The sequence below is a fragment of the Clostridium transplantifaecale genome, assembly GCF_900626075.1.
Taxonomy (GTDB): Bacteria; Bacillota; Clostridia; order Lachnospirales; family Lachnospiraceae; genus Otoolea; species Otoolea transplantifaecalis.
The window spans coordinates 633,895-749,237 of the sequence record NZ_UYZY01000003.1; the positions used below are offsets into that span (position 1 = coordinate 633,895).

The 115,343-nt window shown below is 49.9% G+C and carries 103 protein-coding genes (2 of these 103 only partly in view); 80 read left to right on the forward strand and 23 right to left on the reverse strand.

Annotation, left to right across the window (positions count from 1 at the left end; genetic code table 11):
* The 4 genes from aroD to aroE all read right to left on the reverse strand — a co-directional run.
* Positions 1-14: the start of a type I 3-dehydroquinate dehydratase gene (aroD, locus tag EJL91_RS14310; RefSeq protein ID WP_341467010.1), read on the reverse strand. It extends 751 nt beyond the left edge of the window; the window shows 14 of its 765 coding nt (coding positions 1-14); it begins with the start codon at positions 12-14; its stop codon lies off the left edge, out of view.
* Between the two features lie 150 nt (positions 15-164).
* Entirely contained in the window at positions 165-1,496 is a 1,332-nt protein-coding gene (locus tag EJL91_RS14315) for a GntP family permease (protein WP_125142631.1), read from the reverse strand.
* A gap of 15 nt (positions 1,497-1,511) precedes the next feature.
* Positions 1,512-2,285: an SDR family oxidoreductase gene (locus tag EJL91_RS14320; protein WP_125142632.1), complete on the reverse strand. Its 774-nt coding sequence runs from the start codon at positions 2,283-2,285 to the stop codon at positions 1,512-1,514.
* A 38-nt stretch (positions 2,286-2,323) separates the two neighbouring features.
* Positions 2,324-3,169, reverse strand: coding sequence for a shikimate dehydrogenase (aroE, locus tag EJL91_RS14325; RefSeq protein WP_164516848.1), 846 nt, complete (start codon positions 3,167-3,169; stop codon positions 2,324-2,326).
* Positions 3,170-3,488: 319 nt separating this feature from the next.
* On the opposite strand from aroE, the gene EJL91_RS14330 reads away from it, so the two are divergent.
* Together EJL91_RS14330 and EJL91_RS14335 are read left to right on the forward strand one after the other, a co-directional pair.
* Complete coding sequence (locus tag EJL91_RS14330) at positions 3,489-4,385, forward strand: LysR family transcriptional regulator (protein WP_125142634.1); 897 nt, start codon at positions 3,489-3,491, stop codon at positions 4,383-4,385.
* 140 nt (positions 4,386-4,525) lie between these two features.
* The gene (locus EJL91_RS14335; protein WP_125142635.1) at positions 4,526-5,035 is read left to right on the forward strand and encodes an SEC-C metal-binding domain-containing protein; all 510 of its coding nucleotides are present in this window, start codon (positions 4,526-4,528) and stop codon (positions 5,033-5,035) included.
* Between the two features lie 61 nt (positions 5,036-5,096).
* On the opposite strand, the gene EJL91_RS14340 is transcribed toward EJL91_RS14335, so the two are convergent.
* Positions 5,097-6,479 (reverse strand): MATE family efflux transporter, encoded by a 1,383-nt coding sequence (locus EJL91_RS14340; protein ID WP_125142636.1) that lies wholly within the window; start codon positions 6,477-6,479, stop codon positions 5,097-5,099.
* Between the two features lie 316 nt (positions 6,480-6,795).
* Between EJL91_RS14340 and EJL91_RS14345 the strand changes: the two genes are divergently transcribed.
* The 11 genes from EJL91_RS14345 to EJL91_RS14395 all read left to right on the forward strand — a co-directional run bounded on the left by EJL91_RS14345 (position 6,796) and on the right by EJL91_RS14395 (position 20,497).
* Positions 6,796-7,482: a transaldolase family protein gene (locus EJL91_RS14345; protein ID WP_125142637.1), complete on the forward strand. Its 687-nt coding sequence runs from the start codon at positions 6,796-6,798 to the stop codon at positions 7,480-7,482.
* 80 nt (positions 7,483-7,562) lie between these two features.
* Positions 7,563-8,429: an NAD(P)-dependent oxidoreductase gene (locus EJL91_RS14350; RefSeq protein WP_341467011.1), complete on the forward strand. Its 867-nt coding sequence runs from the start codon at positions 7,563-7,565 to the stop codon at positions 8,427-8,429.
* Positions 8,430-8,460: 31 nt separating this feature from the next.
* Positions 8,461-9,132, forward strand: a complete 672-nt coding sequence (locus EJL91_RS14355) for a DUF4867 family protein (protein WP_125142638.1) — start codon at positions 8,461-8,463, stop codon at positions 9,130-9,132.
* 58 nt (positions 9,133-9,190) lie between these two features.
* Positions 9,191-11,197 carry an alpha-glucosidase gene (locus EJL91_RS14360; RefSeq protein ID WP_125142639.1) on the forward strand — a complete coding sequence of 669 codons (2,007 nt, stop codon included), beginning with the start codon at positions 9,191-9,193 and terminating at the stop codon, positions 11,195-11,197.
* Between the two features lie 6 nt (positions 11,198-11,203).
* On the forward strand, positions 11,204-11,968 hold the full coding sequence (locus EJL91_RS14365) for a sulfite exporter TauE/SafE family protein (protein WP_125142640.1): 765 nt from the start codon (positions 11,204-11,206) through the stop codon (positions 11,966-11,968).
* A gap of 34 nt (positions 11,969-12,002) precedes the next feature.
* Positions 12,003-13,094 (forward strand): type 2 periplasmic-binding domain-containing protein, encoded by a 1,092-nt coding sequence (locus EJL91_RS14370; RefSeq protein ID WP_125142641.1) that lies wholly within the window; start codon positions 12,003-12,005, stop codon positions 13,092-13,094.
* 134 nt (positions 13,095-13,228) lie between these two features.
* Positions 13,229-13,696, forward strand: a complete 468-nt coding sequence (locus EJL91_RS14375) for a tripartite tricarboxylate transporter TctB family protein (protein ID WP_125142642.1) — start codon at positions 13,229-13,231, stop codon at positions 13,694-13,696.
* Positions 13,697-13,701: 5 nt separating this feature from the next.
* Positions 13,702-15,255, forward strand: coding sequence for a tripartite tricarboxylate transporter permease (locus EJL91_RS14380; RefSeq protein WP_125142643.1), 1,554 nt, complete (start codon positions 13,702-13,704; stop codon positions 15,253-15,255).
* 74 nt (positions 15,256-15,329) lie between these two features.
* Positions 15,330-16,667, forward strand: coding sequence for a fucose isomerase (locus EJL91_RS14385; RefSeq protein WP_125142644.1), 1,338 nt, complete (start codon positions 15,330-15,332; stop codon positions 16,665-16,667).
* A 26-nt stretch (positions 16,668-16,693) separates the two neighbouring features.
* Entirely contained in the window at positions 16,694-19,099 is a 2,406-nt protein-coding gene (locus tag EJL91_RS14390) for a GH116 family glycosyl hydrolase (RefSeq protein ID WP_125142645.1), read from the forward strand.
* A 177-nt stretch (positions 19,100-19,276) separates the two neighbouring features.
* Positions 19,277-20,497: an ROK family transcriptional regulator gene (locus tag EJL91_RS14395; protein WP_125142646.1), complete on the forward strand. Its 1,221-nt coding sequence runs from the start codon at positions 19,277-19,279 to the stop codon at positions 20,495-20,497.
* 27 nt (positions 20,498-20,524) lie between these two features.
* Here the strand turns inward: EJL91_RS14395 and EJL91_RS14400 are convergent, their stop codons facing one another.
* Positions 20,525-21,559, reverse strand: a complete 1,035-nt coding sequence (locus EJL91_RS14400) for a DUF6709 family protein (protein ID WP_125142647.1) — start codon at positions 21,557-21,559, stop codon at positions 20,525-20,527.
* A 222-nt stretch (positions 21,560-21,781) separates the two neighbouring features.
* Here EJL91_RS14400 and EJL91_RS14405 point away from each other — a divergent pair, with 222 nt between their 5' ends.
* Positions 21,782-22,534 (forward strand): class I SAM-dependent DNA methyltransferase, encoded by a 753-nt coding sequence (locus EJL91_RS14405; RefSeq protein WP_125142648.1) that lies wholly within the window; start codon positions 21,782-21,784, stop codon positions 22,532-22,534.
* A gap of 103 nt (positions 22,535-22,637) precedes the next feature.
* The gene (gene hslO, locus EJL91_RS14410) at positions 22,638-23,528 is read left to right on the forward strand and encodes an Hsp33 family molecular chaperone HslO (protein WP_125142649.1); all 891 of its coding nucleotides are present in this window, start codon (positions 22,638-22,640) and stop codon (positions 23,526-23,528) included.
* A gap of 110 nt (positions 23,529-23,638) precedes the next feature.
* On the opposite strand, the gene EJL91_RS14415 is transcribed toward hslO, so the two are convergent.
* Together EJL91_RS14415 and EJL91_RS14420 are read right to left on the reverse strand one after the other, a co-directional pair.
* Positions 23,639-25,174: a carboxylesterase family protein gene (locus EJL91_RS14415; RefSeq protein WP_125142650.1), complete on the reverse strand. Its 1,536-nt coding sequence runs from the start codon at positions 25,172-25,174 to the stop codon at positions 23,639-23,641.
* Positions 25,175-25,395: 221 nt separating this feature from the next.
* Positions 25,396-27,024, reverse strand: coding sequence for a PucR family transcriptional regulator (locus tag EJL91_RS14420; protein ID WP_125142651.1), 1,629 nt, complete (start codon positions 27,022-27,024; stop codon positions 25,396-25,398).
* 204 nt (positions 27,025-27,228) lie between these two features.
* Here EJL91_RS14420 and EJL91_RS14425 point away from each other — a divergent pair, with 204 nt between their 5' ends.
* Complete coding sequence (locus EJL91_RS14425; protein ID WP_125142652.1) at positions 27,229-28,098, forward strand: alpha/beta fold hydrolase; 870 nt, start codon at positions 27,229-27,231, stop codon at positions 28,096-28,098.
* A 215-nt stretch (positions 28,099-28,313) separates the two neighbouring features.
* On the forward strand, positions 28,314-29,615 hold the full coding sequence (locus EJL91_RS14430) for an SLC13 family permease (RefSeq protein WP_125142653.1): 1,302 nt from the start codon (positions 28,314-28,316) through the stop codon (positions 29,613-29,615).
* A 182-nt stretch (positions 29,616-29,797) separates the two neighbouring features.
* Here EJL91_RS14430 and EJL91_RS14435 read toward each other — a convergent pair whose 3' ends face one another.
* Positions 29,798-29,998 carry a cold-shock protein gene (locus EJL91_RS14435; protein ID WP_003503473.1) on the reverse strand — a complete coding sequence of 67 codons (201 nt, stop codon included), beginning with the start codon at positions 29,996-29,998 and terminating at the stop codon, positions 29,798-29,800.
* A gap of 340 nt (positions 29,999-30,338) precedes the next feature.
* Here EJL91_RS14435 and EJL91_RS14440 point away from each other — a divergent pair, with 340 nt between their 5' ends.
* A complete protein-coding gene (locus tag EJL91_RS14440) occupies positions 30,339-30,887 on the forward strand; it encodes a DUF5662 family protein (protein ID WP_125142654.1) in 549 nt (182 codons plus the stop codon).
* Between the two features lie 146 nt (positions 30,888-31,033).
* Here EJL91_RS14440 and EJL91_RS14445 read toward each other — a convergent pair whose 3' ends face one another.
* Positions 31,034-32,125, reverse strand: a complete 1,092-nt coding sequence (locus EJL91_RS14445) for a ribonuclease H-like domain-containing protein (RefSeq protein WP_125142655.1) — start codon at positions 32,123-32,125, stop codon at positions 31,034-31,036.
* Between the two features lie 755 nt (positions 32,126-32,880).
* Between EJL91_RS14445 and ruvA the strand changes: the two genes are divergently transcribed.
* From ruvA to EJL91_RS14485, 8 genes are all read left to right on the forward strand, one after another.
* Positions 32,881-33,495, forward strand: a complete 615-nt coding sequence (gene ruvA, locus EJL91_RS14450; RefSeq protein ID WP_125142656.1) for a Holliday junction branch migration protein RuvA — start codon at positions 32,881-32,883, stop codon at positions 33,493-33,495.
* Between the two features lie 24 nt (positions 33,496-33,519).
* Complete coding sequence (gene ruvB / locus EJL91_RS14455) at positions 33,520-34,521, forward strand: Holliday junction branch migration DNA helicase RuvB (protein WP_125142657.1); 1,002 nt, start codon at positions 33,520-33,522, stop codon at positions 34,519-34,521.
* A gap of 40 nt (positions 34,522-34,561) precedes the next feature.
* Positions 34,562-34,984, forward strand: a complete 423-nt coding sequence (locus tag EJL91_RS14460) for a cell division protein ZapA (protein ID WP_243125357.1) — start codon at positions 34,562-34,564, stop codon at positions 34,982-34,984.
* A gap of 122 nt (positions 34,985-35,106) precedes the next feature.
* Entirely contained in the window at positions 35,107-37,362 is a 2,256-nt protein-coding gene (locus tag EJL91_RS14465) for a U32 family peptidase (protein ID WP_125142659.1), read from the forward strand.
* 8 nt (positions 37,363-37,370) lie between these two features.
* Positions 37,371-38,699 (forward strand): FtsW/RodA/SpoVE family cell cycle protein, encoded by a 1,329-nt coding sequence (locus EJL91_RS14470; protein WP_125142660.1) that lies wholly within the window; start codon positions 37,371-37,373, stop codon positions 38,697-38,699.
* Positions 38,686-40,305, forward strand: a complete 1,620-nt coding sequence (locus EJL91_RS14475) for a peptidoglycan D,D-transpeptidase FtsI family protein (protein ID WP_125142661.1) — start codon at positions 38,686-38,688, stop codon at positions 40,303-40,305. Before EJL91_RS14470 ends, EJL91_RS14475 begins: the two co-directional genes overlap by 14 nt.
* Positions 40,306-40,412: 107 nt before the next feature.
* On the forward strand, positions 40,413-41,177 hold the full coding sequence (locus EJL91_RS14480; protein WP_125142662.1) for a sulfite exporter TauE/SafE family protein: 765 nt from the start codon (positions 40,413-40,415) through the stop codon (positions 41,175-41,177).
* Positions 41,178-41,463: 286 nt separating this feature from the next.
* A complete protein-coding gene (locus EJL91_RS14485) occupies positions 41,464-42,783 on the forward strand; it encodes an MFS transporter (protein WP_125142663.1) in 1,320 nt (439 codons plus the stop codon).
* A 132-nt stretch (positions 42,784-42,915) separates the two neighbouring features.
* Here EJL91_RS14485 and EJL91_RS14490 read toward each other — a convergent pair whose 3' ends face one another.
* Positions 42,916-43,368, reverse strand: coding sequence for an NUDIX hydrolase (locus EJL91_RS14490; protein ID WP_125142664.1), 453 nt, complete (start codon positions 43,366-43,368; stop codon positions 42,916-42,918).
* A 238-nt stretch (positions 43,369-43,606) separates the two neighbouring features.
* On the opposite strand from EJL91_RS14490, the gene EJL91_RS14495 reads away from it, so the two are divergent.
* On the forward strand, positions 43,607-44,233 hold the full coding sequence (locus EJL91_RS14495; protein WP_125142665.1) for a cell wall hydrolase: 627 nt from the start codon (positions 43,607-43,609) through the stop codon (positions 44,231-44,233).
* 78 nt (positions 44,234-44,311) lie between these two features.
* Positions 44,312-45,796, forward strand: coding sequence for a carboxypeptidase M32 (locus EJL91_RS14500; RefSeq protein WP_125142666.1), 1,485 nt, complete (start codon positions 44,312-44,314; stop codon positions 45,794-45,796).
* Between the two features lie 154 nt (positions 45,797-45,950).
* Here the strand turns inward: EJL91_RS14500 and EJL91_RS14505 are convergent, their stop codons facing one another.
* The gene (locus EJL91_RS14505; protein ID WP_125142667.1) at positions 45,951-46,781 is read right to left on the reverse strand and encodes a YihY/virulence factor BrkB family protein; all 831 of its coding nucleotides are present in this window, start codon (positions 46,779-46,781) and stop codon (positions 45,951-45,953) included.
* 656 nt (positions 46,782-47,437) lie between these two features.
* Here EJL91_RS14505 and EJL91_RS14510 point away from each other — a divergent pair.
* From EJL91_RS14510 to EJL91_RS14545, 8 genes are all read left to right on the forward strand, one after another.
* Complete coding sequence (locus tag EJL91_RS14510) at positions 47,438-47,758, forward strand: hypothetical protein (RefSeq protein ID WP_125142668.1); 321 nt, start codon at positions 47,438-47,440, stop codon at positions 47,756-47,758.
* 95 nt (positions 47,759-47,853) lie between these two features.
* The gene (locus EJL91_RS14515; protein WP_125142669.1) at positions 47,854-49,086 is read left to right on the forward strand and encodes a MerR family transcriptional regulator; all 1,233 of its coding nucleotides are present in this window, start codon (positions 47,854-47,856) and stop codon (positions 49,084-49,086) included.
* 179 nt (positions 49,087-49,265) lie between these two features.
* On the forward strand, positions 49,266-50,378 hold the full coding sequence (locus EJL91_RS14520) for an ethanolamine utilization protein EutH (protein WP_125142670.1): 1,113 nt from the start codon (positions 49,266-49,268) through the stop codon (positions 50,376-50,378).
* 148 nt (positions 50,379-50,526) lie between these two features.
* Positions 50,527-51,936, forward strand: coding sequence for an alanine/glycine:cation symporter family protein (locus tag EJL91_RS14525; RefSeq protein WP_125142671.1), 1,410 nt, complete (start codon positions 50,527-50,529; stop codon positions 51,934-51,936).
* A gap of 92 nt (positions 51,937-52,028) precedes the next feature.
* Entirely contained in the window at positions 52,029-52,775 is a 747-nt protein-coding gene (locus EJL91_RS14530; protein ID WP_125142672.1) for a gamma-glutamyl-gamma-aminobutyrate hydrolase family protein, read from the forward strand.
* A gap of 298 nt (positions 52,776-53,073) precedes the next feature.
* A complete protein-coding gene (locus EJL91_RS14535) occupies positions 53,074-54,846 on the forward strand; it encodes an ABC transporter ATP-binding protein (protein WP_125142673.1) in 1,773 nt (590 codons plus the stop codon).
* On the forward strand, positions 54,846-56,615 hold the full coding sequence (locus tag EJL91_RS14540; protein WP_125142674.1) for an ABC transporter ATP-binding protein: 1,770 nt from the start codon (positions 54,846-54,848) through the stop codon (positions 56,613-56,615). Before EJL91_RS14535 ends, EJL91_RS14540 begins: the two co-directional genes overlap by 1 nt.
* Before the next feature lie 42 nt (positions 56,616-56,657).
* Positions 56,658-57,131 carry a 2-thiouracil desulfurase family protein gene (locus tag EJL91_RS14545; protein WP_125142675.1) on the forward strand — a complete coding sequence of 158 codons (474 nt, stop codon included), beginning with the start codon at positions 56,658-56,660 and terminating at the stop codon, positions 57,129-57,131.
* Here EJL91_RS14545 and EJL91_RS14550 read toward each other — a convergent pair.
* Complete coding sequence (locus EJL91_RS14550) at positions 57,128-57,409, reverse strand: helix-turn-helix domain-containing protein (protein WP_125142676.1); 282 nt, start codon at positions 57,407-57,409, stop codon at positions 57,128-57,130. The genes EJL91_RS14545 and EJL91_RS14550 overlap by 4 nt on opposite strands.
* Positions 57,410-57,841: 432 nt before the next feature.
* Here EJL91_RS14550 and rbr point away from each other — a divergent pair, with 432 nt between their 5' ends.
* The 33 genes from rbr to EJL91_RS14715 all read left to right on the forward strand — a co-directional run bounded on the left by rbr (position 57,842) and on the right by EJL91_RS14715 (position 97,650).
* Positions 57,842-58,453, forward strand: a complete 612-nt coding sequence (rbr, locus tag EJL91_RS14555) for a rubrerythrin (RefSeq protein ID WP_125142677.1) — start codon at positions 57,842-57,844, stop codon at positions 58,451-58,453.
* A gap of 104 nt (positions 58,454-58,557) precedes the next feature.
* Positions 58,558-59,439 (forward strand): metallophosphoesterase, encoded by an 882-nt coding sequence (locus EJL91_RS14560; protein ID WP_125142678.1) that lies wholly within the window; start codon positions 58,558-58,560, stop codon positions 59,437-59,439.
* 165 nt (positions 59,440-59,604) lie between these two features.
* Positions 59,605-60,408, forward strand: coding sequence for a segregation and condensation protein A (locus EJL91_RS14565; protein WP_125142679.1), 804 nt, complete (start codon positions 59,605-59,607; stop codon positions 60,406-60,408).
* Positions 60,409-60,416: 8 nt separating this feature from the next.
* Positions 60,417-61,043: an SMC-Scp complex subunit ScpB gene (scpB, locus tag EJL91_RS14570; RefSeq protein WP_125142680.1), complete on the forward strand. Its 627-nt coding sequence runs from the start codon at positions 60,417-60,419 to the stop codon at positions 61,041-61,043.
* Positions 61,044-61,753: 710 nt separating this feature from the next.
* Positions 61,754-63,886, forward strand: coding sequence for an anaerobic ribonucleoside-triphosphate reductase (gene nrdD, locus EJL91_RS14575; RefSeq protein WP_125142681.1), 2,133 nt, complete (start codon positions 61,754-61,756; stop codon positions 63,884-63,886).
* A gap of 68 nt (positions 63,887-63,954) precedes the next feature.
* Positions 63,955-64,446, forward strand: a complete 492-nt coding sequence (gene nrdG, locus EJL91_RS14580; RefSeq protein WP_125142682.1) for an anaerobic ribonucleoside-triphosphate reductase activating protein — start codon at positions 63,955-63,957, stop codon at positions 64,444-64,446.
* A 234-nt stretch (positions 64,447-64,680) separates the two neighbouring features.
* The gene (gene gltS, locus EJL91_RS14585; protein ID WP_125142683.1) at positions 64,681-65,862 is read left to right on the forward strand and encodes a sodium/glutamate symporter; all 1,182 of its coding nucleotides are present in this window, start codon (positions 64,681-64,683) and stop codon (positions 65,860-65,862) included.
* 454 nt (positions 65,863-66,316) lie between these two features.
* Complete coding sequence (locus EJL91_RS14590; RefSeq protein ID WP_125142684.1) at positions 66,317-66,748, forward strand: dUTP diphosphatase; 432 nt, start codon at positions 66,317-66,319, stop codon at positions 66,746-66,748.
* Positions 66,749-66,810: 62 nt separating this feature from the next.
* Positions 66,811-67,587 carry a tetratricopeptide repeat protein gene (locus EJL91_RS14595; RefSeq protein WP_125142685.1) on the forward strand — a complete coding sequence of 259 codons (777 nt, stop codon included), beginning with the start codon at positions 66,811-66,813 and terminating at the stop codon, positions 67,585-67,587.
* Between the two features lie 14 nt (positions 67,588-67,601).
* Positions 67,602-68,858 carry a GTPase HflX gene (hflX, locus tag EJL91_RS14600; RefSeq protein WP_125142686.1) on the forward strand — a complete coding sequence of 419 codons (1,257 nt, stop codon included), beginning with the start codon at positions 67,602-67,604 and terminating at the stop codon, positions 68,856-68,858.
* 1,100 nt (positions 68,859-69,958) lie between these two features.
* Entirely contained in the window at positions 69,959-72,361 is a 2,403-nt protein-coding gene (locus EJL91_RS14605; protein WP_125142687.1) for a ribonucleoside triphosphate reductase, read from the forward strand.
* A gap of 343 nt (positions 72,362-72,704) precedes the next feature.
* Entirely contained in the window at positions 72,705-73,568 is an 864-nt protein-coding gene (locus tag EJL91_RS14610; protein ID WP_243125359.1) for a hypothetical protein, read from the forward strand.
* 279 nt (positions 73,569-73,847) lie between these two features.
* Positions 73,848-74,774 (forward strand): LysR family transcriptional regulator, encoded by a 927-nt coding sequence (locus tag EJL91_RS14615; RefSeq protein ID WP_125142688.1) that lies wholly within the window; start codon positions 73,848-73,850, stop codon positions 74,772-74,774.
* Positions 74,775-74,855: 81 nt separating this feature from the next.
* Positions 74,856-76,049, forward strand: coding sequence for a M20 family metallopeptidase (locus EJL91_RS14620; RefSeq protein ID WP_125142689.1), 1,194 nt, complete (start codon positions 74,856-74,858; stop codon positions 76,047-76,049).
* A gap of 13 nt (positions 76,050-76,062) precedes the next feature.
* Positions 76,063-77,466: a YfcC family protein gene (locus tag EJL91_RS14625; RefSeq protein ID WP_125142690.1), complete on the forward strand. Its 1,404-nt coding sequence runs from the start codon at positions 76,063-76,065 to the stop codon at positions 77,464-77,466.
* Positions 77,467-78,507: 1,041 nt separating this feature from the next.
* The gene (locus EJL91_RS14630) at positions 78,508-79,878 is read left to right on the forward strand and encodes a sodium-dependent transporter (protein ID WP_125142691.1); all 1,371 of its coding nucleotides are present in this window, start codon (positions 78,508-78,510) and stop codon (positions 79,876-79,878) included.
* A gap of 426 nt (positions 79,879-80,304) precedes the next feature.
* Positions 80,305-81,459, forward strand: a complete 1,155-nt coding sequence (locus EJL91_RS14635; RefSeq protein WP_125142692.1) for a MalY/PatB family protein — start codon at positions 80,305-80,307, stop codon at positions 81,457-81,459.
* Positions 81,460-81,527: 68 nt separating this feature from the next.
* The gene (locus EJL91_RS14640) at positions 81,528-82,655 is read left to right on the forward strand and encodes a tyramine oxidase subunit B (protein WP_125142693.1); all 1,128 of its coding nucleotides are present in this window, start codon (positions 81,528-81,530) and stop codon (positions 82,653-82,655) included.
* 76 nt (positions 82,656-82,731) lie between these two features.
* Positions 82,732-84,309, forward strand: coding sequence for an ABC transporter substrate-binding protein (locus EJL91_RS14645; protein ID WP_125142694.1), 1,578 nt, complete (start codon positions 82,732-82,734; stop codon positions 84,307-84,309).
* Positions 84,310-84,345: 36 nt separating this feature from the next.
* Positions 84,346-85,092 carry a creatininase family protein gene (locus tag EJL91_RS14650; RefSeq protein WP_125142695.1) on the forward strand — a complete coding sequence of 249 codons (747 nt, stop codon included), beginning with the start codon at positions 84,346-84,348 and terminating at the stop codon, positions 85,090-85,092.
* Between the two features lie 77 nt (positions 85,093-85,169).
* Positions 85,170-86,195: an ABC transporter permease gene (locus tag EJL91_RS14655; protein ID WP_243125361.1), complete on the forward strand. Its 1,026-nt coding sequence runs from the start codon at positions 85,170-85,172 to the stop codon at positions 86,193-86,195.
* 3 nt (positions 86,196-86,198) lie between these two features.
* Positions 86,199-87,098 (forward strand): ABC transporter permease, encoded by a 900-nt coding sequence (locus EJL91_RS14660; protein WP_125142696.1) that lies wholly within the window; start codon positions 86,199-86,201, stop codon positions 87,096-87,098.
* Between the two features lie 12 nt (positions 87,099-87,110).
* Complete coding sequence (locus EJL91_RS14665) at positions 87,111-88,097, forward strand: ABC transporter ATP-binding protein (RefSeq protein WP_125142697.1); 987 nt, start codon at positions 87,111-87,113, stop codon at positions 88,095-88,097.
* A gap of 5 nt (positions 88,098-88,102) precedes the next feature.
* Entirely contained in the window at positions 88,103-89,110 is a 1,008-nt protein-coding gene (locus EJL91_RS14670) for an ABC transporter ATP-binding protein (RefSeq protein ID WP_125142698.1), read from the forward strand.
* Positions 89,107-89,715 carry a hypothetical protein gene (locus tag EJL91_RS14675; RefSeq protein WP_125142699.1) on the forward strand — a complete coding sequence of 203 codons (609 nt, stop codon included), beginning with the start codon at positions 89,107-89,109 and terminating at the stop codon, positions 89,713-89,715. Before EJL91_RS14670 ends, EJL91_RS14675 begins: the two co-directional genes overlap by 4 nt.
* 285 nt (positions 89,716-90,000) lie before the next feature.
* Entirely contained in the window at positions 90,001-91,326 is a 1,326-nt protein-coding gene (rsxC, locus tag EJL91_RS14680; protein WP_125142700.1) for an electron transport complex subunit RsxC, read from the forward strand.
* Between the two features lie 13 nt (positions 91,327-91,339).
* On the forward strand, positions 91,340-92,275 hold the full coding sequence (locus tag EJL91_RS14685; protein WP_125142701.1) for an RnfABCDGE type electron transport complex subunit D: 936 nt from the start codon (positions 91,340-91,342) through the stop codon (positions 92,273-92,275).
* Entirely contained in the window at positions 92,275-92,883 is a 609-nt protein-coding gene (locus EJL91_RS14690) for an RnfABCDGE type electron transport complex subunit G (protein ID WP_125142702.1), read from the forward strand. The genes EJL91_RS14685 and EJL91_RS14690 overlap by 1 nt, the downstream gene beginning before the upstream one ends.
* Positions 92,884-92,898: 15 nt before the next feature.
* Positions 92,899-93,729 carry an electron transport complex subunit RsxE gene (gene rsxE / locus EJL91_RS14695; RefSeq protein ID WP_125142703.1) on the forward strand — a complete coding sequence of 277 codons (831 nt, stop codon included), beginning with the start codon at positions 92,899-92,901 and terminating at the stop codon, positions 93,727-93,729.
* 13 nt (positions 93,730-93,742) lie between these two features.
* The gene (gene rsxA / locus EJL91_RS14700) at positions 93,743-94,318 is read left to right on the forward strand and encodes an electron transport complex subunit RsxA (RefSeq protein ID WP_125142704.1); all 576 of its coding nucleotides are present in this window, start codon (positions 93,743-93,745) and stop codon (positions 94,316-94,318) included.
* A gap of 15 nt (positions 94,319-94,333) precedes the next feature.
* Positions 94,334-95,125, forward strand: coding sequence for an RnfABCDGE type electron transport complex subunit B (locus tag EJL91_RS14705; protein WP_125142705.1), 792 nt, complete (start codon positions 94,334-94,336; stop codon positions 95,123-95,125).
* Positions 95,126-95,549: 424 nt separating this feature from the next.
* Positions 95,550-96,047, forward strand: coding sequence for a hypothetical protein (locus EJL91_RS14710; RefSeq protein WP_125142706.1), 498 nt, complete (start codon positions 95,550-95,552; stop codon positions 96,045-96,047).
* A 337-nt stretch (positions 96,048-96,384) separates the two neighbouring features.
* A complete protein-coding gene (locus tag EJL91_RS14715; protein WP_243125363.1) occupies positions 96,385-97,650 on the forward strand; it encodes an FMN-binding protein in 1,266 nt (421 codons plus the stop codon).
* Positions 97,651-97,769: 119 nt separating this feature from the next.
* Here EJL91_RS14715 and EJL91_RS14720 read toward each other — a convergent pair whose 3' ends face one another.
* From EJL91_RS14720 to EJL91_RS14730, 3 genes are all read right to left on the reverse strand, one after another.
* Positions 97,770-98,639: a MerR family transcriptional regulator gene (locus tag EJL91_RS14720; RefSeq protein ID WP_125142707.1), complete on the reverse strand. Its 870-nt coding sequence runs from the start codon at positions 98,637-98,639 to the stop codon at positions 97,770-97,772.
* Between the two features lie 407 nt (positions 98,640-99,046).
* Positions 99,047-100,180, reverse strand: a complete 1,134-nt coding sequence (gene alr / locus EJL91_RS14725) for an alanine racemase (RefSeq protein WP_125142708.1) — start codon at positions 100,178-100,180, stop codon at positions 99,047-99,049.
* 254 nt (positions 100,181-100,434) lie between these two features.
* A complete protein-coding gene (locus EJL91_RS14730) occupies positions 100,435-100,872 on the reverse strand; it encodes a hypothetical protein (protein ID WP_125142709.1) in 438 nt (145 codons plus the stop codon).
* A gap of 80 nt (positions 100,873-100,952) precedes the next feature.
* Between EJL91_RS14730 and EJL91_RS14735 the strand changes: the two genes are divergently transcribed.
* From EJL91_RS14735 to EJL91_RS14755, 5 genes are all read left to right on the forward strand, one after another.
* The gene (locus EJL91_RS14735; protein WP_125142710.1) at positions 100,953-101,381 is read left to right on the forward strand and encodes a hypothetical protein; all 429 of its coding nucleotides are present in this window, start codon (positions 100,953-100,955) and stop codon (positions 101,379-101,381) included.
* Positions 101,382-101,385: 4 nt separating this feature from the next.
* Complete coding sequence (locus EJL91_RS14740) at positions 101,386-101,592, forward strand: hypothetical protein (RefSeq protein ID WP_125142711.1); 207 nt, start codon at positions 101,386-101,388, stop codon at positions 101,590-101,592.
* Between the two features lie 214 nt (positions 101,593-101,806).
* Positions 101,807-102,379 (forward strand): TetR/AcrR family transcriptional regulator, encoded by a 573-nt coding sequence (locus EJL91_RS14745; RefSeq protein WP_125142712.1) that lies wholly within the window; start codon positions 101,807-101,809, stop codon positions 102,377-102,379.
* Positions 102,380-102,403: 24 nt separating this feature from the next.
* Positions 102,404-102,907 (forward strand): hypothetical protein, encoded by a 504-nt coding sequence (locus EJL91_RS14750; RefSeq protein ID WP_125142713.1) that lies wholly within the window; start codon positions 102,404-102,406, stop codon positions 102,905-102,907.
* Positions 102,908-103,208: 301 nt separating this feature from the next.
* Positions 103,209-103,766, forward strand: coding sequence for a GNAT family N-acetyltransferase (locus EJL91_RS14755; protein WP_125142714.1), 558 nt, complete (start codon positions 103,209-103,211; stop codon positions 103,764-103,766).
* 300 nt (positions 103,767-104,066) lie between these two features.
* On the opposite strand, the gene ychF is transcribed toward EJL91_RS14755, so the two are convergent.
* From ychF to EJL91_RS14790, 7 genes are all read right to left on the reverse strand, one after another.
* On the reverse strand, positions 104,067-105,164 hold the full coding sequence (gene ychF / locus EJL91_RS14760; RefSeq protein ID WP_125142715.1) for a redox-regulated ATPase YchF: 1,098 nt from the start codon (positions 105,162-105,164) through the stop codon (positions 104,067-104,069).
* A 660-nt stretch (positions 105,165-105,824) separates the two neighbouring features.
* Positions 105,825-106,463, reverse strand: coding sequence for an ABC-2 transporter permease (locus tag EJL91_RS14765; protein ID WP_125142716.1), 639 nt, complete (start codon positions 106,461-106,463; stop codon positions 105,825-105,827).
* Positions 106,460-107,326 carry an ABC transporter ATP-binding protein gene (locus EJL91_RS14770; RefSeq protein WP_125142717.1) on the reverse strand — a complete coding sequence of 289 codons (867 nt, stop codon included), beginning with the start codon at positions 107,324-107,326 and terminating at the stop codon, positions 106,460-106,462. The genes EJL91_RS14765 and EJL91_RS14770 overlap by 4 nt, the downstream gene beginning before the upstream one ends.
* A gap of 1 nt (position 107,327) precedes the next feature.
* Positions 107,328-107,705, reverse strand: a complete 378-nt coding sequence (locus EJL91_RS14775; RefSeq protein ID WP_125142718.1) for a GntR family transcriptional regulator — start codon at positions 107,703-107,705, stop codon at positions 107,328-107,330.
* A 102-nt stretch (positions 107,706-107,807) separates the two neighbouring features.
* Positions 107,808-109,088, reverse strand: a complete 1,281-nt coding sequence (locus EJL91_RS14780) for a cation diffusion facilitator family transporter (protein WP_164516849.1) — start codon at positions 109,086-109,088, stop codon at positions 107,808-107,810.
* Between the two features lie 4 nt (positions 109,089-109,092).
* Positions 109,093-109,467 carry a metal-dependent transcriptional regulator gene (locus EJL91_RS14785; protein ID WP_164516850.1) on the reverse strand — a complete coding sequence of 125 codons (375 nt, stop codon included), beginning with the start codon at positions 109,465-109,467 and terminating at the stop codon, positions 109,093-109,095.
* A gap of 214 nt (positions 109,468-109,681) precedes the next feature.
* Positions 109,682-110,341, reverse strand: coding sequence for a TetR/AcrR family transcriptional regulator (locus EJL91_RS14790; RefSeq protein WP_125142721.1), 660 nt, complete (start codon positions 110,339-110,341; stop codon positions 109,682-109,684).
* 416 nt (positions 110,342-110,757) lie between these two features.
* Here EJL91_RS14790 and EJL91_RS14795 point away from each other — a divergent pair, with 416 nt between their 5' ends.
* The 6 genes from EJL91_RS14795 to EJL91_RS14820 all read left to right on the forward strand — a co-directional run.
* Entirely contained in the window at positions 110,758-112,074 is a 1,317-nt protein-coding gene (locus EJL91_RS14795) for a sodium-dependent transporter (protein WP_125142722.1), read from the forward strand.
* A gap of 286 nt (positions 112,075-112,360) precedes the next feature.
* Positions 112,361-112,516 (forward strand): aspartyl-phosphate phosphatase Spo0E family protein, encoded by a 156-nt coding sequence (locus tag EJL91_RS14800; protein WP_125142723.1) that lies wholly within the window; start codon positions 112,361-112,363, stop codon positions 112,514-112,516.
* 210 nt (positions 112,517-112,726) lie between these two features.
* Positions 112,727-113,152, forward strand: coding sequence for a division/cell wall cluster transcriptional repressor MraZ (gene mraZ / locus EJL91_RS14805; protein WP_125142724.1), 426 nt, complete (start codon positions 112,727-112,729; stop codon positions 113,150-113,152).
* Positions 113,149-114,093, forward strand: a complete 945-nt coding sequence (rsmH, locus tag EJL91_RS14810) for a 16S rRNA (cytosine(1402)-N(4))-methyltransferase RsmH (protein ID WP_125142725.1) — start codon at positions 113,149-113,151, stop codon at positions 114,091-114,093. Before mraZ ends, rsmH begins: the two co-directional genes overlap by 4 nt.
* 5 nt (positions 114,094-114,098) lie before the next feature.
* Complete coding sequence (locus tag EJL91_RS14815) at positions 114,099-114,581, forward strand: FtsB/FtsL family cell division protein (RefSeq protein WP_125142726.1); 483 nt, start codon at positions 114,099-114,101, stop codon at positions 114,579-114,581.
* 25 nt (positions 114,582-114,606) lie between these two features.
* A protein-coding gene (locus tag EJL91_RS14820; RefSeq protein WP_243125364.1) for a peptidoglycan D,D-transpeptidase FtsI family protein crosses the window boundary here: on the forward strand, positions 114,607-115,343 show its start. 1,375 nt of this gene lie beyond the right edge of the window; only the first 737 of its 2,112 coding nucleotides appear in the window; its start codon is at positions 114,607-114,609; its stop codon lies beyond the right edge, outside the window.

Sequence of the window (115,343 nt, forward strand, 5' to 3'; positions counted from 1 at the left end):
AAGGTTTTTATCATAATCCTTCTCCTTTATAATCAGATTCCTGTGTATCGGGTGCAGCCGCATTAAATGGAAAGCCGCACCCGATTCTATAAAAATGAAATGTTGGTTACAGTACCGGTCTATTTTTTTCATCAATCCATTATACAAAGCTGTGATTTCTTCCCTTATATAATTCCAAGCGCCATAAAGAGCAGGATGGAAACCACACAGCCGATGGAGGTGACGACGATATTTGTGAAGAATACGTATTTGTAGGATTCCTTTGCCGTCAACTGTGTGTAGACGATAGCGGTGATGAAACCTCCGCTGTGCGGCAGCGTATCCAGACCCGCGCCGGCCAGGCAGATAACGCGGTGCAGGATTTCCAGGGGGATGCCTGCGGCCCGGCAGAGTTCGATATATTTCGGCCCCAGGGAATCCAGGAAAATCTGCAGGCCGCCGGAGCATGAGCCGGTGGCGGCCGAGACAATGCCGGTGGCTAAGGAAGCGGAAATAAGCGGGCTCATAGCCATGGAAAGCGCGAAGTCCACAACGGAGGCAAAGCCGGAGGAGGCCTGTACCACGCCGCCAAACCCCACGATCACTGATGTGTTGAGCAGGGCAGTGATGCTGTTGGAGGCGCTCTCGTTAATTGAATTCAGCGGATTCTCAATGCGTTTCCAGAACAGGCAGAGCACCATGGCAATTCCGATGGACAGGGCGATATTTACCGCATAAACCGTGTCCAGGGTATTGCGGGTAAAGAAAATGAAGAGAATCAGGACTGCCATCGGCAGCACGGACAGCGCCCAGTGAGGGAGATCGTCGTCCTGCGAAATCCGGATTTTATTAAGGTCATCACGGGAACCGGGCACAAAGCCGATACCGGCCACGGCCAGCCGTTTCTGCTGGCGTACCAGGAAAAACATGCCCAGGGCAAACATCACGATGGAAACCAGGGTTCCGTTGAGCGGTGCCGCGTAGGCGTTTGTGCCAAGCACCGCACAGGGGATCAGATTCTGGATGGCCGGGGAGCCGGGCAGGCCCACCATACTGAAGGTAGCGCTTCCCAGAAGCATCGCCGCAGGGAACAGCCGTTTGGGAATGTTTTCATTGTTAAACAGGACCAGGGCGATGGGATAAATCGTGAAAAGCAGCACGAAGAGGTTGATTCCCCCGTAGGACAGGATTCCGCTGACCAGGACGACAATCAGAAGTCCCTTGCCGCTTCCTAGTGTGTTCAGCAGCTTAACCGCAATCGATTTTGCCGCCCCGCTTTCGCCCATCAGGCCGCCGAATACGGTGCCGAGAAAGAACAACAGGAGATAAGTCCCGGCATAGTTTTTCATTGAGGTAGCATAGCTTACGCTGAAGGCCTCCCAGAGGTTCATCCGGTTGGTGATGATGACGGCCAGGGATGCGGCGATCGAGGTGGGAATCATGCTCCAGCCTTTGAAGCTTAAGTAAATCAGCAGGCCCAGCCCGATGCCGAGGCCTAAAATTCCAATACCATCCATTGATATTTCCTCCTTTTATTTACTCAGGTAACCGCCGTCCACCGGGATAATCTGTCCGGTTATGTATTCGGAGGCATCGGATGCGAGAAAGACCGCCAGTCCCTTTAAATCCTCCGGCTGTCCCCACCTGCCCTTGGGAATGCGTGTGCAGATGCTTTCGTACTGTTTTGGATTCACCTCTTTTATATTCTTAGTCAGCTCCGTCACCATGTAGCCCGGCGCAATGGCATTAACATTGACGCCCTGTTCCGCCCATTCGGTGGACAGCACCTTAGTGAGCTGCGCTACGCCGCCCTTGCTGGCCGTATAGGCCGCGATCATGCTGGCCCCGTCGAAGGAACTCAGGGATGCGATGTTGATCAGGCGCCCGTAACCCTGCTCAAGCATTGTGCGTCCTGCCCGCTGGGCCATGAAGAATAACGCGTTCAGGTTGAGGTCCAGCACCCGGCGCCACTGTTCTTCCGGGAAATCCTTTGCCAGGCAGCGGTACTGGATACCGGCGCCGTTAATCAGGATATCGAGGCGTCCTCCCAGATAGCCGAGCGCTTCGGCATACATCCGGTCCAAATCGGAGGTGTCGGACAAATCGCCTTTTACCCCGTACACTTTTGTCCCGAGCTGAGAGAGAGTCTTGGCCGACTCGAATACGGTCTCGCTGATATCAAGGAGCGCCACATCAGCGCCCGCCTCACAGAGCCCCTCTGCAATGCTGTAATTCAGTCCTCGGGCGCCTCCCGTTACAAGCGCTTTTTTTCCGGTTAAATTCATCTGTTCCAATATATTTTTCATTTTTCAATACTCCTTTTTCATAAAAATTTATCAGCTATTTATCCAAATACTGCTTTTCGCATGACGCCGGAAGGCGCTTCCTCACCGGTCCAGATTTTAAAGGCGATTTTTCCCTGATGGAAGAGCTGCACCTGGCCATTTAAGTGGCGGCAGCCCAGAGCATCCGCCGCTTTGAGAAATTTGCTCTTTAAGGGATTGTAAATTACATCCGCCACCAGAAGCTCCTTCCGGAGAAGGGAGGTGTCGATGGGCGTTTCATTTTCATGAGGCGGCATCCCGATAAAGCTGGCGTTGATGACGACATCGGACTGCTCGATGAAAGGCTTGAAATCTTCATCGGTCTTAAGCGGCACACAGCAGTCGTAAACATTGTGATTGATATTGTCGCAGAGCGCCCTGGCATCCTCAAAGTAGAGGGATTCCAGAAAAATGCGTTTTGGCTTTCTGGAAGCCAGCACCGTGGTCAGAGCCCGGGAAACGCCGCCGGCGCCGATGATAAAGAAAGTGTTATCCGGAACATTTACACCGAAATCTTCTTCCAGGCCACGGACAAAACCTTCTCCGTCGGTGTTGTACCCCATCATCTTCCCATTCTCGAATTTGACGGTGTTGACCGCGCCGATGAGGCGGGCCATCGGATCTATTTCATCGAGATACTGCATGATTTCAATTTTATAAGGAATGGTCACGGTCAGTCCCGCGTAATTCTGTTCGGGAAGCTTTAACAGCACATCCCTGAAATTTTCCGGGGCTGCGTTGATGATGGAAAAATGATAGTCCAGGCCTTTTTCACGGAATGCCGCGTTCATCATGGCGGGAGACATGCTGTGACTGATTGATTCTCCGATAATTGCCACCTGCTTTGTGGATTGATTCTCATTCATTATAGTTAACCTCCTGGTTTGTGTTTGTTTTTTCATTGCCTGCCCGGCAGATTATTCTGATGCGGTCCATACCTTCCACCGGCCGGAAGGCGCCTTTTCCGGTACCGGCCATGCAGACGCCGCAATGGAGCGGCGATGGTGAACTGGTTGAATTTTCTGCCGTATTAAAATGTTTCTTTGTGATAATTTGATGATATAATAAAGCGGGAAAATAAGGAAATACTTATATTTTATGGAAAATCACAATAAAACTTATCATTGACAGTGGGAAAATTGTGAATTATCATAAAAAGACAAAGAGCCTGAAGGAGAGAGAGGAATGACGCTTAAGCAGTTACAATATTTTCAGAAGGTGGCGGAGACAGGGAATTATACGAAAGCCGCCCAGCTTCTTTTTATATCCCAGCCGGCCCTCAGTTTTTCGATTCAGGAACTGGAGAAGGAATTGAACGCCCCTCTGCTGAAGAAGGACGGGCGGACTGTGGAGCTTACGAAGTACGGAGAGATTCTGCTCGGCCATGCGAAAAGGATTTTCGGGGAGATAGAGTGCGCCGTGGACAGCATCGACTGCCTGGTGAATTCCGACAGAGGCCACATCACCCTCTCCTATATCAGCGCCATGAGCGCCGTATTCATTCCACGCATAGTTCGGGCGTTCTGCGAGACTCCGGAGAATCACAGCGTGAAGTTTACACTGCTTGAACAGCCGACCAAGGAGGCGGAAGAGTGCGTGCTTTCTGGGAAAAGCGATGTGGGCTTTGGTTCGCGTCCGGAATGCGCCTCTTTGACATCGTTTCCCGTCTATATGGAGGAGATGGCTCTGATTGTGCCGCCGGGACATCCTCTCTCGTCCAGGGAAGAGGTCTGCATCCGGGACACGAAAGACTGCCAGTTCATCGCTTATAACAAATCGAGCGGGCTGCGCCACGAGAACGACAGAGTCTACGAAGCCCAGGGGGTTAAGCGGAAGATTGTCCATGAAGCGGTGGACAATATCATGGTCACGCAGCTTGTCGCGGCCGGGATGGGCGTCGCCGTGGTACCCAGACGGTACGGCGACAGCCGTTATCACGTTGCCTGTCTGCGGCTGACGGATTATGTGACGCCGCGTACACTTTATATGTTCTGGAAGGAAGACCGTTTCATCTCTCCGGCGGCAAGGCGGTTCCTGGGATTTGTGAAAGAGCAGGCGGCTCTTCTGCCCGTACAGGAGTGAGTGAGGGCTGTCCACACAGGATATATTATGAGAATCGTGTTAAGAAAAAAATATTTTGCAAAAACCGTCAACATGTTATATACTAGAGACGGACTGACGCATTTGCGTTAATAATCACGGAAAAAGGAAGGTTATTACATATGACATTGTTGGAAAACTGGCGTAATCTTGCATACGGCGATGGGATGGATGATAAGCAGAAGGAAGAACTCTGGTCCGGATATTTTGCAATTGAAAAGGGAATTTATGAGAAGATCCTTTCCAATCCCACAGAGGTAATAGAAGGCACAGTGAAAGAGCTGGCCGAGAAATATGAGACAGAAGTATTAATCATGACAGGATTTTTAGACGGAATCAACGAGAGCCTGAAAGGCTACGAGAACCCAATCGAGACGATGGACGAGGATACCGCAGTCAAGATTGAGATCGATCCGGAGAAATTATATTACAACATGGTAGAGGCAAAAGCGAACTGGCTTTTTGAACTTCCACAGTGGGATTCTATCCTGACCGAGGAGAAGCGAAAAGAACTTTACAAAACACAGAAAGCATCCGGAACTGTCCGCAACGAGCAGAAGATCTATCCAAACGATCCATGTCCATGCGGAAGCGGAAAGAAATATAAGAAGTGCTGCGGCCGTAATAAATAAAAAGCGGTAAAGAGCAGATATGGGATAACGGTAAAAACCGGCAGAGGAACCTGAATGCAAGTCAGGGTTTCTCTGCCGGTTTTTTTGCGCTCATTTTATAGGCAGCCTTATTCCCGTCCGCCCTCCGGTATGATACACAGCAGACGGCGGTTCCAACCGCCCAGGCGGCCGGCCAAATCCACCAGACGCCGTTTATACCCCAGTGACGGGAGAATAAATCTCCGAGAAGAAGACGCACCATCACATCCGAGATGCTGGACATCATGAAGGCGTTCATGCGGCCGATTCCCCTCAAGGCGCCGTCCGTCACGATTTTCAGGCAGACCAGAAAATAGAAGGGAACCACAATGCGGACAAAGCCCATTCCCGCGTCAATGATTTCCGTTTTGTCCGGATCGGGGGAGACGAAAAACGACAGGACGGCCGGGCCGTCCGCAAGCATCAGGAACACGACGGCCGAGGTAAAACATCCGCCCAGGATCAGGCAGAGACGGTATCCCTGCCGGATGCGTCCCTGTTTCCCAGCTCCCTTATTCTGCGCAATAAAGCCGGAGAGGGCGTTGCTGAGCGCCATTAGCGAGTTGACGTACAGGCCGTTGATGCGAAAGGCGATGGAGTAGCCGGTCATCGTGATGACACCGTATCCGTTGATGATATTCTGCAGGGCAAGCTGGCCGGTGGACATGAAGACATGCTGGACAATGCTTGGAACTGCGAGCCTCAGTATTTCCCTTAAAATGGGCAGGGAAAAGGAAGAATGTTCTTCACCGCCGAGCCGGCGGCACAGTTTCTTCACAGCAAAGAGCGTGGCCAGGGAAGATGCCGCCTGGGAGAGGAGGGTGGCCAGGGCCAGACCCGAGATTCCCAGCGGAATAAAAAGCACCAGAACCAGATCCAGGATAATATTCATAAAGGAAGAAAAAATCAGAAATATCAGCGGAGTCCCGGAGTTGCCAAGTCCGTTCAGCACACCGGTGCTAATATTATACAGAAAGAGAAACGGCAGGCCCGCGGTGTAAATGAAGAGATACTGCCGTGTCGGCAGCAGGGCCTCCTCGGGGACGGAGAGCCATGTGAGGATATGGGGGCAGGCGAAAAGGCCGAGGAGCATCAGGAACACGGAGCATGGGATAAAGCAGAGCAGAGCTGTGCTTACGGCATCTTTGACATTTTGGTGTCCGCCGGAACCGAACTGTTGGGAGCAGTAAATGGAGGTCCCGATACCGAGACCCGATGCGACGGCAATATAGAGGACGGTGACCGGGTAGCATGTCCCCACGGCTCCAAGGGAGAGGGAACCAATGTGGTTGCCTGCGATCCAGCTGTCGGCGAGATTGTAGGCCTGCTGAAAAAACATGCCGGCAAACATGGGAAGAGAGTAGGAGAGAAGAACAGGGAGCGGCCTCCCTGCCGTCAAATCTTTCGGACGAATTAACTCCTTCATAAATAATCCTCCTTTCACAGCCGGTTTTCCCGGAGCATGTGTTCATGAAACAGGTTTAACCGTTCTTTCTAATTATTATAATAAATGTTAGGAAAAGAAAAAATCGGTAGATTGCATAAAATTAATTAAATAAATTAAACAAAGTAACTAAAAACAAAAAAGTTGTTGATATCCTGTTGACATTTGTGCAATGTTGCCATATTATATTCTCATAACAGAGAAATAACAGGGAGAAGTCATTAAAAATCTCTTTGCAATTTTCTTAAATTTATTAGATGATTAAATGAATTAATTAAAAGAAAGAGAGGGAACGAAAATGAAATATTTTTTAGACAGTGCAAAACTTGATGAGATCCAGTACGCTTACAATACCTTTGGAATTGACGGTGTGACGACAAATCCCAGACATATTATGGTCAGCGGAAAACCGTTTATGACGGCAATTACCGATATCGCGGAATGGATTAAGTCCGAAGGAATCGAGGGTGTGGACAAGTTTCCGGTATCTGTAGAGATTAACCCCCACCTGGACGATGCGGACGAGATGGTGGATATGGCTAAAAAGGTTTCTGCCATCAGCCCTAACTTTGTTATCAAGATTCCGGCCATAGAGTCCGGCATCACGGCAGCCAGAAGACTGGAAAAGATGGGAATCCGTACCAATGTTACGCTCGTTTTCTCACCGGCCCAGGCCATTCTACCGGCGAAAAACGGTTCTCTCTTCGTTTCCCCGTTCATTGGCTGGAAAGAGGCCAACGGCGAGGACTGCAGAGAATACATAAAGAACATCGTAGAAATTTACAAAAATTACGGCTTCTACAAGAAGACGGAGATCATCTGTGCGGCAATCCGTACGCCGAAGCAGATTGTGGACTGTGCCGTAGCCGGAGCGGATATCGTGACAACCGGCCTCGACGTATATAAAGATACGATGAAACACGCATACACCACACAGGGTCTTGGAACTTTCACAAATGCATGGGATAATACCATTACAGAATAATAGTTACAGTTTAGCCTTTGGCCAAACTGCAACAAGATGATACACAAAACGGCCGCGGCATCACATTACCGCAGAAAGGAATGATAGAAACCATGAAGATTGGATTTATCGGACTTGGCATCATGGGAGAGTCCATGAGCGAAAATATTGTAAAAAAACATGACGACACGGTTTATGTGTTTGATTTTGTAAAAGAGAAGGTGGACCTTCTGGCATCCAAAGGCGCACAGGCCTGCGAAAGCGCGAAAGAGCTGGCTGAAAAATCGGACGTAATCATTTCCATGGTTCCGAAGTCGGAGCACTCCAGAGCGGTTTACACAGGAATTTTAGACGTGCTGGACGCGACAAAGACCTGCGTCGACATGAGCACAATCGATCCGAGCGTTTCCATCGAGATATCTGAGATGGTAAAGAAGACGGGAGCCGGATTCATCGACGCCCCGGTTGTGAAGTCAAAACCGGCGGCCATCGCAGGTAAACTGGGCATCTATATGGGCGGGGACGAGGAAACATGTGAAAAGATGCGCCCCATCCTCCTTTACATGGGCGAAAATGTAGTCCGCATGGGCGGCAACGGCAAGGGACTGGTTATGAAAATCTGCCATAACGCCCTTGTTTCCCAGATACAGAACGGCGTCAATGAGACGATTGCACTGGCTGAGAAGAACGGGATCGGCGTCAGCGCTTATGCGGAGGCTATCTCTTATGGAGGAGGCCAGAACTTCTATCTGGACGGTAAGAAAACACCGATTGAGAAGGAAGACTATACCACCGCATTTTCCGTGGAGAATATGGCGAAAGACGTCCATATCTGCATGGAGCTGGCAAAAGAGTGCGGGCTTTTCATGCCGGGTGAGCAGAATGCCTGCCGCGTTTACGATAAAGCGCTGGAACTGGGCTACGGAAAAGAAGATTTCTGCGCCACGATAAAGGTGGTAAAGGGCTGAGAAGAGTTTGCAAGAAGAAAGGCGGATAAGCATGACAACGCTTGAAAGGCTGAATCAGGTCAACGATGTGCCTGTCCTTTCCGTGAAGGATCCGGAATTTGCCTCCTATGGACGGGTAGTGACGGGATACGATATGTCTGCACTGATCTCCTTTATGGAAGAACACACAGAGGTTCCGGAGAACGGGAATGTGTACCTGGCTTCGGTGCCGGAGCTGGAAGCGGCTCCGGTATTTAGGGACATCCGGGATAAATTTTACGGCGAGATGGAGATTCAGGCAGGCTACTGCAACGGACGGAATACGACATACAACGGTTTTGAGTATCACAAGGGAAGCGAGATTAACGTGGCGGTAACCGACTTTATGCTGGTGTTAGGCCATGTATGGGAAATCCATGACAATACATACCGGGTGGAGGACGCAAAGGTCTTTTTCGTAGAAAAGGGCACGGCAATCGAGATGTACCAGACCACACTTCACCTGTCCCCCTGCCGCGTGACGGACGAAGGATTTAAAGGGATTGTAATCCTTCCCAGGGGAACCAACACTCCGCTGGAACACAGGGGTGATGCGGTGGAAGCGGAGGGAATCCTGCTGCTCCAGAAGAATAAATGGGTGATCGCCCATGCGGAGCGGGAGCCGTTAATCAGGCAGGGAGCCCACGCCGGACTCATCGGTGAGAATAAGGAATTATATTATTAAGGCGGGACGCCGCTGCCTATAAAAGGAGCGGCGGCAGTGATTCGATAAGGAGATTTTTATGAAACTGGTTCGAAACGGCAATGAATTCGCATTAAAACACGGCTCGGAGACGATTCTGGAATACAGAAAAGATCTCCCGATGATCTATGTTGGATGCGGAAAAGAAAATGTGGATATGTACCGCGGCAACTTCAAGATTGAGGATTACGTGACGGAGCGCCGGGCGCTTTGCGTTACGGCGCTCCAGGAGACGCCGGACGGCCTGGTATTTGATATGGAAGAGGAGCTTTCTGTAACCCTCAAACTGGACGGTGACTGTGCGGTGCTCTCTTTCAGTCAGAAAAACCCGGCCATCAACCGGTTCTGGTTCCGTGTCAGCGCAGACGAAGGTGAAAAATGTTATGGTTGCGGCGAACAGATGTCATACTTCAACTTACGGGGAAGGCATTTTCCGCTGTGGACCTCAGAGCCGGGAGTCGGCAGGGACAAAACCACCTATGTGACATGGCGTTCGGATGTGGAGAATAAGGCGGGAGGGGATTATTACAATACCAATTACCCGCAGCCCACTTTTGTTTCCACAAAGCATTATTATCTCCATGTGGATTCCACGGCATATGCCGATTTTGATTTCCGGAATTCCGGATTCCATGAGCTGCAGATATGGGAGGTGCCATCCTCCATCCGTATCGAGGCGGCGGAAAATTTCGTGGAACTCCTGGAAAAGGAGAGCGCCTTCTTTGGACGCCAGCCGGAGCTTCCGGACTGGATTTATAACGGACTGATCATCGGCGTCCAGGGAGGAAACGAGCGTTCCTTCGGTCTTCTTGAAAAGACACTGGATTACGGCATCAAAGTTTCCGGCATCTGGTGCCAGGACTGGTGCGGCAAGCGTGTGACGTCCTTCGGGAAACGCCTTCAGTGGGACTGGCAGTACCATAAGGAAATGTATCCCGATCTGCCGGAGCAGATTAAAAAGCTGCATGAGAGAGGAATTAAGTTCTTAGGTTACATCAACCCATACCTGGTAAATGATGGAGACTTATACCGACGGGGCAAAGAGGCGGGAGTCTTCGCAACAAAGGCGGACGGCAGCGATTACCTGGTGGACTTTGGGGAATTCTACTGCGGAGTGGTGGATTTTACCAACCCTGCGGCTTATGAATGGTTTAAAAACGAGGTCATTATCAAGCACAGCCTGGATATCGGAGTGGACGGATGGATGGCGGATTTTGGAGAATATCTGCCGACCGGCGACATCGTGCTTGCGAACGGAAAGTCGGCTATGGTGGAGCATAACCATTGGCCGGCCCTTTGGGCAAAATGTAATTATGATGCGCTTCTGGAAACGGGAAAGCTCGGTGAGGCGGTATACTTCATGCGCGCCGGAGGCACCGGAAGCCAGAAATACTGCACGTTACTCTGGGCGGGTGACCAGTCGGTGGACTTCACAATCCATGACGGCCTGGCAACCGTAATCTGCGCGGCCCTGAGCGCCGGTATGACCGGCTGCGGCTTAAGCCACAGCGATATCGGAGGATATACATCACTGTTCGGCAACACCAGGACAAAGGAACTGTTCCTGCGCTGGGCCGAGATGGCGGCATTCACACCGGTAATGCGGACTCATGAGGGAAACCGCCCGGACGAGAATTTCCAGTATTATGAGGATGAAGACTGTATGAACAGGCTGGCACGTCTGGTGGATGTTTATACGATGATGGCTCCATATATAAAAATGTTGGTTGCTGAAAATGCAAAGACGGGTATCCCGGTGCAGCGCCCTCTGTTCATGCACAATGAGGAGGATGAGGCGAGCTACGATATCCAGTATGAATACATGCTGGGAGAAGACATGGTAGTGGCGCCTGTTTATCTGGCGGAACGGTTCCAGTGGGAGGTTTACCTGCCAAAAGGAGAGTGGATTCACCTGTGGACCGGAGAAGAGTATGGAAAAGGCAGCCACACAGTTTGTGCGACGCTCGGCGACACACCGGCATTCTACAGAAAAGGTTCGGAATATGCGCCTCTGTTTGAAGAAATCCGCAGAAAACATGGGAAGTAAACGCCGATGACAAATTACATATTATTTCTTCTTATCATACTTTTCACCAATATCATCCAGGGGATTACCGGCTTTGCGGGAACGATACTCGCTATGCCGCCCAGCCTGATGCTGGTGGGATATCCGGTAGCTAAACCGGTGCTCAACGTGCTGGGGCTGTTATCGGGGATTTATGTCTTTGCCGGCAAACACGGGAGTGTATGCTGGAAGGAATTAAAAAAGATTGTGGCCGTCATGGCAGCAGGCATTATCGGTGGGATTCTGATCAAAGGGCTGTTTGCAGGAAAGGAACAGATCCTATATAAGATTCTGGGAGTTTTCATCATCTTCCTGTCCGTACAGGGAATTTACACACTGAAAAAAGGGGATGGAAAAGACGGGAAGAAAGCGGATTTTGCAGCGCAGGAGAGGGCTAAAGATTCACCGGCGCTGTATCTGCTGCTGGTGCTGGCCGGCATCGTACACGGGATTTTTGTATCGGGCGGTCCGCTGTTAATCGGCTATCTGACAAAAAAGATACCGGACAAGGTGAGTTTTAGGGCCACCATCTCTACGGTCTGGATTTTCTTAAACGGCATGATTCTGGCGGATGATATCAGGATGGGACTGTGGAACGCGGAGCTTGTGAAAACACAGCTGATTTCCATCCCGTTTCTGTTAGCCGGAATGTTCATCGGGGCAAAGCTCTATGCAAGGATGAGCCAGAAGCTGTTTATGATGATTACCTATCTGCTGTTGTTTATTTCAGGGGTATTATTGTTGGTTAAGTAGCAAAAAAATTAAATTATACAGGAGGGTTTTAATTATGAAGAAAAGAGTATTAGCGCTGGCAATGGCGGCGGCAATGGCAGTTTCACTGGCAGGCTGTGGAAATTCCGGTTCGGGAGCGGCGGAGACGAAAGCGGCTTCGGACGGCCAGACGGAAGCGGCGGCCGATGCAAACGCGCCGGCAGCAGGCGGAAGCGGCCAGACAATCAAACTTATCTGTCCTTACGGCGTAGGCGGAACGGCTGATGCCATTGCAAGAAAATATGCCCTGGTAGCAGGCAAAGTTCATCCGGAATACAATTTTATCGTTGAGAATATGACCGGCGGAGACGGATTCTCCGCGGCAAACTGGTATACGGATCAGGATCCTTCCACAAAAGATCTTCTGATGTTCGGCTGCGGCGTGGCTTATCGTCATGACCTTGGAAAAGCATATCAGACAGAGGTTGTGGATTTTGACAGAAACGATATCTATCCGGTTGCGCTGGTCGATGACAGAACCTGGATTATGTACGCAAAACCGGACACCTCACTGGCAGAGATTCTCGAAAAGTCAAAAACAGGCGGGATCAAGATGTCAGGCGGCAATCCTTTATCCGATCCGCATCTGGCTCTCGGTTCCCTGATTGCACAGGAGGGCGGCAAGGTTATGGTGGTTCCTTATGATGGAGGAGCAGCCCAGAAGAAGGGATTGACGGATGGGGAAGTCGATGTGTTCGTAGGAACGACCCAGGCTGGCCAGGAAGATGTGGAAGCGGGAACGATGGTTCCGGTGCTGGCATTCTCCGATAAAAAGTTCGAGGGCTTTGTAGGACCGAACGGCCCTGTTGAGGTTCCTGGCATAGCAGGTGATGCAAAAGATCCTGCCCTGAATGCAGATACGGATTATAGCGGCTCTATTCTTCCGGCCGGGGGTTTTATCGCGGTCCGCACAGGAGCCGATCAGGCATGGATTGACGAGATAGCACAGATTTCCAAAGATGTATGGGCAGCTCCGGAGTACAGTGACTGGATTGCCGAGATTATGCTCAACAAATCCGAAGCGTACGGTGACGATGCGAAAGCCTACCTGGAGGGCGGCTGTGCCAAAGCGCTTACCGCATTTGAAACTTTGAGCGGACAGCAGTAATTACAAATGTCACTTTGTACCATCGGCGTACAGGTGGACAACATCATAAAGGGGCTGATGGGCTGCCGTCAGGCAGCCCGTTTCCCATATTACAGGAAAAATTGCAAAGACTTCGGAGAAAGGAAGTGTTGTCAGTGAAATTTAAAATTAAAACCAACTTCTGGTCCGGAATCCTTATGGGGTTGTTCAGTATTGCAATGCTGATTGCAATGCCGACCCAGGTTCGTCTCCCCATGTTTGACTCCGGTGCGCCCAGCCCGCGAATTATTCCGGGCATCTGTCTGGTGGGAACTTTGATCTGTTCCGTACTTCTGCTGATACAGAGCCTGGTATTAAAAAAAGAGAAAATTATGGAATTTGACTGGAAAAAGGAGAAGCCATGCATTATCATGATTGCCCTTCTCTGTATCTTTGTAGCGCTTGTGATTAATATCGGTTTTATTCCGGCCGTGGTAATTATTTTTCCTACCATACTGTTTTACTGCGGGGAGCGCAAACCTTTTATCTATATCTTTACGGTTGCGGCAGGGATTGGAATCTTTTTTCTGTTTAAATATGTATTCCATGTATCGCTGCCGGGCATTCCGGGACTGGGGGGTTGATTTTTATGGGAGATTTACAACAGATTATTCTCGCATTACATCAGGTGTTTACTGTCGGTAACCTGGTAATTATTTTCGGAGGCCTGGTTCTGGGTATGATCGTGGGATGTATTCCCGGCCTTTCCGTTACCCTGGGTATTATCCTGCTCCTGCCGCTTACCTATTCATTTTCATCCCCGGATACGGCTATTATTTCTCTTCTGGCCGTATATGTAGGCGGCATGTATGGCGGCTCGATCAGCGCGATTACGCTGAATACGCCGGGTACCAACTCGGCGATCGCCACGACGTTCGACGGGTATCCGTTGGCGAAAAAGGGTAAGGTGAAGAAAGCTCTGGACACCTCTTTATTCGCCTCCACCTTCGGCGGCCTGTTTTCAGCCCTGCTGCTTCTTGTCTGCGCCTCGTTCATTACGAAGCTGGTGTCCAAATTCGCATCGGTGGAGTATTTCTCGATGGCGATCCTGGGTATTTCCCTGATAGCAGGCGTCAGCGGCGACAGTCTTCCTAAGGGAATTATGTCGGGCCTTCTGGGCATCCTGATGGCATCCATCGGGGCCGATGCGGTAACGGGCGTCATGCGGTTCACTTTCGGCATCGATACCCTGCGGTACGGAATCGACATGCTGCCGGCTATGATCGCCCTGATTGCGCTGACCCAGGTGGTCCAGAAACTGAGGGACTTTGTCCTGGCAGAGGGAAAACTGGATGATATGACAAAGATTGACAATGAGGGGCTGACATTCAAGGAAGCCAAATCGATTGTTCCGGCCTGCACGCGTTCCTCCGTTATTGCATCGATCCTGGGCGCGATGCCCGGCGTGGGCGGCGGAGTGGCTCAGTTTATGTGCTACAACGAATGCCGGAGAGCTTCCAAACGTCCCCAGGACTTCGGCAAAGGGAGCCTGGAAGGAATTGCGGCGGCAGAGGCCAGTAACAATGCGGTGGTAGGCTCGGCTATGATTCCGCTCCTGACTCTGGGAATCCCCGGTGACGGAGTTACGGCGCTGCTTCTCGGGGCATTTATCCTGCACGGTATCCAGCCCGGGCCAAATATGTTTACAAAACAGGGTGTAATCGCCTATTCAATCATCCTGGGCTGCCTTGTGGCTAACCTTTTCCTGTATCCTATCGGCCTGGCCCTCACCAGGGCAGTTGCTAAAATTATCCAGGTGCGCTACACCTATCTGGCTCCGATCATTATTATCTTCTGTTTCGCCGGTGCGTTTGCAGCCACCGGAAATACGAAGGAACTGGTGCTGACCGCGGCTATTCTGGTGTTCAGCTACCTGTTGACGTTACTGGACATCTCGTCCACTCCGATGATGCTGGGAATGATCCTGGCGGATATTATGGAGATGAACTTTGTCACCAGTATGATGAGCTATGATAAAGATTACCTGATTTTCTTCAAACGTCCGATTTCCTGTGTCATTCTGATCCTGACCGTAATCCTGGTAGTTTCCATGATACGGATCAATAAAAAGGTAGAGGCATTAAACCAGGCGCAGATGGAAGAGATGATGAAGGATCAGGAGCAGGCGGAAGGAAAAGCCTGAGCCTGCAGGACGGAAAACTGAATCCGCGGGCAAAGAACTGAACCTGCGGCTGACAATGAAAAAGGAGAAAAATAATGAGCTTTCAAGTTGCTTATATTCCGATTGGCGTTGGCACATTTCATTTGGAAAGTGCACAGATCGAATTTGATAAATCTATAAAATTGCTGTCTTCCCTGACGGAGGGCGGCGTATATCCTGACAAAATGCTTTTGACACTGGACGATTTAAATGGATTTCTGGATACCATTCACCCGGATTTAATTGTCCTTCAAAACATTACCTTTGCTAATGCAGCCTATGCAAGCGAAGTGTTAAAACGCTTTACCTGCCCGGTGCTTCTCTGGACGCTGAGGGAGCCGGTGATCGACGGCGGCAGACTCCGCCTCAATTCCCTGACCGGGGCATATTCCGCGGCCAATGCCATCCGAGCATTCCGGGATGGGGAATTTGAATACGTTTTCGGCTCCCCGGAGGAGAACGAAGTGGCGGCCGAGATAGGGGCTGCGATCCGAGCCGCCGATGTACGCTGTAAATTAAGGAGTCTTAAAATGGCGGCTATCGGCCATACTCCTCAGGGCTTCGGTTTTGGCCGTGCCCTGGATGCAGAGCTACTTCACACTTTCGGAGTGACGCTGGAGGCCATCGAGGCTAGGGAACTGATCGAGAAGGCAAAAAGCTTTACGGACGAGGAGTGCGGTGAGTATCTTAAAGAAGCAAAACAGTGGATGGTGGGCATGGAAGATACTCCTGAGAAAAATGTAAAAGATTTTGCCCGCCTCTACAAGGCATACAAAGACTATGTAAAGGAGAGTGGGATCGGAGCATTGTCTTCCCGCTGCTGGCCTGACTTTTTCACTTCCTTCGGGACGCCGGTATGTTCGGTGCTCTCCCTGCTCAACGCCTCAGGTATTTCGGCGAGCTGTGAATCCGATGTGTACGGGGCTCTGTCCATGTATATCGGAAGCCAGTTGACCGGAAAGGCGGCATTCTTCGGGGATCCTGTCTCCATGGATGAAAAAGAGGGTACGATCACTTACTGGCACTGCGGTATGGCGGCCTGCTCCCTGGCCAGGAAGGATACCGGCGCCCAGGTGGGAGTGCATCCAAACAGGAAGATTGGCCCGACGATGGATTTCGGCTGCGAGGCCTGTGACCATGTGACCGTGTTCCGTGTCGGCAGAAAGACGGACGGCGCCTTCCGCTTCTTCATCGCACAGGGCGAGGCGCTCGACAAGCCGAAGCAGTTTTGCGGAACCTCCGTTGTTGTGAAGACTGAAAAAAAGGCAAAGGACGTTGTATACGGCAGCGTAAAAGAGGGATGGGAACCTCATTTTGTAGTCATTTACGGCGACGTGGCGTCGGAGCTTGAAAAACTTGCACATATGACGGGAGCGGAAATCTGCCGTTATTAGAAGAGACTGGACGGGAGGGGGTTCAGATGATAAATTTACGATATGAAAGGGCCAAAGAGTACGGCTGTTCGGTGATGGAATGTTCGGAGCCATACTACAGGGCTGTTTGCCATCACAATGCGCTGGATGCACAGTTTGTTACATGGGAACGGAATCCGGCGTTTAAAGCGCCCTGCATGCCGAAGGAGGGCAGTCATGACAGCGGCCCTTTTACCGGATTTTTCTTTGGAGGATTCGGCACTTCGTCCTTTGCAAGGGGAGCTACGGGCTTTTTTGACCGCTGGCAGCTTAAACAGGGAGTGCCGGTCATCTGCCCGATGGATAATGCCTGTCTGGAGCTGCGCTGGGCCTGCGGAGACTTGGTAAAACACAGAAAACTCAGGGTATCAGAGGACGGATTTAAAGCAGGTGAAATGGAATACCACGCGCTCTTTCCCCTGGCCTATGAAACGTATAATGCGGAGGATATGCCCTTTAGCGTGACACTGGAGAGTTACTCACCCGTAATTCCGCACAATCTGAAGGACAGCATCCTGCCGGTCACGCTCTTTAATCTCTATGTGAGTCCCAAGGGAGATGGCCCCGTAGATGTTTCCGTCTGCCTGTGCTGGCCGAATATTCTGGGATGGAAACAGCCATATGAGTCAAGCGAGATGCGTCCTGACGCAGTATGGCCCTCCCATCAGAACAGTGGAAATTATGCCTGGCTTGATCATTGCAGTGAAAATACGGTTCACATCAGGCAGGCCAGGGAAGAAGCCGGACAGGCCGATGATCTTTCCGGTGAGATTATGCTTTCGATGAAGTGCGACGGCTGGATCCCTTCTTATGATGTAATGTTTAAGGAAACGCGGGTGACGACAGGATATGGGGACGAAGACCAGATTCATACGATTGGGAAGATGCGCTATGATTTGGAACAGAAGGGGCAGCTATCTGATTATGATGAAAGCTGGCAGGCGCATTGGCATGAGCCGACGGCCTCCGCACTCTGCGCAAGGACGGTGCTGTCCTCCGAGAGTGTTTCCCTGACCTTTGCCGTGACAATGGCCCTCCCTATAACACAGTTTGGGATGGGCAGAAGGTGGTATAAGCTGTACACGGAAAATCAGGAGCTTTCTTCCGCCCGTGATATTGCTTCATATGCCCTGGAAAAGAACCGGGACTGGCTGAAACAAATCGATCAGTTTCACAGCGATGTGCTCGAATGCGGGGAATTAAAAAAGAATCTGGCCGGCGCTAAGATCAATGAGTTGTATTACCTGACTTCCGGCGGAACGGTTCTTGTGTCAAAGCCGGTAGGAGACTGGGACGAAGAGACGTCACGTCTTGGAAAACACCCCCATTTCGGATTGCTGGAGGGCTTTGACACGGGATATTACTACTACAATACACTGGATCTGTGGGTGTACGCCTTTGCAGCCCTGTCCAGGAACTGGCCCGAACTGGCAGAGTGGGGATTTGCCGATTATCTGTCAACGGCAGCCATGACAGAGACCAGACAGAATATGATTTACCGTGACAGGAAGAAGATGGATAACATGATATGGGGAAAACTGCCGCATGATCTGGGCGGCTGTGCTGAGGATCTTTTTGTACGGCTGAACGGATACAATTTCAGGGATACACCTAATATGTGGAAGGATCATAACCCGTCTTTTATTCTGGCATTTTATCTTCACAAAAAGCTTTCAGGCGCGGCGATCCGCAGAGAGGAGTACGACAGCCTGAAGATTATAATGGATTTTACGATCGCACAGGACACGCAAAATACCGGAATCCCACGTCACACCCAGTTCGGAGACAGCACCTGGGACAATCTCCATATGCAGGGACTTTCGGCTTACTGTGGCTGTCTGTGCATCGGATCATACGCGGTGATGAAAAAACTGGCTGAGGATTTCTCCGATCCGGCTCAGACTATGTACGGGGAACGCCTCCGGGCGGCGCAGAAGACGATACGGACGTTGTGGAACGGAACATATTATGTTACAAGCGAATTCGGCAAATATTCACGGGCTGTTATGGCAGATTCCCTGTTTGGCCTGCTGCTTGCAAAGAAAGCGGGGCTTGGCTGTCTGCTTCCTGAGGAGGAAATTAGAAGTCATCTGAAAGCGGCATATCAAAATAATGCAGTTTCTTTCTGCGCAGGGAAATTCGGAGCGCTTCTCGTGGCGGAACCGGGAATCCAGAATTATGAAAAGGATGGCGGCGATGAACTGCAGGTGAACGAGGTGATCGTAGGTTCCTCCCGGATCCTGGCGGCAAGTCTTCAGGAGTTTGGCCTTTGCAGGGAAGCGCAGGAATTGTCTGAAGCCATGGCGGAAACGATTGCGGAGTATGGGCTGCAGTTCCGCACACCGGCGGCGTGGAACCAGAGCGGACAGTTTCGTGCGCCGATGAATATGAGGCCTCTGGCTGTATGGCTGTAAGCCGGTTAGAATTTAGAACAGGTTCCCGTACAGGGCTACTTTTTGCTTGCTAAAAAAAACAATTGCACCTATACTAAAGAAAGGGATTGTAAAAGAAACCGTTTTTTTTGGTGACCGTGCGGGAGGGGCCGGACGGCTGCCGTTTTATAATATTGCAGAGAAGGACAGGAAGAAAAATTGGGATATACGGGAATCAATTTAGAGAATGTGAAGCTGAGCAACAGAAGCTCCATATTAAAGCTTCTCAATGACTGCGGTGCAATGTCCAGGAAAGACATTGCCATCCGGCTAAAGCTGACTCCGGCAACTGTGACTCTGATCTGTACCGAACTGATATCAGCAGGGATTCTCTGTGAAAAGGGCGAGGTGGAAGAGGAGCGGCGGGCCGGAAGGAAAAAAATCCTGATTGATATCAATTACCAGTACAGCTATGTGCTTTCTATCAGTATAGAGGCGGCGAAAACTTTTATCGCGATCAGTAACCTGAAGGGGAAGAAACTTGGGGGAAAGCAGCTGACGACCGACGGGACGGCAGCCCCGGAAAAGTTTTTAAAAAAGGTGACGGATGAGAGCAAGGCGCTGATGTGGGAGAACGGTATCGCTAAGGACGGAGTGCTGGGAATCGGCGTATCGGTGCCAGGTCCGGTTAAGCGGAGCACCGGCGTAAGCCAGCATGCGTACCGGATTTGGAATGAAGCGGTTCCGGTGGGCGAGTTCATAGGAAAACAGATGGATCTGCCTACGATTGTGGAAAATAATGTCAAGGCATTTGCGGAGGGCGAGCTGATCTATGGGAACGGAAAGGAATGGGAGAACCTTCTGTTTATCAAATGGGGGCCGGGAGTCGGTTCGGCTATCATTATCCACGGACGCCTTTACGACAGCCAGAATTCCAAAACGGCGGAGATTGGCCATTATATAGTGGAAAAGGACGGAAAACCGTGCCGCTGCGGACGCAGGGGCTGTCTGGAGACGAAGGTGGCCACCCATGCTATTGCTTCCAGAATCAGGGAAGCCTGCACGGAGGTGACCATGCCGGAGCTGTACCACCTGGTGAAGGGAGACTTAAGCCGTATTGAAGCGAGAAATATGGCGGAGTGGATGACGGTGGAGGATGAAGGAATGTGGCAGGTGCTTGATGATATCATTGAGCAGATGGCGCGGGTTGCGGTCAATACCATCACACTTCTGGCTCCGGATAAGGTAATTATCTACGGGGAGATGTTTGGACACCGGAAGGTGGAGGAACGGTTCGTGCATTTTTGCAGCCATTATGATGCATCTTACGACGGCGGTTATATTTTAAAATCACAGCTCAGTGACAGGATTGAATATATCGGTCCGCTGGCTGTTGCGGTTAATGAATTATTCCTCCTGGCGGGCAGCCAGGAGAACTGAAAAGGCGGGAGAGCCGGCTGAATACTGTCAGCCGGTTTTCCTGCCTTTCTGTTCCCGTATGTTTTTGATGATTTCCCTGGCATGCCGCCTGTTTTCCTCGGAGTATCCAAGAAGGATGCCGGTGCCGCGTTCTTCCAGGGATGAAATAATATAATCCAGATCTTCTTTTTTCTTGCCCGTAAAATCATAGGTACGTCCATCGTCGGCCATGATGTGAAGCGTATAACTCATGTGGAAATGAAAACGGGAGAGGCCGGGAAGCGCCACCCTCCGGCTGTGATAATACACCCATACAACCGATTTGAGAGGCAGAATCAGGCTTCTGACGGTATCTACATTGACAATATATCCGGGAGTCAGATAGATATTACCGGACTGGGCAATGCTGACGTGCTTCATCTCAATCTCTACCTTGGGAAGAAGGGTTCTGATTTCCCCGAAACTGCCCAGGTAGCGGAAGGTGGGGGAACGGTGAGGCTCCCAGATATAGTACAGTGAACAAAGGATGTCCGTCAGTGACAAAAACAGACAGCCGTAAGCCAGAAGATGCAGCAAAACCGTCAGGTATACGGGATAGGGCAGGGTGGAGACCGCATAAGGCGCGGTCATCTTTCTAAGGGACGTCACGGTCCAGTCAAGCCCCTCCGCCATCTCATACAGGACGGCTTCGTATTCGCTTTCCGTCATCTCAATCAGCCTGCCGCTTAAGTTGAGAGAGGGCAGATCCTCTCCGCCAGGCCTGGAAACATCCCGGTTATCCAGCAGGTAGAACTGGCAGAAACCGTCCGTCAGGGTGTAGTAATAATATCCCTCCGTGCGCCCGTTTACGACATAGTTGCAGCCGGTATACTGAAGGCCCGGCACGGTAACGGCGACGTAGGGCAGAGAACGGTTATAAAAATTTTCATAATGGCTTTTGGCATTCAGCGGCCGGGGAGAGAGAAAATTGGTTCTGGGGATTTTTATAAGGGCCGCCATGGCGGCAATCAGAAGCAGAACCGGGAAAATAAGCTGTTTTAAGAGGGCTCTGCGAATATTCTTAATAATGAAACTGTTTTTCATCGGTCTGTTCACTTTCAATAAGAACTGCGGTATCGGTATAATGGAGCAGTTACAGTGGAGTGATTAGAACCGTCTGCTCCATGCTCAGTAACAAGTATAACGCATAGAGCGTGAAATAATCAAGAACAGGTTGCTTTTAAAGAAAAAAATTGTTATGATCGGGTTACTGTTTTACCGGCAGATACCGGATTATTAAGAAGAGTGAAATGAGGTATAATAAGTATGGATGCATATACGGGTTTTGCATCGGTTTACGATATGTTCATGGATAACATCCCCTATGAGGAATGGTGCGGCTATCTCACGTCCCTGCTCCGGGAATACGGGGCGGAGGAGGGGATTCTCCTGGATTTGGGCTGCGGGACGGGAAGCCTGACCGAGCTTTTAGCGAAACAGGGCTATGATATGATTGGCGTGGATTTTTCGGAGGACATGCTCCAGATTGCCATGGAAAAGAGAGAGCAGTCCGGGCTGCCTATTCTCTATCTGCAGCAGGATATGAGGGAGTTTGAGCTGTACGGTACGGTGCGCGCGGTTGTGAGTATCTGTGACTCGATGAACTATATTCTGGAATATGAAGATTTGGTGCAGGTATTCCGCCTGGTGAATAATTACCTGGATCCCAGGGGCATTTTTATATTCGACCTCAATACGGAATACAAATACAGGGAAATCCTGGGCCAGTCCACTATCGCGGAGGACAGGGAAGAGAGCAGCTTCATCTGGGACAACGACTATGATGATGAGGAGCGTATCAATGAATACGATCTGACTCTTTTTATCCGGGAAGAAGGGGAGCTGTACCGGAAATACCAGGAAACCCACTTCCAGAGGGCATATTCGCTGGAAGAAGTGAAAACCGCCATTGAAGAGGCGGGGATGGAATTTGTGACCGCATATGACGCATTCACAAGGGAAATGCCGAAAGAGACAAGTGAGCGAATCTATGTGATAGCCAGGGAACAGGGCAAGTAGAGAAAGAAAAACATTAATCGCGAACCTCAATATAGAAGAAAAGTATCCGAAACTCCCGAAGAAGAATGAATAGAAGGGAGAATATGGACAGAAAGGACGAATTATGACAACAGACAGAGATTATATAATTAGAGCAACGGCGGCGGACGGCCAGATACGGGCTTTTGCCGCAACGACAAGAGGAGTGGTGGAGAAGGCCAGAGCCGCCCATAATACAAGCCCGGTGGCGACGGCCGCCCTGGGAAGACTGCTGACGGCAGGAGGCATGATGGGTATAATGATGAAGGGAAAAGACGATATCCTGACGCTGAGGATTGAGGGAGACGGCCCGATCGAGGGCCTTACCGTGACAGCCGACAGCGCCGGCAATGTAAAGGGATATGCCTTTAACCCTGCCGTTATGCTGCCGCCCAATGCAAAAGGCAAGCTGGACGTGGGCGGCGCTTTAGGAGTGGGCGTTCTGAGCGTGATCAGGGATATCGGCCTGAAGGAACCTTATGTAGGGCAGACCATCCTGGTTTCCGGCGAGATAGCCGAGGATCTGACCTATTATTACGCTACGTCGGAGCAGATCCCAACTTCGGTCGCGTTAGGGGTTCTGATGAACAAAGACAATACCGTGCGCCAGGCGGGAGGATTTATTATCCAGCTTCTGCCGGGGGCATCCGACGAGATTATCGATAAACTGGAGAAAAAGCTGGGAGATATGGACTCCATAACCTCCCTCCTGGACGCGGGCCGGACCCCGGAGATGATACTCGACTCCGTGATCGGTGAATTTGGCCTGGAAATCCTTGACACGATGCCGACGGAATTTTACTGCAACTGTGACAAAGCCAGGGTGGAGAAAGCATTGATCAGCATCGGAAGGAAGGAACTTCAGGAAATGATCGACGAGGGTAAAACAATCGAAGTAAACTGCCATTTCTGCAATCAGAATTACGCATTTACGGTGGAAGAGCTGAACGATCTCCTCAAGAGGGCGGTCCGGTAAGACGGCAGGGTGAACCTCGGGGAAAACATTTAGGAGAGCATAAGCATCAGGAAGAGAGGGGCGCCGGCGGGCGCCCCTTCTATACGTTTTTGTTTTTCCGGTAGTTTCATTCAATCAGCCGTTCCGGCCAGGATACCGTTTTCTGCAAACCGCTCTCTCCAGAACGCAAAATCCGCTTTCCAATAACCAGGTTCCAGGTTCCAGGTTTCGCCGATTGCCATGACATCCCCGTCAGGATGATAGGCTGGCCAGTGAGGAATGGACGGCACATTAGGGTTGCCGGAACCGGCAAAGGCCGCCCAGACGTCCATCATCTGTTCCGTCAATTTTTCCGGGGAGCCTTTGGGAATCAGGTTTCCGAAAACATAGTTGCAGGGAGCGCCGTGCAGGGCTCTGAATCCTTCCTTTGGATCCCGGAGGCGGAAGGTGAACTGATAGACCGGGATATGGGAACAGCAGGCCCTTGCAATCCATTCGCCGCCTAAACGCAGGCCGAGAACATTGTGTACCGTCATATAAGCCTCCTTGTCACTCATCTCCGGATGTAGACGGCGGAAGGCTTCCATATCGTTTTCCGTTACCTTTTTATCGGTATTTCTTTGAATAACGGATGCCTTAGTCTCCTCAGCATCCATCTTTAAAAACATCTGATCATATTCACCTTCACTGCCTCCGATCATCAGCGCCTTTACCTTAAATTCACCTTTTGCCAGGCGTTCGAAAGCATCCGTGCCGACGGTCAGTCCGTCCTGGACGGGAGAGAAGAGTTTGCTGGCTTTGCTGCCGCCAAAGCGGACGGCAAAGAGTTTTTTCTGCGCGGCCAGTATTTCTTCGGGGGACAGAGATAAAGCGCCCGAAAGTGTGGAAACTCCCGCCGACTCAAAAAATGCTCTGCCGATCTCCTCGCTGGTATCCAGGGCTACGGTGCCCAGATCGGTCATATAGGAACTCTGGCAGACCGCTTTCTGGAAATGATTTTCGGCCTCCGGGATGACCAGGAGATGGCTGATGGCATTGGAACCGGCGGAATGGCCGTACAGGGTGACATTGCCGGGATCTCCGCCGAAGGAGGCGATGTTGTGGTGAGTCCATTTGAGAGCGGCAATAATATCGAGCAGAGCCAGGTTGTTGCTGAAACGGTATCTGCCGTCCGGATCCAGGAAGGAGAGGTTCAGGCTGCCCAGCACGCCTACCCGGTAGTTACAGGCTACGACGATCAGTTCCGGATGGGCCTTAACCAGATTTTCGGGCAGATTCAGCCTTTTATAGTTATATCCCATGATGTAGGAGCCGCCGTATACCCAGAAGAGCACACTCTTTTTGGGAGCCGTCACATCGGCCGCCCAGATATTCAGATTCAGGCAGTCCTCGGAGACGGGGACATGGGGAAAATCACCGTTTCGCTCGGCAAAAAACGGATCCGGCTCTGCCTGTATCGGGGCGGGTCCGAATGCCTTTGCAGGAAGGGTTCCGCTAAAGGACACAATTTCTTCTGGTGGCTGCCAGCGTTCTGCGGTGGCAAATGGGATATTCAGGAAGGTCAGAATGCCCTCCTTACCGCGAAAACCTTCAATTTTACCGCAGGGGGTATCTACGGTTACAAAACCGGACGGTTCGGATTGTACAGTTGTAAAATCAGTGTTCATATGATTCCTTTCTCTTCAGCGCCTGTTTTTACATATGGCGTCTGTTTCTAGTTGTATCATAGTTTTTTCTTCCGGCCACAGCAATGGACGCTTTGCACAAATAAAAATCCTGCCATTGGGCAGGATTCATAAATCGTCGGAATATAGAAAAAAGTCCGGGAATTCACTTGTTTTTTACGGAGAATCCCGATAAAATAGAGAATCAGATTTAGCCGTGCGTCTTATTCGGACGCAGGAGAATATTTTTTAACCGGATGAAGCAGATCCTCCCGCCGGTAGTTTTCGGCATAGCGGACTATCATAGAGGAGAGCATCAGGATCATCTGAAGGTTCCAGTCATCCAGGCTGCGGCCGATTATCTCCTCGATCCGGTCTATCTTATTAATGACGGTATTCCGGTGAAGATACATGTCCTTTGCCGTTTTCGTGGTATTGCAGTTGTTCCTGATATAGGCTTCCAGTATTTCACAGAGGTTATCATGTTCCTCGATATCATGGCGCTTCAGTACCGTATATTTCGGCGTACACAGGTAAATCAGGTTATTTTCGTGAAAGTCATAACCAAAGCGGCCGCAGAGATCGATGAGATGGTAGGCGGTGTAATCGTCGTAATAGAAAATTCTCTGCCCCGAATTGCCGCTCAGGGCGCGGCCAAGGGAAATTACCTCCTTTGTCTGCAGGTAAATAGGCCGGATAGAGGAGACAAAGGCGGATTTATTGCCGATGGAGGCGTACGCATGGTAGCGTTCCAGCAGTTTTTGCAGGCGCTCTCCGTCGAACGGAATATCCCAGGAATCTTCTGCCGTTTTTACAAGAAGAATTAAATCACCCTGATACACCGCGGTCTGGCAGAGCGGGAAAATCTCCGACAGGGTATGAAGGATCAGGCCGGTCGGCAGGGATTTCTGACCGGGTTCAAAGGTGACTACGATGCATGTATAAAAATTGGGGGGAAGGAACGGCAGCCGGAACAGCCGGCTCTGAAGCTCCTCTTCACTCGATATACTGCGCTCAATCAGATCGCCGATCAGAGAGGAAAACTCGGCGTTGGATTCAAATTCTTCCCTGTTGTGCATCAGCGAATGTTCCCGGATCAGGGAGACAAGCAGTTTTACATAGTCAAACAGGGCCGGATCCCGGCCTGCGGATTCGGAAAATACCAGCAGGCGCCCATAGGTGCTGGAATGGTATTTTAAAGGGGCCAGAAGGCCGTAGCTGTCCGGTTCCAACAGAGCTTCATAAATGCCTTTCGGGATTAAATCCTTTTTCTGTCCGGGAACAGGCGAATTTAAAAACGTGTCAATACTGTCGGCGGAGAGGTAGCCGAAGGACAGGAGCTGCTGGATATAAGCGTTCTCGAAGGCATAATCCACATTAGAGGCGATGAGACGGTATCCGCCGTTTAACAGGAACAGAGGAACATGCAGCCGTGAAGCGGCCTCATTTAACAGCGGCTGAATCTCTTTATTGCGGCAGGCCAGGAGGCAGAGCCGGTTCATCCAGCCTGTAAAGTCGAAAAAACAGCTGTTGGCCCGGTTTAATATATCCCCGGCCGGAAGACGGCAGGAGAGAAAGGAAATGTCCGACCTGCCGAAGGGGTGTCCGTCCGAAACGCCGGCTGCGGGGCCGTCTTCCGACAGAAGGAGCATAGTTCCGTCCGGAATCAGCCCCTGCCGCCACAGCCTGGACGCAGTCCGGGAATCGGCGATGTAAACGGTCTGCTTTTCAAAAACAGTGGTCTTTTCGGAAAGCAGCTGTATATTACTGACGGTCAGATTGCTGCCCGGTGAGAACAGGCTCTGCAGCCGGCAGTCGGAAAAACTTTGCGCTAAAATCGGAAATGTGAACACGGAACGGCCTCCTTTTTCATTTTAGCACTAGGATATCAGCTTTTTAGACAAATTTCAACGAAAATGTGCGAAATGCACACGAAAACACGATACGAATCATTACTGTTCACAGCACAATGCGGTGCGGCCAGTAACTATGAATATTACCTGCGGACAGTAACAAAAAGGCCGCCGGAAGGCATAAGGCCTGGAAGGGAGAAAGGAATGCTTTTAGAATTAAAGGATACGAAGCTTTACTATGAGGAGTTTGGACAGGGAGAACGCTGTATTTTGTCGGCAATGCAGCAGCTGGACCCGGATCGGAAGGGATGGCCCTATGATTTGGCGGAAGAGGGCTTCCACGTTTTTGCAATACAGATGAGGGGGTATGGGCAGTCTGCCCACGTCATGGAGGATTATGGGGAGAAATGGTATGATATCTGGGCAGACGATGTAGCGGAGTTTGCCGCCGCCATGGGAATTGGGAGATTTTTGTATACAGGCGCTTCCGACGGGGGAGGAGTCGGCTGGCATCTCTGTCTGCGCCACCCGGAACTTTTAACCGGCTTTGCAGGGCTGGCGGCAGGCCCACACTCCAGAAGCATCGGAGCTATTTCACCCAGCCGGAAATATACGATTGACGCGGTGGGAAGCCGGGCGGCCGTGGAACAGCTGGCCATGTACCACAAACAGCGGATTCTCTATTTTGCCAAGAAGTTCGGGGATGATCCGGAGCTGAAAGCGGAATTTGAACAAAAAGCGGAGACGATTTATCGGATGAAAATGGATATGGGGCCGGAGGAGATGAGGATCCAGCCGGGAATTACACTTCCCTGGCTGAAGACCGACGAGGAGGTGCTAAAGGCGCTCTCTGAAATTCATTTCCCGGTGCTTCTGCTGATCGGCATGAAGGATGCAATGGTTCCTCTTGGCAAAACGGTCCAGCCGATAGGGGCCATTGAACATGCCAAGGCCGTGTTTTATCAGGAGGCAAACCATCTGCTGTACTATGGCCGGCGCGAAGATGTGAGGCGGGAAATTGCGGCCTTTGCGGAGGAGGCTTTTGAAAAAGACGGATGCAGGGCACGGAGATAAAGGACAGCAGAGATAAATAATAAGGGGGAGGGCGTCGGAGACAAGACTGCCCATTGAAAGGGAGTCCCTATTGTGCAGAGTATCCATTGTAAAATAGACTGAAAAAAATTATGATATGACTGAAATGATAAATAACAGACATCGCGGCATAGTATTAAACGGCAAGATATGGTTCCGGAGCGTACGCCGTGCCGCAGTAAGGGAAGGTACAACGGATGACGTGGAACGGTATAATAACTCTGATTATGATGGTACTCATTATTATCCTGCTATTTCGGGGAGTCAGCTGCCCGGGAGTGATATTCAGCACAGTGCCTATTATCGCCAGCCTGCTCATGGGTTTTGGCCCTGCACAAATTAACGGTTTTATTGGAGAGGGGTTAAAAGCCATTTCCGGCACTCTGTTTTTAATGGTCTTTGCCGTCTTGTATTTTGGACTGCTTCATGAGGCGGGTGTATTTCAGGCTCTGATCCGTCTGGTCATGCGGTTTCTGGGCAACAGCATTGCCGGCACGATGTGGGTTACCGCGCTGATCAGCGTCCTGACCCAGTTGGACGGTTCAGGGGCAACGACGGCAATCTGTACCATACCGACCATGCGTCCCGTCTATGAAAAACAGAAAATCCGCAGTGAGGCATTGCTGCTGATAGAAAGTCTTGCGTCGGGGATTCTCTGTCTGCTTCCCTGGGCGCCGGGGCTCTGTGAGGCGGCGGCTTACGTCAATGTCGATGTGTACGAATTATTTTTGTGGCTGATTCCTGTTTTGGTTTTTTCCCTTGCAGCACTTTTTCTCCTCTGTATCCCTCTTGCAGCATATGAAAAACGCCATGGAGCGGGAATGACCAGGGAAGAATTTGAGGAGATGAAGCGGGAGATAGATAAACCTCTTGAATTTCCCCTGGGAAAAGGAGTTGCGGTGTTTGACGGGATTGTCACCCTGTGTCTGATGGCGGCGCTTTTGGGCGGTATAGTGAAAACGAATTTTGCCTTCGGCCTCACATTCGGAATTCTGCTGGTGGCTAACTTCCGTGATATAGGAAGACAGAGGGAATATTTGAAAAAACAGGCGCCGATGGCGCTTGACATGGCAGTCACGATTCTGGGAGTCTGCGTGATGGTGGGCGTAAACCAGGGGACGGGCGCTATCGCCGATTTGGCGAACTGGATGGTGGCTAATACTTCGGGCAGCCTTCTTTCACATCTGCCCTTTGTGCTCTGCATCTTCAGTATGCTGCTCTCCATCACAATCGGCGGTTCCAAGAATTCCGTGGTGCTGCCCGCCATTATCCCCATGGTAGCCGCGTTTGGTTTTACGCCGGTTCAGGTGCTTGGCGCTGTATTTGCAACCGGAGTGATCAGTGCCAACTTAAGCCTTTTTAACGCGACGCCGTATCTGGCGCTGGGACTGGCGGGAGTGGAGATGAAAAGCCATTTAAAATATTCCCTTCTACCGGTATACGGATTCAGCCTGCTGATGCTGTCGTTTATGGTGGTGTCGGGAATGCTGCCGATATAGGCGGAATCATTCTTAGCCGCCACTGCACCGCCCCGTCCAACCGATTTTCATTGCCGTTCAACAAAAAGAGCCATCCGGGTGGATGGCTCTTAATTGTAATCATTTTACTTATTTCAATATAGCTTATTCACAAAATATATATTAAACATATTATGGAAAGAGGTACACTGGAAAGTTGATGATTAAAGCTTTACTACATTGGTTGCCTGTGGGCCTTTTGCTCCGTTAACCACTTCAAATTCTACCTGAGCGCCTTCCTCAAGAGATTTGAATCCGTCCATGTTCAGGCCAGAGTAGTGTACAAACACATCGTTTCCCTGCTCGTCAGAAATAAATCCGTAGCCCTTCTGGTTGTTAAACCATTTAACTGTACCTTTATTCATATGATACCTCCAAAAAAATAAAAAAAATGTTTTAACTGTAGCTATCTACAGCCTGTTCTCAGAATAGCACAATTTGGGGTGACTGTCAAACAGTTTTATGGGAAATTCAGGGAATTTCAGGGAAAATTCAATCATTTTACAACATACGGGTATTTATGGTAAAAATGTATGGGAAAAAGGGGATTCCGGGAGTGAAATACAGTGATAAAAAGAGAGAAAAGAAGGGGAGAAACGTGGTTGATAAAAGGAGAGGGCTGTTGTAAAATAAGTATCAGGCGATATTCGGGGGAAACCAGAACCTTCCGGATAAATCGGATGCGCAATCAGCGGGGAGAGAATCATGAATCTTTGGAATGCAGTCCATCATTTCAGGACAATAACGAGACATAAGCAGATGGTAATGGAGAATTGTTTTAAAGTGGGACTCTATAAGCAGGGCCTGCTCCACGATCTGTCTAAATATTCCTGGGAGGAATTTAAAATAGGAGTAAAATACTATCAGGGCGACAGAAGCCCTAATGCGGCGGAGAAGGAAGAAAAGGGCTATTCCGTGGCCTGGCTGCATCATAAGGGAAGAAATAAGCACCATTTTGAATACTGGATAGATTTTGCGCCTAATAAGGCGGACGGTCTGATTGGGAATGAGATGCCCCTGAACTATCTGGTGGAGATGGTGATGGATCGGATTGCCGCTTCCAAGGTCTACAAAGGTGATGAATATACGGACGCCTGCCCCTGGGAATACTATAACCGGGGAATGGACTATATGGTGATGCATAAGAAAACCAGGGTACAATTAGAAAAACTTCTTCTGATGCTGAAAGACGAGGGAGAAGAAAAAACATTTGATTATATGAGGAAACTGCTGCGCCACAGGAAGAGAAAGTGATTTGTTACTGTTCACTCCGTGTCCGGTAACAGGCTGCGCGATGCGCAGAAACGGCAAAAATGCCGTTTCGCGCCCCACCTCCGGGTTTTCTGTGAACAGTAACAGTGATTTTTTTCTATATCTGCTTTGCCCGGTTCGCATCTGTCTCAGCCGATGAGCTTCTTCAGAACCGCATCCAGATACCGGACGGCGGTGTCCTCCGCGAACAACTCCGGCCGAAAGGCCACATAGGTGAGCTTATCTTTGTAATCGGTTTTAAGACAGCCGTCCCAGATTTCGCAGGGCTGTGGAATGAAGGTGCCGGACACCCTGGTATAGCAGGTTTTTGCGGTAGCCTTCTTTTTGGCTTCTTTTTCCACGTACTGGCCGACACTCTTGTGAATTGCATTATCTTCATACACCAGATACACATAGTTCTGGTAGTCAGGATAATAATGTTTTAATTCCCCTTCAAAGAGCGGAACCGTGACGGTCAAAAGACGCCCGGAAAAATCCAGGGTATATGGACTGCAGTCCGACTGGACCGGCACGGGCAGCGGGATCGTGCTTTCAAAACAGAGCTTCAGTTCCTTTACCGGAGAGCCGAAGGCATCTTTGAGCTCACAGAGTTCCTGTCCTGCGTAGGTAAAACTTTCCCTGAGAAAATCGTGATAAAAGAGAATCGGAAGAATAGACGGCATCCCCTTTAAATCATCCTCATTGTGAAGAATCAGCAGACGGTACAGAAAATCTTCATGGGTGACAAGATAATCTTTATACACCTCAATAAGCTGCCCTCCATTGTACTGGTCCTCACGGCAGACCCCCAGGAAACATTCAATGCTTTTCTGCTTCATATTTTCAAGCCCCAGAAGCTTTTTATAGGGCTTGACGATCCTGTAAATGTCGATACTCTCAATTTTCTGAAAATCATATTCCAGATCATAGGCTCTGCACCTTTTCAGCAGGTAAGGAATATCAAAACCGTCCCCGTTAAAATGGATCAGGAACCGGAACTGTTCCATAAATTTGAAAAACGCATGAAGGAGTTCCTCCTCCGCGTTCAGGGTGTCGGCAAACCACTGAATCAAGTGCCAGCTCCCGTCCAGGTAATACGTACAGCCGATCAGATACAGCGTAGAGTAATCACCGGAAAATCCGGTGGTTTCAATATCAAAAAACAACAGCTTTTCCAGCTCGCCGATTGAGTCGAGCGGATATGTAATTTCCAGATCTACTTTCTTCTCTATTGTAATCATGCAGATAACTCCCTCTGGTAAAAAATGCGGGCATTGGTTGAAATGGGTATGGATAGTATTATATTAGGAAAAACAGGGAAAGTAAAGATTTAGTTGAGGTGCGAGGACGCCTCTGTAAGATGGCGGACGGGGGAGTGGGTGGGGGTTCATGAGTCTTCAGTCCCGGTTTGCAGGTTGTCGTGAGGGGGAATCCAGGAGAAAAAATTCCTGCGGGGACTCGCTCCCGCTTTTGGAATGCGCAGCGGGTGCTAGCTTCGTGAGAAACCTCAGCAAGCACCGGCGGATTCCAAGGTCCCCTTCGGAAAGTTTTCTCCTTCCTTCCCCGGGCAGGTGGTCGGCGGGACTGAAGACTCAGCGAAGTGTGTTGCCCCACCCGCGACAACCTACAAACCGGGACTGAAGACTCACAACCTCCCGCTCACCATTCCGAACTCCGGCCGTCCCGGCGGCGTTCTCCCTTCGCAACTAAAGCCCCCAGAATATTTGTTCGACACACCTTGCATTGCTCCCCTCCGTATGGTATGATATTGAGGATAGTAACTTCTATTAAAAGAGCATGAAACCGGAGTTAAATCGGCCGGTGGATGTTGTGCTTTATACAGTAATATAAGGCGGCCGTGAAGTTACAAACCGGCAAAGCAGAGTTATAAATACGCAGAATAAAGCGGCAAAGAACCGCAGGCGTACAGGAAAAACAGCCGGACGGCAAATAAGGTTAAGAAGACAGAAAAAGGCAGCAATTAAGGAGAAAAACCGTGATTTCATATGTAAAGGGAGCTCTGGCGGACAAGTCGGGCGACAGGATTGTGGTGGAAGCGGGTCCGGTGGGGCTTGGAATCTACGTGCCGCTCTCCGTACTGGAGGTGCTTCCGCCTCTAGGTGAAGAAGTGAAGATATATACATACCTGCAGGTCAGGGAGGATGATTTGAGCCTGTATGGCTTCCTGAACCGCCAGGATTTGGAGATGTTTAAACAGTTGATTGGTGTCAACGGGATCGGCCCCAAGGGGGCGCTTGGGATCCTGTCGGCGCTCAGGCCGGATGATCTGCGGCTTGCGATCCTCACAGGGGATGCCAAGGCAATTTCAAAGGCTCCGGGAGTGGGGGCCAAGACGGCGCAGAGGATTATCCTGGATTTGAAGGACAAGGTCAGCGCGGAGCAGATGCTTGCCGGAATTGCCGGTATGGAAGAGGAGAGAACTGCTATGCCTCTGACGAAAGAAGCGGGCAGGGAAGCAGTGGAAGCGCTGGTGGCTCTTGGATATACGAATCTGGAGGCATCAAAGGCAGTGAAGAGTGTACAGATAACGGACGATATGGATGCGGAGGCAGTCCTCAAGGCATCCCTCAAGTTTCTGGCATTTTTATAAGAGTGGGAGAGCGGGAAGTGCAATATGAGCAGGAGAATTATTACAACTGAGATTACGGAAGAGGACAAGCGCATAGAGAGCAGCCTGCGGCCCCAGTATTTGAGTGAATACATTGGCCAGGAAAAGATAAAATCCACACTGAAGGTTTTCATAGACGCAGCCAAGTCGAGGGGGGAGGCTCTCGATCACGTCCTGTTTTACGGGCCTCCTGGCCTCGGCAAGACGACGCTCTGCGGAATTATCGCCAATGAGATGGGCGTGAAGATGAAAGTGACCTCCGGTCCGGCGATTGAGAAGCCGGGAGAGATTGCGGCAATACTGAACGGTCTCCAGGAGGGCGATGTCCTCTTTGTAGATGAAATTCACCGTCTGAACCGGCAGGTGGAGGAAGTTCTCTATCCTGCGATGGAAGATTATGCGATCGATATTATGCTGGGAAAAGATTCAACCGCCCGCTCGATCCGTCTGGAACTTCCGAAGTTTACGCTGGTTGGGGCAACCACCCGGGCAGGACTTCTGACGGCGCCGCTCCGCGACAGGTTCGGCATCGTGCAGAAGATGGATTTTTACATGCCGGAGGAGTTAAAGACCATTATTCTCCGTTCTGCGAGAGTGATGAATGTGGAGATAGAAGAGCGGGGAGCATTTGAGATTGCGAGACGCTCCCGGGGTACGCCGAGGCTTGCCAACCGTCTCCTTAAGCGAGTAAGGGATTTTGCCCAGGTGAAGTATGACGGGGTGATTACAAAGGAAGTCGCTGATTTTGCCCTGGATATCCTGGATGTGGATAAACTGGGTCTGGATAATAACGACCGGGCAATCCTTACGATTATGATTGAGAAATTTTCAGGAGGCCCAGTGGGACTGGACACGCTGGCGGCGGCTCTCGGGGAGGATTCCGGGACGCTTGAGGATGTATACGAACCGTATCTTCTGATGAATGGATTTATTAACAGGACGCCGAGAGGCAGGGTAGCGACGGAAGCCGCCTATCATCACCTGGGACTGCAGCAACAGATAAATTAGAGTAACTGTTCGATGGAGATTGGACGGTTCCAAATTACAAATGAAAGAGAAGATGGAAAAGATGGGTTCCAAGAATTATACAGACGTTTTAATTGCCGGAAAGATATATACACTGGGCGGCCTGGAGGAAGAAAGTTACCTCCAGCAGGTTGCCAGCTATTTAAATGACAAGATTGCCGGCCTGCAGAGGCAGGACGGTTTCAGGAAGCAGCCGGAAGATTATCAGAATGTGATGACATACTTAAATATTGCCGATGACTATTTCAAGGAACGGGAGCACGCCGGACTTCTGGCCGCCCAGAAGGAAGAGCTTGAGAAGGAGACGTACCGCCTGAAACATGAGCTGGTCAGCACGCAGATGAAGCTGGAGGCAATCAAGGTGGAACTTGAAAAATATAAGGCGCTGGAAGCTCTGGAGAGCGCCCGCGGCAGTGACAATAAGCAGGAACAGCAGGCGGAGTAGCAAAGCCACGCGGTGGCCGCGCACATTCACAGATAAAAGAAGGCTGATGGAAACGCAGAATCCTGAGAGGGCTTTGCGGTACATCAGCCTGTCGTTTTTTTTAGAGAACGGAGTTTGCAATTATGAAGAAAAAAGTAGAGATTCTGGCTCCGGCCGGGTCATTTGAAAGTATGAAGGCGGCCGTGGCGGCCGGCGCGGATGCCGTTTATATCGGAGGCAGCCGTTTCGGCGCCAGGGCTTATGCCGATAATCCCGACGAAGACAGGATGCTGGAGGCAATCGACTATGTACATCTGCATGGCTGCCGGCTCTATATGACGGTAAACACACTGGTAAAGGAAAAGGAGCTGGAGGGCTTATACGGGTACCTGGAGCCCTACTACAGACAGGGACTGGATGCGGTGATTGTCCAGGATATGGGAGTTTTCTCCTATATCAGAGAGCACTTTCCGGAGCTTCCGGTTCATGCCAGCACCCAGATGACAATTACCGGCCCGCTGGGAGCCGAGCTGATGATGAAGCTGGGAGCCGGCCGGATTGTCACGGCCAGGGAGCTGTCCCTGCGGGAGATAAAGGAAATCTATGATAAAACGGGAGCCGAGATCGAGAGCTTTGTACACGGGGCGCTGTGCTACTGTTATTCCGGTCAGTGCCTGTTCAGCAGCCTGATCGGCGGACGCAGCGGCAACCGGGGCAGATGTGCCCAGACCTGCCGCCTTCCGTTTGATGTGAAACAGGAAGGAAAGACGTTAAATAATAAAGACGAGCGTTACGTACTGAGCCTGAAAGACCTCTGTACCCTGGACATTCTGCCGGATTTGGTCGAGGCAGGCGTCTATTCGATGAAAATCGAAGGAAGAATGAAGAGTCCGCGCTATACGGCGGGCGTGGTAAGCATATACAGAAAATATGCGGACCTCTATCTGGAGAAGGGCAGGGAAGGCTACCGCGTCGACGCGGCGGACAGGAAGAAACTCCTGGATCTCTTCGACCGCGGAGGGCAGACCGAGGGATATTACAGGCAGCACAACGGCCGCGATATGGTCGTGATGAAGGAAAAACCGGCTTTCCGCGAGGAGAACAGGGAACTGTACCAGTATCTTGACCAGACCTATGTGGAGGCTGTCGTCAGGGAACCCGTCGCCGGAGCAGCCGTTGTCAGGGAGGGTGAACCGCTGTCCCTCACACTTACCTGCAACCGGAGAATGAGGGAGTCACAGGAGAGCGAAAGCGTATCCGTCACCGTTTCGGGCGGCGTGGTCGAACCGGCGAAGAACCAGCCGGCCACGGAGGAGAGAATCGCAAAGCAGATCGGAAAGACGGGAAATACGCCGTTTTATTTTGATGATTTGAAGGTGGAAACGGCGGGAAACCCCTTTGTGCCGATCCAGGAGCTGAATGAACTGAGAAGACAGGCTTTTACGGAACTGGAAGAAAAAATACTGGCTCCGTTCAGACGAGTTTCCGCCGGGAGCGTTTCCAGCGGGAGCGCGGCTAATGAACTCTTGTCAAAGGAGAACAAAACGGGCGGGGAGAATACGCCCTACCGTCTCACGGTATCTTTAGAGGAGCCGGAATCCTTTGAAACGGTCCTGCAGGAGAAGAGCGTAGACAGCATTTATCTGGACAGCGCCGGTTTTGACGCCGCATCCTGGAAGAAGACAGCCGAGCGCTGCCACCGGGCGGGGAAACGCTGTTACCTCACGCTTCCCCACATTTTCAGGGAGGAAGCTTCCCGCTTCTTTGAAGAAAACAGGGACGCCTTTATCTTGGCTGGCTTTGACGGCGTGGTCGTAAGGGCGTGGGAGGAAATCGGGCTGATCCGCGGATGGGCGGAAGAATTCCCGGCTCTGAAGGAGCTTACCATCCTCATGGACTATGGGATTTATACGATGAACAGGGAAGCTGAGAAGATGACGGCCCGGATGGCGTCCGGATTCCGGTTCCGCTTTACGCTCCCGGTGGAGCTTAACAGCAGGGAGCTGGAGGAGAAAGGATGCCGCGGCGGCGAGCTGATTGTCTACGGGCGTCTTCCGATGATGGTTACGGCCCAATGCATGAAGAAAACGGTGGCGGCCTGTACGAAGAAGCCGGAGCTCCTGTCCCTGAAGGACAGAATGGGCAAGGAATTCCCGGTAAAGAACCATTGCCGTTTCTGCTATAATACAATTTATAATTCCAGCCCTCTGTCTCTTTTAAAGGACAGAAGGATTATAGACAGGCTGGGACCAGAGGGCCTGAGACTGAATTTCACCACCGAGAGCAGAGAAGAAATACGGACTGTGATCGGAGCATTTACCGGCTGTTTCCTGGAAGGGAGAGAGACGGAGCTTCGGGGGGATTTTACAAGAGGCCACTTTAAACGAGGGATTGAATAGGTGAGAATGTGATTAATCTTGTTACAACATTATCAAAGTATCTGATGATACTGCTGATAGCAATTTACACATACTATAATTTCCGGTTTTTTGCAATGAGGGATGATTATTCCAGGAACAGGGTATGCAGGCTTCAGAATGTGGCTCTGTTTTTTATCCATGTTCTGGCATATGCGGTGATTTATCTGCGGACGGAGGATGAGAGGACGCTGATTTTTTTTGGCGCCCAGCTTTTATTTTTCCTGCTGTATCAGGTCTTTTACAGGCTGTTTTACCATAATCTGTCCAGGCTGCTGCTCAACAATACGTGTATGCTCCTGTGCGTCAGCTTTATTATGCTGACCAGGATTTCCTTCGACAGGGCGGTCAGGCAGTTTGTCATCGCGGCCATAGCTGCTGTGATAACGATGATTATTCCTTTTATCATCGACAGGACGTGGCAGTTGTCAAAGATTCCGTGGGTATACGGAACCATCGGCCTGCTGCTTCTCCTTACGGTCTGTATTCTGGGAAGCACCAGCTATGGGGCACAGCTTGCCATCAGTATCGGGGGCTTTTCTTTCCAGCCTTCGGAATTTGTCAAAATCAGTTTTGTTTTCTTTGTGGCAACGATGTTTTACCGGTCCACCGATTTCAGGACGATAGTGATTACGACGGCGGTGGCCGCGGCTCACGTCCTGGTACTGGTGCTGTCAAAGGATTTGGGAAGCGCCCTCATCTTTTTTGTGACGTATCTTCTGATGCTTTTCATCGCCACTTCCAACTGGTTCTATCTGGGGGCCGGAGCGGGCTGCGGGGCGGTAGCGGCAATGGCTGCCTATAAGATGTTTTCCCATGTGCGCGTGCGCGTGGAGGCCTGGCAGAATCCCTGGAATGACATTGCGGGGAAAGGATATCAGGTCACCCAGGCGCTGTTTGCCATCGGCACGGGGGGCTGGTTTGGAATGGGACTTTACCAGGGAATGCCGAAAAAGATTCCCGTTGTGGAGAAAGACTTTATCTTTGCTGCCATATCGGAGGAGCTGGGCGGTATCTTTGCGCTCTGTATTATTCTGATCTGCCTGGGCTGCTTTTTACAGTTTATGCTGATTGCCACGAAAATGCAGGCTGTCTTCTATAAGCTGATCGCATTCGGGCTGGGGACGGTCTATATTATCCAGGTATTCCTGACTATCGGAGGCGTTATCAAGTTTATCCCGTCCACCGGTGTGACTCTGCCTTTTGTCAGCTACGGAGGAAGTTCTATCTTAAGTACATTCATCCTGTTTGGTGTAATTCAGGGGCTCTTTATCCTGAAGCGAAATGAAGAAGAGGAGGAAGATTATGAAACTGAGTGATCAGAGCTCCAATGAAGAGAAGAAAACAGGGGAAAAAAGAACCGGCAAAGACAAAACGATAAAAAAGAAAAACGGAAAAGATAAATTATCTGCTCTGGGAAAGCGGGAGGGAGGAGCCGGAAAGCGGTTCCAGGTAAAGAAGACCTGCAAAGATCTGGGCTTTAAAAAATTCAGGAAGGATGCCGGGGATGGCAGGGCCAGGGCCAATAAGAACATATTGAGGCTCACCTATGCTTTTTCCGCAGTATTTGTGCTGATGGCCGGATACCTTGGCTGGTTCATCCAGTTCAAGAGTGAGAATGTCATCGGCAGTTCTTACAATGCAAGACTTGACCAGTTTGCCGACCGGATTATCAGAGGAAGCATCATGAGCAGCGACAAGACGGTGCTTGCGGAGACCAGGGTCTCCCAGGACGGGACGGAGACCAGATATTACCCCTTTGACTACCTGTTTGTGCATTCGGTCGGCTATTCCGGACTGAACGGAAAGACGGGAATCGAGTCGCTGGCCAATTTTTACCTGCTTTCGTCCCATGTCAACCTGCTTGAGAAGGTGATCAACGAGCTGCGCGGCGAAAAGAATTTGGGCGACAATGTGGTGACGACGCTGGATTTGAATCTGCAGAAGACTGCATCTGACGCACTGGGCGGCAACCGCGGAGCGGTGATCGCCATGGAGCCGGATACAGGGAAGATTCTCTGCATGGTTTCACAGCCGAATTTTAACGCCAACCTGGTGGATGAGAAGTGGCAGGAGCTGATTGCTCCCGACAACACCAAGGCTCAGCTTGTAAACCGCGCGACGCAGGGACTCTATCCCCCGGGATCTACGTTTAAGATTGTGACGGCTCTCGAATATATCAGGGAAAATCCCTCCACCTGGCAGGACTTTACATTTAACTGTGACGGTTCTTACCAGACCGGGGAATATACGATCAAGTGTTACCACAGCGAGGCCCATGGCCAGCAGAATCTGATACAGGCTTTTGCCAACTCCTGCAACGGGGCATTCGCGGAGATAGGACTCGGCCTGAACCCCGACAGCTTTCATACGCTGGCGGATCAGCTTCTGTTTAATTCCTCCCTTCCCTATGCCCTGCCTTATAACCAGAGTTCTTTTACGATGACGGGAGGGGCAGATGACTGGGAGAAGCTGCAGACGTCCATCGGACAGGGGAAGACCCAGATTACGCCGCTGCACAATCTGCTGATTGTCTCGGCTATTGCCAACGGAGGAACATTGATGAAGCCGTATCTGGTTGATCATGTGGAGAACGTCGGCGGCCAGACCGTGAAAAAATTTCTGCCGTCGTCCTCCGGCAGCCCGCTGTCGGCTACGGATGCACAGATGATGGCGGAGCTGATGAAGAGCGTGGTGGATTTCGGAACGGGTTCCGCGCTCCGTGGAGCGTCCTATTCGGTGGCCGGAAAGACAGGTTCCGCCGAGTTTGAGACGGGAAAAGAGACGCATTCCTGGTTTGTGGGCTACGCCCCGGCCGATAATCCGAAGATCGCAATCAGCGTGATCGCGGAGGAGGCAGGCTCCGGCGGAAAGGTGGCGGCCCCGATTGCACGGACCGTATTCGACGCCTATCTGGGGAAATAGCGGTACCGGGAAGCGATGATGGTACTGGACAAAGATGACGGACCGGAAAACGGTGATGATACCGGAGAAGTGTCCTCATATAAAATGTACAGGATGGAGAAGTTATTATGGACTATGTAACATCACTGCTGTTTTTATGCCCGATTATGTTTCTGGCCAGCTTTGTGGATGCGATTTCGGGAGGGGGAGGACTTCTCTCACTCCCGGCGTATCTCTTTACCGGCATGCCGGTACATAATGCGTATGCATGCAATAAGCTGTGCTGTAATATCAGCACGGCGATGTCGGCGGGAAGATATTTAAAAAACCACCTGATCGATATTAAGGCGGCTTCTTTTGTGGGGGCGGTCACGTTTTGCTGTTCCGTCCTGGCTTCCAGGATTGTACTCTGGATGCCGGAACGGCCGCTCAGTTTAATGCTCCTCGGTTCCCTGCCGTTTGTGGCGGTTCTGATCCTGGTTAATAAAAAGTACCCGGAGGAGGATCATTCGGACGAGGTGGCCGGGACAAAGAAGATTGTCTTCTGGGTATTTACAGGACTGGTGATGGGAGCCTACGACGGCATGCTGGGGCCCGGTTCCGGGACGCTTGCTATTATTCTCTATACAAAACTTCTGCGCTACGATCTGACCAAGGCATCCGGCAATGCCAAGGTCGCCGTGTTCAGTTCCACGCTGGCCGGAACCCTGTCGTACCTGCTGGCGGGTAAGATACTCTGGAATTATGCGGTACCGGTCGCCATATGTGGAATTCTGGGCGGATATGTGGGCTCCGGGATGGCAATCCGAAAGGGAGCCAAATTCATCCGCCCGATGATGCTTGTCATCGCGGCAGTGCTGATTATTAAATTATTTATAGAAATGCTGTTTTAAGATAAAGCCGTAAAAGAGCATCGTTACAGTTCCTTTCACAGACAGCAACAGAGTAAAACAGTGAGCAGTAACAGATTTAAACATGAGGGAGGATCAAGAGATGAAACTCTGCATTGACAGAACTCCATGCAAAGTCTTGTAACGGACGGGATTGCATGGAGGAATGAATAAGCGTCAATATTTCGTCCGCAGGACTTTGCACTTAAACCGAACATAACAGTTCAGGAACGATTGAACCGTTACATCCAAAATATGAGACGGTTACGGTAAAAGGAGCAAAGTCATTATGAATCAGAATAATAGAAGTAACAGATATGGTAAGATAAAAGATGCGTTAAAAAGCCTGCGGGTTTTTCTGGCGCTCTGGAGCACACAGGCCTTTTCCACCCTAGGCAGCTCCATGACGAATTTTGCACTGATTATATGGTCTTATGAGCGGCAGGGCTCGGCGCTTACTACGGCGTTTCTGGCAGTCTGCTCCTATGCACCCTATGTTATTTTAAGTATTTTTGCCGGGGTTCTCAGCGATAAGTGGAACAAAAAGAGAACCATGCTCGTGTGTGACACCCTGGCGGCCGTTATGACCCTGATTGTATGGAATCTTTTAAGGACCGGCAATCTGGAAATATGGCATCTCTACATGATTAATGCGGTAAATGGTATGGCTAATTCCGTACAGCAGCCGGCTTCAGAGGTTGCGGTCAGTCTGCTGACGCCGAAAGAGCAGTACCAGCGTGTCGGAGGGCTGAGGGCATTTTCGAATTCACTTGTTACAATCCTGACTCCGGTGATTGCTACGGCGGTTTTGGCGTTTGCAGGGATGGATGCGGTGATCCTGTTTGACTTTATCAGTTTTTCCGTGGCCTTTATCACGCTGGCTCTTTTTATCAAAGTGCCGGAGACGTCCTGTAAACAGGGAGAAAAAGAAGAGAGCTTCCGGGAATCTGCGGGAGAGGGGCTTAAGTTCCTCCGGGAAAACAGGGGAATTCTGGGTCTGATTCTCTTTCTGGCAGCCATCAACCTGCTGGCCTCGATTTATGAAGCGGCCCTTCCCGCCATGCTGCTTTCACGGGCGGGCGGCGGAAAGACGGCCCTCGGCCTGGTCAATACCTTTACCGGCATTGCAAGCCTTACGGGAAGCATCTTTGCATCCTTATTTCCGGCGCCAAAGAACCGCGTCAGGACGATCTGCAATTCCCTTCTGTTTTCCATGTGTACGGAAAATTTCTTCCTGGCATTCGGAAGAACCGTGCCGGTATGGTGTCTCGGGGCGGTCCTCGGATGGCTGACGATCCCGTTTATGAACGCCAACATGGATGTGCTGTTTCGGACCAATATACCGGTTCAGATGCAGGGAAGAGTTTATTCGGTAAGGAATTCCCTGCAGTTTTTCACCATCCCGCTCGGTTATCTGCTCGGCGGCGTGCTGGTGGATAAGGTGTTTGAACCGTTAATGAAGGTTCAGGGGCCGATGAGCCCGGCGGTCATGATGTTCGGGTCGGGAAAAGGGTCCGGCGCGGCAATGCTTTACTGCATCCTGGGTTTTGCCGGAGTGTTGGTCTGCCTGTATTTCAGAAGGAACCGGGATATCAGGAACCTGGAATAAGAAGCGGTACGTGAAATATATAATTACCCTTATAAAAAACGTTCCGGCGCTGTTCATTCAGCGCCGGAACGTTTTTTGTCCGGTGTCCTGTTTAATTGACTATAAAAAGCCTGCAAAGCATGCTTTCCGTTTTCAAAAATATTTCTTATTACCCCACAAATTACTTTTCTTCAAATCCAGATATTCGTTGTATGCTTTTTCTAATATCTGCTTTTCGTTGGAAAACTTCAGCAGATGGAAGGCTTCATAGAATTTATAATATCCGGAGTCGATAAAATATTCCTCCCGCTGTGGTTTACTGTAATAGCTGTCAGCCATCATCAGATACCAGTGTACATCTTTCTCCACCATATCCTGGGGAGTGTTGAACGTGTACTGGCTCTTACCGATGTATTTAATGATGGAGGCCGTAACGCCTGTCTCCTCCTTTACCTCCCGGAGTGCCGTTTCCTTGTAATCTTCACCCGGTTCTACAGTTCCCTTTGGTAAAACCCAACCTTCATATTTGTTCTTGTAGTTCTTATATAAAACCAGAATTTTACCTCGAAAAATAACCACACCGCCGCAGCTCGTTGCCTCAATCATTGCAATTCCTCCTGGTGTGTCAGCTTATATTGCATCAAGTATACCGCTTTTTACGACAATATGCAAGACAGACTGTTAAGAAGTTATTGGGTATTCCGCACTCAATAACTCGTTTAATACCATTCCCATTCCTTTGTATAAACAAATACTTATCAGAAGTTTGGACAAAATAAATATATTTTTAATCGAATCGTCATATATTGGTAAAGAAACTGAAACTTATTTTTTAAGGAGGATTATGATTAAGAAGATATTATGCATATTACCGGTAATTACACTTTTGTACATGGCGCCGGGAGCGTTATTTGCAGCGGAAGGCGATGCGGCAGGCCAGGAACAGGCGGCCGTTGTGACGGAAGCCTATGGACCGGCTTCGGAGGCTCTTACTGATGAAACGCAAACCGCGGTAAACGCCGATGCCACAGCCCAGGCAGGGACAGAGCAGGGAGAGCAGCCTGCAGCCCAGCCGGCGCAGGAAACGCAGACGGAAGGGACGGATGAGGCGCTGACCCAGCCGGTTGCTTCCTACACGGAAGAAGACCTCTATGTGATGGCCCATGTGCTGGCTGGCGAGTGCCAGAGCTGCCCGGATCAGGAACAGTTATACGTCGGTTCCGTTGTTTTAAACAGAAGGAACCATCCTTCGTTCCCAAACTCGGTTAAAGGAGTTGTCTTCCAGAAAGGCCAGTATTCCTGTACCAGGGACGGCAATTATTACAGAGAGCCGACCGACAGAAACTGGGCCAATGCAAAATCGCTTCTGGAGAATGGCAGCGTCCTTCCCGCCAATGTCATCTGGCAGTCCGGCGGAAGACAGGGAAAAGGCGTCTATGTGAAAACAAAGTGGCATTACTACTGCTATTAATTACCTGTTCTTTTTCGTGAAAATATGCTAATCTTAATAACAAGTCTATAATCAGTTTTAACAAAGGAGACAGAAGATATGAGTGAAACATTTGAGAAATTAAGTGGATACCTGGAAAAAGCCATGGCCATCCAGGCTTCTATGGTATTGTTTGAGTGGGATAATGAGACTCTGGCCCCGAAGGAAGCTGCACCTTATACTTCCAGGGTGATTGGTTCCCTGTCGGAGCAGTATATGGAAATCATGACATCGGAGGATGTGAAGAAGCTGGTAAAAGCCTGCGGGCAGGAGAGCGGGCTCACAGAGACAGAAGAAGCTATTGTCCGTGAGGCGGCGGAAGAGATTGAGAAACTGGAATGCATCCCTGCGCAGGAATACCGCGAGTTCGCGGAGCTGACATCTAAAGCCACCAGAGTCTGGGCTGAGGCTAAAAAAGAGAAAAACTTCAAAAAGTATGCCCCGATTCTGAAAGAAATCGTGGATTACCAGAAAAAATTTGCCTCTTATCGGGCAAAAGAGGGACAGAAGCTCTATGATGTGATGCTGGATTCCTTTGAAAAAGGTTTTGATATGAAAAACCTGGACCAGTTCTTCGACGAGCTGAAAAAGAACATTGTGCCCATGCTGCACGATGCTGCGGAGCGCTCCAAAAAAGTGGACGACAGTTTTTTGACGGCCGAATATCCCGTGCAGGCACAGGAGGAAGTGGCACATTTCCTGGCCGAATATGTGGGACTCGATTTTGACAAAGGAGTCCTGGCGGTCAGCGCCCATCCGTTTACGACAAACCTGCACAACCACGATGTGAGGATTACAACTCATTACGGAGATAAGATCGATTCCTCCATCTTTTCCGTCATCCATGAAACAGGCCATGCCCTCTACGAGCTTGGAATCCGCGACGATCTGACGCAGACCCTTGTGGGACAGGGAGCCTCAATGGGAATGCATGAGTGCCAGTCGCGTTTCTTTGAAAATATCATCGGCAGGAACAAAGCATTCTGGGAGCCGATTTATGATACGGTGGCAGACATGTTCGGAGTTCCGTTAAAGAGCGTGAGCCTGGATGCCTTTATCAATGCAGTGAATAAGACAATCCCCGGCCTTATCAGAACCGAGGCGGATGAGCTTTCCTATGCCCTCCATGTCCTGGTGCGTTATGAGATAGAAAAGATGATTATCGAAGACAACGTGGAGATAGAGAAACTGCCGGAAATCTGGAACAAAAAATATGAGGAATACCTGGGAGTCCGTCCGGAAAACGACGCGGAGGGAATCCTTCAGGATATCCACTGGTCACAGGGGTCCTTCGGCTATTTCCCGTCCTATGCCCTGGGAAGCGCTTTCGGCGCGCAGATCTACCATACGATGAAGCAGGAGATGGACGTGGAGGAACTGCTCAGGGAGGGCAAACTTGAGGAGATCAGGAAATACCTCAGGGACAGAATCCACCAGTACGGCAAACTGAAAAACAGCAGACAGATCCTGAAGGATGTAACGGGCGAAGATTTTACCCCGAAATATTATATCGAATACCTGCGTGAGAAATACGGAGCAAAATAGAATTTTATAACAGTGTTTTACGAATAAACCCCTGAGGCCATAATGATATGATACCTCAGGGGTTAAATTGTTTATAGGGGGGACGGATGTCAGGGAAAAGGCCGTCGGCAGATTATGCAGATAAAGAGCCGCGCCGGATCCGGCGCCTGTCCCTTTATCTGTCTCTCTGTTTACGGCTGAATTTCATATGCCGGTTAACCTCAGCGCCCAGAAAAAGAATACAGATACAGAAGTAGAGCCACAGCATCAGAATTACAACGGCCGCAAGGCTGCCGTACATATAAGAAAATCTCTTAAAATGATTAAAATAGATGGAAAACCCGTAGGAACACACAATCCATCCGCCCGTGGAGAACAGTGCGCCGGGAAGCTGGTGGCGGAGCGTCTGCTTCTCATAGGGAAGGAAGGTATAAAGCGCCATGAAGAAGACAATCAGGATTGCCAAAGCAATCAGGGCGCGCAGGCTGAGCAGGTAAGGCGCGATCCGGTTGAGGATCGGCAGGTAGCGCAGCAGCAGCTTCTGAAGCGAAGAACCGAATACCATCAGCACAAGGGACATGATGCACACCAAGATAAAGACAATGGTATACCCGGAGTTGATGAGACGGCTGATTACATAATTTCTGCGTTTGTTGCAGTCGATAATACGGTTGAGTCCGCGCTCAATCCCCAGCATTCCGCGGGAGGCCGACCAGATCGTGGCGATGGTGGTTACCGACAGGATGGCGGCCGGAGCCGTCGTATACAGATCGGTGACGATCGATTCCACCAGAGGATACACCTTGGCGGGAAAGAGCCTGGATATCACCAGCAGCAGATCACCCTGGGTTATCGTGGGGATCAACTGGATGGTTGTCAGCAGGATCATGATAAAGGGAAAGAAGGACAGAACAATAAAGAATGAGGCTTGGGCCGCATAGACCGTAATCTCATCCTTTACAAATTCATCGTAAATTTTCTTGCACTGTACGATAAAATAAATCATAGAGCGTCTCCAATCGGTTCAATAAATATAGTAATAATATTACCATGTAGGCGGAAAAATAGCAATTTAATTGAAAAATGGGAGGTTAGTTGAGATGCGAGGACGCCTCTGTAAGACGGCGGACGGGGGAGGGGTGGGGTGTGTATGAGTCTTCAGTCCCGGTTTGCAGGTTGTTGTGAGGGGGAATCCAGGAGAAAAAATTCCTACGGGGACTCGCTTTCGCTTGTGGAATGCGCAGCGGATGCTAGCTTCGTGTAAGACCTCAGCAAGCACCGGCGGATTCCAAGGTCCCCTTCGGAAAGTTTTCTCCTTCCTTCCCCCGGCAGGTTGTCGACGGGACTGAAGACTCAGCGAAGTGTGTTGCCCCGTCCGCCGGCTTCAGGGGCTGATTGTCTCTTTTGTCAAGTGTGGTGGTGGTATTGTCGCGGCTACGATATAGTCGTGATTCTTTTACATTTTAACGGCATTTTGGGCTGCATAAAAAGAGTATCAAAATAAATACTCTAAGATTATAAGATTATAAGTTTACATAGTCTCATAGCGAACAGGATGTAATTTTCAGTGATCCTGAGAAGCGTAGTGGCAGCGACAAGCGCCTCCCCCATTGAAGAAAGAGGACAGATCAGGCGCCGCAGGCCAGGAGCCGGGCAGCCGTCTTGGCGGAGTCTTTCGTCCCGGTCATAACCTTCCTGCGGGGAAGAAGGGAGAAAAAGATTCCGGAGGGAACCTGGGAGTTCATTGGTACTTACCGAGGTCTTTTCGAGGTTAGTACCATTATGTACTCCAATGAGCGCGAGCGTTTCCCGCAGGAACTTTTTCTGCCCGTATTCCCCGCCCACGATCACCTGACGCCCGGGACGAAAGACTCATCGATCCCCCTCACCACCCCGGCCCCTGGCCTGACGGCGGCGTCCTCATTTCTCAATCAAATCCCCATTGAAAAGGCCGTCGGGAACAAGTATAATGGAAAGATATGAACAGGCTCTCCGTCTTCGGGCGGAGAGAACGACAGCATGGGATTGAAGGCCGGGGGGAGACGGCCGTCAGGAACAGAAGATGGGGAGAGCAGCAGATGAAGATAGGTGAATTCGCCAGAATGTGCGATGTTACGAAAGACACGGTCCGCTATTATGTGAATATCGGACTACTGATTCCAAGAATGCAGGGCAGTCAGATGAGCTTTGCGGAACGGGAGTACGAGGATTTTCATTATATCCAGAAACTCAAGGACATGCGGTTTAATATTAAGGAAATCCGGGCGTTTCTCTGCCTCAGAAGGATGTCTAACATGATTGAACCGGCCACCATCGACGAGTGTGTGGAGCTTTTGGGGGCAAAGAAGGAGAGCCTTTCGGAGGAGATGAAAACCATCGAAAACAGCATTCACCTGATTGAGGAGGAGATAGAAAATTTCGAAAAGAGGAAGAATGCTGAAAAAAGCGACCGCACCGGTGTGCCGATTAGCACAATCCCACTTCTAGTCTGTCCTCACTGCCGCCAGCATCTGAATATTGAAAATGCGGTAATTAATTTCAAGTATATTTATGAAGGGGATCTGAGCTGTTCCTGCGGATACCACGCCAGGATTGAAGACGGCATTGTCAAGACAGAGAATATCTATGAGGGCACACACGACTGGCCGGATCTGCACCGTAAATTGTACCGTGAGATAGGGGAGAAGTGGGAAATCTACACCCAGAAATGCACCGACATGCTGATTGAACGGTTGGATGCGCAGGACTGGGGCGGCAAGGTGATCCTGGAGGCCAACATTAACGGATTTTTCTTTACCTATAATTATCTTCACCAGATGCCGAAAAACTGTATTTATATTATTATAGATAAGTATCAGGAGGTTCTGGCCGCTTATAAAGAACTGTTTGAACAGCTTTATCCCGGACTGGATATTCTCTACATAGCGGATGCCTCGGAGAAACCTCCTGTTCAGGATAGCTGCGTCGATCTGTTCCTGAGCTTCTTCGGGGAAAATGAATATTCCTTCTATCATAAGCAGACCCAGCTGGAGGACATCCATCATCTGCTGAAGCCGGACGGAACGGTGCTGGGAGTATTCCAGGGTTTTGCACCGGAAGCGAAGAGCCGGAGGCTTTTGATCGAACGGTATCCGGAGGGAAATAAGAAACTGGCCGATATCGAGGCCCTGAGGGAAGGATATAAGAATTGCGGGTATAGGCTGTCCGAAACCGAAATGGGAAAAGTGATGAAAACAGAAGATCACCATATGTATATCTGTCATTTGGACGGAGAACCACTCACAATGTACTGTTATGAAGCAAAACGGTAATCCGTGCGCAGTGTCTGCAGGTAACCGCCATCACCGAATAAAGAGAGAAAAGGTGGAGTGCACTCCATCTTTTCTCTCTTTTTGCCGTGCAATGGGGATTGACATTTATCGGACTTCAGGTTGTAGGATGAGAAAAACTAAATTTTCAGTGACAGGATGGAGAAAAGAGAGGAAAAAGTATGGGAAAGATGCTTACGGTAGTTATGATGATATTCCTTGCAGCAGGGGCAGTTGATAAGGCATTGCTCCGTGGCAGGCTGGGACTGGCCGGAGAATTTGAAAAAGGGTTTAATGCGGTCGGTTCCCTGACTATGGCAATGGCGGGAATCATGTGCATTGCTCCGGTGGTTGGGAAGATCCTGGCTCCGTTTTCAGCGCCGCTTTTTGTGAAGCTGGGGGCGGATCCGGCGATGGTGTCCGGTATTCTGTTCTCCACGGATATGGGAGGATACCCTCTGGCGGCAGCCATGACAGACAATGAGTCAATCCAGATTCTTTCAGGGGTTCTCCTAAGCTCAATGATGGGGGCTACGATTGTTTTTACAATTCCTGTTTCACTCAGCATCTGCCGCGAGGAGGACAGAAGAGCCATTTCAAAGGGGATTGTGCTTGGAATCATTGCGATTCCCTTCGGACTAATTACCGGGGCTGTGGTTGCCGGGATTCCAGGCCGCGTAATTCTGGTTAATTCGGTTCCTGCGATTCTCATATCTGCGGTACTGGCTTTTTTCCTCACGGTTTTGCCTGACCGGACCCTGTCCTGTTTTAAGGCGTTCGGGGAGCTGTTAAAATGTATCTGCGTTCTCTCGCTGATGTTCGCTTCCCTGGAGGAAATGCTTGGGATTGTCGTAATTCCTGGTATGGATCCGCTGGGAGAGCAGTTAAAGACGGTAGGCATTATCGGTGTGACCCTGGCCGGGGCCTACCCTTTTGTCAGCGTTTTAAACCGCTGCCTGGCGCCGGCGCTTAAGGGGGCGGCGAAACTCCTTGGGATTAACGGTGTCTCGGTGGCGGGCATCCTCGCCTCAATGGCAAACTCGCTTCCAATGTTTGATATGATCAAAGATATGGATAAAAAAGGCAAGGTGGTTGCCATGGCGTTCAGTGTTCCAGCGACGGCGGCTCTCGGCGATTTGATGGGATATATCTCCGCCGTCCGCCCCGACGCGGTAATTCCCATGGTGGCAGGAAAACTGACGGCAGGGCTGATTGGCATTATTCTGGCTGAAATGTTTGAGTCAACTCCTGTTTTACTTGCAAAACGTAAAGAAATTGTGAAAAACAGGGTGTAAACGTTAAGTTTGTGTAAAAATTACAGAAAAATACGGATTGACATGGAGTTTTGCCATCGTGTTACTGTTTAGACATACAATTACTGAACCCCGGGAATGGTAAAAGTAAATGAATGAAAAAGTCTAAATCAACGAAGGAGGAAGTATCATGAACAATCCGATCTTAGCGTTTACAAACTGGGTGTGGGGCTATCCGATGTTAATCTGGCTGGTAGGCGGAGGCATCTTTCTGTCATTCAGATACAAATTTATACAGTTTACAAAGCTTGGATTTGTACTTAAAAATACAATTGTAAAAGCGTTTAAGGGTGATGAAAAAAGCAAAGACAGCAATAAAATTTCAGGATATAAGGCAGTGACGGGAGCGCTTGCTTCGACGCTGGGCGCCGGCAACATTGTAGGTACGGCGATCGCTATCGGCTACGGCGGCCCGGGAGGCGTTTTCTGGCTCTGGCTGACCGGTCTTTTTGCCTGTGTTGTTAAATACAGCGAGGTTGTTCTCGCTATGAAATACCGTCAGCGTGACCAGGAAGGAAAATGGTTCGGCGGCCCTCAGTATTACCTTCCAAAGGCAACGGGCTGGAAATGGATGGGAATCGCTTATGCAATCAGCTGTGCATTCTGTCTGTTCCTTGCGGCATCCGCTCAGATTGGTTCTGTAGTAGATACCGTTGAAACAATTCATATTCCGCGTATGGTTTCCACAGCAGTGCTGATTATTGCGGCTGCCCTGATCGTACTCGGCGGACTTACAAGACTTTTAAGCTTTACGGAAAAAATCGTTCCAGTTATGAGCGTCGTATATATGGTAGGCGGACTGATTGCAATCGCAGTGAATTACAAAGAAATTCCTTCCGCATTTATTTCGATTTTCCAGTATGCTTTTACAGGCCGTGCGGCTGTCGGCGGTTTCGGCGGGGCAACGATTGCCATGTGTATCAGATGGGGTGTCTGCCGCGGTATCTATTCCAATGACTCCGGTACCGGCGTTACCACAATCACACATACGGCATCTGACGTCAATCATCCGGTACAGCAGGGAATGTGGGGAATCTTCGAGGTATTCTTTGATACAATTATCGTGTGCAGCGTTACCTGTTTTGTAATCCTGACAACAGGCGTATGGCAGACAGACGCTTCCGTTTCAACACTGACAATCGCCGGCTTCCAGAAAGCCCTCGGCCCGGTTGCAGGCGGCTTTATCGTATCCCTTTCACTGACCCTGTTCTGCTTCACGACGGCAGTGGCCCAGACCTTATTCGGCTGTGACCAGCTTGTGAAGTTGTTCGGTGAAAAAGCCGGAGTATGGGGAAAATATGTATACCTTGGCCTGATGTTCATCGGCGGAATGGTAGGAATCAGCGCTCTTATTAACTATGTAGACTTTGGCTCCTTCCTGATTATCCTCTTTAACATGATCGGTGTTTATCTCTGTCATGGAGAAGTTAAGAAGCTGACGGAAGAATATTTCTCCGATACAAAGAAGTGGGAAACAGAAAAGTGGGGTCCATGGAAAGAGATGGAAGAAAAAGATATCAGAACAAGCCACCACGAATAATACGGCGGTTCTCTTGAGCTTTCAAACATCATGCAAACGACTGAATTGTTACATACAATGATTAAATTATAACTTAAAACGGAGGAAGAAACATGAAACCATTGATTGGAATCACATGCAACTATGATTACAGAGATGAGATTGGGAGTGTGTCCCATATGGGAATTACCGGCCAGAAGTGGAATTTCCTGGCGGCAAATTATATTGATTCAATTGAGCAGGCAGGGGGAGTGCCGGTTATGATTCCCATCTGCCAGGATATGGAGACGGTGAAAGAAATGGTGTCCAGAATGGACGGCATCCTGATTAGCGGCGGCCATGATGTGAATCCGCAGGAATACGGTGAGGACGCAAAGAGCTATTGCGGACTGATTATGCCGATGAGAGACCGTCAGGACGTGGAGCTGACAAAGTACATACTCAATGAAACCGATAAAGCAATCCTGGGAATCTGCCGGGGAATCCAGATCTTAAATGTAGCGGCGGGCGGAAGTCTGTATCAGGATTTGGAGATTGAGGGAAAATTCAATCACCATTTCAATGATATGTATCCGATGAACAATGTATCCCACCGCGTTACGACGAAAGAGGGCACAAGGCTCAGGGAGATTTTCGGAAAAGAGACTGTAGGGGTAAATTCCTTCCACCACCAGGCCGTCAAAGCTCTGGGCGCAGGTTTTGTTGTCAGCGCAGTATCGACGGACGGTGTAACCGAAGCGATCGAGATGGAGGGCAGCCGTTTTGCGGCAGCAACCCAGTGGCATCCGGAGATGATGTATGATTCCGATGAGCAGCAGGCGATCTTCCGGGCTTTTGTAGAGGCTTGCAGCGGGAATTAGTGACGTAAAGAATAAAGGCATCGCCGGTCCGAACGGTGCAAAACGGTGTTTTCTGCCGTTACTATGCATCAGGGCCGGGCAACTGTGAAGGTACTAAATCGTTACGTGTTTTAGTGTTCTTACTCCAATTTGAAAGACCCAAAGAACTTTTTTCAAGGTTCTTTGGGTCTTTTTGAACTTGAACCCTTTCTCCCGATGTGCTACAATAAGGTGCAAAAATGAGTTGGGCGGCGTGAGATACATAATCAGTAAAATAGATATCATTTAAAAATCAAGAAGCAGGACAGGGGAATGACCGATGAAAAGCTTAATGAAATACCTTAAAAAATATCGGATTGAGGCGGTGATGGCGCCGCTTTTTAAGATGCTGGAGGCCAGCTTTGAGCTCTTTGTACCGCTCGTTATGGCAAAGATTATCGATACCGGTATCAGGAATGCGGATTTGCCTTATATATTCAGAATGGGAGGCGTTCTAATCCTTCTCGGAGTGATCGGCCTCGCTTGTTCGCTGACTGCACAGTATTTTGCGGCAAAAGCAGCCGTGGGATTCGGCACGGCGCTTAGAAAAGAGCTGTTTGATCATATCAATCATTTTTCTTATACGGAGATCGACACGGAGGGGACGGCCACGCTGATTACGAGAATGACCAGTGACGTCAACCAGGTACAGTCAGGAGTCAACCTCACGCTGCGCCTGTTTCTGCGCTCGCCTTTTATCGTATTCGGCGCCATGATCATGGCGTTTACCATTGACGTCAAATCGGCAATGATTTTTGTGGTGACGATACCGCTGCTTTCCATCGTGGTGTTCGGAATCATGCTTATCACGATGCCTTTATATAAGAAAGTCCAGAAGCAGCTTGACCGCGTCCTTCAGATGACCAGGGAAAATCTGACCGGAGTCAGGGTGGTCAGAGCTTTTAACCGTCAGAAGGATGAGACGGCGGCTTATTATGCGGAGAGCGGCCTTTTATTTGACTTCCAGATTTTCGTAGGGAAGATTTCCGCCCTCTTAAATCCAATCACCTACGTGATTATCAATTTGGCTATTGTGGTCCTGATCTATGTGGGGGCAACGCAGGTGGACGCGGGCGCAATCCCGCAGGGCAAGCTGGTGGCTCTTGTCAATTACATGTCCCAGATTCTGGTGGAGCTTATCAAACTGGCTAATCTGATTATTACGATGACAAAGGCTTTTGCCTGCGCAGGCAGGATCAACAGCGTTTTTGATACGAAGAGCAGCATCACGGAGAAGGTAACTTCCGCCGCCGCGGCCGGGAGAAAAGAAGCGGCCGGGGAGCAGTCCGATGTAAGCCCGGCTGCGGTCCCAATGGTTTCGTTCGACCATGTGAGCTTTGCTTACCAGGGCGCCAAGGCGGATTCCCTCAGCGACATCCACTTTGACGCGATGAAGGGGGAGACGATCGGTATCATCGGAGGTACTGGTTCCGGTAAATCCTCCGTGGTGAACCTGATTCCCCGCTTCTACGATGCGACAAGGGGAACGGTGAGTATTGACGGCCTGGATGTCAGAGATTATGGGCTGAAAGAGCTCAGAGGCCGAATCGGCGTTGTGCCGCAGAGAGCGGTGCTGTTCCGCGGCAGTATCCGGGACAACATGAAGTGGGGCAAGGCGGATGCGACGGATGAAGAGATTATGGAAGCGCTTGACATTGCCCAGGCAAAGGATGTGGTGGAGAGCAAGCAGGGAGGCCTTGACGCCAATCTGCTCCAGGGAGGCAAGAACCTTTCCGGCGGACAGCGCCAGAGGCTGACTATCGCCAGGGCGCTTGTGAGAAAGCCGGATATCCTGATCCTGGACGACAGCGCTTCGGCCCTCGATTTTGCCACGGATGCACGGCTCCGGAAGGCAATCCGGGAGAAGACGGACGGCATGACCGTATTTATCGTTTCCCAGCGGGCCACTACCGTGAAACAGGCTGATAAAATCCTGGTGCTGGATGAAGGTTCAGTGGCCGGAATCGGAAAACATCGGGAGCTGTTTGAAAATTGCCCTGTATACAGGGAGATCTGCCTGTCCCAGCTTTCAGGCGAGGAGGTGAACCAGTAATGCCCAAGCAGGAGAAGAAAGAGAAAACACTGAAACAAAAGACAACGATGAAGCGCGTGCTCCAGGATATCGGACATTACAAATGGATGGTTCTTCTGTCCCTGGTCCTGGCGGGAATCACTGTGGCGCTGACGCTCTATATTCCGATCCTGATCGGAAAAGCCGTGGATCTTGTAATCGGCAGCGGTGAGGTCAATTTCCCGGGACTGTTCGTCATACTGAAGACGATGGCAGTCGTGATCCTCATCACCGCCCTTGCACAGTGGCTGATGAACGTCATTAACAACCACATCACGTACCGTGTCGTAAAGGATATGAGGATACGGGCCTTTGAAAAAATACAGGAACTGCCGCTGAAATATGTGGACAGCCACCAGTACGGCGAAGTGCTCAGCCGTGTCATCACGGATATCGATCAGTTTTCCGACGGCCTACTGATGGGATTTACCCAGCTCTTCAGCGGACTGCTCACCATAGCGGGAACCCTGGTGTTCATGTTTTATATCAACCCGCTTATTGCGGCGATCGTTGTGGTGCTGACGCCGGTTTCCCTGTTTGTGGCCGGTTTTATTGCGAAGAAGACCTTTTATATGTTCAGGGCCCAGTCGGAGGCCAGAGGGGAGATCACATCCCTGATCAATGAGATTCTGGACAATGAAAAGGTGGTCCAGGCATTCAGCTATGAGGAGGAGGCGTCCAGGCGCTTTGCCGTGATCAACGACAAACTGGCGGACTGCAGCCTGAAGGCTACGTTCTTTTCCTCCATCACCAACCCGGCGACGCGGTTTGTCAACGGCATTGTCTATGCCAGTGTCGGAGTGGCCGGAGCTTATGCGGCAATCCGGGGAGTGCTGACCGTGGGCCAGCTTACCTCATTTTTAAATTATGCAAACCAGTATACGAAACCGTTTAATGAGATCACGGGCGTGGCTACGGAATTCCAGAACGCCCTCGCCTCGGCGGCCCGTGTTTTCGAGCTGATCGACGAGGAGTCACTGGTTCCGGACAAAGAGGACGCGAAGAATCCGGAACATGTGGAGGGGAAGGTCGCTATCGACCATGTATCCTTCTCCTACAATCCCGAGGTCAGCCTGATAGAGGATTTAAACCTGGCCGTACATCCGGGACAGAGGATAGCGATTGTGGGTCCGACCGGCTGCGGCAAGAGTACAGTAATCAATCTGCTTATGCGCTTTTACGACGTGGATCAGGGGGGCATCCGCGTGGACGGCACCGATATCCGGGATATGACGCGGGAAAGCCTGCGGGCCGGCTACGGCATGGTGCTTCAGGAAACATGGCTTAAATCAGCCTCCATCCGCGATAACATTGCCTATGGGAAACCGGATGCCACGGAGGAAGAGATTCGGGAGGCGGCCGTGAAGGCCCATGCCCACGGTTTTATCATGCGTATGCCTGCGGGCTATGATACGGTGATCTCAGAGGACGGCGGCAATCTTTCACAGGGACAGAAACAGCTTCTCTGTATAGCCCGTGTCATGCTCTGCCTGCCTCCGATGCTGATTCTCGACGAGGCGACCTCCTCGATTGATACCAGGACGGAGATTATGATTCAGGAGGCATTTGCAAGAATGATGGAGGGCAGGACCAGCTTTATCGTGGCCCACCGTCTTTCCACGATCCGAGAGGCCGACATCATTCTGGTTATGAGAGACGGCCGGATTATCGAGCAGGGTAATCACGAAGAACTGCTTGAGCGGAAGGGATTTTACTTTGAACTCTATAACAGTCAGTTTGCAGTTTTATGACGGAGTGGGCCGGATAAGGCCCGGAGAAGGAGAAGAGCCGATATGTGCAGGGATATAGGAAGAGAGCAGAGAGAAAAGAGAATGGAAACGATTCTGGTAAGCGCCTGTCTGCTGGGAGAAAAATGCAAGTACAGCGGTGAGTCCAATTACTGCCAGGACGTAGTGGATTTTTTAAAGAGCACAGGGGCGGAGATTGTTCCCGTCTGCCCGGAGATACTGGGCGGACTTCCGACCCCCCGCACGCCTGCCGAGATCAGGGATGAGAGAGTGGTCACGGAGGATGGACGCGACGTGACCGCAGAATACTTAAAAGGCGCCGGAGAGACACTTAAAATTGCACAGGAAAAAAACTGCCGGAGGGCAGTCCTTAAAGACAGGAGCCCGTCCTGCGGCAGCGGTTTCATTTACGACGGGAACTTCGCAAAGAAATTAATCCCGGGTGACGGAATGACAGTCCGGCTTTTGAAAGAAGCTGGGATCTGCGTGTGTGGAGAAAGCAGCCTGAAAAAATCCTAAAGCAGTTTCTGTTCGGAATTTTCCAAAGCCCTGAACGAGTCTCTGTCAGAACATACGGGGGACGGCTCACATAAAGTTTCATCCGGCCTGTATTCAAATATATCTTCCACCCTGCAATCCAGAATGCTGCACAGCGTCTCGATTGTATGGGTGGATACATACATATTCTTTTTCAGTCGTCCAATCTGTCCGGCGCTGAATCCATAGTACTTAATCAGACGGTATTGGGTTATCTTTTTTTCTTTCATGGTTTTCCATAATTTATCATAAGTAATCAAGGCATCTATACCTCCCACTACATTAAATACTGAACCGCTTTTGTTGCATATTATCCATAATTGGGTTATGTTCATATTAGGTGCTTGGAAAGGCAGGAAGCGGCGATCTGTCATCTTGCTGTCCACAGAGTGAACAGCAACACGCTTTGCGATGCACAGAAACGGTAAATGCACTGTTTCGCGCCGCAACCCTCGGGTTTTCTGCGACTCACGCTGCGCTCCACTCACAAAAAACGCCTCGCGAGCTTAGTATCCGTTGTGCGCTCCACAAGCGGGAGCCAGTCCCCGTAGGAATTTTTTCTCCCGGATTCCCCCTCACCTAAATTAAAAGTCTGCTTGACGTTTTTTTAAATATAAGTGTATTATGATTGGTATACATTGCCTGTTTTCGGAGAAACTACTACCAACAAATGAATTAGGAGGAATAATTTGATGGACAGTGTTTTAAAAAACAGCGCAACTGCTAAAAATTTAATGCGTGCTTTTGCAGGTGAGAGCCAGGCGAGAAACCGCTACACGTTTGCCGCTTCAGTGGCTAAAAAGGAAGGACTTCCTGTCATTGAGAAGGTCTTTTTATATACGGCCGAACAGGAGAAGGAGCATGCGGAGGTATTCTATAAGTTTTTGAAGGAAATGACGGGAGAGACTATCCATATTGACGGCGGTTATCCGGTTGATATGTGTGAAAAAACCGTGGATCTTTTAAGAGCGGCGGAACACAATGAATTTGAAGAGTTCGACGTGGTATATAAAGATTTCGGTGATGTGGCCCTGGAAGAGGGATTTGACCGTATCGGCCATGTATTCCATATGATCGCGGATATTGAGAAAACCCATGGGGACCGGTTCGGCATTTTTGCTAATCTGCTTGAAAGCAGCAGACTTTTTGCTTCCGAGGAAGATACGGAGTGGATTTGCCTGAACTGCGGCTATATCTTCGAAGGAAAAATTGCTCCCAAGTACTGCCCGGTTTGTGAACATGAGCAGGGATACTTTATACGCCTTGAGCAGGCTCCTTACGCCAACCTGCGTGAGAACTGCTAAGAGGTCTGATGCCTGCGCCGGCTGCGGCCGGAGCAGGCTGATTTTATGACGCTATGCGGCGGCGCCCGGCGCCCCGGATTCTATAAATGATTCAGGAGGATTTTATGATATATGCCTGTGTGGCGGCTCTGGCAGCCGTTGCCGGAGGGCTGGTTCTGCGATCAGAATATGAAAAAAACCATTTTGTCACAGATCACTACCAGATTACTTCGGGGAAAATAAAAGGAAACGAACGGGAATTTGTATTTCTTTCCGATCTACATAATAACGAATTTGGTGAGAAAAACAGGAAATTGATAGAGGAGATCGATAGAATCTGTCCGGACGCCGTTCTGATTGGCGGAGATATGATGGTTACGAGAGGGGATGCCGATTTGCGGGTAACCCTGGAGCTGGTGCGGGAACTGGCTGCGCGTTACCCCGTCTATTATGCCAATGGAAACCATGAAGAGAGGATGAGACGGGAGAGGACGGTCTACGGCGATCTCTATGACCGGTTCACAAGGGAGCTGTCCAGGGCGGGAGCCGTCTATCTATCCGATCAGAGCGCGGACTTTGGTGAGTATATCCGAATCACCGGATGTAATATGGAGGAACAGTATTACCGCCACCGCTTTACTATCCCGGCACTGCCGGAAAAGGAACTGGAGCGCCATGCAGGGAAGGCGGATCCGGAAAGGTTCCAAATTCTTATGCTGCATTCACCGCTGTTTTTTAGGAGCTGCAGGCAGTGGGGAGCCGATTTAACTCTGTCCGGCCATTTCCATGGGGGAACCATCCGCCTGCCGTTTCTGGGCGGCGTGATGACCCCACAATACCAGTTCTTTCTGCCATGGTGCGCCGGCCGGTTTGACAGCGAAGGAAAGACGATGTTAGTCAGCCGCGGGCTGGGAACCCATTCCATCAATATCAGGCTGAACGACAGGCCGCAGCTCATCCGGATCACCCTGAAACCGGAGGGGGTTGCCATGAAAAATCATCTTTGATATACTATCAGGGAAAGACAGCCCTCCGGGTACCGGGGGAGGAAGATGCATTTACGAAAGAAGCAAGACTCTGGTACGGTTTTAGCAGAACCGGGTTTGAGATGGACCGGTCGGTAAAAGACATCCGGTCTTTCGGGAAAATGCAGGAAACGGGACGAAAAAAAGATGGGAATTTCCTACAAGCTTGAGAATTTTGAAGGTCCTCTGGATCTTCTCCTCCATTTAATAGAAAAGAATAAAGTCAGCATCTATGATATCCCGATTGTGCTGATTACGCAGCAGTACCTGGATTACGTCAGCCGGATGGAGAAGACGGATTTGGATATTGTCAGCGAATTCCTCGTGATGGCGGCTACCTTGATTGATATCAAGTCGAGGATGCTTCTGCCTGCCCAGGATGAGGAGGAAGAGGACGAGGAAGATCCGAGAGCCGAGCTGGTACGCAGGCTGCTGGAGTATAAGACGTATAAATATATGGCCCAGGAACTGGAGGAACGGGAGCAGGATGCGGAGCGCCTCCTATTTAAGGAGCCGACGATTCCGAAGGAGGTTTTAAAGTACGAGCCGCCTGTGGATTTGGACAGTCTGCTGGACGGTCTGACTCTGGCAAAGCTTCAGAGTATATTTGACTCCGTGATGAAGCGTAAAGAGGACAAGATTGACCCGGTGAGAAGCAACTTCGGCACAATCCGAAAGGAACCGGTAAGCCTGGAACAGAAAATCGGTTCAGTCATGCAGTATGCGAGAAAACACAGAACCTTCAGCTTCCGCCAGATTCTTGAGAAGCAGCCGGGCCGCCTGGAGGTGGTAGTCACGTTCCTGGCTGTGCTTGAACTGATGAAGATGGGGAAGATCTGCCTGACCCAGGAAGCATTATTTGACGACATGTACATAGAAACCCTGGAACCGGAAGGAGAGACGGGAGAGCTCGATCTGGAAGGTCTGGAGGACTTTGAAGAACAGGAATGAGATAACAGATGGAACAGGAAAATATGGTATTTTCGGAAGATGAGGCAATTGTGGAAGCTGTTCTCTTCACAATAGGCAAATCCGTGGAAGTGCGCCAGATAGCCGCGGCCCTCGGCCGTGACGCGGAGGCGGCGAAGGATGCGGTGATGCGCCTGAAAGAGCGGTATGAGAAGGAGCAGAGGGGAATGCAGATCATAGAGCTGGAAGACAGCTACCAGATGTGCACCAGGGCCAGATACTACGAAAACCTGATACAGGTGGCCTCCGCCCCGAAGAAACAGGTCCTGACGGACGTGGTGTTGGAGACTCTTTCCATTATTGCATATAAACAGCCGATTACAAAGCTGGAGATAGAAAAAATCAGGGGTGTCAAATCCGATCACGCCGTTAACCGCCTGATCGAGTACAACCTGGTATACGAAGTAGGCCGCCTGGATGCCCCAGGCCGCCCTGCCCTCTTTGCCACAACGGAAGAATTCCTGCGCCGCTTCGGCGTCGGATCGACAGAGGAACTGCCGGAAATCAATCCGCGGCAGGTGGATGAATTCAGACTGGAGGTAGAGGAAGAAATAGGGCGGAGAAATGAGGACGCCGTCGGGACGGATGGCGGACGGGATGGTGAGGGGAGTGTGTGAGTCTTCAGTCCCGGGTGGAGTTTGATGGTGATGTGGGGATTCCGGAAGAAAGAAATCCCCCACGGGAAGACTATGGCCGGGACTGAAGACGCGAAGGTTATCGCTTTCACCTATCCGCCCCGCCAACTGTCCTGTTTCTGGGGGGGGGGAAATCAAACTACTACGCTATATCAAACAAAAACAGACTAATTCCCAAGACACGTTTTTTACCGCATTTTCACCACTATATCGAATCTAATGCGTACTATTCAGAAATTTCCAGATTGCCCCGCAATCTTTTCAACAAGCCAATCGATCTAATCTATATATACCCCATCATCCCTAAAAAAAATATCCGGATAAACCTAATGCCATCGATCTCCCCCTACGCCCCCTCTTGACAGCTGAGACTATCAGCAGACGGAACGGATGGATACGGCAGCAAGCCAAGAAACAGGGGCTTACAAGCGGGCTGATTTCTGCTGCTTTCCGTAGCAAAAGGTCCTTTTGGTCCCAAAAACAGGCCGAATTTTGTATAAAAATGTGGAAATGGAGCTTGACGCATTGCGGCTGGGATGATAGGATAAGTACCGTGATTTTTTTGATGAATACAGGATATAGAAACAGTAACGAAAAGGATAACGATATGTAGATAAATCGGAACGCTCCGCAGAGAAGAATGTCCGGACGAAGAGGATAAGGCGGGAATTTTAGGAAAACAGGAGGACGGAATGAAAAATTCGGAGATAAAAGTTATTAAAAAGGATGGGACAAGGGAAGATTTTAATGTCCAGAAGGTCGTGGTGGCCGTCAATAAATCGGCGGAGCGCGCTATGGTTCACTTCACGCAGGAGGAAATTGAATTTATCTGCCGTTTTGTGCAGGATAAGGTGGAGGAACTGAATGAGAATCAGATTCCGATTTTCCAGATGCATAACCTGGTGGAGGGAGCGCTGGAACGGGTGAACCCGGCGGTGGCTAAAAGCTACCGCGATTACCGCAACTACAAACAGGATTTCGTGCAGATGCTGGATGACGTATATAAGAAAAGCCAGTCCATTATGTATATCGGAGATAAGGAAAACAGCAACACCGACAGCGCCCTGGTGTCCACCAAGCGGAGCCTGATTTTTAATGAGCTGAATAAATCGCTGTATCAGAAATTCTTTATGACGGTGGAGGAGCTTCAGGCCTGCCGCGACGGATATCTCTATATCCACGACATGTCCGCCCGGCGCGATACAATGAACTGCTGTCTGTTCGATGTAAAGAGCGTCCTGTCGGGCGGTTTTGAGATGGGAAATCTCTGGTACAATGAGCCGAAGACTCTGGATGTGGCCTTCGACGTCATCGGAGACATTGTGCTCAGCGCGGCCAGCCAGCAGTACGGAGGATTTACCGTTCCGAGCGTGGAGGAAATCCTGGCTCCGTATGCGGAAAAATCCTATGAAAAATACCTGGAGAAATACATGCTTCTGGGACTTGATAAGGAGAAAGCGGAGGAAGTGGCCGTTTCCGATATCAAGCGCGACATGGAACAGGGATTCCAGGGCTGGGAATACAAGTTTAATTCTGTCTCCTCCAGCCGCGGGGACTATCCCTTCATCACAATGACGGCAGGCACGGGTAAAAGCCGTTTTGCAAAGCTGGCGACCATCACAATGCTGGAAGTGAGGCAAAGGGGAGAGGGGAAGGAAGGCTGCAAGAAGCCGGTCCTGTTCCCGAAAATCGTTTTTCTCTATGATGAAAAGCTCCACGGGCCGGGCTGCGAGCTGGAAGATGTGTTTGAAGCGGGAATCAGATGTTCCGCAAGGACGATGTATCCGGACTGGCTTTCACTGACCGGCGAGGGATATATTGCCGGAATGTATAAAAAGTATGGAAAGATCATTTCCCCAATGGGCTGCCGCGCATTTTTATCGCCCTGGTATGAGAGGGGCGGCATGAATCCGGCCGACGAAAAGGACGAACCGGTCTTTGTGGGCCGTTTTAATATCGGCGTAGTCAGCCTCCACCTCCCGATGATTCTCGCCAGGGCAAGGCAGGAGAGCCGGGATTTCTATGAAGTGCTGGACTATTATCTGGACCTGATCCGGAAGATTCATATCCGCACCTATGCATACCTGGGAGAGATGCGCGCATCCACCAATCCCCTGGCCTACTGTGAGGGCGGGTTTTACGGCGGCCGCCTGGGACTTCACGACAAGATTAAGCCGCTGCTAAGGACGGCGACGGCATCCTTTGGAATTACCGCGTTCAACGAGCTTCAGCAGCTCTACAACGGAAAGTCCCTGGTGGAGGACGGCCGGTTTGCCCTTGAAGTCCTTGAACACATTAACCGGAAGGTGGAAGAGTTCAAGACAGAGGACGGAAACCTTTACGCTATCTACGCGACGCCGGCGGAGAACCTCTGCGGCCTCCAGGTGAAGCAGTTCCGCAAAAAATACGGAATTATCGAGAATGTATCCGACCGCGAATACGTCAGCAACGGTTTCCACTGCCATGTGACGGAGGAGATTTCCCCGATCCGGAAGCAGGATCTGGAATACAGGTTCTGGGAGCTGTCGAACGGGGGTAAGATCCAGTATGTGAAATACCCCATCGACTATAACCTGGAAGCCGTCAGAACCCTGGTACGGCGCGCTATGGAGATGGGGCTTTACGAGGGTGTGAACCTGTCCCTTTCCTACTGTGACGACTGCGGCCATCAGGAACTCGACATGGACGTCTGCCCGGCCTGCGGCAGCAGCAACCTGACGAAGATAGACAGGATGAACGGGTATTTAAGCTATTCCCGTGTCAAGGGTGATACACGGTTAAATGAGGCGAAAATGGCTGAGATAGCTGAGAGAAAGTCCATGTAGGGCGGAGAAAAAATCGGGAAAACAGACCCGGGAAATACAGAACGGACAAAACAGATCGGAGTTTAAAAATGCATTATCACAATATTACAAAAGACGATATGCTCAACGGAGACGGCTTAAGGGTCGTTCTCTGGGCGGCAGGCTGCAGCCATGGCTGTAAGGGCTGCCACAACCCGGTAACCTGGGACGCGGAAGGGGGAATTCCCTTTGATGAGGCGGCATGGCGGGAGATAGCGGAGGAATTGGGCAAACAATATATTTCCGGCATCACGTTCAGCGGCGGCGATCCGCTTTACCTTAAGAACCGGGAGGACACCGAAGCGCTTATCAGAAGGGTCAGGGCGGAATTTCCGGATAAAACCGTGTGGCTGTATACAGGATTTACCTGGGAGGAGATAAAAGCGCTGCCGTTTATCGGCCTGGTCGACGTCCTGGTGGACGGCCGGTTTGTGGAGGAGCTTAAGGACAGCACGCTGAAGTGGAAGGGCAGTTCCAACCAGCGGGTGATCGATGTGAAAAAGAGCCTGGACGCGGACAGGCCGGTTCTTTATACTGAATGACGGGAGCTTTAAAGCAGGCCCGGCAGGTCTTAAAACAGGATCTGCCGGGCCTGCCTTTTGCAGAAAAAACAGGACTTTGTAAAGACAAGTTAAGAAAATGCTAAACAAAAAGTTGATTTGCAAGCCGTTCCTTTATCGATTCCTTAACAGAAGCCTGGTGTAATTTTCTGTTACTTTCTGTAGTGACGGGTGAAAAATGATTACACAAAACAAAAGTGAGAAGGAGGAGTTAGTATGATGGTAATTGAGCTTGATATGTATCAGGCCTGTGCGCTGGGGGCACTCGTCTATTGTTTGGGAAGGTTTATGGTAAAGAAGCTGGGGTTCCTCAGTAAGTACTGTATTCCGGCACCGGTAGCAGGAGGTATCGTCTTCGCATTAGCACATCTGGCGCTTTACGGAGCGGGAGTCCTGGAATTCTCATTTGATACTACAGTTCAGACGATTCTTATGACCGTATTCTTCTGCAGCGTAGGTTTCACAGCCTGTTTCAGACTTTTGAAAAAGGGCGGCCTGCAGGTATTTATATTCCTTGCATTGGCGGTAGGTATGTGTATTATCCAGGATGCAGTAGGCAGCGGACTGGCGGCGGCATTTGGACTTAACCCGCTTTTAGGCCTCTGTATGGGTTCCATGCCTCTGGTAGGCGGCCACGGAACCTCGGGTTCCTTCGGACCTCTTCTGGAACAGACATACGGTGTATCGGGAGCTCTTACCGTTGCCCTGGCTGCAGCGACATACGGCCTTGTTTCAGGAAGTATGATGGGCGGGCCGATTGCAAGGGCGCGGGTTGAAAAAATGGGACTTAAATCAACTGCCAAGGCAGAAGGAAACGTAATTGACGAGATCGGTTCCCCGATCGACGGACAGAAATTTACCAATGCAGCGGCATTTCTTGCGGTCGCCATCGGTATCGGAACCCTGATTTTCGCTTTCTTTAAAAATATCGGCCTCACAATGCCTGCTTATATCGGCGCAATGCTCTGTGCTGCGGCAATCCGTAACATCTGGGACGTAAAGAACTCGGAACTTCCAATGGAAGAAATTGATGCGCTTGGCGGGCTCTCCCTGAACCTTTATCTGGCGATGGCGATGATGAACCTGAAGCTGTGGCAGCTTGCCGCGCTGGCTCTTCCGATGATTGTCATCCTGCTTGTACAGACTGTGGTAATGTTCCTTTACGCCAACTACGCAGTATTCAACATCATGGGCCGCGACTATGAGGCGGCAGCTATGACGACGGCATTCTGCGGATTCGGTATGGGCGCCACACCGAACGCAATGGCAAACATGAGAGCATTACAGGAAAAATACGGCCCTGCCCCGAGAGCATTCTTTATCGTGCCTCTGGTAGGAAGCCTGTTTGTAGACTTCTTTAACTCGATGGTGCTTACAACCTTCATGAATATTTTGTAAGATTCGGGGTAACTATTCTGAAGGCAGTATTCCGCGAGGTGTTTTCATGAGTTTTACATGAAAATCCCGAGTTTAGCCAGCGCGAAACAGCGTTTTCTGCTGTTTCTGTGCATCGCGAAGCGGTAACTATGAAGGTACTGAATAGTTACGATTCGGGTATAAACACCCTTATCCCTGATATTATTTGTTTACGTTGGGAACTGCCCCATCCAGGCTCCGGTCTGGATGGGGCAGTTTTCCGCATTGCAGGAAAAAAAGCCGTTTCCGTACATCCCATTTCAGGCGTTACTGTTTTCAGGCAATGTCCCGCGATGCAGTGTGAACAGCAATAAGTTGCTTTACCGCAGGCCAAAAGGATGTTATAATCTTACTGCACTGCAAAGCAGAAGGCGCGGCAGCTATGGCGTTTGACGGCTGGCAGTCCTTACTTTACATAGACAGAGGAGACAGACAAATGAGAATTAAAATCAAATATTTTACCGACAAAATAGAAAAACTTGATTATATTGCAGGGAAATCCGACTGGATTGATCTGAGGGCAGCGGCGGATGTTGAGCTGAAACAGGGAGAATTTGCCCTGATTCCCCTGGGTGTGGCGATGGAACTTCCCAACGGTTATGAGGCGCATGTGGTTCCAAGAAGCAGCACATTCAAAAACTTCGGAATCATCCAGACAAACCATATGGGCATTATTGACGAGACCTACTGCGGCGATAACGACCAGTGGTTCTTCCCGGCCTATGCTCTCAGGGACACAAAGATTAACACAGGCGACCGGATTTGCCAGTTCCGTATCATGGAGCACCAGCCTGCAATCGAATTCGAGGAGGCGCCTTCTCTCGGCCACGAGGACAGAGGCGGCCACGGCAGCACCGGAAAGAACTGATTGGAAAAAGTCTGATTGGAAAAGGACTCGGGAATCATTCGGAGAATACGAGGTGTGGACTAATGAGAAAAGGAACGTCAATTATCCTTGCGGCGCTTACCGCGTCGGCGCTCATGCTGGGCGGATGCGGGGAGCCGAAAGCGGCAAAAGAGGCGAGGCTTAAAGGAATCGAACAGGTGAAAAGCGGCGACTATGCGTCGGCGGTGGAATCCTTTGATCTGGCCCTTAAAGAAGCGGACGGAGTAGTAAATGCCTTTGAACTGGATATACTGAAATACAGGGGCGAAGCGGAATTTATGCTGGAAGACTACACGGCTGCTGCGCATACGTACGGAATTCTGGCGGATGTGGATGAGAAGGAGCCGGAGTATCTGTATTACAAAGCGGCGTCCGAGGCCATGTCCGGGGATCCGGATACGGCAGCCGAGACGTATGCGAAGGCAAAAGAGACGGTAAAGAGCGAAGAAAAGACGGCGGCCGGAGCCGGGATTGCAGTGTCCTCGATTGCGGATGCCTACAGGACGGCGGGGAATTACGATAAGGCGGTGGAGTTTTGTGAAGCGGCCATAAGCAGCGGGATTTCAGGCCCCGGGATTTACAACCAGATGGGCCTCTGCATGATGGCGGCCGAGCGATTTGACGAGGCGATTTCCTATTTTGAGCAGGGGATTGCTATGGGCGGTTCCGAAGAGAGCCGCCAGATGATGTACAACGTGGGCGCTGTTTATGAGAAAAGAGGCGATTTCGCAAAGGCGCTGGAGACCTTCAGAAGCTATGTGGCGGAGTATGGTTCCACGCCCGAACTGGAGAAGGAAATTGCATTTCTGGAGAGCCGTTAGAAGGCGGGAGGAATATGGCAGAACTGATTAATTTAAAAGAGCTTGAGGAGCGTGTGATCCTGATTGCGGTCAGCACCTCCGATGAAGATGATACAAAAGAGTCCCTGGACGAACTGGAAGAACTGGCCGATACGGCCGGAGCCGTGACGGTGGATAAGATCATCCAGAACAGGGAGAGAATTCATCCCGGCACTTACCTTGGTAAGGGAAAGATCGAGGAAGTGCGGGAACGTGTATGGGAGCTGGGCGCAACGGGCGTAATCTGTGATGACGAGCTTTCACCGGCACAGCTTCGCAACCTGGAAAATGCTCTGGATACAAAGGTAATGGACCGGACGATGGTCATCCTGGATATTTTTGCGGCTCACGCCGTTACGAGCGAGGGAAAGATACAGGTGGAGCTGGCGCAGCTCAAGTACCGGGCGGCCCGCCTTGTGGGCCTTAGAAACTCCCTTTCACGTCTGGGAGGCGGAATCGGCACAAGAGGGCCCGGTGAGAAAAAACTGGAGGTGGACCGCCGTTTGATCCACGACCGGATCGGACAATTGAAAGCGGAACTTGAGGAAGTCAAGCGCCACAGGGAGGTTTCCAGAAAACAGCGTGACCGGAACTACACGTTGTCGGCGGCGATTGTAGGCTATACCAACGCCGGTAAATCCACGCTGCTTAATAAACTGACGGGAGCCGGAATCCTGGCGGAGGACAAGCTGTTCGCCACCCTCGATCCCACCACAAGGGGGATGGAACTGCCCAGCGGGCAGCAGATTCTCCTGACCGATACGGTTGGGTTCATCAGAAAACTTCCCCACCATCTGATTGAGGCGTTTCGGAGCACCCTGGAGGAGGCCAGATACAGCGATATCATCCTCCATGTGGTAGACTGTTCCAACCCTCAGATGGACGCACAGATCCACATCGTTTATGAGACGCTGAGGAAACTTGAGATTACGGATAAGACCGTGGTCACTGTCTTTAACAAAATCGACCGGCTGGAACACGAAGTAATTCTTAAGGATCTGCAGTCCGACTACCAGGTGAGGGTTTCCGCCAAAACAGGCGGAGGGCTGAATGAACTGACGGAGATTCTGGAAACCATTCTGCGGAGCCGGAAAATCTTCCTGGAAAAACTGTATCCTTATAAAGATGCGGGGAAGATTCAGACCATCCGCAAGTACGGCCAGCTCCTTTCGGAAGAGTACCGGGATGACGGGATTATGGTGACGGCATACGTGCCGACCGAATTGTATTCCGGCCTGATGACGGACGGCTGATGATAGTAAGAAGGAACAGGCGGTAAAATGGGGATTTGATTGAGAAATGAGGACGCCGCCGTCAGGCCGGGGACCGGGGTGGTGAGGGGGATCGATGAGTCTTTCGTCCCGGGCATCAGGTTGTCGCGGGCGGGGAATACGGGCAGAAAAAGTTCCTCCGGGAAACGCTCGCGCTCGTTGGAGTACATAATGGTGCTAACCTCGAAAAGACCTCGGTAAGTACCAATGAACTCCCAGGTTCCCTCCGGAATCTTTTTCTCCCTTCTTCCCCGCAGGAAGGTTATGGCCGGGACGAAAGACTCAGCCTAGGACGTCTGCCCGGCCCCCATCCTGCGGCGGCTGATCTGTCCTATTTCTTCAATGGGGGAGGCGCTTGTCGCTGCCACTACGTTTCTCTGGATGCTGGAAAACTACATCCTGTTCACTATGAGACTATGTAAACTTATAATCTTATAATCTTAGAGTGTTTATTCTGATACTCTTTATAATGCAACCCAAGATATCATCAGAATGTAAAAGAATCACGACTATATCGTGGCCGCGACAATACCACCTCCCCACTTGACGAAAGAGACAATCAGCCCCTGAAGCCGGCGGACGGGGCAACACACTTCGCTGAGTCTTCAGTCCCGCCGACAACCTACCCGGGGAAGGAAGGAGAAAACTTTCCGAAGGGAGACCTTGGAATCCGCCGGTGCTTGCTGAGGTCTTACACGAAGCTAGCATCCGCTGCGCATTCCACAAGCGGGAGCGAGTCCCCGCAGGAATTTTTTCTCCTGGATTCCCCCTCACGACAACCTATAAACCGGGACTGAAGACTCATACACACCCTCCCACCACCCCGTCCGCCGTCTTACAGAGGCGTCCTCGCATCTCAACTAAATCCCCATTTAAAGGCGGAAACGCCGTTTCGCACCGAGTCCCCCGGGACTTTCACGCAAAATGCGCGTGAAAATACCTCTCGTGATACTGCCTGTGAACAGTAATACACAATATCTGGTATCTTAAAAAAAACCAAACCAGATATTGTGTTTTGTTATACCATCTGCTATAATTGGAAACGAACCCTCTTTGGGTGCAGGATGAAAGGAGTAGGGAAAATGATCAGCGTTATAAAGCGTGACGGAGAAGTGGCGGAATTCAATCTGGGAAAGATTACGAACGCAATTAAGAAGGCCTTTAAGGCGACGAAGAATGACTATAATCAGGAGATTCTGGAACTGTTATCCCTGAGAGTTACAGCCGATTTCCAGTCCAAGATGTCGGAAGGGAAAATCAGCGTGGAAGAGGTGCAGGACAGTGTAGAGCATGTGCTGGAACAGACAGGCTACACGGAAGTTGCCAAGGCGTACATTCTATATAGAAAACAGAGAGAGAAAATCCGTAACATGAAGGCGACCATCCTGGATTACAAGGATGTGGTCAACAACTATGTTAAGGTGGAGGACTGGCGGGTTAAAGAGAACTCCACGGTCACCTATTCGGTGGGCGGACTCATTTTAAGCAACTCCGGAGCGGTAACGGCGAACTACTGGCTCTCCGAGGTCTATGATCATGAGATTGCGGAGGCTCACAGGAATGCGGACATCCATCTGCATGACTTATCGATGCTGACAGGCTACTGCGCCGGCTGGTCTTTAAAACAGCTTCTGATGGAAGGACTGGGCGGAATACCGGGAAAGATTACTTCCTCACCGGCCAAGCACCTCTCCGTACTGTGCAACCAGATGGTCAACTTCCTGGGTATCATGCAGAACGAGTGGGCCGGAGCTCAGGCATTTTCCTCTTTTGATACATACCTTGCGCCCTTTGTAAAAGTTGACAATTTATCATACGATGCCGTAAAGAAATGTATTGAATCCTTTATCTACGGTGTCAATACGCCGAGCCGCTGGGGAACCCAGGCTCCATTCTCCAATATCACCCTGGACTGGACCGTCCCGGACGATATGGCCGAGATGAATGCCATTGTCGGCGGCAGAGAGATGGATTTTAAATATAAAGACTGTAAGACGGAGATGGATCTGATTAACAAGGCATTTGTCGAGACGATGATTGAGGGGGACGCCAACGGACGCGGATTCCAATATCCTATTCCGACTTATTCCATCACAAAGGATTTTGACTGGTCCGACACGGAGAACAACCGCCTCCTGTTCGAGATGACATCCAAATACGGAACGCCGTATTTTTCCAACTATATCAACAGTGATATGCAGCCGAGCGACGTCAGGAGCATGTGCTGCCGCTTAAGACTGGATCTGCGCGAGCTGCGCAAGAAGACGGGCGGGTTCTTCGGCTCCGGTGAGAGTACCGGTTCCGTGGGCGTTGTGACGATCAACATGCCGAGAATCGCTTACCTGGCGATGAACGAGGAGGATTTTTACAGACGCCTCGACCACATGATGGATATTTCCGCACGCTCGTTACATATCAAGAGGGAGGTTATCACAAAGCTTCTGGATAACGGCCTCTATCCATATACAAAACGCTATCTGGGAACCTTTGCTAACCATTTTTCCACCATCGGCCTTCTGGGCATGAACGAGGCGGGACTCAATGCGAGATGGCTGCGTAAGGATATGACCCATGAAGAGACACAGGAATTTACCAAGAATGTGCTGAACCACATGAGGGAACGCCTCTCCGACTATCAGGAGATGTACGGCGACCTCTACAATCTGGAGGCGACTCCGGCGGAATCCACTTCCTACCGTCTGGCAAAGCACGACAGGAAGCATTACCCGGATATTATCGCCGCAGGCCAGCCTGGTGAGATTCCGTATTATACCAACAGCTCTCATCTTCCGGTAGGTTATACGGCGGATATCTTCGATGCACTGGATGTCCAGGACGAGATTCAGACGCTTTATACCTCCGGCACGGTGTTCCATGCATTCCTGGGGGAGAAGCTGCCCGACTGGAGATCGGCGGCCAAGCTGGTGCGCACGATAGCTGAGAACTACAAGCTTCCGTACTATACCCTGTCGCCCACTTACTCCATCTGCCAGGAGCACGGTTATTTGATCGGTGAACACTTTACCTGCCCTGTCTGTGGAAAGAAAGCGGAAGTTTACAGCCGTATCACAGGATATTACCGTCCGGTGCAGAACTGGAATGAGGGAAAGACGCAGGAGTACAAGGACAGGACGTCTTACGATGTGACGCGTAGCGTTTTGAAAAATGGAAAGAAATTCATCCTGGAACCGCAGGAAAATGAGAACAGGGGACAGAAAGAGCCGGAAAGAACAGCAGAGACCGGGAATGGAGACAGAGAGGGAATCTACCTTTTTACAACAAAGACATGCCCTAACTGCAAGATAGCTAAAGAGTTCCTGAAAGACCGGGAATACGAGGTGGTGGACGCCGAGGAAAATCCGGAGCTGTCCGACCGTTTCGGCATCATGCAGGCCCCTACCCTTGTCCAGGTAGGTAAAGACGGAGAAATTAAAAAATACGTCAACGCTTCTAATATCAGAAAGTTTGCAGAAGAGAACAGGTAATGACAGCCGCTCAGACGTTGCCTGAGAAACGGATGCTCATTGCCGATAAAGCATCAGCTGCCCGCACACGCCCGGAATCAGATTCCGGCGCGGCGGGCGGTTTTTGCGTTAACAGTTCGTGTTCCTATGATATAAAAAGCCGCCGGGATTGTAATAAAACTTTAAACGAAAGGTAACACATCATTTTTCCTCCTTTGATATAATGAGAATGTAAATCTGGCGGATACTGGAAGTTTGGGATAGAACTACAGGCTTAAGACAGAACTACAGTCTTAGGACTAACTACAGGCTGGAGACAGAAACACAGGCTGCGGCAGTGATGATAGAAGAGGAGGAGACGATTATGAAAAGAACTATGGTGAGGCGGTGTCTGATCGCGGCCCTGATCTCGGGCATGACGTTTTTATACGGATGCGGCGGGCCACAGGCCGGGGCGGCGGATGAGACGGCAGGAACCTCTCAAAGCGGGTCTGCGGGAGGAATTGAGCAGACAGACGCGGCGGGAGAGAGCGGAGCGGGAAATGAAAATGCAAATGATACGCCCGATTATTCCACAGGCGGAACGCGCTATGAAATCCTGGAGGTAAAGGATACCTACATTCTGGTCATAGATCCGGAAAAAGAGTATGGCCTTTATACGGCAGGCTACGGTCCGCTTCTGGAGGATGAGAAAGGCGGGAAGATAGAGATTTCTGATTTAAAGCAGGGCATGATTGTGGAACTGTTCTGGAATGGAATGGTTCAGGAAACTTACCCGGCGCAGTTTACTTTTGATAAGCTGAGGCTCACCGGGGAAACGGGCAGCAGGGAATTCGCGCTCTATGCCGGGATCATGAAGGAACTGGCCGAGAAAGATCCAGGGCTTAACGAGGGGATTTCAGAGAGTTATTTTGACTTTACAGGAGTTACTTCCCTGACTGCGGCTGAGAAAGAGGGCCTTGCCTATCTGTCGGGAGGCTATTACGGAGTCTGGGGAAGGCAGGCAACGGCAGAAGAACTGACCGCGGAAGGACTTATGGACCGGGAAAAAGGAATTGAGAACGGAATCCTTATTACGCTGGAGGAACTTTCAGCAAATGGGAACAAAGTGAAATGCAATGCCACAAAGTACAGAAGCGGTACGGGAGCCTATTACCTGAATAACATAACGGCCCAATATTCGGACGGGGAGTGGGCTTATACGATTGGTTCCGAAGCGATAAGCTGACGGACTTCGCAGAAGTATTTAAGGATAATAGAAATGCGCCCAGGGGATTGAGCGGCGCTCATATGGTGCAGGACCTGCCTGTTAGAAATAAGATAAAAAATGTATTTAAAAAATAAATACTAAATTAAAAATATATAAGTTTTATAAAATTATATTCTGTGGTAAAATAGAACTGCTATAATATTTAAGCGCTTTTTAGTTATAAAGCGCTTATCCATCATATCCCTGCGATCCCCATACGGCATCCGCACGGGAGATACGCAGGAAAGGAAGTTTACCATGAACCTGAAAGAACAGACTTACGTTTGTGTGCTGGCGGAATGCGGCAACATCACCAAAGCGGCGGACAGGCTGTATATATCCCAGCCGGCCCTCAGCATCTATATCAACAATCTGGAAAAAATGCTGGGCACAAAGCTGTTTGAGCGGGCCGGTAAGCGGTTTGTCCTGACCTATGCGGGCGAACTCTATGTGGAAAAAGCGAGGAAGATGCTGGAGCTCAAGAAGGAATTCGACGAGGCGCTGGCAGGCCTGATGAATAATAAAAGAGGGAAAATACGTGTCGGGGTGCAGCTGCGCCGTGAGACATGGCTCCTCCCCCCGGTCCTCTACCGGTTTGCAAGTGAATATCCCGGCATTGAAGTGGTGATCCGGGAAGGTAATATGTGGGAGTTGAGCCAAATGCTGGAGCGGTATGAACTGGATCTTGTTCTGATGAATTCCGCTGCCATCCGAAAGGATATGGAGTATCAGGTGCTCTTTGAGGAGGAGCTGCTGATTGCGGTGCCGCAAATCCATCCCCTGAACGAGAAGGCGGTCTATGTGGAAGGTTCCCGCTACAGGAACCTGGATCTCAACTGGCTGGAGGGGGAAAACCTGATTCTGCAGCACCCGAACCAGAGTATCCGCGCCGATGTGGATGCCGCCCTGAAGGATGCGGGCGTGCACCCGGGGAAAATCCAGGTGATCCGGAATATTGAGACGGCTATCCAGATGACAGCCGAGGGACTGGGAATCAGCTTCAACAGGGAAAGCTATGCCGGTAATATGAAATACAGGAAAAAGGTCAATTATTATACCATGGGCGAATCCTCCAGAAAGACCGCTTTTGTGGCCGGCTACCGGCAGGGAATGTACGTGCCGGAATATATGCAGCATTTTATAAAGTTAATCAGTGAACAAGGAAAGGAATATATATTTTCCTAATACAAATAATAAAAACTATAAATTATACAAATACCTCCTGAATCGATATACTGAGTGTATCAGATTGAAGGAGGTATTTTTATGGTAATGGAAAAAGAGAAAATGTACCGGTACATAGATACAATTGCGCCTCAGATGGCGGCTATGTCCGATGATATTTTCGACCATCCTGAACTGGGGCTGAACGAACATCATGCCTCTTCACTGTTGACGGAGTGGCTGGAAAAAGAGGGGTTTTCGGTGGAACGCCAGGTAGCGGGAGTGGAAACAGCATTCAGGGCAATTTACCACCATGGAAACGGCGGCCCGAACATCGGCCTTCTGTGTGAGTATGATGCTCTCCCTGAAATCGGCCATGCCTGCGGGCACCAGCTTCAGGGACCGTCAATCCTGGCTGCGGCCGCTGCCCTTAAGAACGCTGAAACAAAAGAGAACTACACGGTAACTGTGTATGGAACTCCGGCGGAAGAGAGTGTCAGCGGTAAAATTATGATGGTGAAGAATGGCTGCACTTTTGAAGAACTGGACGTGGCCTTGATGATGCATGGAAGCGGCGCAACCCAGGTGGATGTGAAAAGCCTGGCGCTTTCCAAATTCAAAATCATTTTCCACGGAGTCAGCGCCCATGCGGCCGTGAAACCCGAGAAAGGGAGGAGCGCCCTGGACGGACTTATCATGGCATGCCAGGGAGTGGAATTCCTCCGTGAACACGTGGCGGATGATGTGAAAATGCACTACACCATTGTAAATTGCGGAGGCACACCCGCCAATATCGTTCCGGCGACCGCTGAGGCCAGCTTTTATGTCCGTTCTTACAGCCGTACCTATCTTGACACGGTGATCGAACGTTTTAAGAAAGTGCTTCAGGGAGCAGCGATGATGACGGAAACAGAAGTGGAAATCATCGAAGAAAAGGGGATCGACAGCAAGATTCCGTGCCTTGCCTTAAACGATGTCCTGATGGCAAACGCTTCTCTGGCAGAGGCGCCGAGAATCAGGCCTGCAAGAGAAAAAACGGGTTCCACCGATTTCGGCAACATCATGCACCGCGTACCGGGGTCCTGTATCAGGGTGGCATTCGTAAAAGAGGATGCGGCGTCCCATTCACAGGACTATGTAAATGCGGGAAAGAGCAGCGAAGCCCATGACGCAATTGTTTACGGAGCAAAGATTCTGGCCGGTTCGGCCCTGGATCTTGTGATGCAGCCGGAGCTTCTTGAATCGGTGAAAAAAGAATTTGCCGCGAGACTGGCTGATGAGATGAAAATGAATTAAAGGGGGAACGAAAGTGAGCGAGAAGACGAAAAAAGAATTTAAGATGCCGCATACCTTTGTCATCATTGGTGTGATTATCCTGGCGGCAGTTGTCCTGACCTGGATTATTCCGGCGGGAGCGTATGTAAGGGTGGAGAACGCCGAGGGAATCAAGGTAATCGATCCGTCCCAGTTCAGCTATATTGACAGGACGCCGGTGAACCCGTTTTTAATACCGCTTTTTATTGTAAAGGCATTTATCAGTAAGATTGACCTGATGTTAGTGATCCTCTTTGCCGGCGGCGCATTCCACATGGTGACGGAGACAGGCGCTCTTCATGCCATCGTCGCAAAACTGGCCAAGAGATTTTCGGGAAAATTATATATCTTCATCCCGATCCTGACGCTTGTATTTGCCCTGATCTGTACGACACAGGGGGTAAACCTCTTTATTGCTTTTGCTCCAATCATGGTTATGCTGGCAATGGCGATGGGGCTCGACTCCATCACGGGAGCCGCCATCATCCTGTTAGGCGGAGCCGTTGGATTCTCTACAGGCCCGTTAAACATCAACACGACAATCGTGGCGCAGAAGATTGCGGAACTGCCTCCGTACTCAGGCGTTGGCTACCGCTTTGTCTGTTTTGCGGTTTTCTATGTGGTAACCAATATTTACCTGATCCGCTATGCGATGAAAGTGCATAAAAATCCGAAGTTAAGTCCGATGTATGACCTGGATCAGACAAGTGAGTTCAAGGAAAATGCGGATCTTGAAACATTCGGAACCATGGATTTCAGAAAAATTCTGATTATGGTTGCATTCTTTGTATCCCTCATCGCTATTGTTTACGGCGGCATCAAGATGGATTGGGACATGGAAGAAACTGCGGCTATTTTCCTGGGACTGGCTGTTGTGGAAGGCGCAATTGCAGGCTTCGGACCGTCTAAGATTTCAAAAGATTTCCTGGCAGGATGTAAGAAGATGCTGGGAGCCGCATTCATTATCGGTATGGCAAGCGCCATCTCAAGCATCATGAAATCAGGCAACATCATCGACACCGTTGTACATGCCCTGGCAGGCGGCCTGAACGTCGTTCCGGCTATGCTCCAGGCTCCGGCCATGCTGATTGCCAACACGGTAATCAACGTATTCCTGACATCAGGCAGCGGCCAGGCGGCGGCAGTTATGCCGATTATGACTCCGCTTGCGGATCTGCTGGGAATTACAAGACAGACAGCGGTACTTGCATTCAACTTCGGAGACGGATTCTGTAACTACGTGCTTCCTACTTCCACTGCCCTTATGGGAATTATCAGCGCTGCTAATATTCCTTATGACAGATGGATGAAATTTATGTGGAAACTGTTCCTGATCTGGATGGCAACGGGAACTGTGATGCTGATTATTGCACAGGCGATTCATTTTGGACCAATGTGATATAGATTGGGAGAGTGAGAACGCCGCCGGGACGGCCGGGGGGCGGGATGGTGAGAGGGAGTGTATGAGTCTTCAGTCCCGGGGATGGGTATGGCGAGGGGAATCCGGGAGAAAAAATTCCTACGGGGACCCGCTCCCGCTTGTGAAGCGCGCATCAGATGCTAAGCTCGATAAGACCTCGCTAAGCACTGGCGGGGTTCAATGTCCCCTTCGGAAAGTTTTCTCCCTCCTTCCCAGGGCAGTCTGTCGGCGGGACTGAAGACGCGATAGTTTTCGCCATCCCGGAACGCGGCCTGCGGCGGCTGATTTGTTCTGTTTCTTTCAGGGGGAGGCGTATTGTTGAGGGTGCTACGTTTCCACGGATGCTTGGGGAATGACGCCTGGCCGGGATTGGAGAGGTTTGGCAGAGGTTTGGCAGTTGGTCTCTGTACCTGAGCTAGAAGCAGGTTCAAATTATGTATTGGAATCTGTTTTGGATAGAATACAGATTTAGATTTAGTGTTGGATTCTGTTATAGAGTTAGAATCGGCTTTCGGCTTTGCCTTGATTCAGCTTTAGGATTAGAATCTGGCACTATTTTTTTGTCCTAAGAATCCGGAAGAATTTAAAATCACTGTAACCGCGTAGTGGCTGGGAGAATACCGTTCCCCCCACTTGACGAAAGAGACAATCAGCCCCTGAAGCCGGCGGACGGGGCAACACCCTTCCCTGAGTCATCAGTCCCGTCGATAACCTGCCCGGGGAAGGAGGAGAAAAACTTTCCGAAGGGTGACCTTGAAGCCCGCCGGTGCTTGGCGAGGTTCTTTCGAGCCTAGCATCCGCTGTGCGCTTCACAAGCGGGAGCGAGTCCCCGAAGGAATTTTTTTCTCCGGATTCCCCCTCACCACAACATATAAACGGGACTGACGACTCATAAACAACCTCCCACTCCCCCGTCCGCCGTCTTACAGAGGCGTCCTCACATCTCAATTAATACCTTGTCTTTTGATGAAATATATAGTAAACTAGCTAAGATATGTATATTTATAAAGGAGAATGGTAATGGGCAGAGAAAAATTTTCATCACGTCTGGGATTTATCCTGATTTCCGCAGGCTGTGCTATCGGCCTGGGTAATGTCTGGAGATTCCCGTACATAGTTGGTCAGTACGGAGGCGCGGCCTTTGTTCTGATTTATGCGGTATTCCTTGTGCTTCTGGGACTTCCGATTATTATCATGGAGTTTGCAGTGGGCAGGGCCAGCCAGAAGAGTGCGGCGCTTTCGTTTGATGTACTGGAGCCGAAAGGCAGTAAGTGGCATATTGAGAAGTGGTTTGCAATGGCGGGCAACTATATTCTTATGATGTTTTATACAACTGTGGCAGGATGGCTGGTTTTGTATTTTGTCAAGATGGCGGCAGGCGATTTTGTGGGCCTGGATGCGGACGGAGTGGCAGGAGAATTTAGCGCAATGCTATCGAATCCGTCCCTGATGATTGGGTTTATGGTGCTCTGCGTTGTATTCTGTTTTTCCATCTGTGCCATGGGACTTCAGGGCGGAGTGGAGAAGATTACGAAGCTTATGATGGTCAGCCTTCTTGTGCTGATGGTAGTGCTGGCAGTGAATTCCGTGAGAATGGAAGGCAGCCGTCCGGGACTGGAATTCTATTTAAAACCTGACTTTAACAAGATAAAGGAAGCGGGAATCGGTGAGGTGGTATTCGCCGCCCTGGGACAATCCTTCTTTACGCTGAGTATCGGTATCGGAGCGCTGGCAATCTTCGGAAGTTATATTGGCAAAGAGCGGAGACTGACCGGAGAAGCGATCAGCGTTACAATTCTTGACACTTTTGTGGCATTTATGGCCGGACTGATTATTTTCCCAGCCTGTTTTGCGTACAATATTGAGCCGGGACAGGGACCCAGCCTGATTTTTATCACGCTGCCGAATGTATTTAACAACATGCCGGGCGGAAGGTTCTGGGGAACGTTGTTCTTCCTGTTTATGTCCTTTGCAGCGGCCTCCACGGTTATTGCCGTATTCCAGAATATTGTTTCCTTTGCAACGGATCTGACCGGATGCAGCGTAAAGAAAGCAGTAGTTGTCAATATGATTGTTGTTACGCTTTTATCCCTCCCTTGTGTGCTGGGATTTAACTTGTGGAGCGGTGTAACGCCGTTTGGCCCCGGATCTACAATCCTCGATCTGGAGGACTTTATCGTCAGCAACAATCTGCTCCCTCTGGGAAGCCTTGTGTACCTTTTATTCTGTACCAGCCGCTATGGTTGGGGATTTAAGAACTTCACCAAGGAGGCGAATGAGGGAAAAGGCATCAAGTTCCCGGCATGGGCCAGAGTTTATGTTTCTTATGTAATACCACTGGTTGTCCTGTATATTTTCTTCCAGGGATACTGGTCTAAATTTTTTGCATAATTTGGAATGGACAGAAATCGTTTAATTGAATAAAATCAGCCTGAAGGCAAGAGGAAAGTGCATTTTTGTGCATTTTTCCTCTTGCCTTTTTAATATCACGGGAAAGCGCTCCTATGATCTTAAAAAGCCCTCCGGTCAGGATCGCACTGCGGCGGAAAGGAATTATGCCGCTAAAGCCACCTGCCGCAGAGTCTGCAGTTATCGGATAACGATGAAAATAAAACCAGATATAAGAATGATATATTATACTATTAAATAAAAATTAATATAAAACGACAAAATATACAGAATATATATTGACAAATATGGTGTGCGGTGATATAAAATAACTAAGATATAAAGTTTAGCAGATTAACTAAAAAGAAGCTAAACATAGAAGTACATAAATACAAAAGCAGATAAATGATTAGAGATGGAGGAGCGTGTATGTATAATTTTGATGTGCTTTTACAGCGCAGGCATACGGACAGCACGAAGTGGGACGCCCTGGGACGTGATTACGGCAGAGATGATTTGATGCCGTTCTGGGTGGCGGATGCCGACTTTCCGGTGCTGCCGGATATCAACCGGGCAATCAGGGAGCGGGCGGACGACGGAATGACGTTTGGATATACATTTGCCGGTGACGGGTATTACGACAGCATCATTTCCTGGAACCGGGACCGTCACGGCCTGGAGCTTTTAAAAGAGCATCTGCTTCCCGCTCCGGGCGTGATAACGGCGCTTTCGGTTGTGCTCCTGGCTATTGCGGGGAAAGGGGATAAAATCCTGTTGAACCCTCCGGTTTATTCCCCGTTTTTTACAGTTGTGAAAGGGCTTGGGTATGAACTGGCGGAATCGCCCCTCCTGTACCGAAACGGCAGATATGAGCTGGATTTTGAGGACATAGAGAAGAATTTTAAAGAAGGAGTTAAATATTATATTCTGTGCAGTCCCCACAACCCGGTGGGCAGGGTGTGGAGCGGGGAGGAGCTTAAACGGCTTACGGCTCTCTGCAGGGAATACGGGGTGCTGATTATTTCAGACGAAATCCACTACGACATTGTATATCCCGGACACCGCCATACCACGATTTTACAAGTGGATGAGGACGCGATCATGATTACCGCCCCCAGCAAGACTTTCAATATTGCAGGGCTGAAATCGTCGGTCATCATTATAAAGAATGAGAAGCTTCGCCGGAAGGTGGAAGATTTTGCGGCCAGCATGCACCTGTACATCAATCTGTTTGCCTACAGGGCGACGGAAACCGCCTATGAGAAGGGCGGTCCCTGGGTGGATGAGATGATTTCCTATCTGGAAGGAAACGCCCGTTTTGTCCTGGATTATGTGAAAAAATATCTGCCGGAGGTGAAGGCCTCCATGCCGGAGAGCACTTATCTGATGTGGATGGACTTTTCCGGATACCGGTTTACCGAGGACGAGCTGTTCCACAAGATGCGGGATGAGGCGAAGGTGGCGCTGAACTTCGGCTCGGAATACGGGCAGGGTTATGAACAGTTCCTGCGCCTGAACATCGCCTGTCCCCGCGCTTATCTGGAGGAGGGGATGGAGCATATCAGAAAGGCGCTTACGGCATAGCGCGGCGCATAAAAACGCAGTTCCGGTATTTTACAAAAAAATATTGGGAACAGAATGGAGGGCATTTTATGGAACGGAAACAAGTGGGATTCAGGTTCTTATCCGAACCTGACATGATTAAAGCGGGAGTGCTGGACGTCAGGAAATGCGTGGAGGTGATGGACGACACATTTAAGCTGCTGGGAACGGGTGATTTTGTGATGGGCGGTTATAATCAGAGCAGTCATGGCTGTATGCTCTGGTATCCGAAGGAAACACCCTTCCCTAATATGCCGGTGGCCGGGCCGGACCGGAGGTATATGGCGATGCCTGCCTACATAGGCGGACGATATAACTGCTGCGGCGTCAAGTGGTACGGATCCAACATCACGAACCCCAAAGAGAGGGGTCTTCCCCGTTCAATTCTCATGGTGGGGCTGAATGATGTGGTGACGGGGGAACCGCTGTGCATCATGTCGGCTAATCTTCTGAGCGCGATGAGGACGGGCAGCGTACCCGGCGTGGCGGCTAAATATCTGGCAAAGAAGGATGCGGAGTCCCTCGGCGTCATCGGCTGCGGCGTCATCAGCAGGGCATGCGCAAGGGGAATCTTAAACAGCATGCCGGGGGTAAAACGGCTGTATTTAAATGATATTGTCAGGGCCAGCGCGGAGGCGTTCGCTGAGGAATTCCGGAAAGAATATGAGATAGAAATTATTATAAAAGACAATCTCAGGGATACAGTCGTGGATTCCGATGTCATCAGCGTCGCAGCGGCAGGGCCGGTGCCCGTTGTCATTGACAGGGAGTGGCTGAAGCCGGGCTGCCTGTTTACGGCCACCGGCCATGCAGAGCTGTCCGAGGAATGCTGGCTGGAAAATCAGGTGGTTTTCGACTACTGGCCGATGCACGAGGTATGGTACGACGAGGGCAGGATGCATCCGGACGGAATTGAGAGCACGAAAGACTGGGCGCCCAGCTACCAGATGCTTAAGATGATAGAGCAGGGGAAAGTAAAAGCGGCAGACATGATGAGCCTAAGCGACGTTGCGGCGGGGAAGATAAGTCCGAGAAAGTCCGAAGATGAGAAAATTATTTTCATATCCGGCGGCCTCCCGGTGGAGGATGTTTCATGGGGGTACACTCTGTTCGAGGAGGCGGTCAGACAGGATCTGGGTACAATGCTGACACTCTGGGATCAGGCGCACTGGCTGTAGGGGTACGGAGTGGACAGCAACGATAAACAAGTTAACCATTAATTTACATATCAAACAAAGGAGAAGGAGAGAGGTTATGAAAAAAACGAGATTGTTTCTGACAATGCTTTTGGCGGCCGGCGTTCTGGCGGGCTGTTCCGGTAAGAGTGAAGCGCCGGCAGCTTCCGAAGCGGGAACCGGCAGCGGCACCGAGGCCCCGGCGGGGGAGACGGCGGGGAATGCGGCTGTTAAGGACGAAGTGATTGCAGTGCTTAAGGGGGAACCTTCCAACATCGATCCTCACGGAAACACAGAGCTTGTGGCTATGACCACCCAGGTACAGATTTTTGAGACTCTGGTAAAAAAAGATGAGGAGGGTAATATCGTTCCCGGACTTGCGGAGAGCTGGGAACAGATAGACGATAAGACGATCCGTTTTAAACTGAGGGACAATGTATATTTCCACAACGGTGAAAAGCTGACGGCGGAGGATGTGGCCTACACGATTAAGAGGGCCACGGAAAAACCGTCCAGTGCATCCATTTTTGCCTCCTTTGACGCCGATAACACGAAAGCGGTGGACGAACTGACCGTGGATGTTACGACGAAAGCGCCGTTTGCGGCCGTATACAATTACCTGACTTCGACGAGGGGCGGCATTGTGAGCAAAAAAGCGGTGGAAGAGATGGGAGACGACCAGTTCGGACGCAGTCCCGTAGGAACGGGACCGTTCGCATTCGATAGCTGGGTGAGCGGAACAAACATTACCTTAAAGCGCAATGATAATTACTGGGGAGAAAAACCGGCTTATTCCACCCTCACTCTGAAGTTTATCACGGAGACGGCAAACAGGGCGCTGGAGATCGAGTCCGGCAATGCCGATATCGTACTGGATCCCGACACGGGCGACCTGGACAGACTGGCGGAGACGGACGGACTGAAAGTGGTGTCCGGAGACAGCTACGGCATGTCCTATATCGTATTTTCCATGGATGATGAGGTTCTGGGCGATGTGAGAATCCGGCAGGCCCTGTCTATGGCCCTGGATCTCGACTCCCTGGTGGAGACGGTATATGGGAGCTATGCGACGGTCAGCGAGAGCGTTATGCCGTCCACCGTATTTGCCTATAAATCCCAGGGAAAGCATGAATATAATATAGAGAAAGCAAAAGAGCTTCTGGAGGAAGCAGGCTACGCGGACGGACTCACAATTGAACTTAATCTTCCAAACGGCTCAGAGCAGCAGAACATCGGAGTCATCGCACAGAACATGTGGAAAGAGATCGGCGTGACGGCTAATATTTCCACCGCATCCACCTCCGAGATTATAGCAGCCGGCAGACGCGGTGACAATCAGGTTACGATTATGGCGGCAACTTACTCCACAGGCGATCCGGGACACGCCCTGGCTGATTTTGACACGAGAAGCGACGGATTTTTCAGGCCGGTGGATAAAAAGATTGACGAGCTTCTGGACAAGGGAAGCGCCGCCTACGATTCAAAGGAGAGAGCGGCCGTTTACGAGGAACTTCAGGACTACATTTACCACCAGTATTACATGATAGGCGTGGCAAACAAGACGGTGAATTACGTGATTACGGACCAGGTGGAAAACTTCTACTGTGATCCGGGCAATATCCCATCCTTTGCAGGCGTCACCGTAGCCGAACAGTAATTAAAAAACGTCTGGAGAAAAACAGGAGGTAAGATTTTGGATAAACTGATTATGAATAACCTGACCTGGCCGGAACTTGAGGCCGAGATGGAACATATTAAAGTCGCTCTGGTGCCGGTAGGTTCCTGTGAACAGCACGGCCCCAATACTACATTTGCGACCGACGCGGCCAGAGCGGCCGCGTACGCGGAGAAACTGGCGGAGCGCTGTAAAAATAAGGTGGTGGTCTTCCCCTGCGTGCCGTACGGGCTGTCCCTCCACCACATGGATTTTCCCGGCACCGTGACGTTGCAGGTGGAGACGATGATGCACCTGCTGGTGGATATCGGCGTTTCCATTGCGAAACACGGAATCAGAAAGATCCTGTTTTTAAATGCACACGGCGGCAATTTTCCGGCTCTGGAAGGCGCGGTGATTAGTTTAAAGCAGAACCATGAAATTGATGCCTACTGGTCGGCGGTCGGCTCGGAAATTTCCCTCGGAGGGCTGACGGGACTGCCGAAGCTGATTGGCCATGCCTGTGAAGTGGAGACCAGTTCCTGCCTCTATCTCTGTCCCGAGACGGTGCGGAAAGAGCGCGTGCCGGGAATCATGCAGGACAGCATGCTGACCCATGATTCCTTTGTAAAAGGCGGAGCCGCCTGGAGCTGGAAAAACGACGCATCGTTAAACGGAGCCCTGGGCGACGCCAGAAAAGCGACCTATGAGATAGGAAAGAAGATGACGGAGGCCTCCCTCGAATACATGGAACAGATCGTAGATGAGATTATCGCCCGCCCATAAAGCGGACGGTAACTCCGGCCGGCCAGACCAATAGCAAAAGACCTGTGCGCTTAACGGCAATGCGGAAGGAGAGTTTAATGAGCAAGTTTATATTCAAACGTATACTGGCGCTGATTCCCGTCATGCTTGGCGTCTCCCTGATTATTTTCAGCCTCCTGTATTTTACTCCCGGGGATCCCGCGGAGTATATGCTGGGAATGGATGCCACCCAGGAAAATATTAATACGCTCCACCGTGAGCTGGGACTTGATCAGCCTTTTCTGGTACAGTATTTCAATTACATAAAAAACATTGTGACAAAATTTGATTTTGGAAAATCCTATACGACGAAGCAGTCGGTATCCATCGAGATTCTCCAGAGAGTGCCGGCCACCGTGACGCTGGCGGTTTTAAGCGTCTCCTTTGCTACGGTCATCGGGGTGGTGACCGGAGTGATAGCGGCGGTGAAGCAGTATTCCATCTTTGATAAGATAGCGACGGTGTTCGCCCTGACCGGCGTGTCCATGCCGAACTTCTGGACCGGCCTGATGCTGATTATCATTTTTGCGGTTCATTTTAAGGCGCTTCCGCCTTCGGGGTTTGATACGCCCCTGCATTGGATCCTGCCTTCCCTGACTGTGGGAATGGCGTCCAGCGCCACCATCATGCGCCAGACGCGATCGGCGATGCTGGAGGTCATCCGCCAGGATTATATTACAACGGCGCGTGCAAAGGGGCAGAAGGAGATTGTAATCGTGTTCCGCCATGCGCTTAAAAACGCGCTGATTCCGATTATCACCGTTGTGGGAATTTCCTTCGGAGGCATGCTCGGCGGCGCGATTCTGGCGGAGTCTATTTTCTCCATACCGGGTATCGGAAAGCTGATGGTGGATGCCATCAATGTAAAGAATTATCCGATGGTGCAGGGCGGAGTCCTGTTTATCGCGTTCGCTTTCTCCATCGTCAATCTGCTGGTGGACATCCTGTACGCCTTTGTGGATCCGAGAATTAAGTCACAGTATAAGAACTCCGGCCGGAAAGCGGTTCCGGCCGGGGCATCAATGCAGGCCGGTAAGAACAAAAACACCGGTGCGGCAGAAGAGAAGACGGGAAAGGAGGAATAACATATGGCAGGCACAGCAGAAGCGGCGGTAAATGATGCGTTCGATTATTCCTCCATTAAAAAAGAGGGACTTTTTACCCAGACCTGGAACGGACTGAAGAGAAACAGGCTGGCAATGTTCGGTCTGGCGTTAATCGTCATCCTGATCCTGATTGCGGTATTCGCTGATTTTATTGCCCCCTACGGCGTGGATGAGCAGGATCTGACCAGGAAATTCATGAAACCCTGCGGTGAGCACTTATTCGGCACCGATGAATTCGGCCGCGACATTTTCAGCAGAATCGTGTACGGCAGCCGCTATTCCCTGATGATAGGGGCCGTGGCGGCGACTTTATCGGCCGTAATCGGCATGCTGGCCGGTTCTCTGGCCGGTTTCTACGGCGGAAGGACGGACAATATCCTGATGCGTCTGATCGACATCATGCTGGCTATTCCGAGCACCCTTTTGGGAATTTCAATTGTAGCGGCCCTTGGAAACGGAATCAGGAATGTGATTATCGCCGTTGCAATCGGAGCCGTCCCGGCTTATGCGAGAATTGTCAGGGCCTCGATTCTCTCGGTGAAAGAGCAGGAATATATCGAAGCGGCCCGTTCCATCGGCGCGTCGGATTACCGTATTATTATGAAACACATTCTTCCAAACTGTCTGGCTCCGATTATCGTCCAGATTACAATGAGCGTTGCCAAAGCTATACTGGAGGCGTCGGCCTTAAGTTTCATCGGCCTGGGCGTACAGCCTCCTTCGGCGGAATGGGGGGCCATGCTGTCAGCGGGACGCGCTTATATAAGGAAGGCATGGTGGATTGTCACATTCCCTGGCGTTGCTATTGCCATGATTATCTTCGGCCTGAACCTGTTTGGAGACGGCTTAAGAGATGCCTTGGATCCCAGACTGAAAACGTAAAGGAGGAACGAAATGAGCGAAACTATTTTATCGGTCCGCGATTTGTCGGTTCACTATGTTAAGGAAAAGAGCGTGGTGAAAGCCGTAAATCACCTGTCGTTTGATCTGGTCGCAGGGGAAACTCTGGGCCTTGTGGGAGAGACGGGAGCGGGCAAGACGACGACGGCCCTCGCTATTATGAACCTTGTTCCAAACCCGCCGGGAAAAATCGTAGGCGGGGAGATCGTATTCCAGGGAGAAAACGTCCTGACGAAGTCAAAGCACGAGCTGCGGAAAATGAGGGGCAGGGAAGTCTCGATGATTTTCCAGGATCCCATGACATCCTTAAACCCGGTAATGACGGTGGGGGATCAGATAGCGGAGGTGGTGCGGCTCCACAACCAGTGCTCACCGGCCGAGGCCTCCGTCCGCGCCCAGGAGATGCTTCAGATGGTGGGAATCAATGCGGAGCGCTATCAGGATTATCCCCATCAGTTTTCGGGAGGGATGAAGCAGAGGGTGGTGATCGCCATTGCCCTGGCCTGCAATCCCAAACTTCTGATCGCCGATGAGCCGACAACGGCGCTGGATGTGACAATCCAGGCCCAGGTGCTGGAGATGATGACGGAGTTAAAGAATAAGCTGAATACTTCGATGATTCTGATTACCCACGATCTGGGAGTCGTCGCCCAGGTCTGCGATAAGGTGGCTATTATGTATGCCGGTGAAATCGTGGAGTACGGCAATCTGGAGGATATCTACGACCATGGGGAGCATCCGTATACAATCGGCCTTTTCGGTTCCATTCCGGATCTCGACAATGACACGGAACGCCTCAGCCCCATCTCGGGCCTCATGCCGGATCCGACAAACCTTCCGTCGGGCTGTTCGTTCAGCCCAAGGTGCCCGCACTGTACCGGGCGGTGCCTGGCGGAAGATCCGTCTCTCCGGGAGACGGCGCCCGGCCATATGGTGAAATGCCATCTGCCGCAGCAAAACGGCGGAAGAAGGGAGGAGTAAGAGATATGGCGGCACTGCTTGAAGTAAAAGGACTTAAAAAGTATTTCAGCACCCCCAAGGGGATGCTGCACGCGGTGGACGATATAAGCTTCACCCTGGAACAAGGGAAGACACTGGGGATCGTGGGGGAGTCGGGATGCGGTAAATCGACGCTCGGCCGGGTGCTGCTGCACCTGCTGGAACCCACGGAAGGAACCATTCTGTTTGACGGCAAAGATATCTCAAACCCGGGACGCCATGCAATGAAGGAACTTCACCAGGAGATGCAGATGATCTTCCAGGATCCCTATTCCTCCATCAATCCCCGCATGACGGTCAGCGAGATCATCGGAGAACCGCTGAAAATATTCAAAATGTGTGCATCCTCATCCGACTATGACCGGGAAGTGCTGAAGCTGATGGATACGGTAGGCCTGGCAGGAAGGCTATACAATACATACCCCCACGAACTGGACGGCGGCCGCCGCCAGCGTATCGGGATTGCCAGGGCGCTGGCGCTGAATCCCAAATTCATCGTCTGTGACGAACCGGTATCAGCCCTGGATGTGTCGATTCAGGCGCAGATCCTGAACCTGATGCAGGATTTGCAGGAGGAGAGGGGCCTTACCTATATTTTTATCACCCATGACCTGTCTGTGGTAAAACACATTTCAGACGACATAGGGGTGATGTACCTCGGCCAGATGGTGGAGATGTGTGAGTCGAAGGAACTGTTCAGGAACCAGCTCCATCCGTATACAAAAGCGCTTCTGTCCGCGATTCCGCGTCCGAAGATCCATCAGAAGACGGAGCGGATCCTGCTGAGGGGCGAGATCACTTCGCCGATCAATCCGGGCGACAAATGCCGTTTCTGCAGCAGATGCATTTATGCGCAGGAACAGTGCTTTACTTCAGGCCCGAAGCTTGAGGAGGCGGGAGACGGCCACTACATAGCCTGCCATTACTGGAAGGAGATAGCGGACGGATCGCTGAAACCGCAGACGGCAAAGAAGCTGCGGGAGGAGGCCGGATGATACTTCCTTCCATCAGGCCGGTCAACCAGCTTAATTATGCCTGCGTGCCGTATCCGACAACGCTTGAAAGAGGGGAGCGTTTACAAAAACCTTATCCCAGCGTGGCCGTGGCGGGCTGCGGCCTGTGCTGTATCTGTATGATGGTGGAATTGATGACGGGGAAGCTTCTTCCTATCAAAGAGTGTATTGAGCTGTCCGTGGAATCGGGGGCCAATGTTTTCGGCACCGATATGAAGCGGCTGGGAGCCGCAGCGGCGAAAGTGTACGGGCTGCGGTTTGAGACAGCGGAAGGAATGGATGCTCTGCTTAAATGCCTGGGAGAAGGCGGCTGCGCGGTGGTGAACGTGGGGAGAAAGAACGGTATTTTCTCCGACGGAGGCCACTTCCTGTTTGCGGCCGGGATGGACGGGGACGGAAAACGACGAGGTGCGGACGGCACGGAGCGGATATGGTTTCTGGATCCCTCTTATACAAAACAGAAATACGAAAGGCCGGACCGCCGGGAAAAAGTAGAATTAAAGGAGCCGTACATTGGGGCCGAACCGGGCACGGTGGAAATGGAATGCGCCTTCCGTCATCCGGCATTCTACCTGTTTTACAGGTAAAAAATTGTTAAATAACAATACGAAGAATAGGCTGCTATGGGAAATTTATGGCAGCCTTTTTTGTCGTTTCTGTATGAAACACCAGTCGAAAAAAATAAATTTTGTATTAATTTTTATACAAAAATCGGTCGATTATCTTAAATTTCCCAATTGTTAAAAACTTTTACCTATGCTATACTATACGCGATAGCTTTTAACCCTGGAAGTGATAAAAAATTCACGAAAATCTGATAAAAAATTCACATCCGGGAGAGAAAATCTAACTAGAGAAAGAGGGTTTATTTGATGGGTTTGGCTACATTTATAGGCGGCATTCATCCTTATGAGGGAAAAGAACTGTCTGAGGATAAACCGATCCAGGTAATCGCTCCTGAAAAGGGCGAAGAGATGGTATATCCGCTGTCCCAGCACATTGGCGCTCCTGCAAAACCGCTGGTTGCCAAAGGCGACCAGGTACTGAAAGGTCAGATTATTGCAGAAGCCGGAGGCTTTATTTCCGCCAATGTTTTAAGTTCTGTTTCCGGTACGGTAAAGGGGATCGAACCGAGACTGGTAGCGAATGGTGCAATGGTACAGTCTATCATCGTAGAGAACGATGGGGAAGAGAATGCGATTGAAGGTTTTGGTAACGAGAGGGATTACACAAAGCTTTCTAAGGAAGAAATCAGAAATATCATTAAAGAAGCCGGTATTGTCGGCTTAGGCGGAGCCGGTTTCCCAACCCATGTGAAGCTGACGCCGAAGGATGAGGCTGCCATTGATCACGTGATTGTGAACGGCGCAGAGTGCGAGCCTTACCTGACCAGCGACTACCGTGTGATGATGGAGCGTCCGGAACAGATTATCGGCGGACTGAAAGTCATCCTCCAGTTATTCGACAATGCAAAAGGAATCATCGGCATTGAGAATAACAAACCGGAAGCGATCAAGAAACTGACGGAGATGGTAAAGGACGAGCCGAGAATTGAGGTATGTCCGCTGCTTACCAAGTATCCGCAGGGCGGCGAGCGTACCCTGATTTATGCCGTTACCGGAAGAGAGATCAATTCTTCCATGCTGCCGGCAGACGCAGGCTGTGTTGTTGACAACATTGACACTGTGGCTGCTATTTATAATGCAGTCTGCAAATCTACGCCGCTGATGCGCAAGATTATCACGGTAACAGGCGATGCTGTAGCGAATCCTCAGAACTTTGAGGTGAGGCTGGGAACGAATTACAACAGACTTAAAGAAGCCGCAGGCGGATTTAAGGAAGAACCAGAGAAGATGATTTCCGGCGGGCCTATGATGGGCCAGGCTTTATTCAGCCTTGACTTCCCGGTAGCCAAGACATCTTCCGCACTGACTACATTCACCAAAGACCAGGTTGCAGCGATGGATCCGACTCCGTGTATCCGGTGCGGCAAGTGTGTGGACGTATGTCCAGAACACCTTGTGCCGCAGATGATGATGGACGCCGCGGAGCGTCACGACATGGAAAAATTCCAGAAGCTGAACGGTATGGAATGTGTGGAATGCGGCTGCTGTGCATATACATGCCCGGCCAAGAGACCGCTGACACAGGCATTCAAAGAGCTGCGTAAAGCAGTGGCGGCCAGCCGCAGAAAGTAGGAGGTGTGAAGAAATGGGAAAATTATTTAACGTATCGTCATCACCTCATGTAAGAAGTAAACATTCCACCCAGGCAATCATGTTTGACGTGGCAATTGCAATGCTTCCTGCATCCATTTACGGTGTATGGCAGTTCGGTATGCACGCACTTCTTGTACTGATTGCTACAGTTGTATCCTGCGTACTTTCCGAATATATTTTTGAGAAACTGATGAAAAAACCGATTACCGTTTATGACGGCAGCGCCGTTGTTACCGGTATGATCCTTGCGCTCAACATGCCTCCTCAGATTCCGGTCTGGATGCCATGCCTGGGCGGTGTATTCGCCATCATCATTGTAAAACAGATGTACGGCGGTCTTGGCCAGAACTGGATGAACCCGGCCCTGGCGGCAAGATGTTTCCTGCTTATTTCATTCGCAGGCAAGATGACCACATTTACCGAACCTTTCTCCGACGCGGTAGCCAGTGCAACTCCAATGGCTATGTTAAAGGCAGGAGAGCAGGTGGATGTAACTGCTATGTTTATCGGACGTATCCCCGGAACCATCGGTGAGGTTTCCGTGATTGCGCTGTTAATCGGCGCCGCTTATCTGGTATTCAGAAAGGTTATCACACTGCGTATCCCGCTTACATATATTGCAACGGTTGCAATCTTTGCCGCAATCTACAGCGGATTCGATGTAAGCTACATTCTGGCCCATGTATGCGGCGGCGGTTTAATTTTCGGTGCCTTCTTCATGGCAACGGATTATGTAACAAGCCCGATTACACCAAAGGGACAGTATGTGTTCGCTATCGCCCTGGGACTTCTGACAGGCCTCTTCCGTATCTTCGGCGGCTCTGCAGAGGGTGTTTCCTATGCGATTATCTTCTGTAACATCCTGGTTCCGTTAATCGAGAAGTTCACCCTTCCGACTGCATTTGGAAAAAAGGGAGGTAAGAAATAATGGCAGCTAAATCCGGATTTATGAAAGACGCCTTTATCCTTTTTGCAATCACCCTGATTTCCGGTATTGCGCTGGGAGGCGTATATGAAGTGACAAAAGGCCCGATCGAAAAGGCCACAATTGAAGCAAACAACAAGACTTACAGGGGTGTGTTCCCGGAGGCTTCCTCTTTTGAGGAGTCAAGCGAAATCAACCTGGAAGAATGCAATACACAGCTCGCGGCGGCCGCTTTCGGCGGTGTCGGCGTTGAGACCGTTATGGTGGCAAAAGATGACGCGGGCAGTGACCTCGGATATGTAGTCAATTCCTATTCCAATGACAGCTACGGCGGAAAAGTAGCCATCTCCGTCGGCATCAAGGAAGACGGAAGCATTACCGCCATCGGTTTCCGCGAGATCAGCGATACGCCAGGCCTGGGCCTTAAGGCAAAGGAAGACGCGTTCAGAACCCAGTATGACGGTAAGACCGCTACGGAGCTCACCGTTGTAAAGGGCGGCAATGCCGGCGATGCTGAGATCAATGCCATCAGCGGCGCGACTATTACGTCCAAGGCAGTAACCAATGCGGTAAATGCAGCCCTGTACTGCAAACAGAATTTCATAGACTAACAGGAGGTGGGAGATATGAACAAATATACAGAACGTATTACAAACGGTATTATTAAAGAAAACCCAACCTTCGTGTTAATGTTAGGTATGTGTCCGACCCTGGCAGTTACAACATCTGCCGTCAACGGTCTGGGCATGGGACTTTCCACAACAGCCGTTCTTGTATTTTCAAACTTAATTATTGCGGCGCTGCGTAAGATTATTCCGGATCGCGTGCGTATTCCGGCATTCATCGTTATCGTAGCCAGCCTGGTAACCGTAGTCCAGCTTTTGATGCAGGGATATGTGCCTTCCCTCTACGCATCGCTGGGTATCTACATTCCGTTAATCGTAGTTAACTGTATCATCCTTGGCCGTGCAGAGTCTTACGCTTCCAAGAATGATGCGATTTCCTCTCTTTTCGATGGAATCGGAATGGGTCTTGGATTCTCCATCGCCCTGACCCTGATCGGTATTTTCCGTGAATTCCTGGGCGGCGGAGCTTTCTTCGGCAAACAGATTATTCCGGAAGATTTCCACATTTCGATCTTTGTGCTTGCTCCGGGTGCATTCTTTGTCCTTGCAATCCTGACAGCGCTCCAGAATAAGTTCAAAGCTCCTTCTGCAACCAACGGTTCCGTGCCTCAGTCCAATCTGGCATGCGGCGGCAACTGTGCAAGCTGTGCGGGTTCCGCATGTGCAGGAAACCATCTGGCGCTGGCTGAGAAAGCGGCAGAGGAAGCGGCTAAGGCGGCGGCAGCGAAGAAAGCTGCGGCAGAAAAAGCCCTGGCAGCTAAGAAGGCAGCCGATGAAGCGAAAGCAAAGGCGGAAGCCGAAGCTGCAAAAGAACCTGAGAAAACAGAATAGGAGGAATGGATAGATGAAAGAATTACTATTAATTGCCATCGGCTCAGCCCTGGTAAATAACGTTGTATTAAGCCAGTTCCTCGGTATCTGCCCATTCCTTGGCGTATCCAAAAGGGTAGAGACATCAGCAGGCATGGGCGCTGCCGTAATTTTCGTAATTACGATTGCATCCGCAGTGGCAAGCTTAATCTATGATCACATTCTGGTGCGTTTCGGTATGGAATACCTCCAGACCATCGTGTTCATCCTGGTTATTGCGGCTTTAGTACAGTTCGTAGAGATGTTCCTTAAGAAAAATATGGTTTCCCTGTATCAGTCGCTTGGTGTATACCTTCCTCTGATTACAACAAACTGTGCCGTTCTCGGTGTAGCATTAACAAACGTACAGAAAACCTACAACTTTGTAGAGAGCGTTGTAAACGGCGTCGGTATTGCGGTTGGATTTACTATTGCAATCGTGCTTCTGGCCGGTGTGCGTGAGAGAATCGAGTTCAACGATGTACCATATAATTTCCAGGGATCCCCGATTACGTTAATTACCGCAGGTCTCATGTCAATCGCATTTTTCGGATTTTCCGGATTAATTTAAGGGGGGAGACGAAGGATGAATATAACTGGAATTATTATTGCGGCAATCATCGTTGGCGCCACCGGTATTATCATCGGTGTGCTCCTCGGAGTTGCCAGTGAGAAATTTAAAGTAGAAGTAGACGAAAAAGAAATTCTTGTCAGGGAAGAACTTCCGGGCAACAACTGCGGCGGCTGCGGCTTCCCCGGTTGTGACGGTCTCGCAAAAGCGATTGCCGAGGGCACTGCCCCGGTTGACGCCTGCCCCGTCGGCGGAGCTCCCTGTGCCGAGAAAATCGCAGCCATCATGGGTGTGGAAGCCGGCAGCAGCGAGAAGATGGTAGCCTTTGTAAAATGTAAAGGCACCTGTGACAAGGCAAAATCTCAGTATAACTATTATGGTATCAAAGACTGTAAGATGGCGGCTGTCGTTCCGGGTTCCGGCGACAAAGCCTGCACTTACGGATGTATGGGATTCGGTTCCTGTGTAACCGCCTGTCAGTTCGACGCGATTCACGTGATCGACGGCATTGCAGTCGTAGACAAAGAGAAGTGTGTGGCCTGCGGCAAATGTGTGGACGCCTGCCCGCAGCATCTTGTTGAACTTGTTCCGTATAAGGCAGAGCACCTGGTACAGTGTAATTCCCACGATAAGGGACCGGCTGTCAAGGCAAAATGTGACAACGGCTGTATCGGCTGTACACTCTGTATCAAACAGTGCGAGGATGACGCCATTCATATGGATAACAACCTTGCGGTAATCGATTATGAAAAGTGTACCAACTGCGGCAAGTGCGCGGCGAAGTGCCCTGTAAAGATTATTAAATAAGAAAGCGGACGGTGCAGGCGCGGCAATGCGCTTTCATTAAAGGCTGGGAAGAACGGAAAGCACGCTCTGTGGGGCGTGCTTTTTGCTGCGTTGATGGAGGAAGGAGAACGCCGCCGGGACGGCCGGGGTTCGGGATGGTGATGGTGAGGGTATGAGTCTTCAGTCCCGGGGATGGGTATGGTGAGGGGGAATCCGGGAGAAAACATTCCTATGATTGACCGCGGGTAAAGAATGAATTATAATGAAAGACAACCATGATGAAAAGAACAGTGCAGCTGACGCGCCATCACATGATGCACCTGCCCGAAAGCGCTGCAATTAAGGAATTTATTAAGAAGGAACAGACAGACCGGACGCAGTAGTCCGCCGGACGGAACTACTGCCGTCTGCCGGGCAAAACGGCGCCGGGATAAGGAGGTTGAACATGGAACACAAACCGGGAGCTGATAGCTCACAGAAAAATAAGAAACAGAAAGAAACGCTTTTAAAAACAGTTGATGCGCTGGGAAAACTCAGGGCGTCCCTCAAGGAAGCCGGATTCAATCCCAAGGAGCCGGACCTGAAAACCGCCTGGGAAGTATTTAAAAAATTTAACCGTCTCCGTTTTGACTGTTCCGACGACAGCCTGCTCTTTGAGGTGGGAGTGTATGATGTAACGGGAGAAGAGCAGTTTTATCTTTCCATGGTAAGACAGTTTACTATAGAGGTGGACGGGGAGTACGATTATATGGAACAGATCCACCTGGATCTCATCTACCCGGCCGACGGCCGGCTCGGCAGTCTGAATGAAACACTCTGGACTTATGATTTTGACGATGACGTCCCGGCTTTCATTGCGGCGGTGGAAGAGTCCCCGGCGTTTAAAATTCCGCTGGAAGAGTATCATGCCCTGGCGGCTGATATTTATCAGGATGAGATATAGGGAGTATCATGATGGTTTCATGGCTGGAGGATGCGCCGTAACTATATCTGGAAAGCGGAAGCTGAATACGGAATTGGCGGAAAACGAATAAAATAAAGGTATCCGGCCAGACTAAGGGCAAAATATTCCCGGTCTGGCCGGATATTTTGATTGGTGTCGGAAACAGGATAAAGCTATCCGTCGGTTCAAGGATTGTAAATTTTTCCTATATTTGCAAAAATATATAATTTCTATAAAATTTATTGAATATCATGCCATGTTCCTGTATACTATTCGGGGGAAGTTTTCCCATGTATCAGAAACACCAGCCGATGAAAAAGGAAAGGATTCGAGAAACGTGAAGAAAAACGACAAGAACAACGGAAAGAACAATATGGCGGCAGGACTTGCCGGGGCAGGAATCATGATTGTACTGGCGGGAGGACTGATTGCGTTTTCAGGGCCTCTTTATAAATCCATAGCGGGCAGAAACCTGCCGGTGTCGGATGTGCCGATTTATAATGAAGGAACTTACGAGGGGAGTGCAAGAGGATATGGCGGACCGATTACCGTGACCGCCAGATTTTCAGAATACGGAATAGAGGATGTTAAAGTGAACGCTCCGGATGAAACGCCGGAGATTGGAAAGGCGGCGGCCGTGAAGCTTTCAAAGGATATCTGGATGAAGCAGACTCACAGTGTAGACAGCGTATCCGGCGCCACGATGACCAGCAATGCGGTCAAGACGGCCATGGCCAGCTGTGTGCGCGGAGCGGTGAAAGAGGGCACCGAACTGGCTGCGATTATTGAGCAGGAGGTTGCCCAGGAGAATGCCGAAAAAGCCCTGCCCGAGGTGGCTGAACTTTTGAATGAGATAGAGGACGGAGCCTACGTTTACCGCGACGCCGAGCCGGATGAAAACGGTTTTTATAACGAAATCAGAATTGAAATAAGTGGAAATAAAATTACGCAGCTCGTATGGGATGCCGTACAGACGGACGGAACGGGTAAAAGACAGATGTCCGAAGCAGGCGAGTATACGATGACGGAAAACGGTCCGAAGTGGTATGAACAGGCGGATGAGCTGGCCCGCTATGTGATGGAGCACCAGACGACGGAAGGCCTGATGAACGACGGAGGAACCTCCGATGCGGTTTCCTCGGTCAGCATCCACATCGGAGGATTTATCGACTGCCTGAAAAAATGCCTCCTTCTGGCAAAAGGCGACACCTCCCACATGAGCCTTGATGCGCTTTTGGCGGCTGCGGACGACGGAGAGTATTCCTGGAAGAGCGGGCAGGCCGACGACAACGGCTTCTGCGACGCGATTTCCATGACGGTAAAGGATCATAAAATCATTGAACTCAAATGGGATGCGGTGAATGCAGAGGGGACCGGAAAGAGACAGCTTTCCGAAGAGGGGCAGTATACGATGACGGAAAACGGTCCGAAGTGGTATGAGCAGGCGGATACGCTGGCCGGATACCTGGTGGAGAACCAGACGGAGCAAGGCCTCCTTTCGGATTCCGGCTACGCAGGCGATGCGGTTTCCTCCGTCAGCATCTATGCGGGAGGATTTCTGGAAGCGGTGAAACAGTGCCTGCTGAATGGGCCTGTTTTATAATCAGATTAAAATAAGAAGGTTAAAATAAACAAATTAAGATAAGCAAATGCCCTGCAGAGACAGAATTTACTGTCCTTGCAGGGCATTTATACAGGCTTTTTGCGGCTGCTTTTTATCCGTCATTGCCGCCTTTTAAGATACTCCTTCAGGGCGCGGCTGATAAATGCCGATGCGCCGGTTCCGTATTTTTTATCGGTCACCTCGGTAAAAGCGGGGGAGGCCACGTAAGTGTCGGCCATAAACTGCCAGTAGTTTTCTCCCATATCGATGCCTTTATTGCATTCCCGGGTAAAAGAAATGAGTTCTTCGGTAATCGCCATGATTTCCGCGGATGAAGTGTCTTTACTCAAATCGGCGGTCAGTCTTCTGGTAATTTCATCGGTCTTTTCGATAAGGCCGTCCACCACCTCCGGGGCAATGGATGGGCCATCCGACAGGAAGGTCTGGAAATTTTTTTCCATTGCCTTTGTAAAATTTTCAATGCTTCCGAACTGTTTGACGGCTATTGCGGCAATTTCATCTTCGCGAGATTTTAAATCCAGGAGCATCTCGTCAAAGCGCTCCATGCCGCCCATCTGTTTTTCGATTTTTTCCGGTTCTGTTTTTTTAAATTCTTCCAGAACGGTGAAATACCGTTCCATATCAAAATTACTGAAATCCATACACGTTTCTCCTTCGATCAGCTTATCCAGAAGTCCCAACAGGGAAGTCAGCCTGTCACGTTTCATCTGTATCAGTTCGCGCTGCTTTATGAAGGTTTCCGTTTTATCGAACCCGGGACTCTCCATGATGACCTTAATCTCTTTCAGGGTAAAATCGAGTTCCTTAAAAAACAGAATCTGCTGCAGCACCTCCAAAGCACGGTCATCATACAGACGGTATCCTGCATCCGTTACCTCCGATGGTTTAAACAGTCCAATCTCGTCATAAAATTGAAGGGTCCTTACGCTGACACCGGTCAGCGATGAAACCTGTTTTACAGTCATCATATTACCTGCCTCCTGTTATTTCCTTATTTGCTGTCTGTCTGCTTATATACTAACTAGATATTTACACTCTGCATATTTACGGGCGAATCCTACCGGTATGATTCTTTGAAGATAGAGAGGAAGTTATGCATGAAACTTTCCTTCTGATATTACTATACAGTATCACGGTACGTGAGGGTCAATACCTGTTTTATATTTTGTAAAAAATAATGCGTGTTACCGGTATCCAGTCACAAAAATAGCAGGCGGGCTGTATCCGGCTGCTATTTTATCTATCGAGTATTCATTTTTTTTCAGGCAGGTTTTACCGGAACAAAGAGTTTTGCTTTCACTGTCAAACCCATAAGCAGTTTCTCTGTTTTTAGATTGTCCTGTTTTTGTGAGATGCCGTTATGAGTAAAGATTATCTACTCCTGATCTTTGTATATTTTCACCGGGCGTTCACTGATGTTACAGAGGTAAACGACATAGGAATTCTCTGTGATCTTTTCCAGGTCAAACGCGTCGATTTTTTCCTCACCGTCCCGGCCGATCAGCGTGACCGTATCACCGATTTCCGTTTCTGGAATATCCGTGATATCTAAGAACGTCTGATCCATACAGACGGAAATGATGGGGGCGCGTTTGCCGTGAATCAGCACATAGCCGCCCTTTTTTCCTAAATCTTCCAGGTAGCCGTCCCCATACCCGAAGCTGGCAATTCCGACTACGGTGTCGCGCTTTGCCGTAAAGCTTCTCCAGTAACCCATGCTCCTTCCGGCAGGGACATATTTTTTATTGGTAATAAATGTCTTCCAGTCCAGCACCGTTTCCAGGCCCAGACGGTTTTCCTCGTCGAGGCAGGGATCATAACCCAGCCAGAGGAGGCCTGTCCTCACCATATTATAGTGGGCTTTTTTGAACCGTACCGTGGATGGGGTATTGGTGGCGTGGACGTAGCGCGGGTGAATGCCTCTTGTCCGTATCTGTCCGACCGCCTCCTCAAAATCCCTGATCTGCTGTTCGGTAAATTCCGGGTTGGCTACCTCGGCCTCGCCGAAATGGGTGAAAACGCCTTCGATTTCCAGTCCCTCAAGGGGCAGGATGCCATCCAGGAGATCCTCAAGCTGCTCTCCCTTTTCTACGCCGATGCGTCCTAATCCAGTGTCTATCTTTATATGGACGCGGGCCTTTTTGCCGCTTTTCAGAGCCAGTCCGGACAAAAGCGCGGCATCCTGAGTGCGGAAGACCGGAAGAATGAGATCCTCCTGCACCGCATAGGGCAGATTGTTAATCGGCACTCCTCCAAGCACCATAATCTCCGCGCGGTTTCCGGCTTCCCTCAGCGCCTGCGCCTCGCGCACCTGGGCTACGGCCAGTCTTCTGATATTACATTCGCTTATCAGCCAGTCCGCGGTGCGGATCAGGCCATGGCCGCATGCGTTCGCCTTCAGCACAGGCATAATTTCCACATCCGGCCCTACGTGTTTTCTGATTTTTTCCATGTTGGACCTGATTTTTGTCAGGTCGATAGTGATGAATGAATTCCCCGTTTCGTTCATAATAATTCCTCCCCATTTTTTGGTTTCCCGCTGTGTGAAGCGCCTTTTACCGTTCCGAACCGGTCGCAGCCACTGCGCAGAAACCAGAACATGCGTCCATTATCTCACTGTGTTTGATAAAATACAATAAAAAACAGAAAAATCAGAAAAATATGTTAAAAAATGGACAATTTAACAGGGACAGAAAATTCTGTATTGCCCGGAATTTTCTGTCCCTGTTTCCGCCCTTATCGCCTGGCGCGGTGTGTTTTGCATCAATTTGATGAAGCTTTGTCCAGCGCGGTACGGATTGCACTTACCAGCGCCTGTGAAGTATACTGGCTGCCTTCGGGATAGGAGAGGTTTTCCAGCGACTGCGTCTGGCAGATCTGCTCGGAAAGCTGGGCGATTGACGGAGCCATCAGCGGGTACATGGTTGCGACTGAATCGCTGAGAGGGGAGAAGCTGATGGAATTGATATGATCCGCATCTACGGCTACTTCCACATTGACATTCTGGCTGCCAAGGACAAGAGAGGCTGTGTATACGCCCGGTATGTACTGTACACTGTCGGATGCCGTCTGGGCGGCGTCTTTTTTCGGATGGAACATGATAAGGAATAACGTTACCAAAAGGATCCCCAGACCGATAAAGATGGCAGTGTAAATAATTTCCTTCATGCGCAGCACTACTATTTTTGTTTTAGAGCTCATAAAAAGCCCTCCGGATTTGTTTATTACAATCTATTACCGAAAACATGTTTTTATGCAAAAAGCAGGAAGGCAAATGAAACATGATTGGAAAATGGGATGAATATGGTATAATGGAAAATAGCTTTCGAAACTATAAGAGGAAAGGGCAGAAGAGTATGACAGAACAGCAGAAAAAGGGGCAGATTTATATAATTGGAGTAATTGCGGGCGGAGCGGCTGCGGAACTGTGCACCGTTGCAGTTTCGGTTAATTTGATAAGGATTATTCTGAGCTGCATTGTCTGGTATTTTCTTTACCAGGGACACAGGTGGGCTAAATACCTGCTGACTGCGCTGAACGGCATAGCGGCCGTGTTCGGTGCCTTTACTGTGACGGGATTTGTGCTGGGAGGCATGGTTTCGTTTTATGTGTGGGTATTGTTTTTCATCACGACGATCTATATGGTCAGTGTGCTTATCCTTGTGGTGTCAAAGGATGCGAAGGCATTTCTTGACAGGAAGAGGAGTTGAAAATGTGGAAGGGAACGGCCGTTGGTCTTTGAACAGCAGCCGTCAAAGTAATGCGGCAGTCCCTTATGGGGGCTTCGGCGATGTAGACGGAAAGAAACGCGTGGTGTGGGTGAAGACGTGGGAGGAGGCGATGGATCTTCTGAGGAAAGACCACGGAGAAGGGACGAAAGCCGGGATTTTTTCCGACGGGACGATACAGTATTTTGCATAGGCGCAAATGATATCGGACCACTTGCGTGTATCATGTACAGCACTGGAAATCCCGCACTGGAAATCCCGGATTAACAGCATGAAACGTGTTATTTTTATAACGCAGAGCGGTTTGGCAGTAACAACAATTACAAACGACGATAAAGATAGATCTTCTTTACAAAACTAATATAAATAGTTATAATACTATTGATAATAGCTTTTGGAGGTATATTATGGCTAGAGCGGGTCTTGACAAAAGTGTCGTAATTGAAAAAGCAGCCCAGTTAGCAAACAGCATGGGATTTGAAGCAGTGACATTAAAACGACTGGCGGACAGCTTACATATACAGCCTCCGTCCCTTTACAATCATATTAAGGGGCTTGACGATCTGCAAAATGAACTGATGCTCTATGGCTGGCGGCACATGGAAGAACGGATGCTGGAGGCTGCGGTGGGCGTCAGCGGATATGACGCGTGGGAAGCGATATGCAGGGCATTCTATCGGTACGCGACGGAAAACCCCGGCGTGTTCAGCGCCATGCTTTGGTATAATAAATACCAGAACGACGAAGCGGGGAGAGCTACGGACGGGCTGTTTTTAATCTGCTCGAAAATTACAGCCTCATTAAACATTTCAGAAGAGAACTGTGATCATCTGATCCGCACTTTCCGGGCATTTTTGGAAGGCTTTTCCTTATTAGTAAATAACCACGCGTTTGGCCACGTACTGCCGGTGGAGGATAGCTTCAACCTCTCATTGAAGGTATTGATTGCAGGTATGAAGGAGTTGGAGGAGCAGATTTAAATTTAAACGTCAGGAGGATGAGAAATGAATCAGGTATATAGTGAAATCAGTTTGAAGACGGTGGAAAAATTCAGGCTCGCCAGATATGTCGTAATCAGCCCGAATCCCGAAACGGATGCAATGGAATATATGGAGCGTTGGGCAAAAAACAGCGGGCTGCTTGATACTCCCGGCTATACCCCAAGAAGGATTGGCTGGGATTTCCCCTTTGTCTCTGAAGAACAGAAGGAAAGATTTGGACTGCATGGGTATGTGGCGGCGTATATCATTCCAGAGGATTTTGTTCCTTCCTGTGAGGGAGCAGAACTGGCTGTCCAAGACACGGATCACTATGCGGTGATTACCATTACAGACCCCTTCTCGGCGCCCTGGGAGAAGATCCCCGGAGCTTATGGAAAAATTTTTGAATATGCAAACGCACGCCATATGGCAGCCCAAAGTTATGAGAACCGCATCTGTATGGAGGAGACCTATGTAAGAGAGGATGTTACTTATATGGACGTTTATGTTCCGGTTGATATGCAATAGCATCCTTTTTCGATGGGATAACCCGATAACCCGTTTTATCTGTTCATCTTCAGCTATATTGTTTTAACAACTTGTTTTGACTTATTCAAAAATAGCGGCGTTTGAGTTTGTACAGTCGGCTTCATATAAGAACAACGAGGCTGGAAAGGTTGATGAATAGGGAATTAAATTCCCGCCCTGATTTCATAAGGACTTGAGGTACAATATAAGAATAGATGAAACGACTTGACATTAAAATTTAGAGTATAAGGAACAAGAATATTCGCCTTAGGCGTATAAGACGAACGAGGGCGGTGATACAATGGCAGACCTGTTTGAAGCATTTCCATACCTAAGAAATGACCATATTATCATCAGGAAAATGGTTGAAGGTGATGTGGACGACCTTATGGAAATTACGAATAATCCTAACGTCTATCAATATGTACCTCCATTCCTGTATAGAAAAAGCAAGGGAAATTTGCTAGCTGCAATTAGAAACCTCGGCGGGAGAGATTTCGATAAAAAGAAACTGATTATTGCAGGTATTTATCTGTGCGATGAACCTAATAAGCTCATAGGACTTGCAGAGCTGTTCGATTATAAAAAAAGAATGAACCAAATAACGATTGGCTGCCGCATAAACGAATCGTATTGGCACAGAGGGATTGCGACTGATACAGTAAGGCTTATAATGGATTACCTTTGTAAAGATTTGGGCGTTCAAAAGTTGAAAGCATTTGTCATGCCTGAAAATGTGTTTTCTGAAAAAGCACTGATAAAAAATGGTTTTATAAAAGAGCCCGATACTGTTCAAGAGAAGAACTGGGGCGGTAAAGAAATTGTAGATTTGAATGTATTTACCTATGCAGTTTCATAGATTCTAGTTCCAGTACCCAACAAGCGTTTTGTGTGAGTGCATATACTCCTGCCCTGCTTGCCGCGGTTGTTTTCGGTGGGACCCCGATTCCCCCGCACATGAAAATGGCCCCCGCATGAAATCAGGGGTTTTCGCATGACGGTATAAATTCCTATACGGCCTTTTGAGCTGTTTTTTTGCTATTCAGGCAATAAAAAAGAGTGAGTATACATCAGTTTGTATGACTCACCCTTTTTTATTATCTTAATTTATTGAGATTGATTTTGCAGCAGTCTCTTTGCAGTACGGATTGATACCATTTTATACGTTAAAACGGAAGAGAACCACATCACCGTCTTTTACCACATATTCCTTGCCTTCCATCCGGACCAGTCCTTTTTCCTTGGCGGCCGTGTAGGTGCCGCAGTCCAGAAGATCCTGATAGTTGACAACCTCGGCCTTGATAAAGCCGCGTTCAAAATCGGAATGGATCTTACCGGCTGCCTGAGGCGCTTTTGTGCCGACCTTGATGGTCCAGGCGCGTGTTTCCTGAGGTCCTGCCGTCAGGTAGCTGATTAGGCCCAGGAGGCGGTAGCTGGCGGCGATCAGTTTCTCCAGTCCGGATTCCGTAAGGCCCAGATCCTCTAAGAACATCTTCTTTTCTTCCTCGTCCAGTTCCGCGATCTCCTGCTCAATCTGTGCGCAGATGACAAAGGCCTCGCTGCCCGTTTCGGAGGCAAATTTGCGGACGGCGGCTACATATTCATTATTCGCCCCGTCGTCGGACAGATCGTCTTCACAGACGTTTGCCGCAAAGATCACCGGTTTCCAGGTAAGCAGGTTTAGAGAATTGATAAATTCAAGCTCGTCCTCATCCTCAGTTTCAAAACTTCTTGCCAGTTTGCCGTCTTCCAGATGAGCATAGAGCGTTTTTAACGTTTCTAATTCCTTTGCAAGGGCTTTATTGCCCATCAGGCTCTTATTCGTCTTGGAAATTCTTCTTTCCAGGATTTCCATATCGGAGAAAATCAGCTCCAGGTTGATTGTTTCGATGTCGCGGAGCGGGTCGACGCTGCCGTCCACATGGATGACATTGGGATCCTCGAAGCAGCGCACTACGTGCACGATGGCATCCACCTCACGGATATTGGAGAGGAACTGGTTGCCGAGGCCCTCACCCTTGGATGCACCCTTTACAAGGCCTGCAATATCTACAAATTCGATTACGGCCGGGGTAATCTTTTCAGAATTATAGAGAGCGGAAAGCTTTCCGAGGCGGAAGTCGGGAACCGGTACGACGCCCACGTTGGGATCGATGGTACAGAACGGATAATTGGCGGATTCTGCGCCGGCTTTTGTCAGGGAATTGAAGAGAGTACTTTTACCTACGTTCGGCAGGCCTACAATACCTAATTTCATAATAAACATCCTTTCTATTATTGATAAACAGCAAGCTGTTTACAAAGGTTACTGTTCACAGGCAATATCCCGCGAGGTGTTTTCATGCGCATTTTGCACAAAAATCCCGAGTTACACGGCGCGAAACGGCTTTTTTGCCGTTTCTGTGCATCGCGAAGCGTGTTATTGTACACAACGCAGATCGGTGTGTACAGTAACTTATAAAGTTCATTGTTCATTTATCGCTGTTTACGCCTGGGCGTACCAGAATAGAATACCATAAATTGGGGGGAAAAGGAAGAGGGAATTTAATTGAGAAAATGCGGGAAGTGATAGGTGGGATGGCGGGCGGGGAGTGGGAGTGTGTGTGGTCTTCAGTCCTGGGGGAGGGAGTCTCGAGGGGGAATGCGGGCAGAAAATATTCCTACGGGGACACGCTCTCGCTTTTGGAATGCGCAGCGGGTGCTAAACTCGTGTAAGACCTCGTTAAGCACCGGCGGATTCCCAGGTCCCCTGCGGAATGTTTTCTCCCGAATTCCCCGGGAACTACGTCGAACTGACTGAAGACCGGGTAGGCTGCGGCCCGCCCGCCATCCGGCATCGCTTGGGGACGGATTTTCTCAAGTGCGGAGGGGGAGGGAGTGTGTGGCGGGGATGTACTTTTGCTTTTAAAATGCGCGGTTAAAATTCTTTTTTCAGGTATAGTGACAGCGCTATTTTGTATGATAGGGTAAATGAGGCTGTGTACAGTAAAATGAAAACGGTCATCCTGGTGGGGAAGGATGGGAGGTAATGGTTGAGGATGTTCAGGGTTACGATTGATAACAGGATGGCGGTTATGATGCTTATGATAAGGATGGTTTCGCTTTTTTCTATGCCGAACAGATAGGATAGCGGGTAGAAGAGCGCTCCGGTCAGGAGGGAGATTCCGATTCCGAGGGTGAACATGGAAGGGAGGGTGCCTGCTCCTGGGAGCCAGGTGGTGGTTTTGTGGATTATGGCTGCCAGTATGGTGACGGTCAGAGCCAGGAAGGTTCCGAACAGGAGCCAGAACAGGTAGGATATATATTTGCTCCGGACGATGTCTTTTCGGTGTACGGGCATTGTGATTTCATATTTGTCCCATTTGGAGACGGCGTCTTTGCGGAAACTTACTACGGCGTTTACGGACAATGCCGTGATGGTAATGTAGACAAATAATTCCTGAGCCGTGGGATTTCCTGTTATGATTAGGGAAAGCGCGGCGGCCAATGCGATGAACAGGAACAGTTTGATGTTTCCGACTGCGGAATAAAATTCGTTTAATAATAAGCCCTTCATATTCGTTCCCCCTTTATGAGCAGAAGCATGATATCGTCGATTGAAACGGTGTCCAGCGTGAGATTTTTGTATTTCCGTTCTATTTCTTTTCGGTTTTTGACCAGTACGTCGGTTTGGTAGTCGCGCTTCCGGTAGGTGATAATATCGGATTTTTCTATCTGTGAAAACTGTGAGGTTTTGCAGCGGGCGACGGCGTAGTCGTAGATTAATTCGTCTTTTGGGGCGGTCAGGATGATTTCACCGTTGTGGATAAATACGATATAGTCGGCGATTTTTTCGAGATCGCTTGTGATGTGGGAGGAGAGCAGGATGGAGTGCTCTTCGTCCTGTACAAAATCTAAAAATACATCCAGGATTTCATCCCTGACGATCGGATCCAGGCCGCTGGTGGCCTCGTCTAATATGAGCAGCTTAGGCCGATGGGACAGGGCGGCGGCAATCGATAGCTTCATTAACATTCCCCTGGAGAAGGCGCTGATTTTCTTATCGGCCGGGATTTGGAACTGGTTCAGGTAATCTGTGAACAGATTCTGATCCCATTTTGTGTAAATGCCCTGCATGATACTGGACAATTTCCGGGCGTCGAGCTGATCAGGGAAACTGCCTGCGTCAAATACGGCACCTAGTTCTTCGCGGAGCGCGCTGTCGCCGTCCGTCATTTCGGAACCCAGGATTTTAATAGTTCCGCTGTCTTTAAAAAGGACGTTCAGGATACAGCTTATAGCCGTGGTTTTGCCGGCTCCGTTTTCTCCGATAAAGCCCACGATGGAACCGTAAGGAACGTTGAAAGATACGTTTTTTAGGGCAAATCCTGATTTTGCATATCGTTTGGATAGGTTTTTTACTTCCAGTATATGAGCCATATTATTGTTCCTCCGCATAGAAAAGGGTTAGAAGTTCCGTTAATTTCTCAAGGGATATTCCGTTTGTCCGGCCGATTTCCGCGGCCTCCTGCAGGTGCATTTCCGCAAGGCGCTGCTGTTCTTCCTGTATAAAATCCCTGTTCTGCGCCGATATGAAACTGCCCCGTCCAACGGTCGTCTCAATAAATCCGTCCCGTTGTAAATCTTCGTACGCTTTCTGAACGGTGATGACGCTGATATGAAGTGATTTTGCCAGCGAGCGCATCGACGGAATTGGGTCCCCGGTCTGCAGTTCGCCGCTCATAACCAATGCCTTGATCTGTGAGGTTATCTGCTCATAAATCGGCTTGCTTGTATTACTGCTGATAATGATATCCACATGGCACCTCCCTGCTATATAATGTACTTATACAATAAGTACATTATATAGCAGGGAGGTGTTATTGTCAACGGTAACAGCTAAAACGCTGAAAACCATAATTCAATTTTTCTTCTTGCCGATTGGAGCAATCACCAATTTTGGAATAATCTGATACCGGTCATTCCCCTCACAAATGGAATCCCGGAGCGCCTGCCTTACAGCGGCTTCTTTCTTTTGCAGCCGTCTGGAGCAGGCGGCCGTTAGAAATACACTGGTGTGGGAACCGGCGTTTACCAGCCTCAGTTCCCTGATGAGAGCCGTTTCCTCGAATTTTTTAATCACCTGTTCCGCGCTGCTGCGTATAGGAGCTATGACGGCTTCATCGGTGATGAGCTGCTCGGTCTGGATTGTGGCGTCACAGTCCAGGGAGGAGAAAAGCTCATATGTAATTTCCTGGGCGATCTGATCCATTTGCGGCTTTTTCTCCATATGCGGCCTCTGCTCCATTTGCATCCACTGTTCTATTTGCGGTATCTGGCTCATTTGAACCGCCTGTTCTGCTTGAACCGTCTGTTCCGTGAGCGCCGCGTCAGCTCCGCCGATATGCATGGAAACGGCATAGCGGCCCATTCCGTAGTCGTGGATCAGGAGATTGCTGATTTTACATACTTCCGGATGACGCATGACGCAGGAGCTGATTTTTTCCTCCAGATTTTTGTCCGGAGCTTCCCCCATCAGTCTCTGCACCACCCCGCCCATGGATTTCAGGCCGGAAAACATGATGAAAAGGGAAACAAGGGTTCCGCACCATCCATCAATATGTAGGCCGGTAAGACGTTCCACAATCAGGGATGCAATGATGGCCGACGTAGATACCATATCGCTGATACAGTCGGCGGCAGCGGCTTTCATGGAGGAGGAGCCGATTCTGTTTCCGATTTTTTTGTTGTAGGAATACATGTAAAATTTAATAAGGACGGAGCACAGGAGAACGAAAAATATGGAGAAATTAAAGTGGACCGGGGTGGGGGAGTGAATAGCGGCAATCGAATTCCCCGCCAAAGCGGCGCCGACCATAAATACCGCGGCGGAGGATAAAAAGCCCATGAGCCATTCATATCGTCCATGGCCGAAGGGGTGATTTTCGCCTGCCCCGATGCCTGCAAGGCAAAAGCCGAGATACGAAGCGACGGAAGAAGCAGCGTCCGAAAGATTGTTAAATCCGTCTGCAGTGATGGATGCGGAGCCGCTTAGCAGGCCGGTAAACAGCTTGATCATAAAAAGGAGAAGATTGAAAAAAATCCCGGCGCTGCTGCATAATTTTGCATATGCCCTTTGTACGGCGGGAGAGGAGATATTTTCACTGTCTTTAATCCAGCGCTTTATAAGAAATGAGATCATCGGTTCATTCACCTCCATTCCGGTTCATCATTTTTATCAGGGCTTCAAATGTTTCGTCACTGATGAAATGTTCCATGGCACCGGCATCGAGTTTCGCAGTCTCCGGCATAATTCCCAGATACTGTGTCAGGAATTGCCGGAGCGCCAGAAAATGCCCATAAACGCGGTTTGCCGCCCGACAGCCGTCCGGGGTCAGACAAACATTGCCTTTTTCCACCGTGACATAACCCTGCTCTGAAAGGTTCTTAATCATGCGGCTGACGCTGGCCTTTGTAAAATCCAGACGCGCGGCAATATCCACCGCCCTGACTTCATCCTGGCTCTGATGGAGCAGCAGGATCGCTTTTAAATAATTTTCACCGGAGTATCCGAGCTGCAAAGAGATCACCTTCCTTTTATTATAATGAGTAAATTTCCTCATTCAATAATACTATACACTCCTTCCTGCTGTCAATAAATAAATTTACTCATTCAATGAAGATAAAAAAACACCGGAACTGTTCCGTGCGGCGCTGCAACCGTCTGAGAACCGTTCCAGTGTTCAATTAAAGCGTTGATAGGATTAAAAAACAGACTATTTATAGGGACGTCTGTTAACGGAACGAATCTGCCGGGACACCTAAAACGCGTGAGAACATTTCATGGGTGAAATCGAGATAAGAAGTCATATACGCCTCCGTATTTTGTGCGGGTATATTCCGGTGGAAGGTATGGACCAGGCCGAAAATCAGAAAACGGGTGGCGGCTGCCGCATCAACACAGTGAAAAACAGCCTCCTTCACGCCCTGGTCGATAACCGGGAGCAGTATGAGAGCCCATTGCTCCGCGACATGATCCAGATAAATGGCCCGGATATCCTCCCCCTCACTGTATCGAGACTCAAATTCTTTATGTTTTTTTGTGAAATCAAAGATGCGGTTTATCACAAGTTTCAGTTTTTCGGTTACAGAAATTTCCTGGGAGAGAGGGAGCTTCACCTGTTCCACCATCTTCATGGCATAGAATTCGGATGCAGCGGCAAAAATGTCGGTTTTAGATTTAAAATAGCGGTAACAGAGTCCTGGCGAAACATTCATCCTGTCCGTAATATCCTGTACGTTCAAATCATGATATCCCTTCTCCGCCAGAAGTTCCAAAGCCGTCTCGATAATTTCCTGTTTCCGTTCCCCCGGATCCTTGGAGACACGGGGACTCCGCGGACTGTTGCGCGCCCTCCGGACCCCTCTGTCGCCCGGATCATCTGAGTACCTCATAAGCCTACCTCCATAGCAAATTTTGATGAGTGAATAAACTCATTATCATCGAAATTCTCTTCTATGTCAAGCGGCCAAAGCAAAACATATCCGCCGTCTTTACCATTTTCCGTTAGTGTTCCTTCCTTAATAAAAGAGGTTCAATCATACTGTCCGGCAATTATTACCGTCCTAATAAAATAAGTTGCTTTTATATGCAGGATATATTATGATAGAAATGATTTTGCCGTTTAAAGCGGCATAGTAAGCCCGTTTGTCCCGGCCAGGCATGAATATGGCAGATATTCAGCCGGAAAAGAGCCGAACCGGCAGATGCGCTCACACGGTGAAAAGCGCAGTTACAGTTTTTTCACCGTAACCAATGATGAAAGGCCCGCATGCGGACTTTCCACCATAACAACGAGGAGGTTTATTTCATGAGTCACAAAAATGGTAATTTCAGCAGTTCGCTGGGTTTTGTCCTGGCCTGCGTAGGGTCCGCGGTGGGCCTGGGAAATATATGGATGTTTCCATACCGTCTGGGTCAGTTCGGAGGAGCAGCCTTTCTGGTTCCCTATATCTTTTTCATCTGCCTGTTCGGCCTGACCGGCCTGTCGGCGGAGTTTGCCATCGGGAGAAGGGCAAAGACAGGAACGCTTGGTTCTTATGAATATTGCTGGGCTCACAGGGGGCAGGGGAAAGTGGGGCGTCTGCTCGGCTGGATTCCGCTCCTTGGTTCTCTGGGAATCGCCATTGGATATTCAATTATCATCGGCTGGGTGCTGCGCTCCCTGGGCGGTTCGCTGTCCGGCGCCATTCTTTCGGAGGAGTCGGCCGCGTACTTTGCACAGGCTACGGGCAGCTTCGGAAGCCTGCCGTGGCATCTGGCAGTGGTGCTGATTACAGTCGTGATCCTGATCACGGGGTCTGTTACACAGATTGAGCGTGCAAACCGTGTGATGATGCCTATATTCTTTGTGCTCTTTACCGTCCTGGCGGTCAGGGTATTTTTCCTGCCGGGCGCGTCCGCAGGCTACAGCTTTCTATTTGTACCGAAGTGGGAGCGTCTGAAGGATGTGAATACCTGGGTTATGGCCATGGGACAGGCATTTTTCTCCCTGTCTATCACGGGTTCCGGAATGATCGTATACGGTTCCTACCTTAATAAAAATGCAGATATTGTGGGCGCTTCACTGCGCACGGCAATGTTTGACACGGTGGCGGCTCTTCTTGCAGCCCTGGCTATCATGCCGGCTGTTTTTGCATTCGGCATTGAACCGGGTGCCGGTCCGTCCCTGATGTTTATCACGATTCCGAAGATTTTCGCACAGATGCCGATGGGGCAGATCTTTGCTGTTATTTTCTTCCTTTCCGTGGTGTTTGCAGGAATCACTTCTTTAATTAATATGTTTGAAGCGGTAATCGAAAGTATCCAGCATAGGTTTGAGGTACCAAGAAAACTCGCGGTTCTCCTATGCGGAGTAATCTGCTTTGGAGTCGGCGTCTTTCTGGAAGCGGAGCCTTCCGTCGGAAGCTGGATGGATTTCATCACCATTATGGTGGTTCCGTTTGGAGCGGTGCTCGGAGCGGTTTCCATTTATTATATTCTTGGATACAAAGAAATCAGGAAAGAAATGGAGCAGGGGAGAGGAAAAAAACTGCCGCCCCTGTTCGGTAAAATTGCCTGCGGACTCTATGTCCCGCTTACGATTATCGTATTTATCCTGGGTATCATTTATAAGGGAATTGGTTGATAAAAAGGTACTTCACGTCAATTTTTGTCGAATATTATCGGCCGAATTAGTTTGATTTTTAGGGGATCAGGACTTAAAATGAAGATATATCGAGGAAGCATTTACAAACATCCTTGTCTGTAAACGCGCCCGCGATTGCTGGCATCGGATATCTGGAGTTTAAGACTGTATTCCTGGATTGAGGGTCTGGAATACCGGTTTGTGCAAATAGTTTTTACAACAATGACAACAATATCCTTCGACAGCGCCACAACTGAAGACAGCATTAACAAAAGGAGAGTAGGATATGGCAAATGCGAGAGAAGAATTGATCAGTAAAATCGAAAACGCAAGGGAACGGTTGAATAGAAGCATTGACACGGAGGATGAATATAAAGTGATTTATCAGTGCAGTGTAGAGCTTGATCAGTTATTAAATCAATATGTTGTAGCCGGTTACTAAGTGAATTACATATGTAGAAGTACATGAAAACGGGTGGTAAGATTCCCAGATCTTACCACCCGTTTTCTGTATTTTTTTATAAATATTTCTTGCTATTTCCTTACATATGTACTAGAATTAGAATACAAAGTGGTAGAAAGTGGTGGAAAGTGGTGCCAAATGGTACCAGGTGGAAACGAAGTGGAGCACAATGGATGACAGGTGATTGCTATGTTCATGGGTGAATACAATCATACAATCGATGCGAAGGGGAGATTAATTGTCCCCTCCAAATTCAGGGAACAGCTGGGAGACGAATTTGTCGTGACAAAGGGTTTAGACGGCTGTCTCTTTGTGTATGATAATTCTGAGTGGAAAAACTTCGAAGAAAAGCTCCAGTCACTGCCGCTTACGAATACAAATGCCAGAAAGTTCTCACGTTTTTTCCTGGCCGGAGCTTCCGCCTGTGAGGTGGACAAGCAGGGAAGAATCCTTCTCCCCGCCGTGCTCAGGGAATTTGCGAACCTGGAAAAAGAAGTGGTTCTGGTGGGAGTGGGAAGCCGGATCGAGATCTGGAACAAAGCAACCTGGACCGAAAAGAACGTCTATGACGACATGGACGAAATTGCAGAGAACATGGAAGGCCTTGGAATATGATATTTGGACACAAATCAGTACTTTTAGATGAGACAATCGAAAGCCTTAACATAAAGCCGGACGGCATTTATGTGGACGGGACCCTGGGCGGAGGCGGACATGCATACGAAGTGTGCAGGAGACTCGGAGAGGGCGGAAGGCTGATCGGAATTGATCAGGATGCCGATGCCATCGCGGCAGCATCCGAACGTCTGAAAGAATTCGGAGATAAAGTAACAATTGTTAGAAGCAACTATGAGAATATCGAAGCGGTTTTAAGAGAACTGGGCATAAAAGAGGCAGATGGGATTTACCTGGATTTAGGTGTCTCCTCCTATCAGCTTGACACGGCGGACCGGGGATTCACTTACAGGGAGGACAATGCCCCCCTCGATATGAGAATGGACCAGAGAAATACGGAGACTGCGAAAGATATTGTAAATAACTACACTGAATCAGAACTGTTCCATATCATCAGAGATTATGGAGAAGACAGATTTGCGAAGAATATCGCAAAACACATTGTCAGAGCACGGCAGGAAAAAGAGATTGAGACGACGGGAGAGCTGATTGAGATTATAAAAGCCGCAATTCCGGCCAAGGTGAGGGCTACGGGAGGCCATCCGGCCAAGCGGACCTTTCAGGCAATCCGTATAGAGCTGAACAAGGAACTGGAGGTTCTGGAGAATTCGATTGATACCATGACGGATCTTCTGGCTCCGGGGGGGAGGCTTTCCATTATCACCTTCCATTCCCTTGAGGACAGGATTGTAAAGAACCGTTTCCGGACGAATGAAAATCCGTGTACCTGCCCGCCCGACTTCCCTGTGTGTATGTGCGGAAAGAAGAGCAGGGGCCGCGTGGTGACACGTAAGCCCATCCTACCGTCAGAGGAAGAACTCTCAGAAAACAAGCGTTCCAAGAGCGCAAAACTGAGGGTGTTTGAGAAAAATAGGAGGTAAAACCTATGGCTGCCAGAAGAAGACATCCTGAATATGCCGGTACTTATGTAGACGGCAATACCGTGAGAAAAGTAAATAGAACTACGACGCAGACAAAGCCGGAGCGCAGGGTACAGGACGACTACAGACGCAGCCACGTTGTGAGGAGAAACAGGGAGAAAGCCCTCTATATGGACGGGCCTTATGTCTTTGCTTTGACTGTAGCAGCAGTAATCACGCTGTTTTTGTGCATGAATTATCTGCACATTCAGGCTTCAATCACGACAAGAATCAACAATATAGAAGCGCTGGAGCTTAAACTTGAACATTTGAAATCCGAAAATGATGCCCTTCAGACAAGAATCGACACTTACGTTGACTTGGATCATGTATATAAAGTCGCTACAGAAGAACTTGGCATGGTATATGCCAATAAGAACCAGATTCTTTTGTATAATAAAACGGAAAGTGAGTATGTAAGGCAGTATGAGGACATCCCAAAACACTAACAATAAACAGACCTTTCGGAAATATATGCAGGAAAAGCTGGCGATTACCGTAATGGTAATTACGCTGGCTTTGTTTGCACTTGTCTTAGTGCTATATAATATTGTGAAAAGTAAAGGGGAAGACTATAACCAGATCGTTCTGAGCCACCAGGATTACGAGAGCCGGACGATCCCCTTTAAGCGCGGAAATATTGTGGACAGAAACGGAACATATCTGGCCATCAGTGAGAAAGTGTATAACCTGATCCTGGACCCCAAGCAGATTCTGGAAAATGATGAGAGCTATGAATATCTGGAGGCGACGTTAGACGCCCTGAACGAATGCTTTGGCTACGACCGTGAAGAGCTGAGGAAACTGATAAACGACAGAAAAGACAGCTACTATGTTATCTATGAAAAACAGATGTCGGCGGAGCAGAAGGAGCAGTTTGAAAACCTGAAACAGGCCAAAAACGATGAGTACAGAAAGCTGGCCGCCGATGAAGGAGGCAAAAAACGAATCACCGGAGTGTGGTTTGAGGATGAATACAAACGAGTTTACCCATACAAAGATCTGGCCTGCAACGTCATCGGTTTTGCGATGAAGGACGGCAATGCCTCCGGCGGAGTGGAACAGTTTTATAATGATGTCCTCACCGGAGTCAATGGCAGGGAATACGGTTATTTAAACGACGACTCCAATCTGGAGAGGGTAGTGAAACCGGCCAGAAACGGAGAAACTCTGGAGCTGACCATTGACACCAATATCCAGAAAATCTGCCA

What these genes read in the sequence shown, in the direction of transcription:
- rsxA (WP_125142704.1), top strand. Translation starts at nt 93,743, where the DNA reads ATGAAAGAATTACTATTAATTGCCATCGGCTCAGCCCTGGTAAATAAC.
- EJL91_RS14795 (WP_125142722.1), top strand. Translation starts at nt 110,758, where the DNA reads ATGAGTCACAAAAATGGTAATTTCAGCAGTTCGCTGGGTTTTGTCCTG.
- EJL91_RS14320 (WP_125142632.1), bottom strand. Translation starts at nt 2,285, where the DNA reads ATGAAAAATATATTGGAACAGATGAATTTAACCGGAAAAAAAGCGCTT.
- hslO (WP_125142649.1), top strand. Translation starts at nt 22,638, where the DNA reads ATGACAACAGACAGAGATTATATAATTAGAGCAACGGCGGCGGACGGC.
- ychF (WP_125142715.1), bottom strand. Translation starts at nt 105,164, where the DNA reads ATGAAATTAGGTATTGTAGGCCTGCCGAACGTAGGTAAAAGTACTCTC.
- EJL91_RS14415 (WP_125142650.1), bottom strand. Translation starts at nt 25,174, where the DNA reads ATGAACACTGATTTTACAACTGTACAATCCGAACCGTCCGGTTTTGTA.
- EJL91_RS14370 (WP_125142641.1), top strand. Translation starts at nt 12,003, where the DNA reads ATGAAGAAAAGAGTATTAGCGCTGGCAATGGCGGCGGCAATGGCAGTT.
- EJL91_RS14540 (WP_125142674.1), top strand. Translation starts at nt 54,846, where the DNA reads ATGCCCAAGCAGGAGAAGAAAGAGAAAACACTGAAACAAAAGACAACG.
- EJL91_RS14665 (WP_125142697.1), top strand. Translation starts at nt 87,111, where the DNA reads ATGAGCGAAACTATTTTATCGGTCCGCGATTTGTCGGTTCACTATGTT.
- EJL91_RS14660 (WP_125142696.1), top strand. Translation starts at nt 86,199, where the DNA reads ATGGCAGGCACAGCAGAAGCGGCGGTAAATGATGCGTTCGATTATTCC.
- EJL91_RS14465 (WP_125142659.1), top strand. Translation starts at nt 35,107, where the DNA reads ATGAAGAAAAAAGTAGAGATTCTGGCTCCGGCCGGGTCATTTGAAAGT.
- nrdG (WP_125142682.1), top strand. Translation starts at nt 63,955, where the DNA reads ATGCATTATCACAATATTACAAAAGACGATATGCTCAACGGAGACGGC.
- EJL91_RS14425 (WP_125142652.1), top strand. Translation starts at nt 27,229, where the DNA reads ATGCTTTTAGAATTAAAGGATACGAAGCTTTACTATGAGGAGTTTGGA.
- EJL91_RS14605 (WP_125142687.1), top strand. Translation starts at nt 69,959, where the DNA reads ATGATCAGCGTTATAAAGCGTGACGGAGAAGTGGCGGAATTCAATCTG.
- EJL91_RS14520 (WP_125142670.1), top strand. Translation starts at nt 49,266, where the DNA reads ATGGGAAAGATGCTTACGGTAGTTATGATGATATTCCTTGCAGCAGGG.
- EJL91_RS14385 (WP_125142644.1), top strand. Translation starts at nt 15,330, where the DNA reads ATGAGCTTTCAAGTTGCTTATATTCCGATTGGCGTTGGCACATTTCAT.
- EJL91_RS14560 (WP_125142678.1), top strand. Translation starts at nt 58,558, where the DNA reads ATGATATATGCCTGTGTGGCGGCTCTGGCAGCCGTTGCCGGAGGGCTG.
- EJL91_RS14735 (WP_125142710.1), top strand. Translation starts at nt 100,953, where the DNA reads ATGATTGGAAAATGGGATGAATATGGTATAATGGAAAATAGCTTTCGA.
- EJL91_RS14755 (WP_125142714.1), top strand. Translation starts at nt 103,209, where the DNA reads ATGGCAGACCTGTTTGAAGCATTTCCATACCTAAGAAATGACCATATT.
- EJL91_RS14780 (WP_164516849.1), bottom strand. Translation starts at nt 109,088, where the DNA reads ATGATCTCATTTCTTATAAAGCGCTGGATTAAAGACAGTGAAAATATC.
- EJL91_RS14475 (WP_125142661.1), top strand. Translation starts at nt 38,686, where the DNA reads ATGAAACTGAGTGATCAGAGCTCCAATGAAGAGAAGAAAACAGGGGAA.
- rsxC (WP_125142700.1), top strand. Translation starts at nt 90,001, where the DNA reads ATGGGTTTGGCTACATTTATAGGCGGCATTCATCCTTATGAGGGAAAA.
- EJL91_RS14460 (WP_243125357.1), top strand. Translation starts at nt 34,562, where the DNA reads ATGAAAGAGAAGATGGAAAAGATGGGTTCCAAGAATTATACAGACGTT.
- EJL91_RS14390 (WP_125142645.1), top strand. Translation starts at nt 16,694, where the DNA reads ATGATAAATTTACGATATGAAAGGGCCAAAGAGTACGGCTGTTCGGTG.
- EJL91_RS14495 (WP_125142665.1), top strand. Translation starts at nt 43,607, where the DNA reads ATGATTAAGAAGATATTATGCATATTACCGGTAATTACACTTTTGTAC.
- EJL91_RS14620 (WP_125142689.1), top strand. Translation starts at nt 74,856, where the DNA reads ATGGTAATGGAAAAAGAGAAAATGTACCGGTACATAGATACAATTGCG.
- EJL91_RS14655 (WP_243125361.1), top strand. Translation starts at nt 85,170, where the DNA reads ATGAGCAAGTTTATATTCAAACGTATACTGGCGCTGATTCCCGTCATG.
- EJL91_RS14800 (WP_125142723.1), top strand. Translation starts at nt 112,361, where the DNA reads ATGGCAAATGCGAGAGAAGAATTGATCAGTAAAATCGAAAACGCAAGG.
- EJL91_RS14430 (WP_125142653.1), top strand. Translation starts at nt 28,314, where the DNA reads ATGACGTGGAACGGTATAATAACTCTGATTATGATGGTACTCATTATT.
- EJL91_RS14365 (WP_125142640.1), top strand. Translation starts at nt 11,204, where the DNA reads ATGACAAATTACATATTATTTCTTCTTATCATACTTTTCACCAATATC.
- EJL91_RS14815 (WP_125142726.1), top strand. Translation starts at nt 114,099, where the DNA reads ATGGCTGCCAGAAGAAGACATCCTGAATATGCCGGTACTTATGTAGAC.
- EJL91_RS14705 (WP_125142705.1), top strand. Translation starts at nt 94,334, where the DNA reads ATGAATATAACTGGAATTATTATTGCGGCAATCATCGTTGGCGCCACC.
- EJL91_RS14335 (WP_125142635.1), top strand. Translation starts at nt 4,526, where the DNA reads ATGACATTGTTGGAAAACTGGCGTAATCTTGCATACGGCGATGGGATG.
- EJL91_RS14595 (WP_125142685.1), top strand. Translation starts at nt 66,811, where the DNA reads ATGAGAAAAGGAACGTCAATTATCCTTGCGGCGCTTACCGCGTCGGCG.
- EJL91_RS14730 (WP_125142709.1), bottom strand. Translation starts at nt 100,872, where the DNA reads ATGAGCTCTAAAACAAAAATAGTAGTGCTGCGCATGAAGGAAATTATT.
- EJL91_RS14535 (WP_125142673.1), top strand. Translation starts at nt 53,074, where the DNA reads ATGAAAAGCTTAATGAAATACCTTAAAAAATATCGGATTGAGGCGGTG.
- EJL91_RS14485 (WP_125142663.1), top strand. Translation starts at nt 41,464, where the DNA reads ATGAATCAGAATAATAGAAGTAACAGATATGGTAAGATAAAAGATGCG.
- EJL91_RS14765 (WP_125142716.1), bottom strand. Translation starts at nt 106,463, where the DNA reads ATGAAGGGCTTATTATTAAACGAATTTTATTCCGCAGTCGGAAACATC.
- EJL91_RS14445 (WP_125142655.1), bottom strand. Translation starts at nt 32,125, where the DNA reads ATGATTACAATAGAGAAGAAAGTAGATCTGGAAATTACATATCCGCTC.
- rbr (WP_125142677.1), top strand. Translation starts at nt 57,842, where the DNA reads ATGGACAGTGTTTTAAAAAACAGCGCAACTGCTAAAAATTTAATGCGT.
- aroE (WP_164516848.1), bottom strand. Translation starts at nt 3,169, where the DNA reads ATGAATGAGAATCAATCCACAAAGCAGGTGGCAATTATCGGAGAATCA.
- ruvB (WP_125142657.1), top strand. Translation starts at nt 33,520, where the DNA reads ATGAGCAGGAGAATTATTACAACTGAGATTACGGAAGAGGACAAGCGC.
- EJL91_RS14545 (WP_125142675.1), top strand. Translation starts at nt 56,658, where the DNA reads ATGTGCAGGGATATAGGAAGAGAGCAGAGAGAAAAGAGAATGGAAACG.
- EJL91_RS14635 (WP_125142692.1), top strand. Translation starts at nt 80,305, where the DNA reads ATGTATAATTTTGATGTGCTTTTACAGCGCAGGCATACGGACAGCACG.
- gltS (WP_125142683.1), top strand. Translation starts at nt 64,681, where the DNA reads ATGATGGTAATTGAGCTTGATATGTATCAGGCCTGTGCGCTGGGGGCA.
- EJL91_RS14340 (WP_125142636.1), bottom strand. Translation starts at nt 6,479, where the DNA reads ATGAAGGAGTTAATTCGTCCGAAAGATTTGACGGCAGGGAGGCCGCTC.
- EJL91_RS14530 (WP_125142672.1), top strand. Translation starts at nt 52,029, where the DNA reads ATGAAACCATTGATTGGAATCACATGCAACTATGATTACAGAGATGAG.
- EJL91_RS14745 (WP_125142712.1), top strand. Translation starts at nt 101,807, where the DNA reads ATGGCTAGAGCGGGTCTTGACAAAAGTGTCGTAATTGAAAAAGCAGCC.
- EJL91_RS14675 (WP_125142699.1), top strand. Translation starts at nt 89,107, where the DNA reads ATGATACTTCCTTCCATCAGGCCGGTCAACCAGCTTAATTATGCCTGC.
- EJL91_RS14380 (WP_125142643.1), top strand. Translation starts at nt 13,702, where the DNA reads ATGGGAGATTTACAACAGATTATTCTCGCATTACATCAGGTGTTTACT.
- rsmH (WP_125142725.1), top strand. Translation starts at nt 113,149, where the DNA reads ATGATATTTGGACACAAATCAGTACTTTTAGATGAGACAATCGAAAGC.
- EJL91_RS14590 (WP_125142684.1), top strand. Translation starts at nt 66,317, where the DNA reads ATGAGAATTAAAATCAAATATTTTACCGACAAAATAGAAAAACTTGAT.
- EJL91_RS14770 (WP_125142717.1), bottom strand. Translation starts at nt 107,326, where the DNA reads ATGGCTCATATACTGGAAGTAAAAAACCTATCCAAACGATATGCAAAA.
- alr (WP_125142708.1), bottom strand. Translation starts at nt 100,180, where the DNA reads ATGAACGAAACGGGGAATTCATTCATCACTATCGACCTGACAAAAATC.
- EJL91_RS14640 (WP_125142693.1), top strand. Translation starts at nt 81,528, where the DNA reads ATGGAACGGAAACAAGTGGGATTCAGGTTCTTATCCGAACCTGACATG.
- EJL91_RS14345 (WP_125142637.1), top strand. Translation starts at nt 6,796, where the DNA reads ATGAAATATTTTTTAGACAGTGCAAAACTTGATGAGATCCAGTACGCT.
- mraZ (WP_125142724.1), top strand. Translation starts at nt 112,727, where the DNA reads ATGTTCATGGGTGAATACAATCATACAATCGATGCGAAGGGGAGATTA.
- EJL91_RS14490 (WP_125142664.1), bottom strand. Translation starts at nt 43,368, where the DNA reads ATGATTGAGGCAACGAGCTGCGGCGGTGTGGTTATTTTTCGAGGTAAA.
- EJL91_RS14525 (WP_125142671.1), top strand. Translation starts at nt 50,527, where the DNA reads ATGAACAATCCGATCTTAGCGTTTACAAACTGGGTGTGGGGCTATCCG.
- scpB (WP_125142680.1), top strand. Translation starts at nt 60,417, where the DNA reads ATGGAACAGGAAAATATGGTATTTTCGGAAGATGAGGCAATTGTGGAA.
- EJL91_RS14330 (WP_125142634.1), top strand. Translation starts at nt 3,489, where the DNA reads ATGACGCTTAAGCAGTTACAATATTTTCAGAAGGTGGCGGAGACAGGG.
- EJL91_RS14610 (WP_243125359.1), top strand. Translation starts at nt 72,705, where the DNA reads ATGAAAAGAACTATGGTGAGGCGGTGTCTGATCGCGGCCCTGATCTCG.
- EJL91_RS14790 (WP_125142721.1), bottom strand. Translation starts at nt 110,341, where the DNA reads ATGAGGTACTCAGATGATCCGGGCGACAGAGGGGTCCGGAGGGCGCGC.
- EJL91_RS14440 (WP_125142654.1), top strand. Translation starts at nt 30,339, where the DNA reads ATGAATCTTTGGAATGCAGTCCATCATTTCAGGACAATAACGAGACAT.
- EJL91_RS14710 (WP_125142706.1), top strand. Translation starts at nt 95,550, where the DNA reads ATGGAACACAAACCGGGAGCTGATAGCTCACAGAAAAATAAGAAACAG.
- EJL91_RS14690 (WP_125142702.1), top strand. Translation starts at nt 92,275, where the DNA reads ATGGCAGCTAAATCCGGATTTATGAAAGACGCCTTTATCCTTTTTGCA.
- EJL91_RS14565 (WP_125142679.1), top strand. Translation starts at nt 59,605, where the DNA reads ATGGGAATTTCCTACAAGCTTGAGAATTTTGAAGGTCCTCTGGATCTT.
- EJL91_RS14515 (WP_125142669.1), top strand. Translation starts at nt 47,854, where the DNA reads ATGAAGATAGGTGAATTCGCCAGAATGTGCGATGTTACGAAAGACACG.
- rsxE (WP_125142703.1), top strand. Translation starts at nt 92,899, where the DNA reads ATGAACAAATATACAGAACGTATTACAAACGGTATTATTAAAGAAAAC.
- EJL91_RS14405 (WP_125142648.1), top strand. Translation starts at nt 21,782, where the DNA reads ATGGATGCATATACGGGTTTTGCATCGGTTTACGATATGTTCATGGAT.
- EJL91_RS14350 (WP_341467011.1), top strand. Translation starts at nt 7,563, where the DNA reads ATGATAGAAACCATGAAGATTGGATTTATCGGACTTGGCATCATGGGA.
- EJL91_RS14480 (WP_125142662.1), top strand. Translation starts at nt 40,413, where the DNA reads ATGGACTATGTAACATCACTGCTGTTTTTATGCCCGATTATGTTTCTG.
- EJL91_RS14360 (WP_125142639.1), top strand. Translation starts at nt 9,191, where the DNA reads ATGAAACTGGTTCGAAACGGCAATGAATTCGCATTAAAACACGGCTCG.
- EJL91_RS14645 (WP_125142694.1), top strand. Translation starts at nt 82,732, where the DNA reads ATGAAAAAAACGAGATTGTTTCTGACAATGCTTTTGGCGGCCGGCGTT.
- EJL91_RS14750 (WP_125142713.1), top strand. Translation starts at nt 102,404, where the DNA reads ATGAATCAGGTATATAGTGAAATCAGTTTGAAGACGGTGGAAAAATTC.
- EJL91_RS14435 (WP_003503473.1), bottom strand. Translation starts at nt 29,998, where the DNA reads ATGAATAAAGGTACAGTTAAATGGTTTAACAACCAGAAGGGCTACGGA.
- EJL91_RS14505 (WP_125142667.1), bottom strand. Translation starts at nt 46,781, where the DNA reads ATGATTTATTTTATCGTACAGTGCAAGAAAATTTACGATGAATTTGTA.
- EJL91_RS14400 (WP_125142647.1), bottom strand. Translation starts at nt 21,559, where the DNA reads ATGAAAAACAGTTTCATTATTAAGAATATTCGCAGAGCCCTCTTAAAA.
- EJL91_RS14670 (WP_125142698.1), top strand. Translation starts at nt 88,103, where the DNA reads ATGGCGGCACTGCTTGAAGTAAAAGGACTTAAAAAGTATTTCAGCACC.
- EJL91_RS14315 (WP_125142631.1), bottom strand. Translation starts at nt 1,496, where the DNA reads ATGGATGGTATTGGAATTTTAGGCCTCGGCATCGGGCTGGGCCTGCTG.
- hflX (WP_125142686.1), top strand. Translation starts at nt 67,602, where the DNA reads ATGGCAGAACTGATTAATTTAAAAGAGCTTGAGGAGCGTGTGATCCTG.
- EJL91_RS14630 (WP_125142691.1), top strand. Translation starts at nt 78,508, where the DNA reads ATGGGCAGAGAAAAATTTTCATCACGTCTGGGATTTATCCTGATTTCC.
- EJL91_RS14615 (WP_125142688.1), top strand. Translation starts at nt 73,848, where the DNA reads ATGAACCTGAAAGAACAGACTTACGTTTGTGTGCTGGCGGAATGCGGC.
- EJL91_RS14685 (WP_125142701.1), top strand. Translation starts at nt 91,340, where the DNA reads ATGGGAAAATTATTTAACGTATCGTCATCACCTCATGTAAGAAGTAAA.
- nrdD (WP_125142681.1), top strand. Translation starts at nt 61,754, where the DNA reads ATGAAAAATTCGGAGATAAAAGTTATTAAAAAGGATGGGACAAGGGAA.
- EJL91_RS14355 (WP_125142638.1), top strand. Translation starts at nt 8,461, where the DNA reads ATGACAACGCTTGAAAGGCTGAATCAGGTCAACGATGTGCCTGTCCTT.
- EJL91_RS14720 (WP_125142707.1), bottom strand. Translation starts at nt 98,639, where the DNA reads ATGATGACTGTAAAACAGGTTTCATCGCTGACCGGTGTCAGCGTAAGG.
- EJL91_RS14500 (WP_125142666.1), top strand. Translation starts at nt 44,312, where the DNA reads ATGAGTGAAACATTTGAGAAATTAAGTGGATACCTGGAAAAAGCCATG.